101 protein-coding genes, 3 pseudogenes and 1 riboswitch (1 of these 105 running past the window's edge) are annotated in these 115,343 nt (G+C 71.9%); of the genes and pseudogenes, 68 read left to right on the forward strand and 36 right to left on the reverse strand.

From position 1 onward, the window contains the following. Positions 1 to 229 (reverse strand): annotated as a pseudogene (locus tag B0I31_RS29805) (hypothetical protein); the annotation flags it as partial. 426 nt (positions 230 to 655) lie between these two features. Between B0I31_RS29805 and B0I31_RS29810 the strand changes: the two are divergent. The 12 genes and pseudogenes from B0I31_RS29810 to cutA form a co-directional block, all read left to right on the forward strand. Further along, a pseudogene (locus tag B0I31_RS29810) lies at positions 656 to 2,491 on the forward strand (glycoside hydrolase family 3 protein); the annotation flags it as partial. A 111-nt stretch (positions 2,492 to 2,602) separates the two neighbouring features. Further along, positions 2,603 to 2,890, forward strand: a complete 288-nt coding sequence (locus tag B0I31_RS42090; protein ID WP_281262329.1) for a cellulose binding domain-containing protein — start codon at positions 2,603 to 2,605, stop codon at positions 2,888 to 2,890. Positions 2,891 to 3,105: 215 nt separating this feature from the next. Further along, on the forward strand, positions 3,106 to 6,048 hold the full coding sequence (locus B0I31_RS29815) for a glycoside hydrolase family 9 protein (RefSeq protein ID WP_106618728.1): 2,943 nt from the start codon (positions 3,106 to 3,108) through the stop codon (positions 6,046 to 6,048). 197 nt (positions 6,049 to 6,245) lie between these two features. Continuing rightward, positions 6,246 to 9,104, forward strand: a complete 2,859-nt coding sequence (locus B0I31_RS29820; protein ID WP_245950548.1) for a glycoside hydrolase family 48 protein — start codon at positions 6,246 to 6,248, stop codon at positions 9,102 to 9,104. Between the two features lie 225 nt (positions 9,105 to 9,329). Then, complete coding sequence (locus B0I31_RS29825) at positions 9,330 to 11,939, forward strand: beta-glucosidase family protein (protein WP_219910860.1); 2,610 nt, start codon at positions 9,330 to 9,332, stop codon at positions 11,937 to 11,939. A 1-nt stretch (position 11,940) separates the two neighbouring features. Next, a complete protein-coding gene (locus tag B0I31_RS29830; protein ID WP_073886659.1) occupies positions 11,941 to 12,939 on the forward strand; it encodes a LacI family DNA-binding transcriptional regulator in 999 nt (332 codons plus the stop codon). A 72-nt stretch (positions 12,940 to 13,011) separates the two neighbouring features. Beyond that, entirely contained in the window at positions 13,012 to 14,973 is a 1,962-nt protein-coding gene (locus B0I31_RS29835; RefSeq protein WP_106618730.1) for a glycoside hydrolase family 31 protein, read from the forward strand. 25 nt (positions 14,974 to 14,998) lie between these two features. After that, positions 14,999 to 16,618: an extracellular solute-binding protein gene (locus tag B0I31_RS29840; RefSeq protein WP_106618731.1), complete on the forward strand. Its 1,620-nt coding sequence runs from the start codon at positions 14,999 to 15,001 to the stop codon at positions 16,616 to 16,618. Next, on the forward strand, positions 16,605 to 17,579 hold the full coding sequence (locus B0I31_RS29845; RefSeq protein WP_106618732.1) for an ABC transporter permease: 975 nt from the start codon (positions 16,605 to 16,607) through the stop codon (positions 17,577 to 17,579). The genes B0I31_RS29840 and B0I31_RS29845 overlap by 14 nt, the downstream gene beginning before the upstream one ends. Next, positions 17,576 to 18,520, forward strand: a complete 945-nt coding sequence (locus B0I31_RS29850; protein ID WP_106618733.1) for a carbohydrate ABC transporter permease — start codon at positions 17,576 to 17,578, stop codon at positions 18,518 to 18,520. The genes B0I31_RS29845 and B0I31_RS29850 overlap by 4 nt, the downstream gene beginning before the upstream one ends. Further along, positions 18,517 to 20,475, forward strand: a complete 1,959-nt coding sequence (locus B0I31_RS29855) for a beta-galactosidase (protein WP_106618734.1) — start codon at positions 18,517 to 18,519, stop codon at positions 20,473 to 20,475. The genes B0I31_RS29850 and B0I31_RS29855 overlap by 4 nt, the downstream gene beginning before the upstream one ends. After that, complete coding sequence (gene cutA, locus B0I31_RS29860; protein WP_106618735.1) at positions 20,472 to 20,798, forward strand: divalent-cation tolerance protein CutA; 327 nt, start codon at positions 20,472 to 20,474, stop codon at positions 20,796 to 20,798. Before B0I31_RS29855 ends, cutA begins: the two co-directional genes overlap by 4 nt. A gap of 120 nt (positions 20,799 to 20,918) precedes the next feature. On the opposite strand, the gene B0I31_RS29865 is transcribed toward cutA, so the two are convergent. Continuing rightward, positions 20,919 to 23,561 (reverse strand): FAD-binding and (Fe-S)-binding domain-containing protein, encoded by a 2,643-nt coding sequence (locus B0I31_RS29865; RefSeq protein ID WP_106618736.1) that lies wholly within the window; start codon positions 23,559 to 23,561, stop codon positions 20,919 to 20,921. Between the two features lie 89 nt (positions 23,562 to 23,650). On the opposite strand from B0I31_RS29865, the gene fabG reads away from it, so the two are divergent. The 9 genes from fabG (at position 23,651) to B0I31_RS29910 (ending at position 34,579) form a co-directional block, all read left to right on the forward strand. Then, positions 23,651 to 24,355 (forward strand): beta-ketoacyl-ACP reductase, encoded by a 705-nt coding sequence (gene fabG / locus B0I31_RS29870; RefSeq protein WP_073886649.1) that lies wholly within the window; start codon positions 23,651 to 23,653, stop codon positions 24,353 to 24,355. A gap of 58 nt (positions 24,356 to 24,413) precedes the next feature. Next, on the forward strand, positions 24,414 to 25,181 hold the full coding sequence (gene fabI / locus B0I31_RS29875; RefSeq protein WP_106618737.1) for an enoyl-ACP reductase FabI: 768 nt from the start codon (positions 24,414 to 24,416) through the stop codon (positions 25,179 to 25,181). Between the two features lie 319 nt (positions 25,182 to 25,500). After that, the gene (locus tag B0I31_RS29880; RefSeq protein WP_106618738.1) at positions 25,501 to 26,523 is read left to right on the forward strand and encodes a ferrochelatase; all 1,023 of its coding nucleotides are present in this window, start codon (positions 25,501 to 25,503) and stop codon (positions 26,521 to 26,523) included. Continuing rightward, positions 26,520 to 26,993: a YcxB family protein gene (locus B0I31_RS29885; protein ID WP_106618739.1), complete on the forward strand. Its 474-nt coding sequence runs from the start codon at positions 26,520 to 26,522 to the stop codon at positions 26,991 to 26,993. The genes B0I31_RS29880 and B0I31_RS29885 overlap by 4 nt, the downstream gene beginning before the upstream one ends. 33 nt (positions 26,994 to 27,026) lie before the next feature. Further along, the gene (locus B0I31_RS29890) at positions 27,027 to 27,824 is read left to right on the forward strand and encodes a hypothetical protein (RefSeq protein WP_073896861.1); all 798 of its coding nucleotides are present in this window, start codon (positions 27,027 to 27,029) and stop codon (positions 27,822 to 27,824) included. 428 nt (positions 27,825 to 28,252) lie between these two features. Next, positions 28,253 to 30,076, forward strand: coding sequence for a glycoside hydrolase family 6 protein (locus B0I31_RS29895; protein WP_106618740.1), 1,824 nt, complete (start codon positions 28,253 to 28,255; stop codon positions 30,074 to 30,076). A gap of 123 nt (positions 30,077 to 30,199) precedes the next feature. Beyond that, on the forward strand, positions 30,200 to 31,060 hold the full coding sequence (locus tag B0I31_RS29900) for an aminoglycoside phosphotransferase family protein (protein WP_245950550.1): 861 nt from the start codon (positions 30,200 to 30,202) through the stop codon (positions 31,058 to 31,060). Positions 31,061 to 31,262: 202 nt separating this feature from the next. Continuing rightward, on the forward strand, positions 31,263 to 32,648 hold the full coding sequence (locus B0I31_RS29905; RefSeq protein ID WP_106618741.1) for a sigma 54-interacting transcriptional regulator: 1,386 nt from the start codon (positions 31,263 to 31,265) through the stop codon (positions 32,646 to 32,648). Further along, positions 32,645 to 34,579: a vWA domain-containing protein gene (locus B0I31_RS29910; protein WP_106618742.1), complete on the forward strand. Its 1,935-nt coding sequence runs from the start codon at positions 32,645 to 32,647 to the stop codon at positions 34,577 to 34,579. The genes B0I31_RS29905 and B0I31_RS29910 overlap by 4 nt, the downstream gene beginning before the upstream one ends. A 31-nt stretch (positions 34,580 to 34,610) precedes the next feature. Here the strand turns inward: B0I31_RS29910 and ctaD are convergent, their stop codons facing one another. Further along, positions 34,611 to 36,398: an aa3-type cytochrome oxidase subunit I gene (gene ctaD / locus B0I31_RS29915; protein ID WP_106618743.1), complete on the reverse strand. Its 1,788-nt coding sequence runs from the start codon at positions 36,396 to 36,398 to the stop codon at positions 34,611 to 34,613. Between the two features lie 152 nt (positions 36,399 to 36,550). After that, positions 36,551 to 36,686 (reverse strand): annotated as a pseudogene (locus B0I31_RS42095) (slipin family protein); the annotation flags it as partial. Positions 36,687 to 36,733: 47 nt separating this feature from the next. On the opposite strand from B0I31_RS42095, the gene mshC reads away from it, so the two are divergent. After that, complete coding sequence (mshC, locus tag B0I31_RS29925; protein ID WP_106618744.1) at positions 36,734 to 37,972, forward strand: cysteine--1-D-myo-inosityl 2-amino-2-deoxy-alpha-D-glucopyranoside ligase; 1,239 nt, start codon at positions 36,734 to 36,736, stop codon at positions 37,970 to 37,972. Between the two features lie 54 nt (positions 37,973 to 38,026). On the opposite strand, the gene B0I31_RS29930 is transcribed toward mshC, so the two are convergent. Continuing rightward, positions 38,027 to 39,832, reverse strand: coding sequence for a S8 family peptidase (locus tag B0I31_RS29930; protein ID WP_106618745.1), 1,806 nt, complete (start codon positions 39,830 to 39,832; stop codon positions 38,027 to 38,029). A gap of 198 nt (positions 39,833 to 40,030) precedes the next feature. Beyond that, complete coding sequence (locus tag B0I31_RS29935; RefSeq protein WP_245950551.1) at positions 40,031 to 40,540, reverse strand: GbsR/MarR family transcriptional regulator; 510 nt, start codon at positions 40,538 to 40,540, stop codon at positions 40,031 to 40,033. Between the two features lie 94 nt (positions 40,541 to 40,634). Here B0I31_RS29935 and B0I31_RS29940 point away from each other — a divergent pair, with 94 nt between their 5' ends. The 4 genes from B0I31_RS29940 to B0I31_RS29955 are packed head-to-tail and all read left to right on the forward strand — an operon-like array spanning position 40,635 to position 44,989. After that, entirely contained in the window at positions 40,635 to 41,555 is a 921-nt protein-coding gene (locus tag B0I31_RS29940; protein ID WP_106618747.1) for an ABC transporter ATP-binding protein, read from the forward strand. Further along, a complete protein-coding gene (locus B0I31_RS29945; protein WP_106618748.1) occupies positions 41,552 to 43,144 on the forward strand; it encodes an ABC transporter permease in 1,593 nt (530 codons plus the stop codon). Before B0I31_RS29940 ends, B0I31_RS29945 begins: the two co-directional genes overlap by 4 nt. Positions 43,145 to 43,196: 52 nt before the next feature. Then, the gene (locus B0I31_RS29950; protein WP_106618749.1) at positions 43,197 to 43,754 is read left to right on the forward strand and encodes an ArsR/SmtB family transcription factor; all 558 of its coding nucleotides are present in this window, start codon (positions 43,197 to 43,199) and stop codon (positions 43,752 to 43,754) included. Continuing rightward, positions 43,751 to 44,989 carry an MFS transporter gene (locus tag B0I31_RS29955; protein WP_106618750.1) on the forward strand — a complete coding sequence of 413 codons (1,239 nt, stop codon included), beginning with the start codon at positions 43,751 to 43,753 and terminating at the stop codon, positions 44,987 to 44,989. The genes B0I31_RS29950 and B0I31_RS29955 overlap by 4 nt, the downstream gene beginning before the upstream one ends. 126 nt (positions 44,990 to 45,115) lie before the next feature. Here B0I31_RS29955 and B0I31_RS29960 read toward each other — a convergent pair whose 3' ends face one another. Then, entirely contained in the window at positions 45,116 to 46,012 is an 897-nt protein-coding gene (locus tag B0I31_RS29960; RefSeq protein WP_073896843.1) for a PAC2 family protein, read from the reverse strand. A gap of 50 nt (positions 46,013 to 46,062) precedes the next feature. On the opposite strand from B0I31_RS29960, the gene B0I31_RS29965 reads away from it, so the two are divergent. Further along, on the forward strand, positions 46,063 to 46,488 hold the full coding sequence (locus B0I31_RS29965; protein WP_342751514.1) for a homocysteine S-methyltransferase family protein: 426 nt from the start codon (positions 46,063 to 46,065) through the stop codon (positions 46,486 to 46,488). 19 nt (positions 46,489 to 46,507) lie between these two features. Continuing rightward, entirely contained in the window at positions 46,508 to 47,170 is a 663-nt protein-coding gene (locus tag B0I31_RS29970) for an HAD family hydrolase (RefSeq protein ID WP_106618751.1), read from the forward strand. Here the strand turns inward: B0I31_RS29970 and B0I31_RS29975 are convergent, their stop codons facing one another. The 3 genes from B0I31_RS29975 to B0I31_RS29985 form a co-directional block, all read right to left on the reverse strand. After that, positions 47,171 to 47,905, reverse strand: coding sequence for a CbtA family protein (locus tag B0I31_RS29975; RefSeq protein WP_106618752.1), 735 nt, complete (start codon positions 47,903 to 47,905; stop codon positions 47,171 to 47,173). 11 nt (positions 47,906 to 47,916) lie between these two features. Beyond that, positions 47,917 to 48,102, reverse strand: a complete 186-nt coding sequence (locus B0I31_RS29980; RefSeq protein ID WP_106618753.1) for a CbtB-domain containing protein — start codon at positions 48,100 to 48,102, stop codon at positions 47,917 to 47,919. Between the two features lie 30 nt (positions 48,103 to 48,132). Then, positions 48,133 to 48,308: riboswitch (cobalamin riboswitch) on the reverse strand. 64 nt (positions 48,309 to 48,372) lie between these two features. Beyond that, entirely contained in the window at positions 48,373 to 49,023 is a 651-nt protein-coding gene (locus tag B0I31_RS29985; RefSeq protein WP_106618754.1) for a (2Fe-2S)-binding protein, read from the reverse strand. 18 nt (positions 49,024 to 49,041) lie between these two features. Between B0I31_RS29985 and B0I31_RS29990 the strand changes: the two genes are divergently transcribed. Then, entirely contained in the window at positions 49,042 to 50,103 is a 1,062-nt protein-coding gene (locus B0I31_RS29990; protein ID WP_106618755.1) for a LysE family translocator, read from the forward strand. A 19-nt stretch (positions 50,104 to 50,122) separates the two neighbouring features. On the opposite strand, the gene B0I31_RS29995 is transcribed toward B0I31_RS29990, so the two are convergent. Beyond that, on the reverse strand, positions 50,123 to 51,298 hold the full coding sequence (locus B0I31_RS29995; RefSeq protein ID WP_106618756.1) for a GNAT family N-acetyltransferase: 1,176 nt from the start codon (positions 51,296 to 51,298) through the stop codon (positions 50,123 to 50,125). Between the two features lie 82 nt (positions 51,299 to 51,380). Here B0I31_RS29995 and B0I31_RS30000 point away from each other — a divergent pair, with 82 nt between their 5' ends. The 3 genes from B0I31_RS30000 to B0I31_RS30010 are packed head-to-tail and all read left to right on the forward strand — an operon-like array spanning position 51,381 to position 52,439. Next, on the forward strand, positions 51,381 to 51,836 hold the full coding sequence (locus tag B0I31_RS30000; RefSeq protein WP_106618757.1) for a GNAT family N-acetyltransferase: 456 nt from the start codon (positions 51,381 to 51,383) through the stop codon (positions 51,834 to 51,836). Positions 51,837 to 51,891: 55 nt separating this feature from the next. Further along, complete coding sequence (locus tag B0I31_RS30005; protein ID WP_033434999.1) at positions 51,892 to 52,155, forward strand: phosphoribosyl-ATP diphosphatase; 264 nt, start codon at positions 51,892 to 51,894, stop codon at positions 52,153 to 52,155. Next, a complete protein-coding gene (locus B0I31_RS30010; RefSeq protein WP_106618758.1) occupies positions 52,152 to 52,439 on the forward strand; it encodes an antibiotic biosynthesis monooxygenase family protein in 288 nt (95 codons plus the stop codon). Before B0I31_RS30005 ends, B0I31_RS30010 begins: the two co-directional genes overlap by 4 nt. On the opposite strand, the gene B0I31_RS30015 is transcribed toward B0I31_RS30010, so the two are convergent. From B0I31_RS30015 to B0I31_RS30030, 4 genes are read right to left on the reverse strand one after another with little or no spacing between them, the layout of a single operon-like run. After that, entirely contained in the window at positions 52,424 to 53,056 is a 633-nt protein-coding gene (locus B0I31_RS30015; protein ID WP_245950552.1) for a phosphoribosyltransferase, read from the reverse strand. The genes B0I31_RS30010 and B0I31_RS30015 overlap by 16 nt on opposite strands. Before the next feature lie 38 nt (positions 53,057 to 53,094). Continuing rightward, a complete protein-coding gene (locus B0I31_RS30020; RefSeq protein ID WP_106618759.1) occupies positions 53,095 to 53,868 on the reverse strand; it encodes a thioesterase family protein in 774 nt (257 codons plus the stop codon). A gap of 9 nt (positions 53,869 to 53,877) precedes the next feature. Then, positions 53,878 to 54,744, reverse strand: a complete 867-nt coding sequence (locus tag B0I31_RS30025; protein ID WP_106618760.1) for a RecB family exonuclease — start codon at positions 54,742 to 54,744, stop codon at positions 53,878 to 53,880. A 54-nt stretch (positions 54,745 to 54,798) separates the two neighbouring features. Next, entirely contained in the window at positions 54,799 to 55,953 is a 1,155-nt protein-coding gene (locus B0I31_RS30030) for an FAD-dependent monooxygenase (protein ID WP_106618761.1), read from the reverse strand. An 87-nt stretch (positions 55,954 to 56,040) separates the two neighbouring features. Between B0I31_RS30030 and B0I31_RS30035 the strand changes: the two genes are divergently transcribed. Both B0I31_RS30035 and B0I31_RS30040 read left to right on the forward strand, forming a co-directional pair. After that, entirely contained in the window at positions 56,041 to 56,754 is a 714-nt protein-coding gene (locus B0I31_RS30035; RefSeq protein ID WP_106618878.1) for a TetR/AcrR family transcriptional regulator, read from the forward strand. 42 nt (positions 56,755 to 56,796) lie between these two features. Next, on the forward strand, positions 56,797 to 57,927 hold the full coding sequence (locus tag B0I31_RS30040) for a site-2 protease family protein (RefSeq protein WP_106618762.1): 1,131 nt from the start codon (positions 56,797 to 56,799) through the stop codon (positions 57,925 to 57,927). Here B0I31_RS30040 and B0I31_RS30045 read toward each other — a convergent pair. Next, on the reverse strand, positions 57,902 to 58,576 hold the full coding sequence (locus B0I31_RS30045; RefSeq protein ID WP_106618763.1) for a response regulator: 675 nt from the start codon (positions 58,574 to 58,576) through the stop codon (positions 57,902 to 57,904). The genes B0I31_RS30040 and B0I31_RS30045 overlap by 26 nt on opposite strands. Continuing rightward, positions 58,573 to 59,700: a sensor histidine kinase gene (locus tag B0I31_RS42730; RefSeq protein WP_146173993.1), complete on the reverse strand. Its 1,128-nt coding sequence runs from the start codon at positions 59,698 to 59,700 to the stop codon at positions 58,573 to 58,575. The genes B0I31_RS30045 and B0I31_RS42730 overlap by 4 nt, the downstream gene beginning before the upstream one ends. A gap of 99 nt (positions 59,701 to 59,799) precedes the next feature. Here B0I31_RS42730 and B0I31_RS30055 point away from each other — a divergent pair, with 99 nt between their 5' ends. Both B0I31_RS30055 and B0I31_RS30060 read left to right on the forward strand, forming a co-directional pair. After that, the gene (locus B0I31_RS30055; protein WP_106618765.1) at positions 59,800 to 60,399 is read left to right on the forward strand and encodes a hypothetical protein; all 600 of its coding nucleotides are present in this window, start codon (positions 59,800 to 59,802) and stop codon (positions 60,397 to 60,399) included. Positions 60,400 to 60,497: 98 nt separating this feature from the next. Further along, positions 60,498 to 61,325, forward strand: a complete 828-nt coding sequence (locus B0I31_RS30060) for a tRNA (adenine-N1)-methyltransferase (RefSeq protein WP_106618766.1) — start codon at positions 60,498 to 60,500, stop codon at positions 61,323 to 61,325. A 69-nt stretch (positions 61,326 to 61,394) separates the two neighbouring features. Here B0I31_RS30060 and B0I31_RS30065 read toward each other — a convergent pair whose 3' ends face one another. Beyond that, entirely contained in the window at positions 61,395 to 62,195 is an 801-nt protein-coding gene (locus B0I31_RS30065) for an Rv0361 family membrane protein (RefSeq protein ID WP_106618767.1), read from the reverse strand. Positions 62,196 to 62,435: 240 nt separating this feature from the next. Between B0I31_RS30065 and arc the strand changes: the two genes are divergently transcribed. Further along, entirely contained in the window at positions 62,436 to 64,235 is a 1,800-nt protein-coding gene (gene arc, locus B0I31_RS30070) for a proteasome ATPase (RefSeq protein WP_073896805.1), read from the forward strand. Positions 64,236 to 64,313: 78 nt separating this feature from the next. On the opposite strand, the gene B0I31_RS30075 is transcribed toward arc, so the two are convergent. Next, positions 64,314 to 64,958 (reverse strand): response regulator, encoded by a 645-nt coding sequence (locus tag B0I31_RS30075; RefSeq protein WP_106618768.1) that lies wholly within the window; start codon positions 64,956 to 64,958, stop codon positions 64,314 to 64,316. Next, positions 64,955 to 66,061, reverse strand: a complete 1,107-nt coding sequence (locus B0I31_RS30080; protein ID WP_106618879.1) for a sensor histidine kinase — start codon at positions 66,059 to 66,061, stop codon at positions 64,955 to 64,957. Before B0I31_RS30080 ends, B0I31_RS30075 begins: the two co-directional genes overlap by 4 nt. Before the next feature lie 111 nt (positions 66,062 to 66,172). Between B0I31_RS30080 and B0I31_RS30085 the strand changes: the two genes are divergently transcribed. The 4 genes from B0I31_RS30085 (at position 66,173) to B0I31_RS40140 (ending at position 69,652) form a co-directional block, all read left to right on the forward strand. Continuing rightward, on the forward strand, positions 66,173 to 67,081 hold the full coding sequence (locus tag B0I31_RS30085) for an ABC transporter ATP-binding protein (RefSeq protein ID WP_106618769.1): 909 nt from the start codon (positions 66,173 to 66,175) through the stop codon (positions 67,079 to 67,081). 385 nt (positions 67,082 to 67,466) lie between these two features. Further along, complete coding sequence (locus B0I31_RS30090) at positions 67,467 to 68,234, forward strand: ABC transporter permease (protein WP_106618770.1); 768 nt, start codon at positions 67,467 to 67,469, stop codon at positions 68,232 to 68,234. A gap of 89 nt (positions 68,235 to 68,323) precedes the next feature. Beyond that, positions 68,324 to 69,244 carry an aldo/keto reductase gene (locus B0I31_RS30095; RefSeq protein ID WP_106618880.1) on the forward strand — a complete coding sequence of 307 codons (921 nt, stop codon included), beginning with the start codon at positions 68,324 to 68,326 and terminating at the stop codon, positions 69,242 to 69,244. 57 nt (positions 69,245 to 69,301) lie between these two features. Beyond that, the gene (locus tag B0I31_RS40140) at positions 69,302 to 69,652 is read left to right on the forward strand and encodes a hypothetical protein (protein ID WP_146173994.1); all 351 of its coding nucleotides are present in this window, start codon (positions 69,302 to 69,304) and stop codon (positions 69,650 to 69,652) included. Positions 69,653 to 69,675: 23 nt separating this feature from the next. On the opposite strand, the gene B0I31_RS30100 is transcribed toward B0I31_RS40140, so the two are convergent. After that, positions 69,676 to 69,975 (reverse strand): DUF6191 domain-containing protein, encoded by a 300-nt coding sequence (locus B0I31_RS30100; protein ID WP_106618771.1) that lies wholly within the window; start codon positions 69,973 to 69,975, stop codon positions 69,676 to 69,678. Beyond that, positions 69,966 to 70,460, reverse strand: coding sequence for an NUDIX hydrolase (locus tag B0I31_RS30105; protein ID WP_106618772.1), 495 nt, complete (start codon positions 70,458 to 70,460; stop codon positions 69,966 to 69,968). Before B0I31_RS30105 ends, B0I31_RS30100 begins: the two co-directional genes overlap by 10 nt. Positions 70,461 to 70,564: 104 nt before the next feature. Here B0I31_RS30105 and B0I31_RS30110 point away from each other — a divergent pair, with 104 nt between their 5' ends. The 5 genes from B0I31_RS30110 (at position 70,565) to prcA (ending at position 76,615) form a co-directional block, all read left to right on the forward strand. After that, positions 70,565 to 73,045 carry an FtsX-like permease family protein gene (locus tag B0I31_RS30110; RefSeq protein ID WP_106618773.1) on the forward strand — a complete coding sequence of 827 codons (2,481 nt, stop codon included), beginning with the start codon at positions 70,565 to 70,567 and terminating at the stop codon, positions 73,043 to 73,045. 52 nt (positions 73,046 to 73,097) lie between these two features. Continuing rightward, positions 73,098 to 74,591 carry a depupylase/deamidase Dop gene (gene dop / locus B0I31_RS30115; protein ID WP_106618774.1) on the forward strand — a complete coding sequence of 498 codons (1,494 nt, stop codon included), beginning with the start codon at positions 73,098 to 73,100 and terminating at the stop codon, positions 74,589 to 74,591. 84 nt (positions 74,592 to 74,675) lie between these two features. After that, positions 74,676 to 74,870 (forward strand): ubiquitin-like protein Pup, encoded by a 195-nt coding sequence (locus B0I31_RS30120; RefSeq protein ID WP_033441451.1) that lies wholly within the window; start codon positions 74,676 to 74,678, stop codon positions 74,868 to 74,870. A 34-nt stretch (positions 74,871 to 74,904) separates the two neighbouring features. Then, positions 74,905 to 75,753, forward strand: coding sequence for a proteasome subunit beta (gene prcB, locus B0I31_RS30125; RefSeq protein WP_106618775.1), 849 nt, complete (start codon positions 74,905 to 74,907; stop codon positions 75,751 to 75,753). Positions 75,754 to 75,802: 49 nt separating this feature from the next. Continuing rightward, positions 75,803 to 76,615 (forward strand): proteasome subunit alpha, encoded by an 813-nt coding sequence (gene prcA, locus B0I31_RS30130; RefSeq protein ID WP_106618776.1) that lies wholly within the window; start codon positions 75,803 to 75,805, stop codon positions 76,613 to 76,615. A gap of 65 nt (positions 76,616 to 76,680) precedes the next feature. Here prcA and B0I31_RS30135 read toward each other — a convergent pair whose 3' ends face one another. The 5 genes from B0I31_RS30135 to B0I31_RS30155 form a co-directional block, all read right to left on the reverse strand. Beyond that, positions 76,681 to 78,237 carry a glycerol-3-phosphate dehydrogenase/oxidase gene (locus B0I31_RS30135; RefSeq protein WP_106618777.1) on the reverse strand — a complete coding sequence of 519 codons (1,557 nt, stop codon included), beginning with the start codon at positions 78,235 to 78,237 and terminating at the stop codon, positions 76,681 to 76,683. After that, positions 78,230 to 79,720, reverse strand: coding sequence for a glycerol kinase GlpK (gene glpK, locus B0I31_RS30140; protein ID WP_219910863.1), 1,491 nt, complete (start codon positions 79,718 to 79,720; stop codon positions 78,230 to 78,232). The genes B0I31_RS30135 and glpK overlap by 8 nt, the downstream gene beginning before the upstream one ends. 28 nt (positions 79,721 to 79,748) lie before the next feature. Next, entirely contained in the window at positions 79,749 to 80,459 is a 711-nt protein-coding gene (locus B0I31_RS30145) for an MIP/aquaporin family protein (RefSeq protein ID WP_106618778.1), read from the reverse strand. Between the two features lie 103 nt (positions 80,460 to 80,562). Next, on the reverse strand, positions 80,563 to 81,324 hold the full coding sequence (locus B0I31_RS30150) for an IclR family transcriptional regulator (RefSeq protein ID WP_106618779.1): 762 nt from the start codon (positions 81,322 to 81,324) through the stop codon (positions 80,563 to 80,565). 46 nt (positions 81,325 to 81,370) lie between these two features. Next, the gene (locus B0I31_RS30155; RefSeq protein WP_106618780.1) at positions 81,371 to 81,709 is read right to left on the reverse strand and encodes a helix-turn-helix domain-containing protein; all 339 of its coding nucleotides are present in this window, start codon (positions 81,707 to 81,709) and stop codon (positions 81,371 to 81,373) included. Between the two features lie 156 nt (positions 81,710 to 81,865). Between B0I31_RS30155 and B0I31_RS30160 the strand changes: the two genes are divergently transcribed. Beyond that, the gene (locus tag B0I31_RS30160) at positions 81,866 to 82,384 is read left to right on the forward strand and encodes an RICIN domain-containing protein (protein ID WP_106618781.1); all 519 of its coding nucleotides are present in this window, start codon (positions 81,866 to 81,868) and stop codon (positions 82,382 to 82,384) included. A 59-nt stretch (positions 82,385 to 82,443) separates the two neighbouring features. On the opposite strand, the gene B0I31_RS30165 is transcribed toward B0I31_RS30160, so the two are convergent. Together B0I31_RS30165 and B0I31_RS30170 are read right to left on the reverse strand one after the other, a co-directional pair. Next, the gene (locus B0I31_RS30165) at positions 82,444 to 83,340 is read right to left on the reverse strand and encodes a bifunctional helix-turn-helix transcriptional regulator/GNAT family N-acetyltransferase (protein WP_106618782.1); all 897 of its coding nucleotides are present in this window, start codon (positions 83,338 to 83,340) and stop codon (positions 82,444 to 82,446) included. Positions 83,341 to 83,378: 38 nt separating this feature from the next. After that, positions 83,379 to 84,812 carry a bifunctional phosphatase PAP2/diacylglycerol kinase family protein gene (locus tag B0I31_RS30170; protein WP_245950553.1) on the reverse strand — a complete coding sequence of 478 codons (1,434 nt, stop codon included), beginning with the start codon at positions 84,810 to 84,812 and terminating at the stop codon, positions 83,379 to 83,381. An 80-nt stretch (positions 84,813 to 84,892) separates the two neighbouring features. On the opposite strand from B0I31_RS30170, the gene pafA reads away from it, so the two are divergent. The 3 genes from pafA (at position 84,893) to B0I31_RS30185 (ending at position 87,771) form a co-directional block, all read left to right on the forward strand. Beyond that, a complete protein-coding gene (gene pafA, locus B0I31_RS30175; protein WP_106618783.1) occupies positions 84,893 to 86,251 on the forward strand; it encodes a Pup--protein ligase in 1,359 nt (452 codons plus the stop codon). A 100-nt stretch (positions 86,252 to 86,351) separates the two neighbouring features. Continuing rightward, positions 86,352 to 86,909: an ArsR/SmtB family transcription factor gene (locus tag B0I31_RS30180; protein WP_106618784.1), complete on the forward strand. Its 558-nt coding sequence runs from the start codon at positions 86,352 to 86,354 to the stop codon at positions 86,907 to 86,909. Then, entirely contained in the window at positions 86,902 to 87,771 is an 870-nt protein-coding gene (locus B0I31_RS30185) for an SRPBCC family protein (RefSeq protein ID WP_106618785.1), read from the forward strand. The genes B0I31_RS30180 and B0I31_RS30185 overlap by 8 nt, the downstream gene beginning before the upstream one ends. Here the strand turns inward: B0I31_RS30185 and B0I31_RS30190 are convergent. Further along, the gene (locus B0I31_RS30190; protein WP_106618786.1) at positions 87,758 to 88,387 is read right to left on the reverse strand and encodes a response regulator; all 630 of its coding nucleotides are present in this window, start codon (positions 88,385 to 88,387) and stop codon (positions 87,758 to 87,760) included. The two genes, B0I31_RS30185 and B0I31_RS30190, sit on opposite strands and share 14 nt — an antisense overlap. Further along, complete coding sequence (locus B0I31_RS30195; protein ID WP_245950554.1) at positions 88,384 to 89,349, reverse strand: sensor histidine kinase; 966 nt, start codon at positions 89,347 to 89,349, stop codon at positions 88,384 to 88,386. Before B0I31_RS30195 ends, B0I31_RS30190 begins: the two co-directional genes overlap by 4 nt. A gap of 144 nt (positions 89,350 to 89,493) precedes the next feature. Here B0I31_RS30195 and B0I31_RS30200 point away from each other — a divergent pair, with 144 nt between their 5' ends. The 7 genes from B0I31_RS30200 (at position 89,494) to B0I31_RS30230 (ending at position 94,922) form a co-directional block, all read left to right on the forward strand. Further along, the gene (locus B0I31_RS30200; RefSeq protein WP_106618884.1) at positions 89,494 to 90,000 is read left to right on the forward strand and encodes a GlcG/HbpS family heme-binding protein; all 507 of its coding nucleotides are present in this window, start codon (positions 89,494 to 89,496) and stop codon (positions 89,998 to 90,000) included. A 318-nt stretch (positions 90,001 to 90,318) separates the two neighbouring features. Continuing rightward, complete coding sequence (locus tag B0I31_RS30205; RefSeq protein ID WP_106618787.1) at positions 90,319 to 91,305, forward strand: helix-turn-helix transcriptional regulator; 987 nt, start codon at positions 90,319 to 90,321, stop codon at positions 91,303 to 91,305. Next, positions 91,302 to 92,273, forward strand: coding sequence for a helix-turn-helix transcriptional regulator (locus B0I31_RS30210; protein ID WP_106618788.1), 972 nt, complete (start codon positions 91,302 to 91,304; stop codon positions 92,271 to 92,273). The genes B0I31_RS30205 and B0I31_RS30210 overlap by 4 nt, the downstream gene beginning before the upstream one ends. 18 nt (positions 92,274 to 92,291) lie before the next feature. Beyond that, positions 92,292 to 92,558 carry a bacteriophage holin gene (locus tag B0I31_RS30215; protein WP_106618789.1) on the forward strand — a complete coding sequence of 89 codons (267 nt, stop codon included), beginning with the start codon at positions 92,292 to 92,294 and terminating at the stop codon, positions 92,556 to 92,558. After that, entirely contained in the window at positions 92,551 to 92,937 is a 387-nt protein-coding gene (gene tatA / locus B0I31_RS30220; protein ID WP_106618790.1) for a Sec-independent protein translocase subunit TatA, read from the forward strand. The genes B0I31_RS30215 and tatA overlap by 8 nt, the downstream gene beginning before the upstream one ends. A gap of 120 nt (positions 92,938 to 93,057) precedes the next feature. After that, the gene (tatC, locus tag B0I31_RS30225) at positions 93,058 to 93,969 is read left to right on the forward strand and encodes a twin-arginine translocase subunit TatC (protein ID WP_106618791.1); all 912 of its coding nucleotides are present in this window, start codon (positions 93,058 to 93,060) and stop codon (positions 93,967 to 93,969) included. Positions 93,970 to 94,013: 44 nt separating this feature from the next. Continuing rightward, entirely contained in the window at positions 94,014 to 94,922 is a 909-nt protein-coding gene (locus B0I31_RS30230; RefSeq protein WP_106618792.1) for a diacylglycerol/lipid kinase family protein, read from the forward strand. Here the strand turns inward: B0I31_RS30230 and B0I31_RS30235 are convergent. Next, entirely contained in the window at positions 94,906 to 95,391 is a 486-nt protein-coding gene (locus B0I31_RS30235) for a hypothetical protein (protein ID WP_106618793.1), read from the reverse strand. The genes B0I31_RS30230 and B0I31_RS30235 overlap by 17 nt on opposite strands. Before the next feature lie 128 nt (positions 95,392 to 95,519). On the opposite strand from B0I31_RS30235, the gene B0I31_RS30240 reads away from it, so the two are divergent. From B0I31_RS30240 to B0I31_RS30250, 3 genes are all read left to right on the forward strand, one after another. Further along, positions 95,520 to 98,285 (forward strand): DEAD/DEAH box helicase, encoded by a 2,766-nt coding sequence (locus B0I31_RS30240; RefSeq protein ID WP_106618794.1) that lies wholly within the window; start codon positions 95,520 to 95,522, stop codon positions 98,283 to 98,285. A 132-nt stretch (positions 98,286 to 98,417) separates the two neighbouring features. After that, the gene (locus B0I31_RS30245; RefSeq protein WP_106618795.1) at positions 98,418 to 99,113 is read left to right on the forward strand and encodes a DUF4333 domain-containing protein; all 696 of its coding nucleotides are present in this window, start codon (positions 98,418 to 98,420) and stop codon (positions 99,111 to 99,113) included. Positions 99,114 to 99,238: 125 nt separating this feature from the next. After that, positions 99,239 to 100,456, forward strand: coding sequence for a GNAT family N-acetyltransferase (locus tag B0I31_RS30250; protein WP_181320530.1), 1,218 nt, complete (start codon positions 99,239 to 99,241; stop codon positions 100,454 to 100,456). A gap of 444 nt (positions 100,457 to 100,900) precedes the next feature. On the opposite strand, the gene B0I31_RS30255 is transcribed toward B0I31_RS30250, so the two are convergent. Continuing rightward, entirely contained in the window at positions 100,901 to 101,842 is a 942-nt protein-coding gene (locus tag B0I31_RS30255; RefSeq protein ID WP_106618885.1) for a 5'-3' exonuclease, read from the reverse strand. Positions 101,843 to 102,238: 396 nt separating this feature from the next. Here B0I31_RS30255 and B0I31_RS41295 point away from each other — a divergent pair, with 396 nt between their 5' ends. Further along, entirely contained in the window at positions 102,239 to 103,366 is a 1,128-nt protein-coding gene (locus tag B0I31_RS41295) for a M24 family metallopeptidase (RefSeq protein WP_219910864.1), read from the forward strand. Next, a complete protein-coding gene (locus tag B0I31_RS30270; protein WP_181320534.1) occupies positions 103,363 to 103,812 on the forward strand; it encodes an Lrp/AsnC family transcriptional regulator in 450 nt (149 codons plus the stop codon). The genes B0I31_RS41295 and B0I31_RS30270 overlap by 4 nt, the downstream gene beginning before the upstream one ends. Positions 103,813 to 103,815: 3 nt before the next feature. On the opposite strand, the gene B0I31_RS30275 is transcribed toward B0I31_RS30270, so the two are convergent. Then, positions 103,816 to 104,700, reverse strand: a complete 885-nt coding sequence (locus B0I31_RS30275; protein ID WP_106618799.1) for a hypothetical protein — start codon at positions 104,698 to 104,700, stop codon at positions 103,816 to 103,818. 44 nt (positions 104,701 to 104,744) lie between these two features. Continuing rightward, a complete protein-coding gene (locus B0I31_RS30280; RefSeq protein ID WP_106618800.1) occupies positions 104,745 to 105,494 on the reverse strand; it encodes an aminotransferase class IV in 750 nt (249 codons plus the stop codon). A 78-nt stretch (positions 105,495 to 105,572) separates the two neighbouring features. Between B0I31_RS30280 and B0I31_RS30285 the strand changes: the two genes are divergently transcribed. Then, positions 105,573 to 106,688: a GlxA family transcriptional regulator gene (locus B0I31_RS30285; RefSeq protein WP_245950555.1), complete on the forward strand. Its 1,116-nt coding sequence runs from the start codon at positions 105,573 to 105,575 to the stop codon at positions 106,686 to 106,688. 13 nt (positions 106,689 to 106,701) lie between these two features. Next, entirely contained in the window at positions 106,702 to 107,325 is a 624-nt protein-coding gene (locus tag B0I31_RS30290; protein WP_106618801.1) for a DJ-1/PfpI family protein, read from the forward strand. Between the two features lie 209 nt (positions 107,326 to 107,534). Here B0I31_RS30290 and B0I31_RS30295 read toward each other — a convergent pair whose 3' ends face one another. Further along, entirely contained in the window at positions 107,535 to 108,479 is a 945-nt protein-coding gene (locus B0I31_RS30295) for an RNA polymerase subunit sigma-70 (protein WP_281262328.1), read from the reverse strand. Positions 108,480 to 108,592: 113 nt separating this feature from the next. Between B0I31_RS30295 and B0I31_RS30300 the strand changes: the two genes are divergently transcribed. The 4 genes from B0I31_RS30300 to B0I31_RS30315 form a co-directional block, all read left to right on the forward strand. Further along, complete coding sequence (locus B0I31_RS30300) at positions 108,593 to 109,789, forward strand: MFS transporter (RefSeq protein ID WP_106618803.1); 1,197 nt, start codon at positions 108,593 to 108,595, stop codon at positions 109,787 to 109,789. A 103-nt stretch (positions 109,790 to 109,892) separates the two neighbouring features. Then, entirely contained in the window at positions 109,893 to 111,047 is a 1,155-nt protein-coding gene (locus B0I31_RS30305) for an MFS transporter (protein ID WP_106618804.1), read from the forward strand. Between the two features lie 382 nt (positions 111,048 to 111,429). Further along, on the forward strand, positions 111,430 to 112,755 hold the full coding sequence (locus tag B0I31_RS30310) for a GGDEF domain-containing protein (protein ID WP_106618805.1): 1,326 nt from the start codon (positions 111,430 to 111,432) through the stop codon (positions 112,753 to 112,755). 110 nt (positions 112,756 to 112,865) lie between these two features. Continuing rightward, positions 112,866 to 115,343, forward strand: the 5' portion of a protein-coding gene (locus tag B0I31_RS30315; RefSeq protein WP_106618806.1) for a tetratricopeptide repeat protein. 834 nt of this gene lie beyond the right edge of the window; only the first 2,478 of its 3,312 coding nucleotides appear in the window; the start codon lies at positions 112,866 to 112,868; its stop codon lies beyond the right edge, outside the window.

Here is a 115,343-nt window from a genome sequence, read left to right on the forward strand (position 1 = left end):
CCGCCCGCGAATCACCGGCATTGGCCGCCACCCACCGCGCACTCGACGTGTTCGGATCGGTGTAGAACGCCGAGTCGGCCGCCTGCGCGGTCGTGGCGCCACCGCCGAGGACCAGCGCCACCGCACTGGCGACCAGCGCGCTGGACAGCCCTCCGGCCGCGGCCAGCCTGGCCTTGTGTCGCGGTCGTCGCACGTCGGGGCCGGATTCGTGGGCGTTGTGTGCTCGCATCGGTAGTCCTCGCAGCGTCGGTGCTGAACGGGGGCTGGCTCGGCTGGGAGCGCTCCCAGGTGGCAGGACTGTAGCCAGTGGGAAACGGTGAAGAAAAGAGGCCGTGATCGACCGGTGACCCGCGCCGGTTTATACGGTCCGTGAAGAAAACGCCGGATGAACCACGCCTGAGATGGCTTGGCCGCCGACGAACGGGGCGTTCGCCACTGAGTGTGTTCATTTTGCTGGCCCACTGGTCCGACCGGGTGACTGAGACGCAGGTCACGGTGGAATCGAAGTTGATGTCGAAATTCCGTCGAATTACGCCGTGCGGCGGCGCGATTGCTAGGCCGAAAAGTCCATCTCTGGTGCATTGAACCGGACATTCCTAGTCTGGGAACGCTCCCAGTCCCTCTCGGACCCTGTTCTCGACCCGGAGGCAACGCAATGACGCGCACTCCCTCCCGACCCGTCGCGGTGGCCGCGACGACGGCGCTCCTGGCGGCCGTCGCCCTCGCCGCCACCGTGCTGGTGCCACACCTGCGACCGGTGGCCACCGCGCAGGTGGCGGCCCAAGCCGACCCGCGCGTCGAGCAGCTGCTCGCCCGCATGTCGCTGGACGACAAGGTCGGCCAGATGACCCAGGTCGACCGCGGCGCCCTCGACTCGCCGCAGGACCTGGCCACCTACCGGATCGGCTCGCTGCTGTCCGGCGGCGGCTCCGCGCCGACCCCGAACACGCCCCAGTCCTGGGCCGACATGTACGACAACTTCCAGCGCACGGCCATGTCCACGCCGCTGGGCATCCCGCTGATCTACGGCGTGGACGCGGTGCACGGGCACAACAACGTGCGCGGCGCGACGATCTTCCCGCACAACATCGGCCTGGGCGCCACGCGCGACCCCGAGCTGGTCGAGCGCATCGGCGAGGCCACCGCGAAGGAGGTCGCGGGCACCGGCATCGACTGGAACTTCGCACCCTGCCTGTGCGTGGCGCGCGACGACCGGTGGGGCCGCACCTACGAGTCGTTCGGCGAGGTGCCGGAGATCCCCACCGCGATGACCACCTACGTCGACGGCCTCCAGGGCACCACGCTCGGCGGCACGCCCAGCTCCGTGCTCGCCACCGCGAAGCACTTCATCGGCGACGGCGGCACCGCCGGTGGCGACGACCAGGGCGACGCGCGGATCAGCGAGCAGGAGCTGCGCGCGGTGCACCTGCCGCCGTTCGAGGCCGCCGTGGACCGGGGCGTCGGCTCGGTGATGATCTCCTACAGCAGTTGGAACGGCGTCAAGGCGCACGGCCACCGCTACCTGATCACCGACCTGCTCAAGACCGAGCTGGGCTTCACCGGGTTCGTGGTCTCGGACTGGGCGGGCATCGACCAGATCGACGGCGCCACCGGGTTCACCGGCGCCGAGGTCGCCGCCGCGGTCAACGCGGGCATCGACATGGTCATGGTGCCGACCGACTACCAGCGGTTCACCAGCCTGCTCAAGGCCGAGGTGCAGGCCGGTCGGGTGACGACGGCCCGGATCGACGACGCCAACCGCCGCATCCTGACCAAGAAGTTCGAGCTCGGCCTGTTCGAGCGCCCGCTCACCGACCGGTCGCTGACCTCGACGATCGGCTCGGCCGCGCACCGCGACCTGGCCCGCCAGGCGGTGCGGCAGTCGCAGGTGCTGCTGCGCAACGACGGCGTGCTGCCGCTGGCCAAGTCCGGCAAGTACTTCGTGGCGGGCAAGTCGGCCGACAACATCGGCTACCAGAGCGGCGGCTGGACGATCTCGTGGCAGGGCGGCAGCGGCAACATCACGCCCGGCACCACGATCCTGCAGGGCGTCCGCGACGCGGTCGGCTCCGGCGCGACGATCACCCACGACCGGTACGGCACCGGGGTGGACGGCTCGTACACCGCGGCCATCGCGGTGGTGGGGGAGACCCCGTACGCCGAGGGCCAGGGCGACCGGCCGCAGGGCCTGGGCATGGACCGCGAGGACCTGGAAACGATCAACCGGCTGCGCTCGGCGGGCATCCCGGTGGTCGTCGTGCTGGTGTCGGGGCGCCCGCTCGACTTCCTGGGCCAGGAGAGCCAGTGGGACGCGGTGCTCGCCTCGTGGCTGCCCGGCACCGAGGGCCGCGGCGTCGCCGACGTGCTGTTCGGCGACTACAACCCGACCGGCAAGCTGCCCGTGACCTGGATGGCCGGCGGCTCGCAGCAGCCGATCAACGCCGGTGACGGCAAGGCCGCCCTCTACCCGCTCGGCCACGGTCTGAGCTACGGCCCGACCACGACCACCACCACGCCGACCAGCACGACCACCTCCACCACCACGACGACCACAACCACAACCACCACCACGACGACCACCACGCCGCCGACCAGCAGTTGCGTGGCCACCGCCCGGATCGTGAGCGCCTGGCAGGGCGGCTTCCAGGCCGACGTCACCGTCACCAACACCGGCACGACCCCGATCACCGGCTGGCTCATCACCTGGACCAAGCCGGTCGACCAAACGATCCACAACCTGTGGAACGGCCGGATGACCGTGTCCGGCACGTCGGTGTCCGTGGAGAACGCCGGCTGGAACCCCACGATCCCACCGGGAGCTTCGGTGTCCTTCGGGTACACCGCGAGCGGGCCGGCGGTCGTCCCCCAGCTGACCTGCCGACCGAGGTAGCGGAGACCGTGGTGACGCTCTGGGAGCGCTCCCCAACGCTGGGTCATTCGGCTCAGCGTGCGCCAACGTTCGGCCCATGGGGTGAGGGCCGCCGAGCCGAACTTGTCAAGGCTTTGTGGCTGAACCCTCTTTTCACGGTGTTTCGATGCCGTTACAGTCCCCGACTGGGAGCGCTCCCAGAAACCTCCACCGCCCTGCCCCCTCGGAGGCACCGCATGCGACGACGCATGTCCGGAGCACTGGCCGGCACGCTAGCTGTGCTGGTCAGCGCCTTGACGCTGACCCCGTTCCAGCCGTCCGCGACGGCCGCGCCCGCGTTCAACTACGGCGAGGCCCTGCAGAAGTCGATCTGGTTCTACGACGCCCAGAGGTCCGGCGACCTGCCCGCGGACAACCGGGTGAACTGGCGCGGTGACTCCGCGCTGCGCGACGGCAGCGACGTCGGCCTGGACCTCTCGGGCGGTTTCTACGACGCGGGTGACCACGTCAAGTTCGGCCTGCCGTTCGCGGCCACGATGTCGATGCTCGCCTGGGGCGCGGTGGAGAACCGCGCCGCCTACGAGAGCTCGGGCCAGCTGCGGCACCTGATGGCGAACCTCAAGTGGGGCACGGACTGGATCATCAAGGCCCACCCGTCCCCGAACGTGGTGTACGGCCAGGTCGGCAAGGGCGACGACGACCACAAGTGGTGGGGTGCGGCCGAGGTCATGCAGATGGCCCGCCCGGCGTACAAAGTGGACGCCTCCTGCCCCGGCTCCGACCTCGCGGGCGAGTACGCGGCAGCCATGGCGTCGGCCTCGATGGTGTTCAAGCAGACCGACCCGACCTACGCGGCGACCCTGCTGACCCACGCCAAGCAGCTCTACACCTTCGCCGACACCTACCGCGGCAAGTACAGCGCCTGCATCACCGACTCGGCGAACTTCTACAACTCGTGGAGCGGCTACCAGGACGAGCTGGTGTGGGGCGCGATCTGGCTGTACCGCGCCACCGGTGACGCGAGCTACCTGGCCAAGGCCAAGGCGGAGTACCCCAAGCTGTCCACCGAGCAGCAGACCACCACGCGGTCGTACCGCTGGACGATCGCGTGGGACGACAAGTCCTACGGCGCCTACGCCCTGATGGCCAAGCTGACCGGTGAGGCCGAGTACGTCGCCGACGCCAACCGGTGGCTGGACTACTGGACCACCGGCTACAACGGCAACCGCGTGCGGTACTCGCCGGGCGGCCAGGCGCACCTCGACACCTGGGGCTCGCTGCGGTACGCGGCGAACACCGCGTTCGTCGCGCTGGTCTACAGCGACTGGCTGCGCGAGCGCGACGCCGCCCGGGCGACCACCTACCACGACTTCGGCGTGCGGCAGATCAACTACGCGCTGGGCGACAACCCGCGCAGCGCCAGCTACGTCGTCGGCTTCGGCGCCAACCCGCCGCGCAACCCGCACCACCGCACCGCGCACGGCGCGTGGGCCGACACCATGCAGGACCCGGTGACCAGCAGGCACGTCCTGTACGGCGCGCTGGTCGGCGGTCCCGGCACGAACAACGACTCCTACAAGGACGACCGCACCGACTTCGTCGCCAACGAGGTCGCGCTGGACTACAACGCCGGGTTCACCGGCGCGCTCGCCCGGCTCTACCAGGAGTACGGCGGCACGCCGCTGGCGAACTTCCCGGTCGCCGAGGCAACCGACGGTCCCGAGCTGACCGTGCAGGCCTCGGTCAACCAGAGCGCGGCCGGCTTCACCGAGATCAAGTCGTTCGTCTTCAACAAGACCGCGTGGCCCGCCCGGATGTTCAACGGCTCGCTGCGCTACTACTTCACCCTGGACGGCGCCACCACGCCGGACCAGATCACCGTCACCACGAACTACAACCAGTGCGGCACGCCCAGCGGACCCAAGCAGCACAGCGGCTCGGTGTACTACGTCGACGTGCCGTGCCCCGGCGTGTACCCGGGTGGCCAGTCCGCGCACAAGCACGAGGTGCAGTTCCGCATCACCAGCGCGGGCACCTGGGACCCGACCAACGACTGGTCGTACACCGGCCTCGGCACCGGCAACACGGTCGCGCTGACCGATCGCCTGGTGCTCGTGCAGGACGGCGTGGTGCAGTGGGGCAAGGAACCCGGTCCGGCCGTGGAGGACCGCGAGGCCCCCACCGTCCCGATCGGACTGCGCGCGTCCAACGTCGGCGCCACCAGCGCGACGCTGAGCTGGACCGCGTCCACCGACAACGTCGGGGTGACCGGCTACGAAGTGCTGCGGGCGGACGGCACGGTCGTAGGTGCCCCGGTCACCCCGACGTTCCAGCTCACCGGCCTGACGCCGGGCGAGCACAGCTTCTCCGTGCGCGCCAAGGACGCCGCGGGCAACCGGTCGGCGGCGAGCACGCCGATCTCGGTCACCATCGTGGCCGGTGACGACGACGAGCCGCCCACCGCGCCCAGCCGCCCGGTCGTCGGCTCCATCACCAGCACCGGCGCGACGTTGACCTGGACCGCGTCGTCGGACAACGTGGCCGTCGCGGGCTACGAGATCCTCCGTCCGGACGCGACGGTCGCGGCGACCACGACCGCGACGACCCACACGTTCACCGGCCTGACCGCGGACACCGCGTACACCTTCACCGTCCGCGCCAAGGACACGTCCGGCAACCTGTCCCCGCCGAGCACCGGGGTGACGTTCCGGACCACGCCGGGCGGTGCCACCGGTCCGGTCGCCGTGCAGCAGCGCGGCAACGGCTCGGCGAGCGCCAACCAGATCGGTGCGACGCTCGCCCTGGTCAACCGCGGCACGACGGCGGTCGACCGGTCCACCGTCACCCTCCGGTACTGGTTCACCGGCGACACCGCCAACGCCAACTACCAGGTGTACTGCGACTGGTCGGTGGTCGGCTGCGCCAACGTGCGCGCCACCGTCGTGAAGCTGCCCAACGCGCGACCGGGCGCGGACTCCTACCTGCAGGTGTCGTTCACCGCGGGCACGCTCGCCGCGGGCGCGAGCACCGGCGACATCCAGTTGCGGGTGGCCAAGTCCGACTGGTCGGCCTTCAACCAGGCCGACGACCACAGCTACCGGGTCAGCTCGACGCTGACCGACTTCGACCGGGTGACCGCCTACACCGGCGGCTCGCTCGCCTGGGGCACCGAGCCCTAGCACCCGGACTCGGCACGGGGCGTTCTGCGCGCCCAGGCGTCCCGTGCCGACACCACTCCCCGCCACGCCCTTTGAAGCTCGCGGGTCAATGGCTGATCCGTGCAGGAGGAGGACGCATGAGGTACCGCACCAGAGCGGGACGGTTGCGCACCGGTCCGCTCGCGCTGATAGCCGCGGCGGCAACTGCCGCGGGTGTTATGCCGTTCGTCGCGCCGGTGGCGAACGCGGCCGTGGCGTGCACGGTCAACTACCAGGTCACGAGCCAGTGGCAGGGTGGTTTCGGCGCCAACGTGTCCATTCGCAACGAGGGCGACCCGGTCAACAACTGGCGCCTTACGTGGACCTTCCCGGACGGCCAGCGAGTTCAGCAGGGCTGGAACGGCACGTTCTCGCAGAGCGGCACCGGGGTCACCGTGGCGGCGCCGGGTTGGGCTCCCAACCTCGGCACCGGCGCCACCGTGACGCCGGGCTTCAACGGCTCGTGGACCGGCCAGAACCGGCCGCCCACGGACTTCGCCCTCAACGGCACGCGCTGCACGGGCCCCAACGTCAACGTCAACCCGACCGCGTCGCTGACGTCGCCGACGACCGCGCAGTCGTTCCAGGTCGGCCAGGCGATCCCGCTGGCGGCCACCGCGGCCGACACCGACGGCACCATCGCCAAGGTCGAGTTCCTGGCCGACGGCGTGGTCGTCGCGACCGACACGAGCGCCCCGTACACGGGCTCGTGGACCGGTGCGACCGTGGGCGAGCACGCGATCGTCGCCCGTGCCACCGATGACAAGGGCGGGATCGGCAACTCCAGCATCGCCAGCATCCGCGTCATCGCGGGCCAGGCGGTGCAGGTCAGCCCGCCGACGCTGAGCGTGCGGCAGGGCACGACCGGCACCTTCGGTGTCTCGCTGGCCACCGCGCCGACCTCCAACGTCACGGTCACCGTGGCGCGTTCGGCGGGCAGCACCGACCTCACGGCCGGTCCGGTGTCGTTGACGTTCACCCCGGCCAACTGGTCGACCAAGCAGAACGTCACGGTCACCTCGGCGGCCAACGGCGGCGAGCTGGCCACGGCCACGTTCACCGCGAGCGCCACCGGTGCGACCGCGGCCACGGTCGAGGTGCGCGAGACCAGCGCCCAGACCTCGCCGTTCGAGCAGGAGTTCCTGAACCTCTACGCCAAGATCCACGACCCGGCGAGCGGGTACTTCCGCACCTTCTCCGATGGCCTGAAGGTGCCGTACCACTCGATCGAGACGCTGATGGTCGAGGCGCCGGACCACGGTCACCAGACCACGTCCGAGGCGTTCAGCTACTACCTGTGGCTGGAGGCGAGCTACGCCCGGATCACCGAGGACTGGTCTTCGTTCAAGAAGGCCTGGGCCTCGATGGAGAAGTACATCATCCCGGCCACGGCGGACCAGCCGACCAACAACAAGTACGACGCGTCCAAGCCCGCGACCTACGCTCCCGAGCACCCGCGGATGGACCTGTACCCGTCGCAGCTGGAGGCCGGCGTGCCGGTGGGTCGCGACCCGATCGCGGCCGAGCTGAAGGCGGCGTACGGCACCGACGACATCTACGGCATGCACTGGCTGATGGACGTCGACAACACCTACGGCTTCGGCCGGTGCGGTGACGAGTCCGACGCGGCGCCCGCGTACATCAACACCTACCAGCGCGGTTCGTCGGAGTCGGTGTGGGAGACCATCCCGCAGCCCTCGTGCGACACGTTCGCGCACGGTGGCCGCAACGGCTTCCTCGACCTGTTCACCAAGGACGCCAGCTACGCCAAGCAGTACAAGTACACCAACGCCCCGGACGCCGACGCGCGTGCGGTGCAGGTGGCGCTGCTGGCCCAGCGGTGGGCGACCGAGCAGGGCAAGGTCGCCGAGATCGCCCCCGAGGTCGCGAAGGCGGCCAAGATGGGTGACTACCTGCGCTACTCGCTGTTCGACAAGTACTTCAAGAAGGTCGGCAACTGCACCAACGCGACGACCTGCCCCGGTGGTACCGGCAAGGACAGCGCGCACTACCTGGTGTCCTGGTACTACGCGTGGGGTGGCGCGACCGACACGTCCGCCGGTTGGGCGTGGCGCATCGGCTCCGGTGCCTCGCACCAGGGCTACCAGAACCCGCTCGCGGCGTACGCGCTGGCGAACGAGCCGGCCCTGAAGCCGAAGTCGGCCACGGGTCAGCAGGACTGGGCCACGTCGATGACCCGTCAGCTCGAGCTGCTGCAGTGGCTGCAGTCGGCGGACGGCGCCATCGCCGGTGGTGTCACGAACACGTGGGAAGGCTCGTACAGCCAGCCGCCGGCCGGCACGCCGACCTTCTACGGCATGTTCTACGACGCCCACCCGGTGTGGCGCGACCCGCCGTCGAACCGCTGGTTCGGCTTCCAGGCGTGGCAGATGGAGCGCACCGCGGCGCTCTACGAGATGACCGGCAACGCGACGGCCAAGAAGATCCTCGACAAGTGGGTCCCCTGGGCCATCGCGAACACCACCGTGGGCACCAACGGTCAGTTCCAGATCCCCTCGGACCTGGAGTGGACCGGCGCGCCGGACAACTGGAACGCCACCAGCCCCGGTGCCAACGCGAACCTGCGCGTGCGCGTGCTCAACCACAGCCAGGACGTCGGCATCGCCGCGTCCTACGCCAAGACGCTCCTCAACTACGCGGCCGAGTCGGGCAACGCCCAGGCGAAGACCGTTGGTGAGGGCCTCTTGACGGCGCTGCTGGCGCACAAGACCGACAAGGGCATCACGGTGCCCGAGGAGCGCAAGGACTACAACCGCTTCGACGACGTCTACAACGCGACGACGCGCGAGGGTCCGTACGTTCCGTCTGGTTGGACGGGCACCATGCCCAACGGCGACCAGATCAAGCCCGGTGTGTCCTTCGTGGACATCCGCTCGATGTTCAAGCAGGACAAGGACTGGCCGAAGGTCCAGGCTTACCTGGACGGCGGCCCCGCGCCGACCTTCACCTACCACCGGTTCTGGGCGCAAGCTGAGATCGCCACGGCGTTCCAGCTGCACGTGGAGCTGTTCGGGTAGACCGAGGAAGGTCGCCGGCACCCCCCTCACGACGTGGTGAGGGGGGTGTTCGGCGTGTCTCGAACCGTCTCGATAGTCGAATGCGTTCGACGCGGACATCGCGGATGAAACAACCTTGAAACTTCGGTGTTGACTCCGGTGAGAGAGCTGTGCCACATTTCTGGCACCCCGCCCCGCTGACTCCGGTCGGCGTTGTTGTCGCAGCGATCGAAACGATTCGATTCAGTGAGCTGCACCTTCGAACAATTCGACGACCGCGAGAGGTGTGCCGTGGACCCGCTGCCGTTCCGCGATCCGGGTCTGCCGGTCGAGGACAGGGTGACCGACCTGCTCGGCCGGCTGACCGACGAGGAGAAGGTGGCGCTGCTGCACCAGCACCAGCCGGCCGTGCCGAGACTGGGGTTGGCGGCGTTCCACACCGGGATGGAGGCGCTGCACGGCGTCGCGTGGCTGGGACCGGCCACCGTGTTCCCGCAAGCCGTGGGGCTGGCGTCCTCGTGGGACCTCGACCTCGTGCGGCGGGTCGGCGAGGCGGTCGGCGTGGAGGCGCGGGGTTTCCACCACCGGGACCCGGTCGCGCACGGCCTGAACGTGTGGGCGCCGGTGGTGAACCCGTTGCGCGACCCGCGTTGGGGCCGCAACGAGGAGGGCTACTCCGAGGACCCGACGTTGACCGCGGCGATGGGCACGGCGTACGCGACGGGTCTGCGCGGTGATCACCCGCGTTACCTGCGGACGGCGCCGACGCTGAAGCACTTCCTGGGCTACAACAACGAGGACGACCGCTGCGTCACGTCGTCCGACCTGCGGCCGCGGGTGCTGCACGAGTACGAGCTGCCGTGCTTCCGCGGCCCGATCGAGGCGGGCGCGGCGGTGGCCGTGATGCCGTCGTACAACCTGGTCAACGGTCGTCCCGCGCACCTGAGCCCGTTGATCGGGCAGGAGTTGCGGACGTGGGCGCCGGACGGGCTCGCGATCGTCAGCGACGCCTACGCGCCGTCGAACGTGGCGGGGTTGCAGGCGTACCTGGCGACCCAGGCCGAGGGGCACGCGGCGTTGCTCGACGCGGGCCTGGACAGCTTCACCGACCAGGACGCCGACCCGACGTTGATGATCGAGAGCGTCACCACGGCGATCAAGGACGGCCTGCTGGACAGGTCGGCGGTGGACCGGGCGGTCGGCAACGTGCTCGCGCTGCGGTTCCGGCTCGGCGAGTTCGACCCGCCCGACGACAACCCCTACGCCTCGATCACGTCCGACGTGATCGGCACCCACGGCGGGCTGGCGCTGGAGGCGGCACGGCAGGCGGTCGTGCTGCTGCGCAACGCCTCCGCGCTGCCACTGGCCCGCGGCACGAAGCTCGCCGTCATCGGCACGCACGCGGACACGCTGTTCGAGGACTGGTACAGCGGCACCCTGCCGTACCAGGTGACCGTCCGAAGTGCACTGGAGGAGTTCGCCTCCGTCACCTACGCGGAGGGCGTCGACCGGATCGCGCTGCGCACGGCGGACGGCCGTTACCTGGGTGTGCGCGGCGGTGTCGTCGGCTTGGGGGAGCGGTCGCTGTTCGACCGCTTCGACTGGGGCGACGGGGTGTGGACGCTGCGCGACGTGGGCTCGCGCCGCTACCTCGGGGTGGGCGAGGACGGTGCGCTGGTCGCCACCGCCACCACACCGAGTGGCTGGGACGTGCGCGAGCTGTTCGAGCCGCGGCTCACGGACGGCGGTGTGGTGCTGCGCAACACCGTCTGCGGAGCCGACGATCCGGCAACAGTGCAGGGCGACCTCAGCCTGGACAGCACCCCGTTCGAGATCGAACGGGTGGTGGACGGCATCGCGGCGGCGGCCGAAGCGGCTTCCCGAGCCGACACCGCCGTGCTGGTGCTGGGCAACGACCCGCACATCAACGGCCGCGAGACGCAGGACCGCACCACGCTGCGCCTGCCGTCGCTGGACCTGGTCCGCGCGGTCCGCGAGGCCAACCCGAACACGGTGCTGGTGCTCGTGAGCAGCTACCCGTACGCGCTGGACGGCGAGGAAGAGCACCTGCCGGGCATCGTGTGGACCGCGCACGGCGGGCAGGAGCAGGGCCGGGCGGTGGCGGAGGCGTTGTACGGCGTGTTCTCCCCATCGGGCAAGCTGACCCAGACCTGGTACCGCTCCGACGACGACCTGCCGGACATCTTCGACTACGACATCATCCGGGCGGGCGGCACGTACCTGTACTTCACCGGCGAGCCGCTGTTCCCGTTCGGCCACGGGCTGTCCTACACCACGTTCGAGTACTCCGACCTCACGTGGGTCGACGGCGTCGCCACCGTGTCGGTGACCAACACAGGTGACGTCGCGGGCGCGGAGGTCGTGCAGCTGTACTCCTCGGCGCTGGACTCGCGGGTGCGGCAGCCGGTGCGCAAGCTCCAGTCGTTCCACCGGGTCCACCTCGCGCCGGGCGAGGCCGCGGTGGTCGGGCTGCGCGCCGACCAGCTCTGGCACTGGGACGTCGTCACGGGCCGCCGGGTGGTCGAGGCCGGGCGGTACGAGCTGCTGGTCGGCGCGTCGTCCAGGGACATCCGGTCGCGGCTGGTGGTGGACGTGGCGGGGGAGACCATCGCGCCACGCGTGGGCGTCCTGCCCGCCCCGGACTTCGACGACTGCGACGGCGTGCGGCTGGTGGACGACGAGGTCGTGTTCACCCGCGAGGGCGCGTGGATCTCGTTCGAGGACGTGACGCCGGGACCGCGGTCCGCCCCACCGGGGACCCGGATCTCGGTCGACGGAACGTCGCTGGTGCTCACCGCGGAAGCGGCGGGCGTGCGGGTGCGGGAGGTGCGCTGACGTGGTCACCATCGCCGACGTCGCGCGGCACGCGGGTGTCGCGCCGAGCACGGTGTCGTACGTGCTCACCGGCCGCCGCTCGATCTCCTCGGCCACCAAGGCGAGGGTCGAGGCGAGCGTGCGGGCCCTGGGCTACCACCCGCACGCGGGTGCCAGGTCGCTGGCCAGCAACCGCGCCAACGTGCTCGCGCTGGTGCTGCCGATGCGCGAGGGCATGCACATGCCGGTGCTGATGCAGTTCGTCGTCGCGGTCGCCAACGCGGCCCGCCGGCACGACCACGACGTGCTGCTGGTGACCGCCGACCAGGGCGCGGCGGGGCTGCGCCGGGTGGCGGGCAGCGCCCAGGTCGACGGGCTGCTGGTGATGGACGTGGAGATGCACGACGAGCGCGTGCCCGTGCTGCGGGACCTGGACCGGCCCTCGGTGCTCATCGGCTTCCCCGCGGACGCGGCCGGGCTGACGTGCGTCGACCTGGACTTCGCCGAGGCGGGCTCGCGGTGCGTCGACCACCTGGCCGACCTCGGGCACACCTACGTGGCACTGGTCGGCGCGCCGCGCGCGGTCTACCAGCGCGACACCGGTTTCGCGCACCGCACCATGGCCGGGTTCAGCGCGGCGGCGATGCGGCGCGGCGTCTCGTCGACCACGCTGCCGACCGAGACCGACCACGAGTCGGTCCGGGTCGCCATCACCGGCCTGCTCGAACGCCACCCGGCGGTGACGGGACTGGTGGTGCACAACGAGGCCGCGCTGCCGTCCGTGGTCGAGGTGCTGCGGTCGCTGGGCCGCAAGGTGCCCGACGACGTCGCGGTGATCGCGATCTGCCCGGACGACCAGGCCGAGCGGCTGATGCCGCCGCTGACCTCGGTGGCGGTGCCCGCCGAGCAGTTGGGCCACCACGCGGTGGCGCTGCTGATGGCCAAGCTCGACCGGACGCCGACGCCCCCGCTCACGCTGTTGCCGCCACGGCTCACCGAAAGGGCGAGCACGACCCGCTGACCACCGTTCTGCCGTCCGGCGCGAGCCCGTGCCCGGTTTCGAAGCGCTTCGACTCACCACGGAGGGACACCGATGGGTACGCGTGGGATCACCGGCGGCTTCGACTGGCGCGACGGCCACCAGGTGGTGCGCGTCGAGGCGTGGGGCCCGGACGCGGTCCGGGTGCGGGTCGGTCTGCACGGTGTCCGCGACGACGTGCCCGGCGCGCTGGAGCACCGGCCCGCGGCCGAGGTCGACGTCGAGGTCGGCGAGGACCACGCCGTGCTGGTCAACGGCACGCTGCGGGTCGAGCTGGGCGACGGGCTGCTCCGGTTCGTCCGCGCGGACACGGGGTCCGAGCTGCTGGCCGAGGAGCGGATCCACTTCTGGTGGCCGGGCGCGCGGCAGTTCACCGCCACCGGCAACGGCTACCACCGGATCGCGCAGAACTTCCGCGCCTACGACGGTGAACGCCTCTTCGGCCTCGGGCAGCACCAGCACGGCCTGCTCGACCAGAAGGGTGCGGTGGTCGAGCTGGTGCAGCGCAACTCCGAGGTCACCATCCCGTTCCTGGTCTCCAGCCGCGGCTACGGGCTGCTGTGGAACACACCCGCGGTCGGGCGGGTGGAGCTGGGCGTCACGGGGACGCGTTGGGTGTCCGACAGCGCGCGTCAGGTCGACTACTGGTTCACCGCGGGCGAGCCCGCCGACGTGCTGCGCCGGTACGCGGACGTGACCGGCCACGCGCCGCCGTTCCCGGAGTGGGCGGCCGGTTTCTGGCAGAGCAAGCTGCGCTACCGCTCGCAGGAGGAACTGCTGGCGGTGGCCCGCGAGCACCGCGACCGTGGCCTGCCGCTGTCGGTGATCGTGGTGGACTTCTTCCACTGGACCCACCTCGGCGAGTGGCGGTTCGACCCGGCCGAGTGGCCGGACCCGGCGGCGGCCGTGCGCGAGCTGGCGGAGATGGGCGTCAAGCTCATGGTCTCGGTGTGGCCCTCGGTCAGCCCGCTGTCGCCGCTGTACCGGGAGATGACCGACCGGGGCCTGCTGCTGGCGTCCGAGGCCGGTCCGCCGGTGCACGCGGACTGGCCGGACAAGGGCGTGGCCGGCGAGGTCGGCGTGTCGTTCTACGATCCGTTCGACCCGGAGGCCCGCGCGTTCGTCTGGGACCAGGTCAAGCGCAACTACTACGACCACGGCGTGCGGGTGTGGTGGCTGGACGCGTGCGAGCCGGAGCTCAAGCCCGGCACGCCGGCGAACCTGCGCACCCACGCCGGACCGGGTCAGGAAGTCCTCAACGCCTACCCCCTGCACAACGCCAAGGCGTTCCACGACGGCATGCGGGCGGAGGGCGAGACCGAGATCATCACGCTGAACCGCTCGGCGTGGGCGGGCAGCCAGCGCTACGGCGCGGCGCTGTGGTCCGGTGACATCCCGGCCACCTTCGAGTCCCTGGCCGCGCAGGTCCGGGCCGGGTTGAACGTGGCGCTGTCCGGCATCCCGTGGTGGACCACCGACATCGGCGGCTTCCACGGCGGCGACCCGGACTCGCCCGAGTACCGCGAGCTGGTCGTGCGCTGGTTCCAGTACGGCGCGCTGTGCCCGTTGTTCCGCCTGCACGGCTACCGCGAACCGGCGACGCCGTTCAGCCCGGCCATGACCGGTGGCCCCAACGAGGTGTGGTCGTACGGCGAGGAAGCGTACGGGCACATCACCGCCGCCCTGCGGCTGCGCGAATCGCTGCGGCCGTACGTGGTGGCGCAGATGCGGGTGGCCTCCGAGACCGGCCTGCCGCCCATGCGCCCGTTGTTCGTGGACTTCCCGGACGACGAGGCCGCGTGGGCGGTTGACGACCAGTTCCTGCTCGGCCCCGACCTCCTCGTCGCCCCGGTCTACCGGCTCGGTCGGCGATCACGCGAGGTGCTCCTCCCGGCGGGCGCGCGGTGGACCGACCGCGCGACCGGCGTGCTCCACGAGGGCGGCCAGACGCTCTGGGTCGACGCACCGCTCGACCGCATCCCCCTCTTCGTGCGCGAAGGCGCACAACTTCCCTGATCCGACACAAAGGGGCGTTCTTCCGATGATTCTCAACCGCAGAGGCTTCCTGACCTTCACGGCGGCGGCCGGCGGCACCCTGCTGGTGGGTTGCGGCGGTCCGGCCGCGCAGCACACCGGTTCCGCGCTGGGCGAGGACGCGCTGGCCAAGGTGCTGCCGTCCTACGTCCCGGTGGAGTACGCCAAGCCGGACCTGCCGGGCGTGAACGGCTCGCTGGCCGGTTACCTGAAGTTCCCCACCGACCTGGTCGACGCCGTGAAGGACAAGGTTCTCAACGGCGGTGAGGTCACCGCGATGACCCCCGCGTTCTGGCCGCTGCCGCCCGGCCTGGGGGAGAACTCCTACTGGGAGGCGGTCAACCGGCGCATCGGCGGCACGGTCAAGTTCGAGCAGGTGCAGGGCCAGGACTACCAGGCCAAGCTCGGCGCGATGGTGGCGGCCAAGCAGGTGCCCGAGATCACCGTGATGCCGACCTTCACCATCCCGCCGCGGTTCAGCGAGGGCGTGGGCCAGGTGTTCGCGGACCTGACCGACCTCCTCAGCGGCGACAAGGTCAAGGAGTACCCGCTGCTGGCCAACATCCCGTCCGAGTCGTGGCACGCCTGCGTCTACGGCGGCCGGCTGTACGGCGTGCCGTTCCAGGGCGAGATGTTCCCCGAGACGATCATGTACCGGCGCGACCTCGTGGAACGGCTCGGCGGGCAGGCGCCGAAGAACACCGACGAGTTCTTCCAGCTGTGCAAGAAGATCAACGACCCGGGCGCCAACCGGTGGGCGCTCGGTGACGTGTTCCGGTCGATGGTCCGGGTCTTCGGCGACCCCGGCGACTGGAGCCGCGACTCGTCCGGCAAGGTCGTGAACAAGCTCGAGACCGAGGCCTACCGGGAAGCCGTCAAGTTCACCCGCTCGCTGTTCGAGGCGGGATTCGTGCACCCGAACATCGTGGCGGGCAGCAACACCGGCATCAACGAGCTGTTCGAGGGCGGCCAGATGCTGATCCACCTGGCCGGCATGGGCTTCTGGGGCGAGGCGATGCGGCGGCAGCGGCCGAGCAACCCGTCGTTCGGGCTGGAGGCCATGCCGCTGTTCGCGCACGACGGCGGCAAGCCCCGGTACATCGTCTCCGCGCCGACCGCGATGGTCACCCTGTTCCGCAAGGACCTCTCGGCCGACCGGATCAAGGAGCTGCTGCGGCTGGCGAACTTCGTCGCCGCCCCGGTCGGCACCACCGAGCACTTCCTGGTCAACTACGGCGTCGAGGGCAAGCACAGCGCCCGCGACGCCGACGGCGCACCCGGCCTGAACGAGCTGGGCCGCAAGGAGGTCACCCTCACCTACGGGTTCATGTCCCGGGCGCCGGAGGCCATCATCGACGCCCAGTACCCGGACTTCGTCAAGGCCAAGCACGCCTGGTTCGCCGACGCCTACCAGCACCAGGTGCGCCCGCCCACGTTCGGCCTGCGCATCGAGGAGCCCGCGGAGTACACCAAGCTGCCCAAGGAGTTCGAGGACCGCACGGCCGACATCCTGCGCGGGCGCCGCCCGGTGTCCGAGGTGGACCAGCTCGCCGAGGAGTGGCGCAAGGCGGGCGGCGACAAGCTGCGCGAGTTCTACGACAAGGCCCTCTCCGATGCCGGGCGCTGACCTGTTGGAACGACCGCCCGTCCAGCCCCGCACGCCGGCAGCCGCCGGCCGGCGTGCGGGGTGGCGCCGCAGGCTGAAGCGGGACTGGGTGCTGCTGGTCATGGTGGCGCCCGCCATCGGGCTGCTCACCGTGTTCCACTACGTGCCGCTGCTGGGCAACGTGGTGGCGTTCCAGGACTACTCGCCGTTCGTGGGCATGGTCTACAGCCCGTGGGTGGGCCTGTCGAACTTCGCCCGGATCATGGAGGACCCGGAGTTCTGGTCCGCCACCGCCAACACGCTGGTCATCACCGCGTTCCAGCTGGTGTTCTACTTCCCGATCCCGATCGGGCTGGCGCTGCTGGTGCACAGCCTGATGAGCCCGCGGCTGCGGATGTTCGTGCAGAGCGTGGTCTACCTGCCGCACTTCTTCTCGTGGGTGCTGGTGATCACGCTGTTCCAGCAGATGCTGGGCGGCGCGGGCGTGCTCAACCAGGTGCTGCGCGCCAACGGCGTGGCGACGTTCGACGTGATGACCAACCCGGACCTGTTCATCGCCCTGGTGACGTCGCAGTCGGTGTGGAAGGACGCGGGCTGGGGCGCGATCGTGTTCCTGGCGGCCCTGGCCACCATCGACACCTCGCTGTACGAGGCCGCGGCGGTGGACGGCGCGAATCGGTGGCGGCGGATGTGGCACGTGACGCTGCCCGCGCTGGTCCCGGTGATCGTGCTGCTGCTCATCCTGCGCCTCGGTGAGGCGCTGACGGTCGGTTTCGAGCAGTTCCTGCTGCAACGCGACGCGGTCGGCCAGGAAGCGGCGGAGGTGCTGGACACCTACGTGTACTTCACCGGCGTGGTGAACGCCGACTTCTCCTACGCCGCCGCGGCGGGCCTGATCAAGGGCCTGATCGGGTTGCTGCTGGTGCTGGCGGCGAACCGGGTGGCGCACATGGTGGGCGAGCAGGGGGTGTACTCGCGATGACGACGGCAGTCGGTTCCACCCGCCGCGACCCGCGGCGCCGGGGCGGGCGACCGGTGTGGGACGAGCAGCCCACCCGGATCGGCCAGACCGCCAAGGGCGTGCTGGTCGGGCTGGTGCTGCTCGCCGTGCTGTTCCCGCTGTGGGTGGTGGTGGTCACCAGCTTCTCGACGGCCGATGCCATCACCCGGGCGGGTGGCCTGGTGATCGTGCCGGACGGGTTCAGCCTCGGCGCGTACGCCGAACTGCTCTCCGGCAGCGTGGTGACCCGGTCGGTGCTGGTGAGCACCGGCGTCACGGTCGTCGGCACGCTGTTCAGCACGGTGGTGACGCTGCTGGCCGCCTACGGGCTGTCGCGTCCCGGGTCGTTCCTGCACCGGCCGCTGCTGTTCATGGTGCTGCTGACGTTCCTGTTCGGCCCCGGACTGATCCCGACCTACCTGCTGGTCAACTCGCTGGGGCTGCTGGACACCTACGCGGCGCTGGTCCTGCCGGGCGCGGTGGCGGCGTTCAACCTGGTGGTGCTGCGGTCGTTCTTCATGAACCTGCCGCAGGAGGTCATCGACAGCGCGCGCATCGACGGCGCGAGCGAGTTCGGCGTGCTGACCCGGATCGTGCTGCCGCTGTCCAAGGGCGTCACGGCGGTCATTGCGCTGTTCTACGGGGTGGGCTACTGGAACGCGTTCTTCAACGCCTTCCTCTACCTCAACTCCAACGACAAGTGGCCGTTGCAGCTGGTGCTGCGCACCTACGTGCTGCAGGGCCAGTCGATCCCGGGCGCGAGTGCGGTCGACTCCACGCTGACCGGTACGGGCGGTGTGGTGGCCACGCTCGCGATCAAGATGGCGGTGATCGTGCTCGCGGTGATCCCGGTGCTCGTGGTGTACCCGTTCGTGCAGAAGCACTTCACCAAGGGAGTGATCGTGGGGGCGATCAAGGGATGACCGGCCTGCGCTACGGCGGCGACTACAACCCGGAGCAGTGGCCCGAGGAGGTGTGGGCGCAGGACGTCGAGCTGATGCGCCGGGCGGGCGTGAACACCGTGACGGTCGGCGTGTTCTCGTGGGCCCGCATCGAGCCGCGGCCGGGCGAGCGGGACTTCGGCTGGCTGGACCGGGTGCTCGACCTGCTGCACGCGGGCGGCATCGACGTCTTCCTGGCCACGCCGACCGCCTCGCCGCCGCCGTGGCTCGGGCACCGGCACCCGGAGACGCTGCCGGTGGACTTCGACGGCCACCGCCTCGGTTACGGCTCGCGCAACCAGTTCTGCCCGTCCTCCCCGGTGTACCGGGAGCACGCGTTGGCGCTGGTGGAGGCGTTGGCGCGGCGGTACGCCGACCACCCGGCGCTGAAGTTGTGGCACGTGGGCAACGAGCTGGGCCAGGTGTGCCACTGCGACGTGACGGCGGGGCACTTCCGGTCGTGGCTGCGGGACCGGTACGGCTCGCTGGACGAGCTGAACACCGCCTGGCACACCACGTTCTGGAGTCAGCGCTACGGCGAGTGGGACGAGGTGATCCCGCCGCGCCGGGCGCCGTACCTGATCAACCCGGGCCAGCGGCTGGACTTCGCCCGGTTCTGCTCGGACGCGTTGCTGGCGTGCTTCATGGCCGAGCGGGACGTGCTGCGGCGGTTCACGCCGGACGTGCCGGTGACCACGAACTTCATCGGCCTGCAAGCGCCCGTGGACTACTGGGAGCTCGCCCGGCACGAGGACGTCGTGTCGCACGACTGGTACGCCGACCCGTTCGACCCGACCGGGCACGTGATGAGCGCGTTGAGCTTCGACCTGATGCGGTCGCTGGCGGGCGGGCCGTGGGTGCTCATGGAGCAGGCGGCGAGCGCGGTGAACTGGCGCCGACGCAACCCGCCGAAGCCCGCGGGCCAGCTGCGCGCGCAGTCCGTGCAGGCGGTGGCCCGTGGCGCGGACGCGGTGTGCTTCTTCCAGTGGCGTGCCTCGCGCGGCGGCGCGGAGAAGTTCCACTCGGGGATGCTGCCGCACGCCGGTCCGGACAGCCGGGTGTTCCGCGAGGTCGTCGCCCTCGGCGCGGACCTGCGGGCGCTGGCGCCGGTGGCGGGCGCGCCGGTCACCGCGTCGGTGGCCGTGGTGCTGGACTGGGAGAGCTGGTGGGCCGCGCAGCTGGACGGGCACCCGTCCGGTGACTTCGACCTGCTCACGCGGCTGCGCGACTTCTACGAGCCGCTGTTCGACCTCGGCGTGACGGTGGACTTCGCGCACCCCTCGGCCGACCTGTCGGCGTACCGGCTCGTGGTGGTGCCGAACCTGTACCTGGTGCGTGACGCGCAGCCGTTGGTGTCCTTCGTGGCCGGTGGCGGCACGCTGGTCATGGGCTTCTTCTCCGGTGTCGTGGACGAGCACGACCGGGTGCACCTCGGCGGCTACCCGGCGCCGTTCCGGGAAGTGCTGGGGCTGCGCATCGAGGAGATGGTGCCGCTCGGGCCGGACGAGGTGCTGACGTGCACGTCCGAGTCGTTGGGCGGGTTCACCGCCGACTTCTGGTACGACGACCTGCGTGCCGAGGGAGCGGAGGTGGTCGCGTCGCTGGTCGACGGCGTGCCCGTGGTGCTGCGCAACGAGTACGGCGACGGTACGGCCTGGTACGTGGGCACCCGGCCGTCCGCCGGGGTGATGAGGCGGCTGCTCGCCCGGGTGGTGGCGGAGGCCGGGGTCGAACCCGTGCTCGACCCACCGCGCGGGGTGGAGGCGGTGCGCCGGGGCGACGTGCTGTTCCTGGTCAACCACGGCGTCGCCGACGTGCGGCTGGACGTGCCGGGCACGCACGTCGACCTGCTCACCGGCGCCACCGTCACCGACTCCGTGACGCTGGGGAAGTACGGCGTCGCGGCCCTGGCGCCGCCGCTACCCTCCGGTGGATGAGCGACAACCACGTCGTGGTCATCACCACCACCGACAGCGAGGACGCGGCCGGCACCCTGGCGAAGGCGATCGTCGAGGCACGGCTGGCCGCGTGCGTGCAGGTCAGCAGCCCGATCCGGAGCGTCTACCGGTGGGGTGGCGAGGTGCACGACGACCGCGAGTGGCAGCTGTGGATCAAGACCGCCTACGACCGGGTGGACGAGCTGACCGAGTTCGTCAAGGCGCGGCACACCTACGACGTGCCCGAGGTGCTGGCCCTGCCGGTGCTCGGCGGCAACCTTGACTACCTGGCCTGGCTGACCGACGAGACCCGGCCCGCGTGAGCGGTGCCCGGCGGGTGGCGGTCCGCGCCCCGCGGACCGCCTCCAACTCCCGCTTGACCACCGGCGCGAGCAGGTACAGGCCGATGGTGACGAACGGCCGACAGCCTCCGACCGGCGGGCTCACAAGCCCAGGCGCCGTCGGACCAGGGTGGCGGTGTGCACGGGTTCGGCGGCCGAGCCGTGGCGGACCTGCGTGCGGCAGCTGAAGCCGTCCGCGACGACCGCCGTGTCGCCGTCCGCCGACCGCACGGCCGGGAACAGCGCCTGCTCGCCGACCGCCATCGACACCTCGTAGTGCCCGCGCTCGAACCCGAAGTTGCCCGCCAGCCCGCAGCACCCCTCCAGCACCGACGCGCCAACCCCGGTCTTGGCCAGCAGCTCCCGGTCGGCGTCCAGCCCGATCTCCGCGTACTGGTGGCAGTGCGGCTGCACGACCGCCCGCCCACCGCCCGCCACCGGCTCGACCAGCGGCGACACGTGCTCGGCGAACGTGCGCACCGAGTCGGCCAGCCGCACCACGTCCGGGTCGTCACCCGCGACCTCCAGCGCGTCCGACCGGAGGAACGCCGTGCAGCTGGGCTCCAGCCCCACCACCGGCACGCCGTCCCGCGTCCACGGCCGCAGCACCCGGGCCGTGCGCCGGACCACCCGCCGCGCCACGCCGAGCTGACCGGTGGAGAACCACGTCAACCCGCAGCACACCGCCGACTTCGGCACCTCCACCCCCTGGCCGACGTGCCCGAGCACCGCCGCCGCGTCGAACCCGATACCCGGCTCGAAGTGGTTGGTGAACGTGTCCGGGAACAGCAGCACCCGCTCACCGCCGCCGGCCGGGGTGAACCGCGACTGGAAGGACCGCACCGGCGTCGGCAGCGGCCGTTGCGGCGCCACGCCGGCGAACCGCCCCAACCGCGCGGTGAGCCCGTTCACCAGCTTCAGCCGCAGCCACAGCGGCAGCCACCCCATCGAGTAGTGCGCCGCCGGCCGCACCCGTCCCCGGTAGTGGTGGTGCAGGAACTCCGCCTTGTAGGTGGCCATGTCCACGTCCACCGGGCAGTCCCGCTTGCAGCCCTTGCAGCCCAGGCACAGGTCCAGCGCCTCCCGGACCTCCTCCGACCGCCACCCGCCGCGCACCACCTGCCCGCCCAGCATCTCGAACAGCAGCCGCGCCCGGCCGCGCGTGGAGTGCTTCTCCTCCTTCGTCACCCGGTAGCTCGGGCACATCACCCCGCCGGACGTGTTCAGGCACTTGCCCACGCCCACGCACCGCCGCGTCGCCGCCGCCAGGTCACCGCCGTCCGCGTGCAGCGCGAGCGTGGCCCGCGTCGGGATCACCGGTGGCGCGACCAGCACGCGCAGGTCGGCGTCCAGCTTGAGGGGCGCGACGATCCGGCCGGGGTTCATCCGGTTGTCCGGGTCGAACGCCGCCTTGAACCGCCCGAACGCCTCGATCGCGGCCGGCGGGTACATCCGCGGCAGCAGCTCCGACCGCGCCTGCCCGTCGCCGTGCTCGCCCGACAGCGACCCGCCGTGCGCGACCACCAGGTCCGCCGCGTCGTGGAGGAACGACCGGTGCCCGCGCCGGAAGTCGAAGTCGATCCGGACGTGCAGGCAACCCTCGCCGTAGTGCCCGTAGGTGATGCCACGCCTGCCGTGCCCGGCCAGCAGCGCGTCGAACTCCCGCAGGTAGGCGCCCAGCCGCTCGGGCGGCACGGCCGCGTCCTCCCACCCCGACCACGCCTCGCCGCCGTCCGGCATCCGGGTAGCCAGCCCCGCGCCGTCCTCACGCACCCGCCACAGCGCGCGCTGTCGTGCCGGATCGGTCACCACCACCGAGTGCGGTGCGAGCGCGGCGGCCTGGTGCGCGACGGAGTCCTCCGCCGTCTCCACGAACAGCCAGCTCCGGCCGCGGGGCAGCAACCGCCACGAGTCGCCCGCCGCCCGGACCAGCTCGGCGTTCAGGCCCTCGATCGTGAGCACGTCCAGCTCGCGCAGGTGCGGCGCCAGGTCGGCGGCGTCGTACGGGCCCTCGAAGCCGAGCACCGCCAGCACCCGGCGCGGCGGCGCCTCCACCAGCCGCACGGTCGCACCGAGCACGGTCGCGCACGTGCCCTCCGAGCCCACCAACGCCCTGGTCAGGTCCGGCAGCGCGTCCAACCGGTAGCCCGACACCCGCCGGTCCAGCGCCGGGAACCACGCCGGGTCCACCTCGGGCAGGTCCAGCGGCGGGGGAGTGCGGGTGTCGAACCGGCGGCCGTCGGCCAGCAGCACGTCGAGCGCGTGCACGTTGTCGCTGGTCTTGCCCCAGGCAACGGAGTGCGCGCCGCACGCGTCGTTGCCGATCATGCCGCCGAGCGTGCACCGGGAGTGGGTGGACGGGTCGGGCCCGAACACCAGCCCGTGCGGCCGTGCGGCGTCGTTGAGCCGGTCCAGCACCACCCCGGGCTGCACCACCGCGACCCGCTCGACCGGGTCCACCGAGATCACCCGGTCGAGGTACCGGGAGAAGTCGATCACCAGCCCCGAACCCGCCGAGTTGCCCGCGATCGACGTGCCCGCGCCCCGGTTGGTGACCGGCACGCCGTGCTCGACCGCCACCGCGACCGCCGCGACCACCCCGTCCACCGACCGGGGCCGCACCACGACCTCGGGCACGTGGCGGTAGTTCGACGCGTCGACGGAGTACAGCGCGCGGTCGCCGGGCCCGGCGAGCACGTCGCCGTCCACCGCGGCCCTGAGTCGTTCGACGAATCCGGTCACCACCCGATTGTGATCCACCCCCGGCCAGTGGTGGCGTACTCGGAGGTAGGAGATAGCCTCGCCCGCATCAACCAGCAGCGATGGGAGCAAGCGTGTCGAGGTCCGTTCTGGTCACCGGCGGCAACCGGGGCATCGGCCTGGCGATCGCGCGGGCGTTCGCCGCGCAGGGCGACAAGGTCGCGGTGACGCACCGCGGGTCCGGCGCGCCCGAGGGCCTGCTCGGCGTCAAGTGCGACGTGACCAGTTCCGCCGAGGTCGACGCGGCGTTCGCCGAGGTCGAGGCCGCGCACGGGCCGGTCGAGGTGGTCGTGGCCAACGCGGGCATCACCGACGACACCCTGCTGCTGAGGATGACCGACGACCAGTTCTCCCGCGTCCTCGACGCCAACCTGACCGGCGCGTTCCGGGTCGCCCAGCGCGCGTCCAAGGGCATGCTGCGCAAGCGCTACGGCCGCATCGTGTTCATCTCGTCCGTCGTCGGCCACCTGGGCGGCGCGGGCCAGGTCAACTACGCCGCCAGCAAGGCGGGCCTGGTCGGCGTGGCCCGGTCGATCGCCCGCGAACTCGGCACCCGCAACATCACCGCGAACGTCGTCGCGCCCGGGTTCATCACCACGGACATGACCGACGCGCTGCCCGAGGACCGCAAGAAGCAGATCCTCGCCCAGGTGCCGTCCGGTCGCTACGGCACGACCGACGAGATCGCCGCCGCCGTCACGTTCCTGGCCTCCGACGCCGCCGCGTACATCACCGGCGCGGTGCTGCCGGTGGACGGCGGCCTCGGCATGGGCCACTGAACCGCGCACCACTGGGCCAAGCCACTACCAAGCACAACATCTCGGAGGACGGGTTTCAGTGACGGGACTGCTCGAAGGCAAGCGGCTGCTGGTCACCGGCGTGATCACCGACGCGTCGATCGCCTTCCACGTGGCCAAGGTCGCGCAGGAGCAGGGCGCCCAGGTCGTGCTCACCGGCTTCGGCCGGATGAGCCTCGTGGAGCGGATCGCCAAGCGCCTGCCGCAGCCTGCGCCGCTGGTCGAGCTCGACGTGCAGAACCAGGAGCACCTGGACACGCTGGCCGACCGGGTGCGCGAGCACGTGGACGGCCTGGACGGCGTGGTGCACGCGATCGGCTACGCACCGCCGTCGTGCCTGGGCGCGCCGTTCATGGACGCGCCGTGGGAAGACGTGTCCACCGCCATGCACGTCTCGGCCTACTCCTACAAGGCACTGGTCAAGGCCACCCTGCCGCTGATGGGCCCCGGCTCGTCGGTGGTCGGCCTCGACTTCGACGCCCGCCAAGCCTGGCCCGCCTACAACTGGATGGGCCCGGCCAAGGCCGCGTTCGAGGCGATCAACCGCTACCTGGCCCGCGACCTGGGTCCGCAGGGCATCCGGGTCAACCTGGTCTCGGCCGGCCCGGTGCGCACGATGGCCGCCAAGTCCATCCCGGGCTTCGCCCAGCTGGAGGCCATGTGGGGCGAGAAGGCCCCGCTGGGCTGGAACGTGGACGACCCCGAGCCGGTCGCCAAGTCGGTGTGCGGACTGCTGTCCGACTGGTTCCCGGCCACGACCGGCTCCATGGTGTTCGTCGACGGCGGCGTGCACTTCCTGGGCCTGTAACCGCCCGACTCGCGCCCTTCGCCTCCGGCAGCCGACTCGCACCCTTGCCCTGGGTAGCCGACTCGCGCCGATTTTACCTGGGGTTCGGGTGCTTTAGGCTGGTCGAAGCCGGGCAGGCTTGGCGGGCGCTTCATCCGCCGGGCCTGCCCGGCTTTGGCCTGCCTGGAGTACTCGTAAGGGGCCCCATGTCAAATCGACGCGAGTCGGCGGTCGCTCATCAACCGTCGCTCATCAACCGTCGCGCACTCGGTTTCGACGTGGTTCCGATCACGGCCGACCCGGTTGTGCGGCCGTCGACCGGCGGCGCGAGGATGTCCGGGTGAGTTACGACGCGCTGCTCTGGCTGTCCTTCGGCGGACCGGAAGGACCCGAGGACGTCCGCCCCTTCCTCGAGAACGTGACCCGCGGCCGGGGCGTCCCGCCCGAGCGGTTGGACGAGGTCGAGCAGCACTACCAGCACTTCGGTGGCGTGTCCCCGATCAACGCCCTCAACCGCGCCGCCATCGACGCCGTGCGCGGCCTGGTCGACCTGCCGATCTACTTCGGCAACCGCAACTGGCACCCGATGGTCGAGGACACGCTGGCCGAGATGAAGGCCGCCGGCGTCAAGCGCGCCTTGGTCTTCCCGACCAGCGCCTACGGCGGCTACTCGGCGTGCCGGCAGTACGACGAGGACATCCTACGTGCCCGCGCGGCCGTGGAGGACGCGCCCGAGTTGGTCAAGCTGCGCCAGTTCTTCGACCACCCGCTGTTCGTGGAGTCGTTCGCGGACGCCGTGCGCGCCGCCGCGGCCTCGTTGCCCGGCGACGACTACCGGGTGGTGTTCACCGCGCACTCGGTGCCGGTGTCGGCGGACAAGGCCGCCGGGCCGCCCGAGGACGGCGGTCACCTCTACTCCCGGCAGGTCGCGGAGGCGTCCCGGCTGGTGGCGGAGGCGGTCGGGGTGGCCGACCACGACGTGGTGTGGCAGTCGCGGTCCGGGCCGCCGCAGGTGCCGTGGCTGGAGCCGGACATCGTGGACCACCTCGACACCCTCTACGACAAGGGTGTGCGCAACGTGGTGGTGTGCCCGATCGGGTTCGTCAGCGATCACCTGGAAGTGGTGTGGGATCTCGACACCGAGGCCCGTGAGCGCGCTCAGGAGTTGGGCATGGGCTTCGCCCGCGCGGCCACGCCCAACGACGACCCCAGGTTCGCCCGACTGGTGGCGGAACTCGTCGCCGAGCACGTGGCGGACGCGCCGGTGCGCAAGCTGTCGGACTTCCCGGCGGCGGGCTGCACGGTCGACGGCGCGTTCTGCGCCACCCGGTGCTGCGAGCCCGTGAAACGGCCCGGCCGATGAGCGTCGACTTCAGCTGGTCGCCCCGCCCGGCCGACTGGCGTGACGCGCTGCGCATCGCCGTGCCGCTGTACCGGTGGGCGCCGTGGTTCGCCGCGGCGCTCGGCGTGCTCGGCGTCGTCGTGCTGGTGATGGACATGACGTGGGCGGGCGTGTTCGGGCTCGTGCTCGCTGTGATCATCATCGCACTCGTCCCGGTGGGCACCGCGGTGAACTTCCACAACCACCCCCTCGCGGCCAAGGCGGTGACCGGCACGGCGGACGCGCACTCGCTGCGGATGTCGGTCGGCGAGGCCGCCCGCAGCGAGCTGAACTGGGCGGAGCTGCCCGGCTGGGTGGAGACGGCGCGCGGTTTCGTGCTGCGGACCGGCACGACCGCCGTCTACGCCGTGCCGCACCGCGCGTTCGCCGACGCCGAAGCGGTCGAGGAGTTCCGGTCCCTGCTGGTGGAACACGTCGGCCCGGCGTCCTGAGCTGTCGCCGGTGCCCGCGTACCCTCGGTAGGCGTGTCTTGTGCGAGTGCGACGCTGGTCGTCTGGACGTCAGCCTGGCTGCATGGTGCGGCCGCGGCCGACGACGTCCTCGACGCCTTGGGGTTCTGGGCCGGGCTGCACGAAGTGGTGGCCGATGACGACGGCACCGCGACGGCGCTCGACCTGCCCGGCCCCGACGAGGCCCCGGTAGGCCCCGCGCTGCTGCTGGCGTCGCTGCGCCGCGCTTCCGCGACCACGGCCCGCCTGGTCATCCCGGTGCCCGGTGACGTGCGCGGGCTGGGCGCGAACGGGCCGCTGGGCAAGTCGGCGTTGCGCGCGGGCGAGGCCGCCGTGCTGCCCGAGGTGGGCGTGGGGCTGGTGCCGAAGCTGGTGGCGGACGGCGTCCTGCGGTGGACCGTGTTCGACCTGCCGACCGCGCCCGCCGGCGAGCACGTGCCGATCGGCGAGGCCGAGCACGGCCTGTCGTCGGCGATGCGGGAGGCGGCCACCGCGCTGGTGACGCTGGACGTGGCGCGGCACCGGCCCAACGTGCGGGCCGAGATCGCCGCGCTGTCCGCGGAGCACTCGGCGGTGGAGTGGCCCGCCGGGATGCCGTCCCGCTCGCTGCGGGTGCTCCAGCGCGCCGCCGAGGTCGCCGCGATCCTCACCGTGGCGGCGTCCGACGCACCGGGCGGGGCCGTGTCGGCGACCGCGACGAGGGCCAGGGACGAGGCGCTGCGGCCGTTGTCCGAGGCCGTCCGGCGGGCCCGGCTCGCGGCCGTGGACGAAGCCGTCCGGGTCCTTTCGGATCAGGGCGCCGGCCGCCATTAGGCGGCAGTCGCCGTCGAATATTCGACAGCTATTCGGTGATCTTCGAAATCGCCTGTTCTTCGACGATCGCAGACCCAGTCGAATATTCGACGCCGAACTTACTCCCGAACCGTGCGGGCAATCGGCTGAACAGGTGATCCGGACGGCGGCCGTTCGCGCTCCGAATCGATTCGGTCGGAACTCGAAGTGGCAATCCCATCGGCGGCTGAAGTAAGGTAAGCGCAGGTCAGCGGCCCTGGCGCAGGGTACGTGCCCGGGTATAGCCGCGGATTATGTCCAGGTCAACCCCTCGTCAACACGAGGTGTCGTGCGTTACGGTACGTCTGGGAGCGCTCCCAGGAAGCTGTTTCGGTCTCGCGTCGAATCCCGATTCGGCGAAATCGCTGGGAGCGCTCCCAGATGGCGGGTTGCTCGCAAGGAGGCGATGCATGAGTCTGCGCACGTTCGTACGTTCCCGGAAACTGACCGGGGCATTGGCGGTGACCTCGGTGGCGGCCCTGTCCGTGGCCGGGGTGGTGGCTTCGACGGCCACCGCCAACGCTGCCGCCGGTTGTCGGGTTTCGTACCAGATCAGTAGCCAGTGGCAAGGCGGATTCGGCGCCAATGTCACGGTCACCAACCTCGGTGACGCCATTTCCGGCGGTTGGACGCTGGAGTGGGACTTCGCCGCCGGCCAGCGGGTCCAGCAGGGTTGGAACGGCACGTTCTCCCAGTCCGGGAGCCGCGTGACGGTCCGCAACCCCTCTTGGGCCGGCAACCTCGGCACCGGCGCGTCGGTGACGCCCGGCTTCAACGGTTCGTGGACCGGGTCCAACCCGGCCCCGACGCAGTTCCGGTTGAACGGCACGGTGTGCACGGGGTCGGTCGACACGACGACCACGACCACCACGACCACGACCACGACCACCACCACGTCGACGACGACCACCACGACCACGACGGGCAACAACCCGGGTGGTCCGAAGGTCGACAACCCGTACGTGGGCGCGGGCGTGTACGTGAACCCGCAGTGGTCGGCTCGCGCCGCCGCCGAGCCGGGTGGCTCGCGGATCGCGAACCAGCCGACCGGTGTGTGGCTGGACCGGATCAGCGCGATCGCCGGCAACGGCTCGCCGACGACCGGTTTCATGGGTCTGGCGGACCACCTGAACGAGGCCGAGAAGCAGCGCGCGGCGCGTGCGGACGGTCAGCTGGTCTTCCAGTTCGTCGTCTACAACCTGCCCGGCCGCGACTGCGCCGCGCTGGCCTCGAACGGTGAGCTGAAGGCCGACGAGATCGGCCGTTACAAGACCGAGTACATCGACCCGATCGTGAGCATCGTCTCGCGGCCGGAGTACTCGAAGCTGCGCATCGTCCCGGTCATCGAGATCGACTCGCTGCCGAACCTGGTGACCAACGTGTCGCCGCGTCCGACCGCTGTGGCGAACTGCGACACGATGAAGGCGAACGGGAACTACGTCGAGGGTGTCTCGTACGCCGTCGGCAAGCTCGGTGCCATCCCGAACGTCTACAACTACATCGACTCCGGCCACCACGGCTGGATCGGTTGGGGTGACACGGTTCCCGAGTACGACAACTTCTACGCCGCCGCCAAGCAGTTCGCGGCCATCCTGGGCAAGAACGGCGCCACCAAGGACAAGGTCCACGGCTTCATCACCAACACCGCGAACTACTCCGCGCTGGAGGAGCCGTTCTGGACGGTCGACGACGTCGTCGGTGGCCGCCCGGTCAAGGAGCAGGCGAAGTGGGTCGACTGGAACGACTTCAACGGTGAGCTGGGCTTCGCCACCGGCATGCGTGCCGAGCTGGTCAAGCAGGGCTTCGACAGCGGCATCGGCATGCTGATCGACACCTCGCGCAACGGCTGGGGTGGCCCGAACCGGCCCACCGCCAAGTCGACCGCGACCACCGCGGACGCCTACGTGAACGAGTCGCGCATCGACCGCCGCGCCCAGAAGGGCAACTGGTGCAACCAGGCCGGTGCCGGTCTCGGCGAGCGTCCGAAGGCCGCGCCGAAGCCGAACATCGACGCCTACGTCTGGATCAAGCCGCCGGGTGAGTCCGACGGTGCGAGCAAGGAGATCCCGAACACCGAGGGCAAGGGCTTCGACCGCATGTGCGACCCGACCTACATGGGCAACGTGCGCAACGGCAACAACCCGTCGGGTGCTCTCGCCGACGCGCCGCTGTCGGGCCACTGGTTCTCGGCCCAGTTCCAGGAGCTCATGCGCAACGCCTACCCGGCGCTGTGACATCGGGTGACTGGCACGACCGGCAAAACAACTGAATAACTCTGCACACCCGTGGGCGGCGTCCTTCCCGGACGTCGCCCACGGGCATTTATTCGTTTGTGGTCGCCCTTTAACGTGGCACTGGTGGACATCGACGAGATCACCGCGCGGTTGGCGCTCCGGTTCGGCCCTTCGGTGGCCGGGTGGTGCGAGCGGGTACCGGACCAGGCGGCGCGGGCCGCCGAGCGCTGGGGGTTGGCGTTGGACGGGATGACGCCGCAGGGCGCCTCCTCGGTGGTGATCGCCTGCACGCTCCCGGACGGCGGGCAGGCGGTGCTCAAGCTCAGCCCCGACACCGTCTTCCTGGCCGGGCAAGCGGCGGCGCTGCGCTCGCTCGCCCCTTCCGGACGGGTGCCGGAGGTGCTCGCGCAGGACGAGGGCGTGGTGTTGATGGCGGCGGTGCTGCCCGGCACGATGGCCGACGAGCTGCCCGTCCCGCCTTCGGCGCGGGAGTGGGCCGAGCTGGTGGCGGCGCTGCACGTGGTGTCCGACCCGGACGGCGGCCTGGACCTGCGCGAACGGTGCGAGGAGTCCTACGCCCGCATCGGCCGCCGGCTGGCCGACCCCGCCGTCGCCGCGCACGTCACGCAGGCCGTGTGGGACCGCGCCCTCGACCGCTGCCGCGCCCTGCTCGACACCCAACCGCGCGTGCTGCTGCACGGCGACCTGCACCTGGGCAACGTTCTGGACGGCGGTCCGCGGCGCGGCCTGGTGGCGATCGACCCGAGGCCGTGCGTAGGCGACCCGTGCTACGACGTGGTCGACTACGTGCTGGAAGCCGCGGGCCGCGAGGGCGTGGCCGAACGCGGCGCACTGGTCGCCGAGGTGACCGGCCTCGACCCCGACCGCCTGCACGAGTGGTGCCGGGCGCTGGCCCCGATGATCGCCGTCTCGCGCCTGGACGACGACGCGGCCCGAACCGAACTGCTCGCCCTGGCCCGCTGACCCGCCGCCGCGACCGCTGGCCCGCCGCCGCGACCGCTGGCCCGCCATCGCTTCGCAGGGGTCCCCGCCCAGGGGATCCCTTGTCTTCATTCTCCCAGAGGGGTACGACAATTCCGGGCGGTCGAGTCCGTTCCGGCGGCGAAGCGCGAGGTGGAGCGGCTCCACGTCGACCGAAGGCCCGTCAGTGCGTAACTTCGGTGGGGTGACCTCTGACCTTCCCACCACCGCAGGCGCCCTCCGCGCGGCCGGTTACCTGCCGCGCGGGGTCAAGGCCGAGATCCGGGAGAACCTCCTCTCCGCCCTCCGCGACGGCCGCGACCCGTGGCCCGGCATCGTCGGCTTCGACCGCACCGTCCTGCCCCAGCTGGAGCGCGCCCTCCTCGCGGGCCACGACGTGGTGCTCCTCGGCGAACGCGGCCAGGGCAAGACGCGGCTGCTGCGCACCATCGTCGGCCTGCTGGACGAGTGGACCCCGGTCATCGACGGCGCCGAGCTGAACGAGCACCCGCTCGACCCCATCACGCCCGAGTCGAAGCGCCGCGCGAAGGAGCTGGGTGACGACCTGCCGGTGACGTGGAAGCACCGCGACGAGCGGTTCGCCGAGAAGCTCGCCACGCCGGACACGAGCGTCGGCGACCTGGTCGGCGACGTCGACCCGGTCAAGGTCGCCCAGGGCCGCAGCCTCGGCGACCCGGAGACCATCCACTACGGCCTGCTGCCCCGCTCCCACCGCGGCGTCATCGCCGTCAACGAACTGCCCGACCTGGCCGAACGCATCCAGGTCGCCCTGCTGAACGTGATGGAGGAACGCGACATCCAGATCCGCGGCTACACGCTGCGGCTCCCGCTGGACGTCCTCCTCGTCGCCACCGCGAACCCCGAGGACTACACCAACCGCGGCCGGATCATCACGCCGCTCAAGGACCGCTTCGGCGCCGAGATCCGCACCCACTACCCGCTGGAGATCTCCGCCGAGGTCGACCTGGTCCGCCAGGAGGCCCACCTGGTCGCCGAGGTCGGCGACCACCTGCTGGAGATCATCGCCCGGTTCGTGCGGCACCTGCGCGAGTCGTCCTCGATCGACCAGCGCTCCGGCGTCTCGGCGCGGTTCGCGGTCGCGGCGGCGGAGACGGTGGCCGCGAGCGCCCTGCGCCGCAGCGCGCTGATCGGCGAGAACCCGCCCATCGCCCGCCCGGTCGACCTGGAGTCGGTGCCCGAGGTGCTGCGCGGCAAGCTGGAGTTCGAGGCCGGTGAGGAGGGCCGCGAGCAGGAGGTGCTGGTCCACCTGCTGCGCCGGGCCATCGCGGACACGGCGCGGTCCACGTTCGCGGGGGTCGACCTGCGCCCGTTGGCCGAGCTGGTGTCCGACGGCCACCCGGTCGCCACCGGTGAGCGCGTCCACCCCGGTGACCTGCTGGCCGCCCTGCCGGAGCTGCCCGTGCTGCACGACGTGGCGCAAAGGGTCGGCGCCGGCCCCAAGGACCCGGCGGGACGCATCGCGTCGGCCGTCGAGCTGGCGCTCGAATCGCTCTACCTCACCCGTCAGCTCTCCAAGAGCGGCGACGACGACCGAACGGTGTACGGATGAGCAGCTACCGCTACGGCCGGTACGTCGACGGGCCCGACCCGCTGGCCCCGCCGACCGACCTGCGCGCGGCCATGGACGAGCTCGGCCGTGAAGTCATGGAGGGCGCCTCACCCGCCTCGGCGCTGCGCGAGCTGCTGCGCCGCGGCCTGCCCGGCACCCGCGGCCTGGACGACCTGACCGCACGGCTGTGGCAGAAGCGCGCCGCCCTCACCCGGCGCCACCGGCTGGACGGCACGCTGCAGGAGATCCAGCGGCTGCTGGCGGAGGCCCTGGCCGCCGAACGGGCCGCGCTGTTCCCCGACCCGGACGACGAGGCCCGGTTCCGCGAGGCCCGGCTGGACGCGTTGCCGCAGTCGACCGCGGCGGCGGTGAGCGAGCTGGCCGAGTACGACTGGCGCTCGCCGCAGGCCCGCGAGTCCTACGAGCAGATCCGCAACCTGCTCGGCCGTGAGTTGATGGACCAGCGGTTCCAGGGCATGAAGCAGGCCATGGAGAACGTCCGGCCCGAGGACGTCCAGCGCATCCAGAACATGCTCGGCGACCTCAACGACCTGCTCGCCGCGCACGCCGCCGGCGAGGACACGGGCGAGCGGTTCGAGCGGTTCATGCGCGAGCACGGCGAGTTCTTCCCGGAGAACCCGAAGTCGGTGGACGAGCTGGTCGACGCGCTGGCCGCCCGGTCCGCCGCCGCCCAGCGCATGATGAACTCGATGTCCGACGAACAGCGCGAACAGCTGTCGGCGTTGTCGCAGCAGGCTTTCGGCAACTCGGGCGTCGGCGCGCAGCTCTCGCAGCTGGACGCCCTGCTGCAAGGGCTGCGGCCGGGTGAGGACTGGAACGGCTCGGCGCGGTTCCGCGGCAACAACCCGCTGGGGCTGGGCGAGGGCGCGCAGGCGATGGCGGACCTGGCCGAGATGGACGCGTTGGCCGAGCAGCTGTCGCAGGCCTACCCCGGCGCGCGGCTGGAGGACATCGACCTGGAAGCGCTGGTCCGGCAGCTCGGCCCGGAGGCGGGCTTGGACGCGCGGCGCCTGGCCGAGCTCGAGCGCGAGCTGCGGGCCCAGAACCTGCTGGAACGCGCGCCGGACGGCTCGCTGCGGCTGACGCCGAAGGCGTTGCGGCGGTTGGGCGAGGCGGCGTTGCGCGGTGTGCTCGACAGCGCGCGCGAGCAGGGCCAACGGGACAACTCGTCCGCCGGCGCGGCCGGTGAGCTGATCGGGTCCACGCGGCCGTGGCAGTTCGGCGACACCGAGCCGTGGCACGTGCCGCGCACGGTCACCAACGCGGTGCTGCGGTCGGCGGGTGGTCCCGTCCGGCTCGACGTGGTCGACGTCGAGGTCAGCGAGACCGAGCAGCGGTCACGGGCGGCGGTCGCGCTGTGCGTGGACACGTCCTGGTCGATGGTGCAGGACGGCCGCTGGGTGCCGATGAAGCGGACCGCGCTGGCGTTGCACCACCTGGTGCGCACCCGGTTCCGCACCGACGCGCTGGAGCTGATCACGTTCGGCCGGCACGCCGAGACCGTCGACATCGGTCAGCTCACCGCGCTGGAAGGGGTGTGGGAGCAGGGCACGAACCTGCACCACGCGCTGCTGCTGGCCGGTCGGCACGTGCGCAAGCACCCCGACGCGCAGCCGGTCGTGCTGGTGGTGACCGACGGTGAGCCGACCGCGCACCTGGAAGCGAGCGGCGACGCCGAGTTCCACTACCCGCCGTTGGAGCGGACCATCGGCAAGACCCTGGTCGAGGTCGACGCCCTGGCCAGACTCGGCGCGTCGATCACGGTGTTCCGGCTGGGCGACGACCCGAGGCTGGCCAGGTTCGTGGACGCGGTGGCCCGGCGGTCCGGCGGCCGGGTCGTCGCACCGGACGAGGACGGCCTGGGCGCGGCCGTGGTCAGCGACTACCTGAGGTCGCGCAAGCGCCGCTGAGCCGCACGGTGTGGTCCGGGGATGACCGGCCTCAGTCGCGCCGGTCGTCCTTGATCTCGTCCTTGGTCTCGCGTTCCCGTTCGGTCGAGGCCAGGGCCTTCTCCGTGAGCGTGTCCGGTTCGGCCCGGTGCTTGCCCGGCCTCAGGGAGAAGTGGGACTCGTCGCGCATCCGCTCCACCATGTGCGGGTAGTGCAGTTCGAACGCGGGCCGCTCGGACCGGATCCGGGGCAGTTCGGTGAAGTTGTGCCGCGGCGGCGGTGAGCTTGTCGCCCATTCGAGCGAGTTGCCGAAGCCCCACGGGTCGTCGCGCCCGGCCGGGTCGCCGAACCGGTAGCTGCGCAGCACGTTCCACACGAACGGCAGCACGGACGCGCCCAGCAGGAACGCCCCGATCGTGGAGATGGTGTTCATCAGGGTGAACCCGTCCGACTCCAGGTAGTCGGCGTACCGGCGCGGCATGCCGATGTTGCCCAGCCAGTGCTGGATCAGGAACGTCAGGTGGAACCCGAGGAACGTGGTCCAGAAGTGCAGCTTGCCCAGCGGCTCGTTGAGCATCCGCCCGGTCATCTTGGGGAACCAGAAGTACAGCCCCGCGTACGTGGCGAACACGATCGTGCCGAACAGCACGTAGTGGAAGTGCGCCACCACGAAGTACGTGTCGGTGACGTGGAAGTCCAGCGGCGGCGAGGCCAGGATGATGCCGGTCAGCCCGCCGAGCAGGAACGTGACGAGGAACCCGATGCTGAACAGCATCGGCGTCTCCACGGTGATCTGGCCCTTCCACATGGTGCCGATCCAGTTGAAGAACTTGATGCCGGTCGGCACCGCGATGAGGAACGTCATCAGCGAGAAGAACGGCAGCAGCACCGCGCCGGTGGCGAACATGTGGTGCGCCCACACCGCCACCGACAGCGCGGCGATGGCGAACGTGGCGAAGACCAGCCCCTTGTAGCCGAACAGCGGTTTGCGGCTGAACACCGGGAAGATCTCGCTCACGATGCCGAAGAACGGCAACGCCACGATGTAGACCTCCGGGTGGCCGAAGAACCAGAACAGGTGCTGCCACAGGATCACGCCGCCGTTGGCCGGGTCGAACACGTGCGCGCCGAGGTGCCGGTCGGCGGCCAGCCCCATCAGCGCGGCGGTGAGGATCGGGAACGCGATCAGGATCAGCAGGCTGGTGACGAAGATGTTCCAGGTGAAGATCGGCATCCGGAACATGGTCATGCCGGGCGCGCGCAGGCAGCACACCGTGGTCACCATGTTGACCCCGCCGAGGATCGTGCCCAGGCCGGACACCGCCAGGCCCATGATCCACAGGTCCGGGCCGACGCCCGGCGCGTGCACCGCGCTGCTCAACGGCGTGTACGCGGTCCAGCCGAAGTCCGCCGCGCCGCCCGGGGTGAGGAACCCGGCCATCACCGTGAGCCCGCCGAACAGGAACAACCAGTACGAGAGCGCGTTGAGCCGGGGGAACGCCACGTCCGGCGCCCCGATCTGCAGCGGCAGGATGTAGTTGGCGAACCCGAACAGGATCGGCGTCGCGTACAGCAGCAGCATGATCGTGCCGTGCATGGTGAACAGCTGGTTGTACTGCTCGTTGGACAGGAACTGCATCCCGGGCCGGGCCAGCTCGCCGCGGATGAGCAGCGCCATCACGCCGCCGACCATGAAGAACACGAACGACGTGCCGAGGTAGAGCAGCCCGATCTGCTTCGGGTCGGTCGTGCGGAGCAGCCCCAGCAGCACGGCGCCCTTGGCCCGTCGTCGGGCCGCACCCGGGTGGGTGATCACGGGTTCCGGCTTGAGCGCGGTCATGCCGCCTCCCTCGTCCCGACGACGTGAGCCAGACCACATCGTCCCCCCGTCCGGGGCACCCGGCAAACGCTCAGCCCTGCTCGGGGACGCTGACCTGCTGTTCCACCGAGCCGGTAGCCCGTTCGAGGAAGCGCAGCAGCTCGACCGGGAACGGCCTGCCGCGACTTGGACCGCTTCATGCTCTCCGGCAGCGCCACGTCCTCGATCTCGACCCGGTCGATCTCGACGGTCCGGGACACCGCCGGGTTGTCTCATCAGCTCCAAGCCCTGGTCGAGGCGTTCCCGCAGGGCGGACGTTTCGTCCCTGGTCCGGCACGCGAGTTAGGGTCGTTGACATGCAGACCTGGTCATCCACTCCTGTCCCGCGGGTAGCGGGGGAGCCGCGTCCGTTGCGGCTGTTCGACACCGCCGCCGGCGAGGTGCGCCCGACCGCTCCCGGCGCCACCGCCAGGCTGTACGTCTGCGGCATCACCCCCTACGACGCGACGCACCTGGGTCACGCGGCCACCTACCTGGCGTTCGACCTGGTCCACCGGGTGTGGCTGGACAACGGCCACGACGTGCACTACGTGCAGAACGTGACCGACATCGACGACCCGCTGCTGGAGCGGGCCGAGCGCGACCAGGACGACTGGGTGGTCCTCGGCATGCGGGAGACCGCACTGTTCCGCGAGGACATGGTGGCGCTGCGCGTGCTGCCGCCGCGCGACTACGTGGGCGCGGTCGACGCGATCCCCGAGGTGGTCGAGGTCATCGCGAAGCTGCTGTCCGGTGGCTACGCGTACCGGGTCGACGACCCGGAGTACCCGGACGTGTACTTCGACCACACGGCGACCGGGCGGTTCGGCTACGAGTCGAACTACGACCTGGAGACGATGGGCAGGTACTTCGCCGAACGGGGCGGCGACCCGGACCGGCCGGGCAAGCGCCACCCGCTGGACGCGCTGCTGTGGCGTGCCGCCCGACCGGGTGAGCCGTCGTGGCCCTCGGAGCTGGGTGACGGCAGGCCCGGCTGGCACATCGAGTGCAGCGCCATCGCGCTGAACCGGCTCGGCACGTCGTTCGACGTGCAGGGCGGCGGCTCGGACCTGATCTTCCCGCACCACGAGTTCTCCGCCGCGCACGCCGAGGCGGTGACCGGCGAGCACCCGTTCGCCCGGCACTACGTGCACGCGGGCATGATCGGGCTGGACGGCGAGAAGATGTCCAAGTCGCGCGGCAACCTGGTGTTCGTGTCCAAGCTGCGGGCGGAGAAGGTCGACCCGAACGCGGTGCGGCTGGCGTTGTTCGCGGGCCACTACCGCACCGACCGGCCGTGGAGCGCGCAGCTGCTGGCCGAGGCCGAGGCCAGGCTGGCGAAGTGGCGGCTGGCGGCGGCCCTGCCGACCGGGCCGAGCGCGGTCGCCACCGTGGCCCGGTTGCGCGACCACCTCAGCGACGACCTCGACACGCCCCGCGCGCTGGCCGCGCTGGACGCGTGGGCGGCCGAGGCCCTGTCGACCGGCGGCTCGGACCAGACCGGCCCGACCCTGTTCCGGGCGGCTGTCGACTCGCTGCTGGGCGTGGACGTCTGACCTGAGGAGCGGGGCCGCCCCCCGATCGGGAGGCGGCCCCACCGCTGGTCAGGCTCAGACGTCGAGCGTCCAGCTGTTGAGGTACCCGGTGTCGAAGGTCGCCACGTCGCGGACGCGCAGCTTCCAGGTGCCCGCGGCGGCCTCGGAGGAGGCGTTCACGGTGTACGAGCGGTTGATGTTGTCGGCGCTGCCGCCGCTGCGGTTGTGCAGGTTGTAGACCGAGCCGTCCGGCGCGACCAGGTCCACGATCAGGTCACCGATGTAGGTGTGCACGATGGTGACCTGCACGGTGGTGGTGGCCGAGGCGTTGGCGGCGCAGGTCAGCGCGATCGTGCTGGAGACGTCGGAGTTGTCGCCGATCGTCACGTCGGTGCCGTTGGTGACCGGGTCGCAGCCGCCGCCGGTGGACGTGATCGCCCACGAGAACGTGGTGCTGCCGGTGCGCGACGCCGAGTCGGTCGCGGTCGCCGTCACCGAGTACGTGCCCACGGTCGTCGGCGTGCCGCTGATCAGGCCCGAGGAGCTGATCGACAGGCCGGCCGGGAGACCGGTGGCCGAGAACGTGTACGGCGCGGTGCCGCCGGTGGCGGACAGCTGCAGGCTGACCGCGGTGCCGACGACGGTCGACCGGTTGCCCGGGTTGGTCACGGTCGGGCCGCCGGGGGTCGCCGTGCCGGTGAACAGCAGCTTGTTCGGCGAGCCGGTGCCCGGGCTGGTGACCTTGTCGGCGGTGGCGGCGGCGACGATCGCCGCGTTCACCGTCGGCGGGGTCGCGGTCGGGTTGTCCGCCAGGTAGAGCGCGGCGGCGCCCGCGACGTGCGGCGACGCCATCGACGTGCCGCTGATCGTGTTGGTGGAGGTGTCGTTGGTCATCCACGCCGAGGTGATGTTCTGGCCGGGCGCGAACAGGTCGGTGCAGGTGCCCCAGTTGGAGAACGAGGCGCGCGCGTCGGTGTTCGCGGACGCGTTCACGCTCAGCGCCTCGGCGACCCGGGCCGGGGAGTAGTTGCACGCGTTGGCGTTGGAGTTGCCCGACGCCACCGCGTAGGTGATGCCCGCGGCGATGGAGTTGCGCACCGCGGTGTCCAGGGCGGTGTCGACGCCGCCACCCAGCGACATGTTCGCGACCGCGGGCTTGACGGCGTTCTGGGTGACCCAGTTGACGCCGTTCACCACGCCCGCCGTGGTGCCGGAACCGGCGCAGTTGAGCACCTTGACCGCGATCAGCTGCACGCCCTTGGCCACGCCGTGGGCCGTGCCGCCGACCGTGCCGGCGACGTGCGTGCCGTGGCCGTTGCAGTCGGTGTTGTTGGTGTCGACGGTGTTGGTGCCCCAGGTGGCCCGGCCGCCGAAGTCCGAGTGCGAGGTCCGGATGCCGGTGTCGATGATGTACGCCCGCACGTTGCCCGCGGTCGTCGAGTAGTTGTAGGCGCTGTCCAGCGGCAGGTCGCGCTGGTCGATGCGGTCCAGGCCCCACGACGGCGGGTTGGGCTGCACGGCGTTGATCGAGATCGGCAGGTCGGCCTGCACGAACGCGACCCGCGGGTCGGCGGCCAGGCGCCTCGCCTGCGCCGCGGACATGGTGGCGTGGAAGCCGTTGAGCGCGTGCTGCCAGGCCACGCGGACCTGGCCGCCGTACTTGTCGACCAGCGAGGACGCGGTCGACGCGGACGCGGACCTCGCCGACATCGCGTCGTTGAGTGCCACGACGTAGGAGCCGGGGACGGCGTCGGCGCGCTCCGCGCCGAGCACGTCGCCCTCGGCGGCCGCCACTCCGGCGTTCGAGAAGGCCAGCGCGGCGGCCGACACGGCGGCCAGGCCGAGCACGGCCAGTCTTCTGGTGGTTCGGGCGTCTCCCATGGCAGGGTTCTCCCTTTTCGGGCAGGGCTGCGCGGCCGTGCCGGGCGGGTGCGCCGGTCGGCCGTGCGATGCAGGGGATGGGACGTCCGCGCGAACGGGTGGAGCGACCTGGTCACTTGCATGGTCGGGAGAAAACCGGCCGCCCGTTAGCGCCGATAGTCGTAACTACGTCGAATCGAGAGCTGTCGGTACGGCCCGTCAGGACCGGTCGGCCGAGTCCCGTGCGCCCAGTCGCTCATCCCGGTACGCCCGCCAGTGCTTGAGCAGGTTCGGCAGCTCGGCGTGGACGAACTCGAAGAACATGAGCGTCTCCGCGATCCGCTTGCCCGCGGGCGTGTCCGGGCCGAGCACGCCGATGCCCTCGTTGAGCGGACCGGACCACCGGCGGAGCATCTCGTCGCGGCGGAACAGCGCCTCGTACCAGACGTCGTCGAACACCCGGTAGAGGTCGCGGCGGGAGCCGGTCTCGCGCTCCCGGCTGACCAGGTTCATCTGGGCCAGGTAGCGGACCGCACCGGAGATCGCGGCGGGCGACACGCGCAGCAGGTCGGCCAGCTCGGCGGCGGTCAGCTCGCCGGAGTCGGTGGCCAGCAGGGCGACGAACACGCGCGCCGGCATCCTCGGCATGCCGGACTCCGCGAACACCGCGCCGAAGCGCTCGATGAAGCGCAGCACCGCCTGATCGTCCCGCTCGCCCACCTGAGTCACCGCCGGATCATCCCCTCGTGGTACCTGGAACCGGAGGCAGTTTATACGCTTCCTTAACTTCACGACTTTGTGAAATGACTGTAGCTTACCTGCCATGACTGCTGCGATATCCGTGTCGGGCCTGGTCAAGACCTTCGGCCCGACGCGTGCCCTGGACGGTCTGGACCTGACCGTCCAGGAGGGTGAGGTGCACGGCTTCCTGGGCCCCAACGGGTCGGGCAAGTCGACCACCATCCGGGTCCTGTTGGGCCTGCTGCGCGCCGACTCCGGTGCCGCGTCGCTGCTGGGCGGCGACCCGTGGCGCGACACCGCCGAGCTGCACCGCAGGCTCGCCTACGTGCCCGGCGACGTGAGCCTGTGGCCGAACCTGACCGGCGGCGAGGTGATCGACCTGCTGGGCAGGCTGCGCGGCGGGCTGAACGAGAAGCGCCGCGCCGAGCTGCTGGAGCGCTTCGAGCTGGACCCGCGCAAGAAGGGCCGCACCTACTCCAAGGGCAACCGGCAGAAGGTGGCCCTGGTCGCGGCGCTGGCCTCGGACGTGGAGCTGCTGATCCTGGACGAGCCGACCTCCGGGCTGGACCCGCTGATGGAGGCCGTGTTCCAGGAGTGCGTCAACGAGCTGCGCGGCGAGCGGACCGTGCTGCTGTCCAGCCACATCCTGGCCGAGGTCGAGGCGCTGTGCGACCGGGTCAGCATCATCCGCAACGGCCGCACGGTGGAGACCGGCACGCTGGCCGACCTGCGCCACCTCACCCGCACCAGCGTCTCGGCCGAGCTGGTCGGCGCGCCGGACGGGCTGGCCGGCCTGCCCGGCGTGCACGACCTGGCGGTCGACGGCACGCGGGTGCGGTTCGAGGTCGACACCGACCACCTGGACACGGCGCTGCGCGCGTTGGTCGGCAGCGGCGTCCGTGCGCTGACCAGCCAGCCGCCGACGCTGGAGGAGCTGTTCCTGCGCCACTACGAGGACGAGCTGCCGTCCGGTGGCACGGTCGAAGGGGTGATGTCGTCGTGACCGGCCTCGGCTCGCTGGTGCGCCTGGCGCTGCGCCGCGACCGGCTGCTGCTGGCCGTCTGGGTCATCGGCCTGGTCGGCATCACGCTGGCCACCGCGTCGACGGTCGGCGAGCTGTACGGCTCGCCCGAGTCCCGGCAGCAGCTGGGCGGGACGGCGGGCAGCAACCCGGCGTTCCTGGCCATGCTCGGCCCGCTCTACGACGCGTCCACGACCGGTGGCGTGCTGGCCTGGCGGTGGGGCGTGTTCGGCGCGCTGCTGGTCGGCCTGATGGCCATGTTCCTGGTCACCCGGCACACCAGGGCGGAGGAGGAGTCGGGTCGGCTGGAGCTGATCGGCTCGGCCGTCGTCGCCCGGCACGCGCCGCTGGCCGCCGCCGTGGTGGTGGCGCTGGCGGCGAGCACGGTGATCGGCCTGCTCGTGGCGCTCGGCCTGACCGGTCTCGGCGAGTCGGCGTCGGGTTCGTTCGCGCTCGGCCTCGCGTTCGCGTCAGTCGGCTGGGTGTTCACCGGTGTCGGCGCGGTCAGCGCGCAGCTGTCGGAGAGCGCGCGTACGGCCAACTCGATCGCCGGCGCCGTGCTCGGCGTCGCCTACCTGCTGCGCGCGGTCGGCGACGCGGCGGGCGACGAGGGGCCGACGTGGCTGACCTGGCTGTCGCCGCTGGGGTGGCTGGAGCAGACCAGGGCGTTCGCGGGCGACCGGTTCTGGGTGCTGCTGCTGCCGCTGGCGTTGTCCGCGGTGCTGGTCGTGGCGGCGTCGGTCCTGGTGACCGAGCGGGACCTCGGCGGCGGCCTGGTGCCGACCCGGCTCGGCCCGGCCCGCGCGCCCCGTTCGCTGGGCAGCGCGTTCGGCCTGGCCTGGCGGTTGCAGCGGGGCATGCTGATCGGCTGGACGCTGAGCCTGTTCGTGCTCGGCGCCGTCTACGGGTCGGTCGCGCGCGGTGTCGAGCAGATGCTGGAAGCCAACCCGGCGTTGCAGAAGATCATCGCGCAGATGGGCGGCGCGGGCGCGATCGTGGACGTCTACCTGGCCTCGATCCTCGGCATCATCGCCCTGTTCAGCGCGATCTACGTGGTGCAGTCGACGTTGCGGCTGCGCACCGAGGAGACGGAGTTCCGTGCGGAGCCGGTGCTGGCCACGCCGGTCAGCCGGTTCGCGTGGGTGGGCAGCCACGTGCTGTTCGCCACGGTCGGCACGGCCGTCGTGCTGGCCGCCGCGGGTCTGGGCGCCGGTCTGGTGCACGGCGTGCGGGTCGGTGACGTCGGCGGGCAGGTCGCGCGGCTGGTCGGCGCCGCGGTGACGCACGTCCCGGCGGTGTGGGTGGTCGCGGGCCTCGCGCTGGCGCTGTTCGCGCTGGTGCCGAAGCTGGCGTCGGCGGGCTGGGCGGTGATCGTGGTGTTCCTGGTGCTCGGCCAGCTCGGTCCGCTGCTCCAGCTCGACCAGTGGGCGATGGACCTCTCGCCGTTCACGCACATCCCGAAGGTGCCCGGCGCCGACGTGTCCGCGACCCCGTTGGTGTGGCTGACGTTGGTCGCGGCGGCTCTGATGGCGCTCGGGTTCGCCGCGTTCCGCCGGAGGGATGTCGGTTGAACATCTGAAAGGCTATTTTCGAAAGTTCTCTTTCAGGTCTACTGTCGGGGCCATGGATCTCCCACGGCCCCGACGGGTCACCGATGTCGACGCGCTGAAGGCGCTGGCGCACCCGTTGCGCGTGTCGTTGCTGAACCACCTGCTGGCGGTCGGTCCCCGCACGGCGAGCGAGTGCGCCGAGGCGGTCGGCTCGACGGCCTCCAACTGCAGCTGGCACCTGCGGCAGCTGGCGAAGTCCGGGTTCGTGGAGCGGGTCGAGGCCGGTGACGGTCGGGAACGGCCGTGGCGGGCCACCTCGGTCGGCTACGACGTCGGCGCGTTCGACGACGACCCGGAGGTCCGCAGCCGGCAGGACGCGGTGCTCGCGCTGGCGCTCAACGAGTACAACCGGCTGGTCCAGCGGTTCCTGGACCGGCAGCACGAGCTGCCGCGCGAGTGGCTCGAAGCCTCCGCGATGCACGGCTACACGGTCAACGTGACCGCCGAGGAGCTGGTCGGCCTGCTCGGCATGATCGACGACATCCTGCGCCCGTACCTGGTGCCGGTGCGCCAGGACGTGCCGGAGGGCGCGCTGCCCGCCCACGTCGGCGTCCGGGCGTTCCCGCGATGACCGGCCCGCTGGGAGTGCCCGCGTTCCGCCGGTTGTGGATCGCCGGGTTCGTGTCCGAGATCGGCGACTGGGTGCTGCTGGTCGCGCTGCCGGTGTACGTGTACCAGCGCACCGGCTCCGCGGCGGCGACTGCGACGACGTTCGTGGTGGCGCTGCTGCCGAGCCTGGCGCTGTCGCCGCTGGCCGGGGTGCTGGCCGACCGGTTCGACCGGCGCAAGCTGATGCTGCTGGTCAGCCTCGCGCAGGCGGTCACCCTGCTGCCGCTGCTGACCGGCGACCTGGTGCTGGTGAACGTGGTGACGGCGGTGCAGGCCGGGTTGGCGGCGCTGTTCGAACCGGCCAAGAACGCGTTGCTGCCGACGCTGGTGCCGCGGGAGCAGGTGCCGGCGGCCAACGGGCTGGTCGGGGTGAACTCCAACCTGGCGCGGCTGGTGGGTGCGTCGCTGGGCGGTCTGCTGCTCGGCTACACCGGGTTGCCGGGCGTGGTGCTGGCGGACGTGGCGTCGTTCCTGCTCGCGGCGGCGCTGTTGGCGGCGCTGCGGACCGCGGATCCGGTGCGTGAGGCGGGGAAACCCGCGTGGCGGGCCTGGCTGGACGGCCTGCGCGAGATCCGAGGCCCGCTGCGACCGATGGTGGCCGTGGTCGGGTTGATGGCCACCGGCCAAGGCCTGTTCGTGGTGCTGTTCGTGGTGTTCGTGACCGAACGGCTCGGCGGGGGAGCGGCTGAGGTGGGGCTGCTGCGCGGTGTCCAGGCGATCGGTGGGCTGCTCGGTGGCCTGCTGGTGGGGGTGCTGGCGCGTCGGCTCGCACCCGGCAGGCTGCTGGGCGTGTCGCTGGTCGGCTTCGCCGTGGTCGCCGCGCTGGGCTGGAACGGGCCGCACGTGACCACGGCGCTGGTGTTCTACCTGGCCGCGTTCGTGGTGGTGGGCGTGCCGGGCGTGATCGCGGGCGCCGGGATGATGTCGGTGCTGCAGCTGCACGCGTCCGACGAGGTGCGCGGCCGGGTGATGGCGACGTTCGTCAGCCTCTACGACGGCGGCCAGGCGCTCGGCATGGTGCTGGCGGGCGCCCTCACGCCCGTGCTCGGCCTGTCCGTGCTGCTCAACGCCCAGGCCGCGCTCTACCTGGCGGCCGGCGTGCTGGCGCTGGCGACGCTGGATCCCGCAACCGGTCGTGGTGCGGCAGCACGGGCGGAACCGCCGGCACCAGCCCGGCGGGCACGAGGAACGCGCTGACCGGGTCCGCACCCCACCGCCACCACTGACGGCAGCACCCCGACCCCGACCAGCAGGACACCGCCGAAGCGGCGCCGACGTCCGCCCGGCGGCCTGCACGGAGCCGGTGGCCCGGCCGACCGGGGCTCACATGCCAGTCGGACCCCGGCCCGGACCCCGGCCGCGCCGGCGCAGGTAGCGCTCGAACTCGGCGGCGATCGCGTCACCGCTGGCCTCGGTGATCTGGATCTCCGCGTCGCCGCGCTCCTCCAGCGCCCGCACGTAATTGCGCACGTCCTCGTCCTCGTCGGCCATCTCGCTGACCGTGCGCTCCCACTCCTCGGCCTGCTCCGGCAGGGCACCGAGCGGCACCTCGACGTCCAGCACCTCCTCCACCCGGTGCAGCAGGGCGAGCGTCGCCTTCGGCGAGGGCGGCTGGGAGACGTAGTGCGGCACGGCCGCCCAGAACGAGATCGCGGGCACGCCCGCCTGCACGCACAGGTCCTGGAACACGCCGACGATCCCGGTCGGCCCCTCGTACCGCGACCGCTCCAGCCCGTACTTCGCCGCCGCCGCCTCGTCGTACGCCGTCCCCGTCACGGGCACCGGCCGGGTGTGCGGCGTGTCCATCAGCAGCGCACCCAGCGTGACCACCGTCGTCACGCCCAGGTCCTCGATGTGCCCCAGCAGCTCGGAGGCGAACTTCCGCCACCGCATGTTCGGCTCGATCCCGTGCACGAGCACCACGTCGGTGGACGACCCGGGCGGGCGGCACACCGACAAGCGGGTCGTCGGGAATTCAACCCGTCGGGTGACGCCGTCCACCAGTCGGACTGTGGGCCGAGTCACCTGGAAGTCGTAGTAGTCGTCCGGATCGATCTCCGCCAACGGCGTCGCGTCCCACGTGAGTTGCAGGTGTTCGATCGCCGTGCTGGCGGCGTCGCCAGCATCGTTCCACCCCTCGAACGCCGCCACCATGATCGGGTTGGTGAGCGGTTTGCTGGGGTCGAAGGGGGTCTGGGCGGCCTGGTCCGGATCGGTCACGCGGCCAGACTACGACCACTGCCGCACACCCGACGCCGTAGGCTTGGCGCATGTCGGATCGTGTCACGCCGCCTCTCCCCGGCGCGCCCGCCGACCGCGTCCTCGTCGCGGACGGTGCGATGGGCACCACGCTCCGGCCCGCCGACCTGACCCTGGACGATTTCGCAGGTCACGACGGTCGCCCCGAGATTCCGAACGTGACCAGGCCGGACGTCGTGCACCAGGTGCGCCGAGGTTCCCTCGAAGCCGGCGCGGACGCCGTGGAGACCGACACCTTCGGGGCCGACCTGGCGAACCCGGCCGGCACGGAATCCCCGAGAAGATCGTCGAGTTGTCACGTCGGGGTGCCGAACTCGCACGTGATAGAGGCCGACGAGGACGCCGGCTGCCGCGGCGCGACCGCCGAGCACGTCGGACCAAGGTCGTGGAGATGCTCGAACCAACCCCGAGCAGTGGCGAAGTACTCCAACTCATGATCAACGAGGGATGTCGTAGATGACGGTCGAGGCTGTGCTGTGGGACATGGACGGCACGCTGCTGGACTCCGAGAAGCTGTGGGACATCCCGCTCAACGAGTTCGTGGAGAAACTGGGCGGCACGCTGTCGCTCGCGACGAGGCAGGCGCTGGTGGGCTCCAGCACGGCCCGGACCATGGGGCTGCTGTTCGCCGAAGCGGGGGTCGAGCCGACCGACGCCGACCTCGCCGACGGCGCGGCGTGGATCACCCGGCGCACCGAGGAGCTGTTCCGGGCCGGCCTGCCGTGGCGGCCGGGCGCGGCCGAGGCGCTGCGCGCGGTGCGGGACTCCGGTGTGCCGATGGCGCTGGTCACCTCGACCGAACGGCGGCTGACCGAGGTCGCGCTGGACACCATCGGCCGGGACCTGTTCGACGTCACGGTGTGCGGTGACGAGGTCGACCGCCGCAACAAGCCGCTGCCCGACCCGTACCTGAAGGCCGCCCGGCTGCTCGGCGTCGACCCGACCCGGTGCGTCGCGGTCGAGGACTCGCCGACCGGCGTGGCCTCCGCCGTGGCCGCCGGCTGCACGGTGCTGGTCGTGCCGTGCGACGTGCCGGTGGAGCAGGGCGAGCGCCGCGTGTTCCGCGACTCCCTGGTCGGGGTGGGACTCGGGACGCTCACCCTGCTGCTGGACCGCTGACTAGACCGCGGACACCCGCTTCGCGCGACGTGTCGCCGGGTCGACCAGCAGGCCGAACACGACGCCGAGACCGAGCCACAGCGTGGCCGTCTCGGCGAGCGAGGCCAGCCGGAACTCCCACAGCACGCCACCCGGCACGTCGGACGGCACGACGTCCGGCGTCTCCGGGAACGCGACGAGCAGCACGACCACCGCCGCCAGCACGGCCGCAGCCACGGCGGTGGCGCGGACCGGCGGCGTCAGCCCGCCCAACCGGGAAGCCAGGTGGCTCGCGCCGACCGCGACCAGCAACCCGGCCGCGATCAGCCCCAGGTAGAGCACCGTGCGGTACTCCACCGTGTCCGCGGCACCCACCCCGGGCGGGTTGGCCGGGTACTTCACCGCGGGCAGCAACGCCGCCGCGCTGAACGCCGCCGCCGACAGCGACACCGCCCGCACGAACGGCGCCTTGGACACGAACCAGCGCCGCGACCCCGCGTACGCGGTGGCGAACAACGCGCCGACGGCCACACCCACCACCACCGCGGCGAGCACACCGCCGACCACCTGCGTGCCGCGGCTGAACAGCTCGCCGTGCCCGTGACCCGCGCCGGGCTCCGCGGGCCGTGCCTGTTCGACGGCCAGCGCCGCCCGGATCGGCGCCTCGACGACCAGCACGCCGACCAGGCCCGCGAGCAGCCCGGACACCGCGCCGGCGCCGACACCGCGCGCCAGCAGACCCTTGTACGTCGGCATGTCGGCCCGGCCTAGTGGCACGGGACGCCGAGCGCGTGGCGCCCGTCGTGGAAGAACTCGTGCACGGTCTCGGCGGCGTGGCCGAGCGCGATGCCGTTCTCCTGCAGGACCAGCCAGGTCACGCTCAACGCGACCAGTGCGACGGCGTAGGCCCACTTGGGGATGGGGACGGAAAGGTGGTGCGCGGGGCTCGTCATGACGCCTCCTCCATACCTCGTGGAAGGTCAACAACAACACGTGCCGCAGCCGGTCTCCTGACTCCCGGATCGACGCCGTCCCCGCGTCTTCCCAGCCGCTCCACGCGACCAGTGACGTTCTCGGCGGGTTGGCTCCCCGGTCACAGTGGCGAGGACCGCGCCGGATTCACACCGGCTTCCCGTCCACTGCGGCGTTGCGAACCGTAGAGTCGATCGTGGTCGGGGCACAACCGACCAGACGAGTTGTCGTGCACCTCACGCCGGAGGGGCTCAGCGGGGCGTCAACGGGCAGTCGCCGCACGTGCCGCCGCCGTCGAGCCGGTAGTACAGGCAGCAGCTGCGCCGCCGGAACACCACCTCGCCGGGGAACGGGATGAACTCGCCCGTGCCCTTCAGCGGCGGGTCGGCGAACAGTTCGTCGGCCAACGCCCCGCAGTCGACGCCGCTGCGGCTGATCGTGCGCAGCGCGCCCGCGACGGACGATCCCGCGTTGCCCCACAGCAGGCCGCGTGCCACCGGCGTGACCGCGTGCACCGCCTCCACCACCGGCTCCAGCGACTCGGCGATGCCGACGCCCGCCAGCGGATCCTTCAGGCGGACCTGGAGGCCTTCCGGGCTGTACCGCCACCACACGTTGGCCGGGCGGACATCCGGCGCGACCCCGCCGACCGCGCGTGCGGCGACCACCGGGCTCAGCAGCCGAGCCGTGTAGCCGAGGAAGAACAGCGACGCGGCGACCCGCCGTTCGGCGGTGCGGTAGCGGGCGCCGATCCGGTCGAGGGCGTCGGGCAGGGCGGGGCCGTGCGACAGGGCCTCACCGTCGTGCCAGTCGTCGTCGGGCCGGCCGACGTCGAGGGCGAAGAACGGGCTGAGGCCGCGGATCTGCCGCAGGGTGGCCAGGACTCGGGCGAACTCGGACACGTGACCTAGTCTGCCGCCGTGGACGCACTGGGGTTGGGCCTGGCCCTCGGCCTGGCCGCGAGCATCAGCCCCGGCCCGCTGTTGGTGCTGGTGGTGACGTCGGCGCTGCGCTCGGGCTGGAAGTCCGGCGCGCTGACCGCCTGCGCACCGCTGCTGTCGGACGCCGCGGTGGTCGCGGTGACCCTGCTCCTGCTCGACCGCCTGCCCGCGCGGGCGCTGGGCGTGCTCGGCGTCGTGGGCGCGGTGTTCGTGGTGTGGAGCGGCGTGCAGACCGTCCGGGAGGCCCGGTCGGCATCCCTGACCGACCACTCCTCAACACCCGACCCACCCTCGCCCAAGCCCACCGCCTCGCCCGAACCCACCTCGCCCGAACCCGCCAGTGCGCCGGAATCCGCCTCGCCCAAACTCGCCGCCTCGCCGGAATCCGACCCCTCACCCGAGCCCGCCGCCTCACCCGACACCGACGCTGCGCCTGGCGCCGGCACTCAGCCCAGCGCCGCCGCTTTGCCTGGTACCGACACCCGACCCAGCGCCGACGCTCGGGCTGGCGCCGGCAGTCCGCCCGGCGCCGACACCCGACCTCGCACTGACACGCCGCCTGGCGCCGACCCACGACCTCGCACCGACACCCGGCCCGGAGCCGACGCCTCACCGGGGCCGGACCCGTTGCCCGCGATCCATGCTTCGCAGGGGTCGCCGCCCAGGGGAACCCTGAACTCGATTCTACCGGCGGGGTACGACAATTCCGGCTCCTCGAAGGCCGCCGGAGCGCTCGCCCTGCGTCGAGCGGTGCTGGTGAACCTGCTCAGCCCGCACCCGTGGATCGCGTGGGCGACCGCGCTCGGACCCCTCACCATCACCACGTGGCGCGCGTCGGCGGGCGCGGGCGCGGCGTTGCTGATCGGCTTCTACCTGACCCTGGTCGGCGGCAAGGTCGTGATCGCCGTGCTCGTCGCCCGCGGACGCCGGCATCTCGGCGACACCGGCTACCGCCGCGCACTCACCGTTGCCGGAGCGCTGCTGGTGCTCGCCGGCGTGGCGATGGGCGTCGAGTTCGCGGGTTACCCGCACGGCGGCTAGCCCCGGTCCCAGAACTGCGTCAGGCCAGGTAGAACGTCATCATGTCGCTGCGCACCGGCGGGAACAGCGCGTACATCAAGTCGGCGTTGGGCCCCGGGTACACGTCCGGGAACCGCGCGGTCAGGCCCTTGATCCCGTGCGGGCCGAACAGCAGCGACGCCAGCACGTCCGGCGCCACGCCGGCACCGCCCGCCGCGCCCGGCGCCTGCATCGTCCCGCCGACCACGACCGGCCCGACCTCGCCCGCCTTGAACGGCAGCCGCACGTGCGACCGGTAGAACGACACGACCGCCTCGCCCTCCCGGTCGCCGAAACCGCCGTCCACCAACCGCCGGCCGAACACCGGCCGCAGGTGCTCCAGCAACGCCACCGGGTCGCCGATCCGCACGTAGTGCGAGTTCGCCTCCTCCGGCGCGGGCCCGAGGAACGGCTCCAACGCCCCACCCGCCACCGACCCCGGCCGCTCAGTCACCTCGGTGGCCCCGGTCAACGCGAGCAGCGCGTGCGCCGCCGCCTCGTCCACGGCCGCCGCCTCCGCCAGCCGCACGCCCTCCTCCGGCGGCGTGGTGCGACCCGTGGCGACCGGCACGCCGTCCCGCTCCACCAGCCACTCCGTGCTGCCGTCCCGCGCCACGAGCCACCGCCACAGGCCGGGGGAGTGCGGCATCCGCAGGTCGGCCCGCGCCTGCTCGGCGTCCTGGAGCCGGGCCATCACCGGGATGTCCTCGACGCCCGCCTCGCGCACCGCGTGCCCGGCGCCCTCGGGACGGCCCGTGACCGGTCGGGTGGCCGAGATCGGGATCGCGTACGTGTAGCCGAACTGGCGGTAGAAGTACGGGATGCCGAGCATCACGTTCACCAGGTGGCCGCGTGCGGCGGACCGTTCGTGCGCCCACCCCATCAGCGCCCGCACCAGCCCGCGACCCTCGTAGGCGCGGTCGGTGGCGACCAGTTCCACCTGGCCCGCCGGGATCTCCACCCCGTCGAGCACCAGCGTCTCGTCCAGCAGGGTCGCGGTGGACACGACCTTGTCGCCGTCCACGACGACCGCGCACGACTCCCAGCCCGCGTCCGGGTCCTCGACCACCAGGCGGTGGTCGACGGCGTCGGCCGGCTCACCCCGCTCGACCAGCAGCGCCCCGATCTGGTCGAGGTCGTCCGGGCGCGCGGTCCGCAGCACCAGCCCATCGGTCATCGGTGCAGTGTCACGGTGTGGCCGAAGTCGCGCCATCGGTTTTTCGCTGGCGGTCGGGGTACCGCCCGCGCAGAATCCGCGCATGCCCTGGCTGCCCGCTGACTACGCCCACCCGACCCGCGTCGCGCTCGACGCCGAACACCACCTGCGGCCCATCCGCGAGTCCGATGTGGACATCGACTACCCCGCCGTGATGGGTTCACAGGAGCGGCTGTGGTCGCTGTACGGCGAGAAGTGGGGCTGGCCGCCCGCCGACATGACCCACGAGCACGACCGCGTCGACCTGGCCCGGCACGAACGCGAGCAGGACGCGCACGAGTCGTTCAACTACGCCCTGTTCAACGCCGACGAGACCGAGCTGCTCGGCTGCGTCTACATCGACCCGGTCGAGGACCCCGAGCGCACCGACGACGCGCAGATCTCGTGGTGGGTCGTGGACGCGCACGTGGGCACCGACCTGGAGCGCGCGCTGGACGCGTTCGTGCCGAGGTGGATCGGCGAGGCGTGGCCCTTCACCAGCCCGCACTACGGGATCTGATCCCCGCGGGGCCTGGGTGCCTGCGGCCGTTCGGGGGATGGGAGGATCAGAACCCGTGAAGACCTTCGACGAGCTGTTCGCCGAGCTGAGCGAACGCGCACGCACCCGCCCTGAGGGCTCCGCCACCGCCGCGGCTCTGGAGGCCGGGGTGCACGCGCAGGGCAAGAAGGTGCTGGAGGAGGCGGGCGAGGTCTGGATCGCCGCGGAGCACGAGTCCGACGAGCGCCTGGCCGAAGAGGTCTCCCAGCTGCTGTACCGGGTGCAGGTGCTGATGCTCGGCCGCGGCCTCACCCTCGAAGACGTCTACAAGCACCTGTGATCCTGGAAGTCGCCGCGCTCGACGTCCGCCCCGGCCTGGAAGCGGACTTCGAGCGGGCGTTCGAGCAGGCCCGGGAGGTCATCGCCGGGTCGCCCGGGTTCGTCTCGCTCGACCTGCGGCGGTCGGTCGAGCACCCGTCCCGCTACCTGCTGCTGGTGGAGTGGGAACGGCTGGAGGACCACACGGTCGGCTTCCGGCAGGGGCCGCTGTACCCGCGGTGGAAGGCGCTGCTGCACCACTTCTACGACCCGTTCCCGACCGTCGAGCACTACCGCGCGGTCTGACCGCGCAGCAGTTCGACCACCTGGTCGTCGGTCGTCTGGTCGAAGTGCCCGTAGAACCGGCCGACCGCCCGGAAGTCCGTCCGCGGGTGGGGGCACACGACCAGGTCGGCGTCCGCTCGGAGGGCGCGCACGGAGTCCGCCGCGCCCACCGGCACCGCGAGCACCAGCCGCCGGGGGTGCTGCGCCCGGGCTTCCCGCAGCGCGGCGCGGGCCGTGACGCCGGTGGCCAGGCCGTCGTCCACGACCAGCACGTCACGGCCGTCGAGCCGCACCGGGCCGTCCCGGTACAGCTCCAGCCGCCGCCGAGCCTCCCGCCGTTCGGCCTCGCACGCCTCGGCCAGGTCCTCGCGGGTCAGGCCGAGCACGCGCAGGGCGTCGTCGTCGAAGATCGGCTCGCCCTCCGCGGTGACCGCGCCGATGCCGTACTCGGGGTGACCGGGCGCGCCGATCTTCCGCGAGACCGCCACCGCCAGCTCACCGCCGAGCGCCGAGGCGACCTCGAACGCCACCGGCACGCCGCCGCGCGCCAGGCCGAGCACCAGGGGATCGGTCCACGACTCGTCGGCCAGCGCCCGGGCGAGCACCCGGCCGGCGTCGAAGCGGTCCGCGAACCTCACCCCTCCATGGTGCGCGCCTCCCGCGCCGGCTGCGACCGTCAGCGTTCCCGCACGTACAACGACTGTGCGCTGCGCCCCACGGGCCCCTGCTCGTCGTGCAGCACGCTGCTCGCCACGCCGACGCCGGACGGCCCGATCACCGTCCGCGCGTCCAGGGCGAACCACTCGCCGACCGGCTCCCGGTGCAGGTGCACGGTCAGGTCGGTGTTGATCGCGTACCACGTGCGGATGTCCAGCCGGCTGGACACGCCGCTCGCCGAGTCCGCCACGGTGAACAGGCGCTGCGCCGCGCTCGGCTCCTCACCGGCCACCACGCGCACCTGCGCCCGTGCCCACACCACCGCGTCACCGGGCGCGAAGATGCCGCCGGCCACCGAACGCCACTCCATGGCGGCCAGGTAGCCGCCTTGCCAGTGCTCGGGGACCGCCATCGGCTCGCACTCCGACGGCGGGACGAGCCCTTCGCCCTCGCCCGACGCCACCGCGGCCGTGTCGCCCGCCACGATCCGCCACGCGTTCGCCCGCAGCACCGGACGGCCCTCGTGCGCCAGCTCGGCCGTCAGCAGCTCCACCGAGCGCCCCGGCCGGAGCACCGACGCGGTCACGGTCAGCTCCGCCACCGGCACCGGGCCCAGCACCTCGAACACCACCCGGGACAGCACTGCCTCGGGCCGCGGCGCGCAGCGCTCCAACGCCCGCACCAGCAGCGCGGACGGCGGGCCCAGGTGCTGGCTGCCGTTGCCCCACGGCCCGGTGGTGTGCCCGGTGGCGACGACCCTGTCTTCGTCCAGCAACTCGTAGAACGCGTCCATGAACCCTCGTCAGTCCGCCCGGTCCAGCACGGTCTCCACCCCGGCGTCCGGCTCCGGCCAGCCCGGGTACGGCGGCGGCGTGCCGTCGAACGCCGGGCACAACGCCTTGTGGTCGCAGTAGTCGCACAGCCTGCTCGGGTTCGGCCGGAAGTCACCCGACTTCGCCGCGCGCAGGATCGCGTCCCAGATCGCCTCCAGCGTGCGCTCGAACCGGGCCAGCTCCGCCTCGTCCGGCTGGTAGGCCAACGCCTGCCGGTCGGCCAGGTACATCAGCCGCAGCTGGCGCGGCACCACACCGCGCAGCCGCCACAGCACCAGCGCGTAGAACTTCATCTGGAACAACGCCTTGGCCTCGCCGACCTCGCGGGGCGCGGCGCCGGTCTTGTAGTCGACCACCCGGATCTCGCCGGTCGGCGCCACGTCCACGCGGTCGATGTACCCGCGCAGCAGCACCCCGGAGGGCAGCTCCCACTCCACCAGCAGCTCACGGGCGTCGGCGTCGAACCGGCGCGGGTCCTCCAGCCCGAAGTAGCCGTCCAGCAGCTCCTCCGCCGACGCCAGCCACTGCTCCTGCTCGGGATCGCCCTCGGCGAACAGCTCGGCGAACTCCGGCCGCTCGGCCCGCACCCGTTCCCACGCCGGGCCGACCAGCGCCCGCGCCGCCTCCGGCAGCCGTTCGGCGGCGGGCAGCCCGAACAGGTCCTCCAGCACCGCGTGCACCACCGTGCCGCGCACCTGCGCCCTGGTCGGCTTCTCGGGCAGCCGGTCGACGGCGCGGAAGCGGTAGAGCAGCGGGCACTGCTTGAAGTCGCCCGCGCGCGAGGGCGACAGCGCTGGCCTGCGAACAGGGCGCTCGGTGATCGTCGGCACTGCCATGGGACGACACCCTAGGCCAACCCCCCGACAAGATCGGGTTCGAACCGCGGGGTCTCAGGCGGCGGCGCGCGCGTAGTCCGGCAGGTCGATCTTGTTCGTGATGTCCTTGCCCGCCTTGAGCATCATGGCGAGCAGGAACCGGTTGCCCAGCAGGCCGTTGCGCGCACGCAGACCGAGCGCGCTCGCGGGGGCCAGGAACCTGCCCGTGCGGTCGCCGCCCTTCTGGCACCGCCGCGCGTAGTCGCGCATCCGGTCCTCGTAACGCCGGAACGCCGCCTCGTGGTCGCCGTCCGCGGCCAGTTCGCCCGCCAGCACGTACGCGCCGACGACGGCGGTGCCCGTGCCCATCCCGCCGATGGTCGCTCCGCAGGCCGCGTCCCCGACCAGCGCGACGCGACCCCGTGACCAGGGCCGGACGTCCACCCGGCTGATCGAGTCGAAGTACAGCTCGGACGTGTGCGCCAAGGTCGCCAGCAGCCGGGGCGTCTCCCACCCCATCCCGTCGAACGCCTCGACCAGCAGCCGCCGCTGCGCGGCCACATCACGCCGGTCGTAGTCCAGGATGGGCGACTTGAAGACCACGAACGCGCCCCGGTCGCCGAAGGACACGAGCTTCCCCGGCGCGTTGTGGCTCACCGGCGCGCCGTCGAACTCCGCGGGCAGCTCCCAGCTCGCGACGTAGTACCCGAGGTGGCTGACGAACCGCTCCTCCGGCCCGAAGACCAGGGCGCGCACCTTCGAGTGGATGCCGTCCGCGCCGATGACCAGGTCGAACGTCCGCCGCGCCCCCGAGGAGAACGTGATGTCGACGCAGTCGGGCGTCTCGGTCAGCCCGGCGACGGAGTCACCGAAGACGTACTCCACATCGTCTCCGCCGTGCTCGTAGAGCACTCGTGCGAGGTCTCCGCGCAGCACTTCGACGTCACCGCCCGCGAAGTCCGCCGGCAGGTGCAGCAGGGTCCGGCCGCGTTCGTCGACGAACGTCATCGGGCTGCCACCGGTCTGGAGCTCGCGCAGCCGGTCCAGCACGCCCATCCGCTCCAGCACGGTCAGGTGGGTCTCGCCGCGGAAGTCCACCGCCGCGCCGCCACCGCGCAGCGCCGGCGCGATCTCGACCACGGTCGGCTCGAAGCCGTGGCGCGCCAGCCAGTAGGCCAGCGCGGGGCCCGCCACGCTCGCGCCGGAGATCAGTACCCGCTTGCCCGCCATGTCCGCTCCAAACTGTGTCCATTGGAAGCAGTTCTATTTGTGTATGGTAGACACAGTTTTTCCGCGACGGCAACACCGGGGGTGGCGATGGACCTGACGGGCAGCCTCGACCTGCTGTGGGGCGACCGTCCCGGCCCGCGCCGCGGCCCCAAGCCCGCGCTCACCCACGACCTCATCGCCCGCGCCGGCATCGCCATCGCGGACGCCGAAGGCCTCGCCGCCGTGTCGATGCAACGGGTCGCCGCCGACCTCGGCTTCACGAAGATGTCGCTGTACCGCTACGTGCCGGGCAAGGCCGAGCTGGTCGCGCTCATGGCCGACCTGGCGATGGGCACGCCGCCCGCCGAGTTGACCGGCGCCGACCGGTGCGAGCGGCTGCGCGCGTGGGCGTTGGCCCTGCTACCCGGCTTCGTGCGGCACCCGTGGGTGCTGGAAGCCACCACGGGCCCGCGCGTGGTCGGACCCAACGAGCTGGCCTGGATGGAAGCCGCGCTGGCCCTGCTCGACGGCACCGGCCTGGGCGGCGCCGAGCGGATGGACGTGCTGGCCGTGCTCGCCGGGCACGTGCGCAACATCGCCCTGCAGTCGGCGACCACACCGGGCGGCGACGCCGGGACGCAGTTCGGCGCGATCCTGGCCGAGGTCGTGCGCGGGCGGGGCGACCGCTACCCGGCGACGAAGGCCGCGCTGGCGGAGGCCGCCGGTGGCGGCGAGGACGAGGCCCTCGGCTTCGGCCTCGACCTCATCCTCGACGGCCTGCGCGCCAGGATCGGCGACCGGTCCCGTCCGACACGGCCCTGATCCAACACAGCCCTGATACACCCGGCCGCCTAGGCTCGGCACGTGGCGACGACGGGGAGTTGGCGACGGCAAGTCGGCCGGGACGGCGGGCTGCCGCTGTTCCGCGCGGCCGGGATACCGGTGCTGCTCGCGCCCTCGTGGTGGCTGGGCTCGGCGGCCATCGTGGTGCTCTACGCGCCGCTGGTCGGCAGCATCGCGCCCGGCACCGGCGGCCTCACCGGCGTGCTGCTCGCCGCCACGTTCGCGATCTTCCTCGGCCTCTCGGTGCTGGCCCACGAACTCGGCCACAGCCTGGTCGCCCTGCGCCTCGGCCTGCCCGTGCGGCGGCTGCGCCTGTTCCTGCTCGGCGGCGTGTCCGAGGTGATGCGCACGCCGACCCGACCCGGCCACGAGGGCGCCATCGCCGTCGCCGGGCCGATCGTCTCCATCGTGCTCGCGGGCGTGTTCGCGCTGGCCGCGTCCGCCATCCCGCAGCCCGACGCGGTCTGGCTGCTGATCGCCCAGACCGCGTTCGCCAACGCCGCCGTCGCGGTGTTCAACCTGCTCCCGGGCCTGCCGCTGGACGGCGGCCGGATCCTGCGCGCGGGCGTCTGGGCCGTCACGGGCCGCCGTGCGGCGGGCACGAAGGCCGCCGTGATCGGTGGCGGCGTGGTGGCCGCGCTGCTCGTCGTCTGGGCCGTCTGGGGCGTGCTCGACGGCGCCGAGGACCGCTGGCTCCGCTTCGGCGTGTGCCTGCTGACCGCGTGGTTCGTGCTGGCGGGCGCGCGCGGCGAGTTCACCGCCGAACGCCGCAGCACCTGGCCGGACGGCCTCACGCTGGGCGAACTCGTCCGGCCCGTGCTCCAACTGCCCGCCGAGAGCCCGGTGTCGGGCGCGCTCACCGCGTCCGCCGGCCGGGGTGTGGTCCTGGTCCGCGCGGACGGCGTCGCGGCGGGCCTGCTCGACCGCGAGATGGCACGCCGGCTGGCCAGCACCTCGCCGCACGCGCCCGCCGAGCAGGCCGCGGTGCCGATCCGGCCGGAGACCGTGCTGCTGGAGAACGAGACCGGCGCCGAGGTGGTCGAACGCGTGCACGGCACCGCCGCCTGGGAGTACCTGGTCGTCGACCTCGAAGGACGGCCCGCGGGCGTGCTGCGCCGCGAAGACCTCAAGGCCGCGCTGGACCGCCGCTGACCTGGTCGTCGCCGAGCCCGTCCAGCAGGCCCGCCTCCTGCGCCAGGATCGCCGCCTGCACCCGCGACCGCAGGTCCAGCTTCGTCAGCACCCGCGACACGTGCGTCTTCACCGTCGTCTCACCGATGTGCAGCTTTCGCCCGATCTGGTGATTCGACAGCCCTTCGCCGAGGCAGTGCAGCACCTCCACCTCACGCTCGGTCAACGTGTCCAACCCGGCCGGGCGTGATCGCGGCACCGATGAGGCGAACTCCCGCATCACCCGCCGCGTCACGCTCGGCGCCAGCACACCGTCACCGGCCGCGACCTGCCGCACCGCGTCCACCAGCGCGGACGACTCCACGGACTTCAGCAGGAACCCCGCCGCACCGGCCCGCAACGCGCCGCGCACGTACTCGTCCAGGTCGAACGTGGTCAGCACGAGCACCTCGCACACGCCGCTGAGCTGCCTGGTCGCCTCGATGCCGTCCACGCCGGGCATCCGGATGTCCATCAGCACCACGTCCGGCTCCAGCCGCTTCGCCAGCCGCACCGCCTCCGCGCCGTCCGCCGCCTCGCCCACCACCTCGACGCCGTCCGCGTCACCGAGGATCATCACCAGCCCGGCCCGGATCGCCGCGTGGTCGTCGGCCACCACCACCCGGATCACAGCGGGAACTCCGCCCGCACGACCCAGTTGCCGTCGCCGTCGCGGCCCGCGGAGAACACCCCGCCGACCAGGTGCGCGCGTTCGGCCATGCTCACCAACCCCGTTCCCGTCCCGGCGCCGCGCGAACCGTCCACCACGTCGTTGCGCACGACCACCACCAACCGCCTGACCTGCCGTTCGAGCGCCACCGACGCGTGCGCACCCGGTGCGTGCTTCACCGCGTTGGTCAGCGCCTCCTGCACGATCCGGTACGCCGCGACGTCCACGCCCACCGGCAGTTCGCCCAGGTCCGCGCCCTGGAACTCCACGTCGAGCCCGGCCGCGGCGGCCGAGTCGACCAGCCTGCCCACGTCCGCCAGCCGCACCGCCACCGGCTCGTCCACCGGCTCGTCGGCCCGCAGCACGTCGATCATCGTCCGCATCTCGGCCAACGCGCGCACGCTGTTCTCGCGCACCGACTTGAGCACCGTCCGCGCGGTCTCCGGGTCGCCCGAGCGCAGCGACAGCACGGCCTCGGACTGGATCGCGATCGCGGACATGTGCCCGGCCACCACGTCGTGCAGGTCGCGGGCCATCCGGTTGCGCTCGGCGTTCACCGCGGCCCGCCGGTCCAGCTCGGCGATGTGCGCGACCTGCTCGGCGCTCTCCCGGTGCCTGCGCACGTTTGTCGCCCACCACACGGGCACCACGAGCAGCGAGAACACCAGCAACCCGGTGTAGAACGACTGCCGCCAGTCGCCCGTCGCCGCCACCGCCGCCGTGCTGCCGACCGTCGTGACGGCCACCACGCCCATGAGCACCCGGTGCAGCCGGCGCGAACCGTCCAGCGTCGCCACGAACAGCACGTCGATGCAGACCATCATCATCGGCGCGCTCAAGCCGAAGTACAGGTCCACCGCCGTGGCCGCGCCGGCCACGCTCACCGCGACCACCGGCGCCCGGTGGCGGAACGCCTGGCCGGCGCACGCCACGGCGAGCAACGCCAACCGCGTGCCGAGGCCCGCCTGCCCGTACCCGTCCCGGCCGCCCATCATCTCGTCCAGGCCGAGGCGGTGGACCAGCAGCCCCGCGGTGAAGAAGGCCACCGCGACCAGCACGTCTCGGCGTTTGGGGCGCAGCTCCACCCCGTCATCACAGCACAGCGCCGGGCGTGGGGCGTCCTACGAACTGATGACGCGAGGTCGGTCTCCCCGCCGACGCGCGGCGGGCACGGGGACGGCAGCATGGTGATCGTGGTTGAACCGTTGGTCGTCCTCATCGTCGCGTGCGAGATCGGGTTCTGGGTGGTGCTGGGCGCGGGGCTGCTGGCCCGGTACGTGCTGCGGATGCCCAGGCTGGGCGCCGTGCTGCTGGTCTGCACCCCCGTGGTGGACGTGGTGCTGCTCGTGGCCACCGTCTTCGACCTGAGGTCGGGCGGTGAGGCCACCAGCGTGCACGGGCTCGCCGCGATCTACCTGGGCGTGAGCGTGGCGTTCGGGCACAGCATGCTGCGGTGGGCCGACCAGCGGGTCGCGCACCGGTTCGCCGGTGGCCCGCCGCCGGTGAAGCCGCCGAAGCACGGCCCGGCGAAGGTCCGCCACGAGTGGCGCGAGTGGGGCAAGTTCGCGGTGGCGTGGGCGATCGCGTGCTCGGTGATGCTGTTCCTCATGTACGTGGTGGGCACCCCGGAGCGCACACAGGCGCTGTGGGGGCAGATGACGGGCATGACGCTCGTCGGCGGGATCTGGCTGGTGGGCTGGCCGGTGTACCACACGGTCACCGAGCTGGCGAAGGGCGGCCTGAGCGGTCGGACCAGGGAGAAGGTCGGCGACAAGGGCGAGTGAACGCGTGCGGTCGGCTGGTGGGCCGCTACGGGCCGTGTGCGGCCTCCGTGCGACCATCGTGCGCTGTTGACACGCGTTTTAGCAGGAGGTTCGCCGCGGTGAGCACCGCCAGTGGTCCGTTCCAGCCGGGAGACCGGGTGCAGTTGACCGACCCGAAGGGACGGCACTACACGATCGTGCTCGAACCGGGCAAGGAGTACCACACGCACCGCGGCGCGTTGCCGCACGACAAGCTGATCGGGCAGCCCGAGGGGTCCGTGGTCGTCTCGGTCGGCGGCACGTCGTTCCTGGCGCTGCGGCCCCTGCTGTCGGACTACGTGCTGTCCATGCCGCGCGGCGCCCAGGTGATCTACCCCAAGGACGCCGCCCAGATTGTCATGTACGGCGACGTGTTCCCCGGCGCGCGGGTGCTGGAGGCGGGCGCCGGTTCGGGTGCGCTGACCTGCTCGTTGCTGCGCGCGGTCGGCGAGAAGGGCAGCGTGACGTCGTACGAGGTGCGCCAAGACCACGCCGACCACGCCATCCGCAACGTCGAGCAGTTCTTCGGCGAGCGGCCGGGCAACTGGTCGTTGACGGTGGGTGACGTGGCCGGGCACGAGGGCGAGGTCGACCGGGTCGTGCTGGACATGCTCGCGCCTTGGGACGTCCTGCCCGCGGTGTCGCGCAGCCTCATCCCGGGCGGCGTGCTGGTCGTGTACGTGGCGACCACGACGCAGCTGTCGAAGGTGACCGAGGCGATCCGGGAGCAGCAGCACTGGACCGAGCCGCACGCGTGGGAGACCCTCGTGCGGCCGTGGCACGTGGTGGGCCTGGCCGTGCGGCCGGAGCACCGGATGATCGGGCACACCGCGTTCCTGCTGACCACCCGCAGGCTGGCGGACGGTGTCACCCCGCCCCGGCCGCAGCGCCGTCCGTCCAAGGGCTGACCAAGGCTTGACCAGCTAAAACGGCCCCGCACGAGGTGTGCGGGGCCGTTTCGCGTCGAACGGGGTCGGTCACGCGGTCGGGCAGGCGACCCAGCCGTCGTCGGTCTTCTTGAACGGCAGCGTGTCGGTGTCGTCCTTGACGAACTCCTTCATGCTGTCGGGCACGCCCGAGAACTTCACCGAGATGGTGGCGGTGGCCTCCGTGTCGCTCTTCTCCTCGACCTTGTCGAGGGTCAGGTTGACCTTGATGTCCTTCGCCGCCTTCTGGGCCTCCTCGACCTGCTTCTTGAACTCCGGAGGCAGGTCCTCGAGCTCCTTCTCGAGCTCGGCGGCGAAGGCGCCCGGATCGGTCGCCTTCTTGATGTCGTCGATCGTGCCGTGCTTCTCGGTGCAGGTCAGCGTCTTGAGCTTGTCGAAGTCGCGGGAGTTGACGGCGGCGACGTAGCTGTCGGCGGCGTCCTTGGGCGAGCTGTTGCCGCCACCACCCATGGTGATGACCAGCACGACCACGACCGCGATCACGACCACGGCACCGACGCCGCCCAGGATCCACGGCAGGGGGCTCTTCTTCGGCGGCGCGCCGTAGGGGTCGCCACCGAAACCACCCGGTTGGCCGTAACCGGGCTGGTTGAACTGGCCGGGTTGGCCGTACGGCTGCTGGCCGGGGCCGGGCTGGCCCTGCTGCGGGTAGCCGCCCGGAGGCGTCCCGTAGCCGGGCTGCTGCCCACCCTGTGGGAAGCCCTGGCCGGGCGGCGGGTACCCGCCGGGCTGCTGGCCGTACCCCGGTTGCTGGCCGAATTGGCCTGGTTGCTGGCCAAATTGACCCGGCTGCTGACCGTAGGGACCCGGCTGCTGCGGCGGGACGGACATCACGTTCTCCTAGAACTTTCCGCTGGTGGCAGTGGACACTGCCCGGACTACGCGCGTGGGACTCGTTATGGGACGCACGGTAGCGGGTAGGAGGTTCCGGCAGACACCGGTATGGAGCAGTTGATCCGGCCGAGCGGGCGGTTTGTGTGATCACACGACGCCCGGGAACCCGCTGGGTGGCGGCTTTTGTCGGTGATCGCCGGTACCGTTGTCGTACGAACACGGGAGGAGGGTGCCGACATGCAGCACGGTCATCCCGGCAGCCAGCCCGATGAGGGTGGCGAGCTGAACAAGGGCAACAACTCTGGTGAGCTGACAGCGCAGATCAGGTTCCTGGAGGACGAGATCGCGTTGCTGCGCCGCAAGTTGACGGAATCCCCACGACACGTCCGCCTGCTGGAGCAGCGGTTGGCGGAGGCGACGGAGCGCGTCAGCCAACTGACCGAGCGCAACACGAAGCTCATCGACACCCTTCGAGAAGCGCGGAGCCAGCTGCTCGCGCTGCGCGAGGAAGTGGACCGCCTCGCGCAGCCGCCCAGCGGCTACGGCGTGTTCCTGGCCAGGTTCGACGACGGCACGGTGGACGTGTTCACCTCCGGCCGTCGCATGCGGGTCTCGGTCTCACCGGCGGTGGAGACGTCGTCGCTGGTCCTGGGCCAGTCGGTGCGCCTGAACGAGGCGTTGACCGTGGTCGAGGGCGGCGACTTCGAGCGCACCGGCGAGGTCTGCACGCTGCGCGAGGTGTTGCAGTCCGAGACCGCCGACAGCTCGATCGGCCGTGCCCTGGTCGTGGGTCACGCCGACGAGGAGCGGGTCGTCTGGCTCGCGCAGCCGCTGATGGACTCGCCGCTGAAGGCGGGCGACTCCCTGCTGGTCGACTCGAAGGCCGGCTTCGCCTACGAGCGCGTGCCGAAGGCCGAGGTCGAGGACCTGGTGCTGGAGGAGGTGCCCGACGTCCGGTACGAGGACATCGGTGGCCTCTACCGGCAGATCGAGCAGATCCGTGACGCCGTCGAACTGCCGTTCCTGCACGCCGACCTGTTCCGCGAGTACAAGCTGCGCCCGCCCAAGGGCGTGCTGCTGTACGGCCCTCCCGGCTGCGGGAAGACGCTCATCGCGAAAGCGGTGGCGAACTCCCTGGCCAAGCAGGTCCACGCCGCCCGTGGCGAGGACCACCGCGAAGCCAAGAGCTACTTCCTCAACATCAAGGGCCCCGAGCTGCTCAACAAGTTCGTGGGCGAGACCGAGCGGCACATCCGGCTGATCTTCCAGCGGGCCCGTGAGAAGGCCTCCGAGGGCACCCCGGTGATCGTGTTCTTCGACGAGATGGACTCGATCTTCCGCACCCGCGGCAGCGGCGTGTCGTCCGACGTCGAGACCACGATCGTGCCCCAGCTCCTCAGCGAGATCGACGGCGTCGAGGGCCTGGAGAACGTGATCGTGATCGGCGCCTCCAACCGGGAGGACATGATCGACCCGGCGATCCTGCGGCCGGGCCGGCTCGACGTGAAGATCAAGATCGAGCGTCCGGACGCCGAGGGCGCGAAGGACATCTTCAACAAGTACCTCACGCCCGACCTGCCGATCCACGCCGACGACCTGGCCGAGTTCGGCGGCGACCCGGTGGCCTGCATCGACGGCATGGTGCAGCACACGGTCGAGCGGATGTACGAGGAGTCCGAGGAGAACCGCTTCCTGGAGGTCACCTACGCCAACGGTGACAAGGAGGTCCTGTACTTCCGGGACTTCAACTCCGGCGCGATGATCCAGAACATCGTCGACCGCGCGAAGAAGGCGGCCATCAAGAGCCTGCTGGACACCAAGCAGCCGGGCTTGTCGGTGCGCCACCTGCTGGACGCGATCGTGGACGAGTTCGCCGAGAACGAGGACCTGCCCAACACGACCAACCCGGACGACTGGGCCAGGATCTCGGGCAAGAAGGGCGAGCGGATCGTCTACATCCGCACGCTCGTGACCGGCAAGAACCAGGAGTCGGGTCGGGCCATCGACACGGCCACGAACACCGGTCAGTACCTGTAAGACCGCACTGCCAGTCGGTAACCCGCCTGGAGAGCCCGCCCGGTCGACGCGCCGGGCGGGCTTTCCGCGTGTCGGGGGTCAGGAGCGGGCGGTGACCAGGCCGGACTCGTAGGCGGCGATCACGAGCTGTGCCCGGTCGCGCGCCCGGAGCTTGTGCAGCAGGCGGCCGATGTGGGTCTTCACCGTGCCGGCCGAGAGGTGCAGGTCGCGCATGATCTCGGTGTTGGACAACCCGCGGGCGATCAGCAGCAGCACGTCCTGCTCACGCTCGGTGATTCCGTCGAGGCGGATCGAGCGGGGTGTGGGCAGGCGGGTGAACTCGGCGACCAGCCGCCGCGTCACGGACGGTGACAGCAGGGCGTCGCCGGCGGCCACCACGCGGATCGCGGCCAGCAGGTCGGCCGGGGGAGTGTCCTTGAGCAGGAACCCGCTCGCGCCCGCCCGCAACGCCGAGTAGACGTACTCGTCCAGGTCGAACGTGGTCAGGATCAACACCCGGGCCGCGGCGAACGAGCTGATCTCGCGGGTGGCCGCGATCCCGTCCACGTTCGGCATCCGGACGTCCATCAGCACCACGTCCGGCGACGTCGCCCGCACCACGGCCACCGCCTCGGCGCCGTCACCGGCCTCGCCGACCACCCTGAGGTCCGGCGCCGAGTCCACGAGCACCCGGAAGCTGCCGCGCAGCAGCGCCTGGTCGTCCACGACCACCACGTCGATCACGACAGCGGCACCTCGGCACGCACCGCGAACCCGCCACCGGCCAGCGGGCCCGCCGAGAACGTCCCGCCGTAGACCGCCACCCGTTCCCGCATCCCGATCAACCCGTGCCCTCCGCGACGGCCGGCCAACACCCGTTCCCCCGGCCCGTCGTCGACCACGCGGACCTCGACCGAAGCATCCCCGACGACGATCGACACCTCGCAGGCGGCCGGTGCGGCGTGCTTGACCACGTTGGTGACCGACTCCTGCACGATCCGGTACACCGTCAGCCCCAGCCCGTCCGGCAGCTCACCGGACACCGACAGCGACACGTCCACCCCGGCCAGCGACGCCCGCTTCACCAGTTCGGGCAAGTCGCCCATACCGGGCATGGGTGCCAGCTCGGCTTCCTCGTCCTCCGACCGCAGCACGCCCAGCAGCCGCCGCATCTCGACCAGGGTGCCGCGGGACGCCCTCTCGATCACCTCCAGCGCCTCCTGGGCCTGCTCGGGCTGCGTCGGAGCCACGTGGGCGGCGACACCGGCCTTGACCGTGATCAGGCTCAGGCTGTGCGCGACGACGTCGTGCAGCTCGCGGGCGATCCGCATGCGCTCCTCGGCGACGGCCTTCGCCGACGCCTCGGCGGCCTCGCGGGCTTCGTGGGACCGGCGGAACCGGGTGGTGCGCCCCAGCGCCCAGGCGGCGCACACCACCAGCGCCAGGAACACGCACAGCCCGCCCGATTCGGGCCACTCCTCGCTGAAGAGCACCACGACCCAGGCCGAGCCGAGGGCGGCGGCCAGCGCGCCCACCGCCACCCGCTGTGAGCAGGCCGAAGCCACCATGTACATCGCGAACGCCGTGGCGCTGTAGGGCTCCAGCGTGATGTGGGTGATCGTGGCGACGTTCTGCGCCGTGAGCACGATCCCGAGCGTGAGCAGGGGGCGCTTGCGGCGCAGCGCCAGCGGTGCGCCGACCAGCACCGCCACCGGGTACCCGAGCCACGGCGGCACGTGGTTCAGCCGGGCGAAGTCCAGGTACACCAGGACCAGCAGCACGGCGGTGGCCACGTCCAGCGCGTACAGGTAGGCCGTCGGCAGCATCCGCAGGACTCGTGACGTCACGGTCGGCACGGTAATCGGCGGGACGGGCGGTGGCGTCGGACCACGGTCCGACCTGAAATCGCAGACTCCGGTCCGATCCGCCCCGCGCCCCACCCCGGCAAGCTCCTCCCCATGATCGAAGTGCGGGAACTGACCAAGCGCTACCGCGCCACGAGGGCTGTGGACGGCCTCTCGTTCGAGGTGAAACCCGGCTATGTCGCGGGCTTCCTCGGCCCCAACGGCGCGGGCAAGTCCACCACCATGCGGGCGATCCTCGGCCTGGACCGGCCGACCAGCGGCGAGGCCCTCGTCGACGGTCGCCGTTACGCGGGGATCCGGCGGCCCATGCACCACGTCGGCGCCCTGCTCGACGCCGGCGCGGTGCACGGCGGCCGTTCGGCCTACGACCACCTCCGCGTGCTCGCCAGGAGCAACGGCATCAAGGACAGCCGGGTGGTCGCGACCCTGGAGCAGGTCGGCCTGGCCGGCGTGGCGAAGAGACGGGTGGGGTCGCTGTCGCTGGGCATGAAGCAGCGCCTGGGAGTCGCGGCGGCCCTGCTCGGCGACCCCGGCGTGCTGCTGTTCGACGAGCCGGTGAACGGCCTGGACCCGGAGGGCATCCGCTGGATCAGGCACCTGATGCGCGGCCTGGCCGCCGAGGGCCGCACCGTGCTGGTGTCCAGCCACCTGATGAGCGAGATGGCCCTGACCGCCGACCGGGTGATCGTCATCGGCCGGGGCAAGCTGATCCTGGAGGCGTCCATGCGGGACCTCCAGGAGAAGTTCAAGAAGGACGTCCTGGTCCGGACACCCTCGCCGGACGCCCTCATCACCCTGCTGACCACCGCGGGCGCGACCACCCGCGCCGAGTCGGGCGCCCTGCTGGTGCACGGCATGGACGCACCGGACATCGCCGACCTGGCAGCCCACCACCGCGTCCCGATCCACGAACTGACCCCGCGCAGCGCCTCCCTGGAGGACGCCTACCTCGAACTGACCGAGGAGAGCGTCGAGTACCGCACCAAGGAACCGACCCGATGACCGCCGCCTGCCCGATGACCGCCGCCTGGCGAGCACCGACACCCTCACCTCGACCCGCCCCCGGCCCGACCGCCCGCGCCACCACCGCCCTGACCACGCGCCACCGGTCCCGCTCGGCGCCTCGCGTCACCGGCGGGCACCTACCGGCAACTGACCGAGGCGGCCGTGTACCGCCGGCCCAAGTGCTCGCCGTGCCGGGGCGTTCGCCTGGGCCCGCCGCCCCGGAGATCGCCGTCCCGGCGGCGGGCCACCGGATCCGGATCCACTCCGCGCCGTGGGTCTCCGGAGGGCGTCTGCCGGCGACCCCGCGTGGCGCCTTCCCGGACTCACCACCTCGACGCCCCACCGAAGACAGCGCGGACCACCACACCAAGGAGGCTTTCCGATGACCGACGTCCTGAATTCCGAGTGGCTGAAGCTGCGTTCCGTCCGCTCGACCACCTACATCCTGGTCGCCATCGCGGTGTCCCTGCTGGGCGGCGCACTGGTGTCGTACCTGATGACCGCCGACTGGGACACCTCGCCGCCGGACCTCCAGCAGAAGTTCGGGGCCGCCGACCCGGGCGTGATGGTGATCCCGTTCACCCAGTTCTGCCTGGGCGTGCTGGGCGCCCTGGCGATCACCTCGGAGTACGGCAGCGGCATGATCAGAACCGCCCTGGTCTCCGTGCCGCAACGCAGGGCCTACCTGCTGGCCAAGACCGTCGTGGTGGCGAGCGCGTCCCTGGTCGTGGGCCTGGCCGCCACCTTTCTCGCCTACCAGTCAGGTGAGCTGATCACCGGCGACCGCCCCGCCCCGATCTCGGCCTACACGTCGTTCACCGAAGCCCTGCCGATCCTCCTGGCGAACACCGCGTCGCTGGTCCTGCTCGGGCTCCTCGGCCTGGGCCTGGGCTTCCTGCTCCGCTCGACCGCGGGCGCCCTGGTGTCGCTGTGCGCCCTGCTGTTCGTCCTGCCCTCGCTCACCCTGATCCTGCCGGACCCCTGGAACGAGCGCGTGTACTCCGTGATGGTGCCCTCGCTCGCACCACAGCTGTCCGGCGAGGTGTCGGGCACGCCGCTGTCCCCGGTCCAAGCCGGTCTGGTGATGGTCGCCTACGTGGTGCTGGCCCTCGGTGCGGGCGCTGTCGCCCTGCTGCGCCGTGACGCATGACGTTCCGTGTCCGGCGTCGTGCCTGCCCGGGTCGATGGCGGTGGTGGTGATCGGGCGGTCTTCCGGGGCCGGCGGTTACCGTGTCGGACGTGCCCGATTTCGCCCTCGGCCTGGCCGCGCTCGGCCGCCCCGCCTACATCAACCTCGGCCGCGAGCACGCGTTGCCCGACCACCGGGACGTGGACGCGATGCGTGCGCAGTGCCACGCCGTGCTGGACGCGGCCTACGCGGCGGGGGTGCGTCGGGTGGACGCGGCCCGCTCCTACGGTCGGGCGGAGGAGTTCCTGGCCCAGTGGCTGGCCACCCGTGGCCACCAGGACGTCCAGGTGTCCAGCAAATGGGGCTATGCCTACGTCGCCGACTGGCGTCGGGACGTGGCCACGCACGAGGTGAAGGAGCACTCGGTCGAGCAGTTCACCCGGCAGTGGCGGGAGACCGAGGAACTGCTCGGGGCGCACGTCGGGCTCTACAACGTGCACTCGCTGACGTCCGACAGCCCGCTGTTCGGGGACCTTGACCTGCTCCTGGCCCTGGGCGGGTTGCGGGACTCGGGGGTCCGCCTCGGGTTCTCCACCTCCGGCCCGCACCAGGGCGAGACGGTGCGGCGGGCGTTGGAGCTGACCGTCGAGGGCCGGCGGCTGTTCGACAGCGTCCAGTCCACCTGGAACGTCCTGGAGACCTCGGTGGGGCCGGCGCTGGCATTCGCCAAGGAGTCCGGCGCGGAGGTCTTCGTCAAGGAAGGCGTGGCCAACGGCAGGCTGGCCGTCGACCCGCCGCCGGCCGTGCGCGAGTTGGCCGACCAGCACGGCGTCGGCCCGGACGCCGTCGCGCTGGCCGCCGTGCGCGCCCAACCGTGGGCCGACGTCGTCCTCTCCGGCGCCGCCAGCCCCGAACAACTGCACGCCAACTTGAAGGCACGGGAGGTGGACCTGGAGCCGGACGAACTCGCGGCCTGCGCCGAGCCGCCCGAGCAGTACTGGGCCACTCGGGCGTCACTGCCCTGGGAATGACCACGCCCCTCGACCTCGACGCCTCGCACCCGACGCGCCGGGCGGGCCGGACGCGCCTTGCCGCATGCGCCGGAGGCGCCGGACTGTCTCGCCGCACGGGCGGACGTGCCGCACGGCCGCACGGGCCGCACGGGCCGGAGGTGCCGCGCCGGACGGCCGGACGTGCCGCACGGCTGGACGTGCCGCACGGCTGGACGTGCCGCACGGCTGGACGTGCCGCACGGCTGGACGTGCCGCACGGCTGGACGTGCCGCACGGCTGGACGTGCCGCACGGCTGGACGTGCCGCACGGCTGGACGTGCCGCACGGCTGGACGTGCCGCACGGGCCGCCGGGCCGGAGGTGCCGCGCCGCACGCGTCGGGCGGGCCGGGCCGTCTCGCGGCACGGGCCGCACGTGCGTGCTGTGACGCGTCGGTGTCGCGGGGGAGGGCTAAGCCGGTGAGTCAGGGGTGGGGCGGGCGAGGCGGACGTTCCCCGATTCGAGGTCGACCGGTCCGCGCGGCGGGGCGCCGGATTCCTCGTCCTCGCCCAGCATCAAGGTCACCTGGCGCTGCTGCAGCTCGATGTGCTTGCCGCCCTGGAACACGGTGGTGAACTCGTCGAACGCGGTCGCGGTCACGACCGGGTGGCCCTTGCGCCGGCGCACTGCCTGCCACACCCGCTCGCCCGTGGCGAGGCCGAGCAGCAGCAGGGCGAGGCCGGGGATCGACATCGCGAAGATCATGCCCATGGGAACCACTTCCGGATCAGGGCCCGGCCGTCCGGCACAACCGGCCACCCGGGGTCTTCCGCCAAAGCCCGCACCTCGTCCAAGTCCATCCAGCCGCCCCACGCCACCTCTTCGGGTTGGTGGGTGAACGGTCCGTCGCTGCGCACGTCGTAAACGTGCGCGACGTAGCGAATGGTTCCGTCCACGAACGGCGTCCTGAACCGGAACTCCGGCACCCCCGAGATCCCCAGCTCCTCGGCCAGCTCCCGCACCGCGCACTCGTCCGGCGTCTCACCGGCCGCCACGACCCCGCCGCACGTCGGGTCGTACAGGCCGGGGTAGACGTCCTTGCTGTCCGTGCGACGGTGCACGTACACCCGCGTCCCGTCGAGAGACCGCACGACGATCGACGCACACGCGTGCCACAGGCCCTCCGCGCGCATCCGAGCGCGCGTCGCCGTGCCGATGGGCGTGCCGCCGGGATCCACCACCACTACGTGCTCCACGTGGAGATCCTCCCAAGGTCGTACCGACCCGTGCTACCTCGGGCCGACGCTCGCCGACGCCCCCGCTTCCTACCGTCGTGGCGTTCGCGTCACGAGGAGGAGTTGTGCCCACATCCCTGCGGCTCGCGGTCGCCGAGTTCCGCAACCGGCCCGGTCGCGCCGTGCTGCCCGGTGTCGCCCTGGTGGTCGGCGTCGCCTGCCTGCTGGCCGCCCTGATGCTCAGTGACGCGATGGTCCGCGCCACGGACGAGGGCGCGCCCGCCGTGCCCGCCGGCGTCGACCTCGTCGTCCGCCCGCCGCTCTACGGCGGCGACGGGGTTCTCGACCAGGCGACCGCCGATCGGGTGGCCCAGGTCGCCGGGGTGACCGTGGCGCAACCGATCCGCGAGGTCCGCGCCGACCTGCTGCTCGACGAAGGCGGCCGGGCGACCGACCGCCGGGCCACCGCCGACATCGAGCCGGACCGCGAGGACCTGCACCGCGTGCCGATCCTGGAGGGCCGCTCACCCGGCCCGGACGGCGAGATCGCGATCGACCGGGTCACCGCCCACGAGCACGGCCTCAAGCCGGGCGCCTCCGTGCGCGTCGCCGACGCCCGGGGCAAGCCGTTGGACGTCGTCGTCCGCGGCATCACCAAGCGCGGCTCGCTCGCCGAGGAGCCGATGATCGTGGTCGGCGAGGGCCTGGCCGCCAAGCTCGGCGGCGAGCCCCGGGTCGAGGCGATCTACGTGGTCGGCGGCGACCGGGACGCCGTCGCGCGGGCCGCGGGCGCGGGCTTCCAGGTGGACACCAGGGCGGCGATCGCGGCGGAGCCCTCGAACAACGACCTGGCGGCCGTGCTGCTGCCGTTCAGCATCCTGGCGCTGGCCACGTCCGTCTTCGTCGCCTCGGCCACCTACCGCGCCGTCTACGCGCAACGCCAGCGGCACACCGCGCTGCTGCGCTGCCTGGGCGCCCACCGCGGACCGCTGGTCTGGGCGAACCTGCTGGAAGCGCTGCTCACCGGCGTGGCCGCGGGCCTCGTGGGCGCGGTGCTCGGCGGGTCGGTGGCGTGGCTGCTGGCCAGGCTGTTCGACGGCACCGGCCTGTCCTCGCTGCTCGGCGCGGTGGAGCTGAGCCCGTCGCTGCTGCCCACGGTCGGCCAGCTGGTGATCGGGGTGGTCACGGCGGCCACGCTCAGCGCGTTCGCCGCGGTCCGGCCCGCGCTGGCCGCCGCACGCATCTCGCCGCTCGCGGCACTGCGGACGTCCGAAGGCCAGACGCCCGACCGGGCCGTGGTGCGTCGTCGGCGGATCTTCGGCATCGCACTGGTCGTCACCGCCGCCGTCCTGGCCGCGCTCGCGGTGCTCGCCCGGGGTTCGCTGGCGGCGATCTTCCTGGTCCTGTTCTCCGGCATCATCGCCGTGTTCGGCCTGTTCGGCGTGCTCGGACCGGTGGTCGTGCCCGCGCTGGGCCGGATCTTCGGCTCGGTCGCGAGCCGCTTCGGCGGCGCGCAGTGGAAGCTGGCCGCGGCCGAGGTGCGGCGGGTGCCGCAGCGGTCCGCGTCGGTGGCGATGCCGCTGCTCCTGGCCGCCGCGATGGTCACGTTCTTCGCGGTCACGGTCGGTTCGGCCCAGCGCATGGAGGACGAGTTCGCCAACGAGCCGCGGCCGGACGCCGTGGTGGCGGACTCCGGCGGGCGCGCGCTCGCGGGCGCTGTCGGCGCGGCGGCCAACCGGCCCGAAGCGGCGGCCACGGTCGTGGTGCACGGCGTCGAGGCCGAGCAGTCGGACGGCGAGGGCCACACGTTCCCGACCCAGGTCGTCGGCGCCGACCCCGAACGCCTGCGCGAGTGGCTGACCAGGCAGAACGTCGACGCCAAGGACTTCGCGCCGGGCACCGTCCTGCTCGACGAGTGGTACGCCGAGCGGTTCGGCGCCCAGCTCGGCCGGCCGTTCACGGTCGAGGGACTGCCCGGCGGGCCGCGCACGGCCACGTTCGTCGGCACGGTCACCGGCTCGCTGCTGGACGACGCCGACGTGGTGCTGGCCGACCCGGACCTGGCGCCCGCGTCGAAGGTCCTGGTGGCGTTCGAACCGGGCGCGGACCCGGCCGCCTACGAGGCGGGCGTGCGGTCGGCGCTGGCCGACTCGCCCACCGTTCTGGTGAAGACCAGGGCCGAGACGAACGCCCAGAACCAGCGCTACCTCGACCTGGGGATCGTGATGCTGATGGTGCTGCTGGGGCTGTCCGTCGCGGTGGCCGTGACCGGTATCGGCACGGCGTTGACGATCTCCGTGCAGGAACGGCGCAAGGAGATGGCGCTGCGGCGCGCGTTGGGCGTGACCAAGGGTGGCCTGCAAGGTGGCGTGGTGGCCGAAGCGGTGCTGTTGGCGCTGGTAGGGGTGCTGGGCGGGGGTGTGTTCGGCCTCGTCTACGCCGAGCTGACGTTGGCCGCGGTCGGGGTGTTCGCCTGGCCGACGGCGGCCGTGGTTCCGCTGCTGGTCGGCGGCACGGGCGTGGTGGTCCTGGCGGTGCTCGCGGCGTTCGGACCGGCCCGCGGCGCGTCCCGGATCAGGCCCGCCGCCGGACTCGCGGCCGGCTGAAACGTGACCTGCGTCCGGGCGGTGTGCCGGTGGAACGTCGTAGTCTGCGTACATGCGGCGGATCATGGGAACCGAAGTCGAGTACGGCATCTCGGTGCCGGGTGACGCGACGGCGAACCCGGTGCTCACCTCGACACAGGTCGTGCTGGCCTACGCGGCGGCCGCCGACATACCGCGGGCGCGCCGGGCGCGCTGGGACTACGAGGTCGAATCGCCGCTGCGCGACGCGCGCGGCTTCGACCTCGGCACGCCCGGCGGCCACCCGGGCGACAGCGATGTCGAGGACCTGGGCGCGGCCAACGTCATCCTCACCAACGGCGCGCGCCTCTACGTCGACCACGCCCACCCCGAGTACTCCGCGCCCGAGGTCACCAACGCGCGCGACGCGGTGATCTGGGACAAGGCGGGGGAGCGGGTGATGGAGGAGGCCGCGATGCGCGCCGCCACCGTCCCCGGCCAGCCCCGGCTGCAGCTGTACAAGAACAACGTGGACGGCAAGGGCGCCAGCTACGGCACCCACGAGAACTACCTGATGCAGCGCAGCACGCCGTTCACCGCGGTGATCGCCGGGCTCACCCCGTTCTTCGTGTCACGCCAGGTCGTGGTCGGCTCCGGCCGCGTCGGCATCGGCGCGGCGGGCGAGGAGGCCGGCTACCAGCTGTCCCAGCGCTCGGACTACATCGAGGTCGAGGTCGGCCTGGAGACCACGCTCAAGCGCGGCATCATCAACACCCGCGACGAGCCGCACGCCGACGCGGACAAGTACCGCAGGCTGCACGTCATCATCGGCGACGCGAACCTCGCCGAGTACTCGACCTACATCAAGTGCGGCTCCACGTCGCTGGTGCTCGACATGATCGAGGCCGGCCGCCGGTTCGACGACCTGCGGCTGCAGGAACCGGTCCGGGCCGTGCACCAGATCAGCCACGACCCGACGCTCAAGACGAAGGTCGAGCTGGTCAACGGGCGCAAGTTCACCGGGTTGGACCTGCAGTTCGCCTACTACGAGCGCGCCGCCGCGTTCGTCGAGCAGGAGGGCTACGGCGACCGGGACGTGCTGCGCGTGTGGGGCGAGGTGCTCGACGCGCTGGCCCGCGACCCGCAGGAGTGCGCCGACCGCCTCGACTGGGTGGCGAAGCTGCGGTTGCTCGAAGGCTATCGCGCGCGGGACGGCCTGGCGTGGGGCTCGCCCCGGCTGTCGCTGGTCGACCTGCAGTACTCCGACGTGCGGCTGGACAAGGGCCTGTACAACCGGCTGGTGGCCCGCGGCTCGATGAAACGCCTGGTCAGCGAAGAGGAAGTGCGGGCGGCCATCCTCGCGCCGCCGGAGGACACCCGGGCGTACTTCCGCGGTCGGTGCCTGGAGCGCTACCCCACTTCGGTGGCCGCCGCGTCGTGGGATTCGGTGATCTTCGACCTCGGTCGTGAATCACTCGTTCGGATTCCCACCCTGGAACCCCTGCGCGGTACGAAAGCGCACGTCGGAGCACTGCTGGAGGCCTCCGACACGGCCGAGCAGCTGGTGGAGGCGCTGACCAGGGGCTGATCAACAGACCCGAGTGGCAGGCACCGGATGTCGTACCTGGTGGGTAGTGTTTAACTCGCAGGACCCGAAGACCGGGAGGTCGACATGGCCCAGGAACAGGTTCAGCGCCAAGGCGGCGGTGACGGCGACGAGAACGGCGACGGCGCGGCCGCGGCCGGCCAGGAACGCCGGGAGAAGCTCGGCGAGGACGTCGACGCCATCCTCGACGAGATCGACGACGTGCTCGAGGAGAACGCCGAGGACTTCGTCCGCGCGTACGTGCAAAAGGGCGGCGAGTAAGAAGCCGCCGGCGGGACAGGAGAGAAACGCACACATGGACCACAGCTCGACCGGGCACTACCCGGCCGCGTCGTTGCCCCCGGCCTACCTCAGGCCGGGGTCGTCGTCGTTCACCGATTTCCTCCGCGCACAGGCTCCCGAACTGCTGCCGTCGAGCCGCAAGCTGCCCGAGGGCGGCGCGGTGCAGGCTCCGCACGGCACCACCATCGTGGCCCTCACCTTCAAGGGCGGCGTGGTGATCGCGGGCGACCGGCGCGCCACGATGGGCAACGTGATCGCCCAGCGCGACATGAAGAAGGTGTTCATCACCGACGACTACTCGGCGGTGGGCATCGCGGGCACGGCGGGCATCGCGGTCGAGATCGTCCGGCTCTACGCGGTCGAGCTCCGGCACTACGAGAAGATCGAGGGCGTCTCGCTGTCGTTGGACGGCAAGGCGAACCGGCTCTCCGCGATGATCAAGGGCAACCTGGACGCCGCGCTCGCGGGCCTCGCCGTCGTGCCGCTGTTCGCGGGGTTCGACACCGCGGCACCCGACCCGGACCGCGCGGGCCGCATCGTGTCCTACGACGTGACCGGCGGGCGGTACGAGGAGTCGCAGGGCTACCAGGCAGTCGGCTCCGGCTCGCTGTTCGCGAAGTCGGCGATGAAGAAGCTCTACGACCCCGACGCCGACGCCGAGGGCGCCACCAGGACCGCGATCGAGGCGCTGTACGACGCGGCGGACGACGATTCGGGCACCGGCGGCCCGGACGTGATCCGCAAGATCTACCCGGTCGTCGTGACGATCACGGCCGAGGGCGCGGCGCACCTGTCCGACGAGCAGACCGCCGTGCTGGCCGAGTCCGTCGTCGAGGGCCGCAAGACCAAGCCGGCGGGCTGAGCGCCGTGCCGATCCCCATCCCCATCCGCCGAGCCCGGGAGCCGCAGCAGTGACGATGCCGTTGTACGCCTCACCCGAGCAGATCCTCCGCGATCGCGCGGAGTACGCCCGGAAGGGCATCGCCCGAGGCCGGAGCGTCGTCGTGCTCCGGTACGCCGACGGCGTGCTGTTCGTGGCGGAGAACCCGTCCGCGACCCTGCACAAGGTGTCCGAGATCTACGACCGCATCGCGTTCGCCGCGGTCGGCCGCTACAGCGAGTTCGAGAACCTGCGCCAGGCGGGCATCCGGTTCGCCGACATCCGCGGCTACCAGAACGACCCGCGCGACGTCACGGGCCGCTCACTGGCGAACGTGTACGCCCAGACCCTGGGCTCGATCTTCGCCGAGCAGATCAAGCCCCTCGAGGTGGAGATCTGCGTCGCCGAGGTCGGCACCGACCCCGAGCAGGACACCCTCTACCGCCTGACCTACGACGGCTCGATCGTGGAAGAGCCGCAGTACGTCGTGATGGGTGGCCAGGCCGAGGCGACGGGCACCGCGCTCAAGGACGCCTACACCGAAGGCCAGCCGCTGGCCGAGGCCGTCCGCACCGCGGTGAAGGCCCTCAGCTCCGGCAGCACCACCACCGGCAACGGCAAGCCGGACCTCCTCGACCGCGGCAAGCTGGAAGTGGCGGTCCTCGAACGCTCCCGTCCACGACGGGCGTTCCGCCGCATCACCGGCGCCGCCCTCGCCGCCCTCCTCCCGGGCGACGACCCGGCACCCGCCGAAGAGGCCAAGGCCGACGAACCACCCGCCAAGGGCGCCAAGCGGAAGCCCGTGACGGACGTCAACCTGCCGCCGAACGACGACAAGGCATAACCAGGCACCAGCGAAGGCCCCCGGTGTCCACCACCACCGGGGGCCTCTCCGTGCACCGGGTCCACCTATGCGATCGCCTGGGCCAGCAACCGCCCCGTGCGCTCCCGTACAGACGGTGTATCGAGCCCGCGCACCACCACCGTGGTCCGCCGCCGCAGCACGTCGTCCACCTCCGTCGCCCACTCGTACCGCTGCGCGTGCGCCACCTGGGCCCAGATGTCGGGCCCGTCCGGGTGCACCCGCTCCAGCAACGACGGGTCGTCCGACGCCAGCGCCAGCACCTCGTGGCTCACCGTCCCGTAGTGCGTGGCCAGGTGCCGCAGCACGTCGTCCGGCACCAACGGCAGCTCCCGCCCCAACTGCGCCGACACCCGCTCCGGCATCGCCGCCCCCGGCAGCGCCGAAGGCACACCGTCGAACGCCCGCGACAGGTCCCGCCCCAGGGCCTCGCCGACGCGCGCCAGCACCGAAGCCCCGATCCGCCGGAACGTCGTCCACTTGCCGCCCGCCACGCTGATCATCCCGCCACGCCCGCGCGTGATCACGGTCTCGCGCTTGGCGTGACTGGTGTCGCCGGACCCGCTGTCACCCGGACCTCTGGGCAGCACCCGCAACCCGGCGAACGTGTACGCCAACCGCGACCGGTCCAGCGCCTCGGCCGAGATGCCCACCGAGGCCTCACCCAGGATCTGGTCGACGTCCGCCTGCGAGCACCGGACGTCCGCCGGATCCCCCTCGTACACCTCGTCCGTCGTGCCCAGCAGCAGCTGCCCCTCCCACGGGATCGCGAACGACACCCGCACGTCGTCCACCGGGATGGTCATCGCCGCACGCCAAGGCACATCCGTCCGGAGCACCAGGTGGGCACCCTTCGACAACCGGATGCTCGGCGCGGCCGCCGCGTCCTCCATCCGCCGCACCGAGTCCAGCCACGGCCCGGTCGCGTTGACCACCACCGACGCGTCGACCCCGAACTCGCCGCCGTCGACCTTGTCCCGCAGCTCGACCCCGGTCACCAGCGGGCCGCGCTTGCGCAGCCCCACCACCTCGACGTGGTTGAGCAGCACCGCACCGGCCTCCGCCGCCGCCCGTGCCGCCGTGATCGCCACCCGCGCGTCGTTCATCTGGTGGTCGTAGTACAGCGCCGCCCCGCGCAGGCCGTCCGTCCTCAGGTGCGGCACGTACTCCACGGCCCGCCGCGCCGACAGCACCTTGCCCACGCCGTCACCGAACCCGGACAGCGCCGAGTACAGCACCACGCCCGCCCCGAGGACCGACCGCGAGTGCGGCCCGCCCCGGTACACCGGCACCAGGAACGGCAGCGGCCGGACCAGGTGCGGTGCCAGGCGGTCGCCCAACGCGCGCCGCTCGGCGTGGTTCTCCCGCACCATCGGCACCGCGCCCGGCCCCATCGCCAGGTACCGCAGGCCGCCGTGCACGAGCTTGGACGACGCGCTGGACGTGGCGCCCGCGAAGTCACCCGCCTCGACCAGCGCCACCCGCAGCCCCGACCGGGCCGCCGCCCACGTGGTGGCGATGCCCAGCGCGCCGCCGCCGATCACCACCAGGTCGAAGGCGCCGTGTCCCAGCGCCTCGCGCGCCCTGGCCCGTTGCTCACTCATCGTTGTCGTCCTCGTCGATCCAGCCGACGGTCCGCTCGACCGCCTTCTTCCACTTCCGATAACCCTTGTCCCTGGTCCGCGCGTCCATCGTGGGCAGCCACTCGGCGGCCTTGTGCCAGTTCTCGCGCAGGGTCTCGGTGTCCGACCAGTAGCCGACCGCGAGACCGGCCGCGTAGGCGGCGCCCAGGCACGTGGTCTCGGCGACGATCGGCCGCACCACCGGCACGTCGAGCACGTCGGACAGGAAGCCCATGAGCAGGTTGTTCGCCGTCATGCCGCCGTCGACCTTCAGCGTGGTCAGCTCCACGCCCGAGTCGGCGTTCATCGCGTCCACGACCTCGCGGGTCTGCCACGCGGTCGCCTCCAGCACCGCACGCGCGATGTGGCCCTTGTCGATGTAGCCGGTGAGGCCCGCGATGATGCCGCGCGCGTCGGACCGCCAGTGCGGCGCGAACAGGCCGGAGAACGCGGGCACGAAGTACGCGCCGCCGTTGTCCTCGACCGACCGGGCCAGCGTCTCGATCTCGGGCGCGCTGCCGATGAGCCCCATCTTGTCCCGGAACCACTGCACCAGGGCGCCGGTCACCGCGATCGCGCCTTCCAGCGCGTACGCGGCCGGCTGGTCGCCGATCTTGTAGCCGACCGTGGTGAGCAGGCCGTTCTCCGAGACCACCGGCTTGTCACCGGTGTTGACCAGCAGGAAGCTGCCGGTGCCGTAGGTGCACTTGCCCTCGCCGGGCGAGTAGCAGGTCTGGCCGAACAGGGCCGCCTGCTGGTCGCCGAGCGCGGACGCCACCGGGACGCCGTCCAGCGTGCCGGTCGCGGTGCCGTAGACCTCGGCGGACGAGCGGATCTCCGGCAGCATCGCCCGGGGGACGCCGATCGCGTCGACCAGCTCGTCGTCCCAGTCCAGCGTCTCCAGGTTCATCAGCATGGTGCGGCTGGCATTGGTGACGTCGGTGACGTGGCGGCCGGTGAGCTTCCAGATCAGCCAGGTGTCCATGGTGCCGAACAGCACCTCGCCGCGCTCGCCGCGCTCCCGCAGGCCGTCGACGTGGTCGAGCAGCCAGCGAACCTTCGGCCCGGAGAAGTAGGTGGCCAGCGGCAGGCCGCACTTGTCCCGGAACCGGTTCTGCTCGCCCAGCTCCTTGACCAGCTGGTCGGTGCGCGTGTCCTGCCAGACGATCGCGTTGTGCACGGGCTTGCCGGTGGCCTTGTCCCACACCAGCGTGGTCTCGCGCTGGTTGGTGATGCCGACCGCGGCCAGGTCGTGCACGGTCAGCGACGCCTTCTGCAGGGCGCCGTGCACGACGTCGAGCACGTTGGCCCAGATCTCCTCGGCGTCGTGCTCGACCCAGCCCGGCCTGGGGAAGATCTGCCGGTGCTCCTTCTGCGCCACGGACACGATCGCGCCACCGTGGTCGAAGACGATGCACCTCGACGACGTGGTGCCCTGGTCGATTGCGGCGATGTAGGTGCTCACGATGGACGCTCCTCGCTGGACGGCGGTGTCAGTAGACGGCGATGTCGACGAGCCCGGCCAATGCTCCGCCCAGCAGCGGGCCGACCACGGGGATCCAGGCGTAGCCCCAGTCCGATCCACCCTTTCCGGGGATCGGCAGGACGGCGTGCGCGAGCCGCGGGCCGAGGTCGCGCGCGGGGTTGATGGCGTAGCCGGTCGGCCCGCCCAGGGACATGCCGATGCCGACCACCAGCAGGGCCACGATCAGCACGCCGGTGCCCGAGGTCTCCAGGCCCTTGGTCTGGCCGGTCGCCAGGATCACGAACACCAGCACGAACGTGGCGATGACCTCGGTGGTCAGGTTCTGCGCGCGGTGGCGGACCTCGGGGCCGGTGGCGAAGATGCCCAGCACCTCGCCGGTGTTGGCGCGGAACTGGCCGAGGTAGGCGAGGTAGCACAGGACGGCGCCGGTGAACGCGCCGAGGAGCTGGGCGCCCACGTACAGCGGGACGGTGCTCCAGTCGCCGTTGTGGATCGCCAGGCCGACCGTGACGGCCGGGTTGAGGTGCGCGCCGGACAGCGGTGCGACCGCGTAGGCGCCCGCGAGCACCGCGAAGCCCCAGCCGAACGTGATCACCACCCAGCCCGCGCCGTTCGACTTCGACTTCGCCAACACCACGCCCGCGACGACGCCGTTGCCGAGCAGCAACAGCAGTGCGGTGCCGAGGAACTCACCGATGAAGATCGACTGGTTGGTCATCCACGCGCCCTCTCTAACCTGAATGCCGTTCGACAATGTCGTACGGTGCGCGTGAATCCTGTGCCGACGCTCACAAGATGTCAACCCTTCCGAAACGCCTGCGTCACCAGGGGATGGCGCCGAGCTCGCGCGAGATGGACCGCGCGGCCTCCCGGACGTAGGACACGAGATCGGTGCGCGGCTGCTTGTGCTCGTCGCACAGCCGCTCGACGGGCCCGGAGATCCCGACCGCGCCCACGGTCACCGCCCGCCGGTCCCGGATGGGTGCGGCCAGCGACACCTCGCCGTCGACCAGCTCCTCGATGTCCGACGCCCAGCCACGCTGTCTGACCTGCTCCAACGCGTCACCGAGCAGGTCCGGGTCGGTGATCGTGGCGGCCGTGTACGCCTTGAGCGGTTCGTCGTCGGTGAGGCCCACGGGGTCGTCGGCGAGCAGGACCTTGCCCAACGCGCTGGCGTGCGAGGGGAGCAGCGCGCCGACTTCGAGCACCTGGCGTGAGTTGTCCGGGCGGAAGACGTGGTGCACGACCAGGACCTGGTTCTCGTGCAGGGTGCCGATGCGGACGCTCTCCATGCTGCGCGAGGCCAGCGAGTCCGACCAGTTCAACGCGCGGGTGCGCAGCTCGTTGCCGTCGAGGTAGCTGCTGCCGATGTGGAACAGCGCCGCGCCGAGCTGGTACTTGCCCGTGTCCGGCGACTGCTCGACGAACCCGACCAGCTGCAACGTGCGCAGGATGCCGTGCACGGTCGGTTTGGGCAGCTCAAGGGCTCGGGCGAGTTCCGCGACCCCCATCCGCCGCGCACCACTGGCCAGCAGCCGCAACACCGCGGCTGCCCGTTCGATGGACTGGATGGGACCGGGCACGAGATCACTCTAGCGCCTGCCCGTTCGACCATGTCGAACTGCCGGATCACGGGTGGGCGGCAGCGACCCGATCCTGGCACGTTCCGCGGCACCGGCGTTCCGGCGCCAGCCCGAGCAGTCCGCGGCACTCGGGTGGCATGTCCACGCCATCAGCGATCCGCTCGATGGTGTCCAGCGTCGGTAGCCTTCGCCGGCGCATGTACTCGCTGATCCGCCCCTGCGCGATGCCCGTGACGCCCGCGAGGTCGTTCTGGCTGTACCCGGCGTAGCGCCTGAGCAGGACCAGCAGGCTCGCGATGTCCCGCGCCCGCAGCGCGGCGACGACCTCCCGTCGTGACCACAGGCTGTCCGGTACGCGCGCGACCCACCCGGCTGTTCGTTCCATGACAAGTCCCCCCGACTGGGAATCGGCCGGAACCAAGGGGAGTGTTACGGACGGGCATCGCGCAATCACACGGTGATATCTCACGCTGTGCTGCCGAACCCGCCACGGGCCTTGGGACGGTTCGGGTCCGATGACCGAACCCGAGGGGGGATTCGCATGCGTCACCTGACCAAGCTGTTCGCGGTGCTGGGCCTGCTGCTCACCGCGCTGGTCGTGGCACCGACCGGGGCGTCGGCGGGTGTGTCGGCGGGGATGCCGGCACCGGCCGCCCGGACCGCGCACAGCCCGATCCAGAGCCTGCACGACGGGCGGTGCCTGGACTCGGACGTGTCGTCGCCGACCCACAACGGCACCAAGGTGCAGATCTGGGACTGCAACGGCTGGAACAACCAGAAGTGGACCTACTACGACGACTACACCATCCGCAGCACGCACGACGGCCGATGCCTGGACGCCGACGTGTCGTCGCCGACGCACGACGGCACCAAGGTGCAGGTGTGGGACTGCAACGGGTGGGACAACCAGAAGTGGACCATGTACACCAACGGCGAGATCGTGAGCTGGCACGACGGACGGTGCCTCGACCTGGACGTGTCGTCGCCGACCCACAACGGCAGCAAGGTGCAGCTGTGGACGTGCAACGGCTGGGCCAACCAGGCCTGGTACAAGTCCTGACCCGGCCGCGCCGGTGATCACACCGGGTCGTTCCCGACCGGGGCGGCCCGGTGGGCGCGTCACAGGTCCAGCGACCAGGTCTGCGCCTCGACCTCGCGGCCGAACAGCCGCTCCGGGTCGCTCTTCCCGATCGTGAAACCGACCTTCTCGTAGAGGTGCCGCGACGCCTCCAGCCCGGCCACGGTCCACAGCACCATCCGCTCGTACCCGGCCCGGCGGGCGAAGCGCACGCACTCGTCCACCAGTCGGGCGCCGATGCCCAGACCTCGGGCGGCCGGTTCCACGAGCAGCATCCGCAGCTTCGCCGTCCGGTCGTCCACCCGCACGCAGAAGATCGACCCGACCGGCTCACCGTCGACCTCGGCGATCCACGCCGACTCGCGGTCCGGCACGTGGTGCTCGACGTACTCGCCCGCGATCCGCGCCACCATCGCCTCGAAGGTCTGGTCGAAGCCGCACTCCTCCGCGTACCGCACCCCGTGCCGGTTCACCACCCAGCCGAGGTCGCCCGGTCGCAACGGCCGCAGCAGGTACGACCGGGACGTGCCGGTGAGCACCCGTTCGATCCTGCGCATCGACGCGACCAGCTCGGCGCGGTCCGCTGGCGGCACGCGCTCCAGCAGCGCGCCGATCTCCGCGTCCGAACGGGCGTTGAGCTCGGCGAACACCGACTCGCCGCGCGGGGTCAGGGCGACGACGTGACGCCGCGAGTCACGCGCGGACGCCGTGCGGGTGACCAGGCCGTCGCGGTCGAAGGCGGTCAGGATGCGGCTGAGGTAGCCGGCGTCCAACGACAGCGCGGTCCGCAGGTCCGGCACCTCGCACGGGCCCGCGGCCAGCTCGAACAGCACCCGCACCTCGGTCAGCGAGTACGGCGAGGACAGGTAGCTCCGGTCGAGCACGCCGATCACGCCGGTGTAGAAGCGGTTGAACGCGCGGACGTCGGCGACCGTCATCGTTGACTCCCTCAACAGAACCGTTGACGGAGTCAACCTTATCCCTGGGGTCGGTAGACGGCCAAGGCGGCGGGCCGGGAGCGGAACTCGAACGTGGACCCGGTGGGGCCGACCTCGCCGTCCGTCGCGATCGCCACCTCGCCGTCGAGCAGCCGCACGTCGAGCCACCGCGTCTCCAGGTGCCGGTAGGTGCGGCTGCGGTGCAGCGAGCCGAGCAGGGCGCCGAGGAAGAACCGCGCCCGCGAGAACCGGGTGTCGGCGCGGATGTACCGCACGTCCATCAGGCCCGCGTCGAGGGCGGGCCGCATGGTCGGCGCGAAGCCCTTGGGTCGGTACGGGCCGTTGCCGACGAACAGCATCCAGACCAGCTGCGGCTCGCCGTTCAGCTCGACCCGCATCGGCCGTGACGTGCGCAGCACCCGGGCCAGCGCGATCGCCGCGGCCGGCCACTTGCCCCACTTGTCCTGCAAGTTCTCCCTCAGCCGCACCATGTCGGGGTAGCCGCCGAGGCTCGCGGTGTTGACGAACCAGCGCGGCCCCTCGCCGTCCACGGTCACCGCCGCCAGGTCCACCAGCACGCCGTCACCGTCCGCGACCGCCCGTGCGGCGTCGTCCAGCCCCTGCACGCCCACGTCGCGCGCGAAGTGGTTCAGCGTCCCGGCCGGCACCAGGACCAGCGGCAACCGGTGCGCCGCCGCCAGCGCCGCGACCGCCGCCACCGACCCGTCACCGCCCGCCACCCCCAGTGCGTGCGGAGCGTGATCGGCGATCACCGTGTCGAGATCCTCGATTCCCACGATCGTGGCTTTCGGCCATTCCTCCACGATCCGGTCGGTCGGGTCGTCCCCGCCCAGGCCCGCGCTCGGGTTCACCACGACCACCAGGCCCTCGCCGTCCACCAGCGCCTCCAACGCCCGGTGCTCGCGCGCCGACGCGGGCTCGGTCCGCCCCAGCGGCCACCAACGCCTGGTCAGCAGGGCGACACCGGCCCCGATCGCGGCTCCGGCGGCCACGTCCGACGGCCAGTGCACGCCCGTGTGCACCCGCGAGTACGCCACCGCCGCGGCGACCGGCGCGATCGCCGCCGCCAACGCGGGCGACTCCATCGCCACCGCCGTGGTGAACGCCGCCGCCGACGCCGCGTGCCCGGACGGGAACGACGACGACGTGGGACGCTTGGTCAGCCGCCGGGGCACGAGCAGCAGGTCGGCCGCCGGCCTGCGGCGCGGGAACAGGCGCTTCGCGACCAGGCTGGCGCTGAAGCTCGCGCCGCCGATCGCCGCCACGCCGCGCAGCGCCGCCCGCCGCGTCACCCCTTTGCGCGTCGCCAGCACGCCCGCCACCACCAGCCACAACGCACTGTGGTTGGCGGCGCGCGAAAGTCTCTTCATCCCCTCGTCCACCGGGGAGGCGCGCAGCGCCCCGGAACGCCGCATCATGGCCAGGTCCAGGCGGTTCACTCGTCGGAGCACACGAGAACGTTATCCGCGAAATCGGCGTGACGCCCGATTGGATCACTGAGGAAAGCTCCGAATGCGCCTACTGTTGAGGGATGCAGCGGCGGATCTTCGGCATTGAGACTGAGTTCGGGGTGACCTGCACCTTCCACGGGCAGCGCAGGCTGTCCCCGGATGAGGTCGCGCGTTATCTGTTCCGCCGGGTCGTCTCGTGGGGACGCTCGTCGAACGTCTTCCTGCGCAACGGCTCTCGGCTCTACCTGGACGTGGGCTCGCACCCGGAGTACGCGACCGCGGAATGCGACGACCTCGCCCAGCTGGTCACGCATGACAAGGCTGGTGAGCGGATCCTCGAAGACCTGCTCGTCGACGCCGAGCGCAGGCTCGCCGACGAGGGCATCGGGGGCGATATCTTCCTGTTCAAGAACAACACCGACTCCGCGGGCAACTCCTACGGTTGCCACGAGAACTACCTGGTCGCGCGGGCGGGGGAGTTCTCCCGCATCGCCGACGTCCTGCTGCCGTTCCTGGTGACCAGGCAGCTCATCTGCGGCGCGGGCAAGGTGCTCCAGACGCCGCGCGGAGCGGTCTACTGCCTGTCGCAGCGGGCCGAGCACATCTGGGAGGGCGTGTCCAGCGCCACCACCCGGTCCCGCCCGATCATCAACACCCGCGACGAGCCGCACGCCGACGCCGAGCGCTACCGCAGGCTCCACGTCATCGTCGGCGACTCGAACATGTCCGAGGTGACCACGCTGCTCAAGGTGGGCAGCGCCAACCTCGTGCTGGAGATGATCGAGCAGGGCGTGCAGTTCCGCGACTTCAGCCTGGACAACCCGATCCGCGCGATCCGCGAGATCAGCCACGACCTGACCGGCAGGCGGACCGTGCGGCTGGCGGGCGGCAAGGAGGCCTCGGCGCTGGACATCCAGCGCGAGTACTACGAGCGCGCGGTGGAGCACGTGGCCAAGCGCGCGCCCGACCCCATGGCGGAACGGGTGCTCGAGCTGTGGGGCCGCACGTTGGACGCGGTCGCGTCGGAAGACCTGTCCAAGATCGACCGCGAGATCGACTGGGCCATCAAGTACCGGCTGATGGAGCGCTACCAGGCCAAGCACGACATGGACCTGTCCAACCCGCGCATCGCCCAGCTCGACCTCGCCTACCACGACATCCGGCGCGGCCGGGGCATCTTCGACCTGCTCCAGCGCAAGGACCAGGTGGAACGGGTCACCGACGACGGCGAGATCGAGGCCGCCAAGGACACCCCGCCGCAGACCACGCGGGCCAAGCTGCGCGGTGACTTCATCGCCGCCGCGCAGGCCGCGGGCCGTGACTTCACCGTCGACTGGGTGCACCTCAAGCTCAACGACCAGGCACAGCGCACCGTGCTGTGCAAGGACCCGTTCCGCGCGGTGGACGAGCGCGTGGAGCGGCTGATCGCGTCCCTGTAGGGGAGCAGCGCAGAGCAGGAGACAGGCCCGGACCCGGTGGTCCGGGCCTTCTTCGGCGCCATTGACAAAACAGATTTTTACGTACAAGCTTGTTTTTGCGATGAGAGACGTCCTGTACCTGGAGCAGATCGAGCAGGCCGAGGCACTGCTCAAGCCGCAGCGCATCGAGGTGCTGCGGCAACTGGCCGAGCCGCGGTCGTGCACCGAGGTGGCCGCCGCGCTCGACCAGACCCCGCAGCGGGTCTACTACCACGTGAAACGCCTGGTGGAAGCCGGTCTGGTCACCCAGGTGACCGAGCGGCGCGTGCGCGGCATCAACGAAGGCGTGTACCAGGCGAGCGCGCGCTCGTACTGGCTGTCGCCGGGGCTGGTCGGCCGGCTCGGGCTGCGCCGCGCGCAGGACGAGCTCAGCCTGGGCTACCTGCTCGACCTCGTGGAACGGGTCCAGGCGGACATCGCGGGCCTGGACCGGACCCGGCCCGAGCTGCCGTCGCTGGGCGTGTCGGGCGAGATCCGGGTGCGGCCCGACCAGCGGCAGCAGTTCTTCGACGACCTCAAGACGACCTTGCAGGACTTGTTCGCCCGTTACGGGGGCGCGGAGGGCGACGCCTTCCGGCTGGCCGTGGCGTGCTACCCGAAGGAGGAGACCGATGAGTGAGACCCTGGTCCTTCGCGCCCGCACCACCACGCCCGTCGACCGGGTGCGCCGCGCGCTGACCGACGCGGGCGAGCTGAGCGCGTGGCTCGCCGAGCACGCGGCCGTGGAGCTGCCCGACCGGTTCGAGTTCTGGGGCCGCTTCACGCCCGAGGGTGACGCCCCGCACCAGACCCTGCGGCACGTGGACGACAGCACGCTGAAGTTCGACTGGAGGGTCGGCGGCGAGGACACCACCGTCGAGATCACGTGGGCCGCCGAGGACGGCGACACGGTCATCACGCTCTCGCAGAGCCACTTCCCGGGCTGGGGGGACGTGGCCGCCGTGTCGACCAGCGTGCTCGGCTACCTGGCCACCTGGTGGGGACTGTCGCTGGCCAACCTGGTCGACCACGTCGAAGGCCGCCCGCTGACGCCGAGGGTGGACTTCAGCACCGCCGAGATGCGCGGCGAGGTGCACATCGACGCACCCGTGGACGCGGTGGCCCACTCGCTGGTCGACGCCGAGCAGTACACGCGGTGGTTCGGCGCGAAGATCGACATCGAGGCGTGGGAGGGCGGCCGGGTCGCCATGGGCGGCTTCGAGGCGAACCCGCGGCCCGCGAAGGTGGTCGACTTCGAGCCCGGCAAGCGGATGGGCATCGACTGGGGCGGCATGGTGTCGACCTGGGAACTGGCCGAGTCCGGCGGCGGTACCCGGCTGACGTTCGTGCAGAGCGGGTTCGACACCGGCCAGCCGCCGTACGGCGCGTGGGCGGGCTGGCTGTCGGGCGTGGCGGAGCTGCGCCGGTTCCACGAGCTGGCCGACTGGCGGCCGATCTGGCTGCAGCCCGACCTGCCCGAGGGCGCGCTCAGCGAGGGCTGAGGCGGATCAGCTTCAGCTCGACGGCGGTCCGCACGGCCGCCGTCCTGGTGTCCACGCCCAGCTTGTCGAAGATCCGCACCAGGTGCGTCTTCACCGTCGCCTCGCTGATGAACAGGGCTTTCGCGATCTCCCGGTTCGACAGGCCGCGGGCGAGGTGGTCGAGGATCTGCACCTCGCGCTTGGTCACCGAGGGGGCCGGCGTGCGGCGCAGCAGGCGCCGCGCGATGTCCGGTGACAGCACGGTGCGGCCGGTCGCGCCCTGGCGGACCGCGGCGGCCAGCTCCTCCGGCGGGCAGTCCTTGAGCAGGTAGCCGGTCGCGCCCGCCTCGACCGCCCGCACCACGTCCGCGTCGGAGTCGTACGTGGTCAGCACCACCACCTGCGGTGGGTCGGGCAGGGCGCGGAGGCGACGGGTGGCCTCCACGCCGTCGATGCCCGCGCCGAGCTGCAGGTCCATCAGCACCACGTCCACGGCCGTGGTCGCGGCGAGGCGGACCGCGTCCTCGCCGGTGGCGGCCTCGCCGACCACCTCGAAGTCGCGGGCCAGCAACCCGGCCAGCCCGAACCGGACCACCGGGTGGTCGTCCACCACCAGCACCCTCAACGGCCCGGTCACGGTGTCGGCACGCTCACGGCCAGCGCCGTGCCCTCGCCCGGAGCGCTCTCCACCGTCATCGTGCCGCGCAGCTCGGCGACCCGGTCGCGGATGGCGTCCAGCCCGTAGCCGCGACCGGGCTCCGGGCGGATCGCGGCCGGGTCGAACCCGCGGCCGTCGTCGCGCACGTCGAGCGTCACCGCGTCACCCAGGTACGTCAGCGTGATGACGGTGGAGGTCGCGGCGGCGTGCTCGCGCACGTTGGCCAGCGCGCCCTGCGCGACCCGCAGCAACGCCACCTCCACCGGCACCGGCAGCGGGTACGGCTCGCCCTCCACCTCGACCCGATCGCACAGGGCGTGCAGGGCGTCGGTCAGCGTGCGGCCCTCCAGCGGCGAGAGGTCGCGGACGAACCGGCGTGCCTCAGCCAGGTTCTCCTTGGCCACCTCGCGGGCCCGGCCGGTGTCGCCGAGCTCGAGCAGCAGCGTGATGCTCGACAGGCCCTGCGCCAGCGTGTCGTGGATCTCCCGGGCCAGCCGCTGCCGTTCCTCCAGCACACCGGCCTGGTGCAGCAGGCGGCGGCGGTCGAAGAACACCGCGGCGGTGATCACCGCGACCCCGACCGGGCCCAGCACCAGGCTCGGCTCGACCGCGTCGGCCAGCCGCACCTGCGCCAGCACCACCGCGCCGGTGAGCACGGCGGCCAGCGGCACGGCCAGGCGCGGGCGCAGCTGCCGCAGGCACTGGAAGAACAACGGGATCGCGCACCAGCCGAAGCTCGGCGCCGGCCACACCAGCCCCAACCACAACGCCAGCACGGCGGGCAGGGCGGCGGTCCACCGCACCCCGAACGGGTAGGCCGCGCCCAGCACGGCGGCGGTGACCAGCACGGCGGGCGCGACGCCGTGGTACGCGACGTACCGCGCCGCCGACGCCGTCAACAGCACGTAGAAGCCCGCGTGCATCGCCCGGTGCAGCCACACGGAGCCGACCCTAGGCCAGGTCCGGGCGCCCGGGGTCAACCGATGGGTTGAACCCGGTTCAACCGGAACCACCAGGTTCCCGGTGGCGGGTGCGGCGAGCCTTGAGCTCGACACGAACCGGGTTTGTCCGAGGAGGGTGTGGCGATGCGCAAGACCACGATCGCGGTGCTGGTGGCGTTGTCCGTGGCGGGTGCCGGCGGTTACGCGGTGGCCGACCAGCAGCACGGGCGCAGCGGTGTCGCGGTGCGGAGCACGACGACGATCACGGTGGACGCGGCCGTTCGGGCGGCCCAGGCCGCGCTGGACGCGGCCGAGAAGGAGGGGCAGCGGGTCACCGTCGCCGTGGTGGACCGGAGCGGGGACCTGGTCGTGCTGCTGCACGGTGACGGCGCCGGGCCGCAGAGCGAGGAGTCGGCCCGCCGCAAGGCGTTCACCTCGGTGTCGTTCAACGCGCCGACCTCGGTGCTGGCCGGTCGGGTGACCGGCACCGGGGCGACGTTGCGGGACATCCCGGGCACGTTGTTCCTGGCCGGCGGCCTGCCGGTGGTGTCGGACGGCGCGCCGGTCGCGGGCATCGGCGTCGGCGGCGCGCCCAGCGGTGACCTGGACGAGCGCTTCGCTCGCGCGGGCCTGACCGCGATCGGCGGCTGACCGTCACGCGGGCGGTCGGCCGGCCCCCCGACCACCGCCCGCCCCACCCGCGTTTCCTACCTCCGAACACGCGTGTCCCACGTTCAGGACCTCGAGTTCAACGCTCAGAACACGAGAGTCGTACGTTCGGAGCGCGAGAGTCCAACGCTCACGGCGCGTGAGTCCAACGTTCAGCGCACCTGAGTTCAACGCTCAGAGCGCCGCGCCGGCCGTCCGACCAGGGCGCACGGGGTGCGGCAATCGGCTGAATGGACCATTCACCCGCGTCGAAGGCGGGGATGGCGTCATCCGGCGTTCGTCCGGGGTTAGGGTTCCGGTGTGGCCATCGCACGTGCCGAACGGCTCGTCAACCTGGTGCTGTGCCTGCTCTCGACCCGGCAGTACCTGACCGCCGAGCGCATCCGCGCCATCGTCCCCGGCTATAACGACGCCGCGACGGACGAGGCGTTCTTCCGCATGTTCGAACGCGACAAGACCGAGCTGCGCGACCTCGGCGTGCCGCTGGAGACCGGTCGCGGCCAGGGCTTCGACTCGGTCGACGGCTACCGCATCGCCCGCCGGGACTACGAGCTGGGCGACATCGACCTGGAACCGGACGAGGCCGCCGCCGTGGCGCTGGCCGCCCGGCTGTGGGACTCGCCGCAGTTCACCGGTGCCGCGCACGGCGCCCTGATCAAGCTCCGCGCCGCGGGCGTCGACGTGGACCAGGACGTGCACGTGCCGGTCGAGCCGAAGGTCCGCACCAGCGAACCGGCGTTCCCGCCGCTGCTCGCGGCCGTGCAGGAGGGCCGTGTGGTCGAGTTCGACTACCGCCGCCCCGTGCCGGTCGAGGTGCGCACCCGCACGGTCGAGCCGTGGGGCGTGGTCGCCTGGCGCGGCCGGTGGTACCTCGTCGGGCACGACCGCGACCGCGACGCGCCCCGCTGCTTCCGGCTGTCCCGGATCGTCGGCGACGTCCGCTCGGCCGGCAAGGCGGGCGAGGTGCGCCGGCCCGACCAGTTCGACCTGCTGTCGTTCGTGGTCCGCAACCAGCCCGCCGCCGACCAGCCGCCCGCCACCGCCAAGCTGTGGGTGGCCCAAGGGCGTGCGCAGGGCGTGCGCAGGCGGGCGAAGGTCGTCGGCTCCCGCGACTTCGACGGTGAACCGGGCGACGTGCTGGAGATCGAGCTGAGGTTCCCCGACTCGGCCGCCGGGTGGATCGCGGGCTTCGGCCCGGACGTGGTGGTGCTGGAACCGGAAGTGCTGGCCAAGACGGTGCGGGAGAAGCTGCTCGGCGCGCTGCGCGGTGCCGGGGTGCGCGCGTGAACGCCGCCGCCGACCGGCTGCCCCGGCTGCTCGCCCTCGTGCCCTACCTGCTGGCCCGGCCCGGCATCCCGATCGACGAGGTCGCCGCCGACTTCGAGGTCACGCCCAAGCAGATCCGCAAGGACCTCGAACTGCTGTGGATGTGCGGCCTGCCCGGCTACGGCCCGGGCGACCTGATCGACCTGTCCTTCGAGGGCGACACGGTTACCGTCACGTTCGACGCGGGCATGAGCCGTCCGCTGCGGCTGACCGCGGCGGAGGCGACGTCGCTGCTGGTGGCGCTGCGCGCGCTGGTCGAGACGCCCGGCGTGGCCGACCAGGACGCGGTGCAACGCGCGGTGGCCAAGATCGAGGCCGCGGTCGGCCAGGCGCAGCCCGCCGGGGTCGCCGTCGGCCTGGCCCTGCGGGAAGCACCCGAGACGTCCCGCGTGCGTGACACCGTGTCCGATGGCGTCCTGCGCAACCGCGCCCTGTACCTGCGCTACTACACGCCGTCACGGGACGAGATCACCGAACGGGTCGTGGACCCGATGCGGATGCTGCTGGTGGAAGGCCGCAGCTACCTGGAGGCCTGGTGCCGCGCGGCGGACGGCGTGCGGCTGTTCCGGCTCGACCGGATCGACGCCGTCGACGTGCTGGACGAGCCCGCCGCACCGCCGCCGCACGCCACGCCCACCGACACGTCGGAGGGGTTGTTCCAGCCGGACCCGTCGCAGCGGACCGCCGTGCTGGTGCTCGAACCGGACGCCCGCTGGGTCGCCGAGTACTACCCCACGGACGGCCTGGTCGAGCTGCCGGAGGGCCGGGCCAGGGTGCTCATGCGGTACGCCGACACGGCCTGGATGGTGCGACTGCTGCTCGGGTTGGGCGGCGAAGCGCACGTCGAGCAGCCGCCCGACCTGGTGGCCGAGGTCGCCCGACAGGCCGAGGCGGCGTTGCGCCGGGCGGATCACCTCCCGGCAACCTAGGGCAAGTACGGTGGTGCCGTGCCGTACTTGCCGAGCCTGGCGCTGATCGTCCTCGGGGTGGTCGTGCTCGCCCTGATCGCGGTCCGAGTCCTCCGATCCTTGCGTCGCTTCCGTGCCGCAAGCACTCTGGTGGGTGACAGGGTCGGCGATGGCGTCGGTCTGCTGCGGGCGCGGTACGCCGCGCTCGGGGTGGCCGTCGCCGAACGGCGTCCGGATCACGCCCGCGAGGGCAAGCCCCGCGTACCATCGGTGGACCGGGGGAGACAGGAGGACAACCGTGCCTAACCTCGGACCAACCGAGCTGATCATCATCGCCGTGGTGATCATCCTGCTGTTCGGCGCGAAGAAGCTGCCCGACATGGCGCGCTCCATCGGCCGTTCGGCGAAGATCCTCAAGGCCGAGACCAAGGGCCTGCGCAGCGAGGACGACCCGCAGCAGACCCAGGCAGGCACCACGGCCCAGCAGGTGCCCGCGCCGCAGCAGCTGCCGCCCGCCCAGCCGCAGGTGGCCCAGCCGCAGGTGGCCCAGCCGCAGGTGGCCCAGCCGCCGGTCGCGCCGCCGCAGCAGGTCGCCCAGCCCGTCGCGCAGCCGGTGCAGCCGCAGGTGGCGCCGCCCATCGAGCAGTCCGCGCAGAACCTGCAGAACAAGCAGAACACCAACTAAAGCCGCGTCAACGAGAGCCTAAGGACGGTCCGCACGGTGGGGGCAAGTCCGGTCCGGTGGTGGGCCCAGCGCCGGGAGCGCCGCAAGATCACCAGTCGTCGGGGCAACCCGGACGGCACCATGTCGTTGAAGGACCACCTCTACGACCTCCGGCACCGGCTGGGGTTGGCGCTGCTGTTCATCGTGGGCGGCGCGATCTTCGGTTTCATCTGGTGGGGCTGGCACCCGTTCGGCCTGGCCAGCCTCGGTGACATCGTCGTCGACCCGTACTGCGAGATCCCGGAGACCGTGCGGCTCACCCAGGAGGGCAAGGGCTGCCAGCTGCTGCAGACCAAGCCGTTCGAGGTCTTCATGATCCGGCTGAAGGTCGGCGCCGGCGCGGGCATGGCGTTGACCGCGCCGCTGTGGCTCTACCAGGTGTGGCGGTTCATCTCGCCAGGCTTGTACGCCAAGGAGCGGCGCTTCGCCGTCGTGTTCGTGGCGTGCGCCTCGGTGCTGTTCGTCGCGGGCGCCACGCTGGCGTTCTACGTCGTGCCGCAGGGCCTGGCGGTGCTGGTCGGCTTCGGTGACGAGCAGTTCATCACCGCGTTGACCGCGGGGGAGTACGTCAGCTTCGTGCTGGCGTTGCTGCTGATCTTCGGCGTGAGCTTCGAGCTGCCGCTGATCGTGGTGATGCTCAACCAGGTCGGCGTGGTCAGCTACGAGAAGCTGAACAAGTGGCGCCGCGGCATCGTGTTCGGCCTGTTCATCTTCGCCGCGATCGCCACCCCGGGCACCGATCCGATCTCCATGGTCGCGCTGGCCGTGGCGCTGGTGCTGCTGTTCGAGCTGGCGATCCAGATCGCCCGCGTGCACGACAAGCGGGCCGAGCGCAGGCGCAAGGCCGAGGGCCTGGACGACGTCCCGGACGACGTGGCCGCGCCGTTCCAGTACACGCCGTCCGCGGTCGAGGAACCGTCGCCCGAACCGGTGCCCACCCCCGATCCGGCGCCCGAGGCGCCCGGCCGCGTCCGCTACGACGACGTGACCTGAGCGAGATCACTCGATGGGGTGAAGCCTTTGTAGGCTTCCCGACCATGTCGACGTCAACGCGGGCGGCCCTGCTGGTGTGCCCCGCCTCCGGCAAGGGCAGGGCCGCGCGCATGGCGGGCACCGTCGCCGAACGGCTGCGCGCCGTGGTCGACCGGCTCGACCTGCACGTCGCACGCACCGCCGAGGGCACGGCCGCCGCCGCACGCCGGGCGGTCGACGACGGCGTGGACGTGCTGGTGGTCCTCGGCGGCGACGGCGGCGCGCACCTGGCGGTGCAGGCGTGCGCGGAGTCCCCGACCGCACTGGCCGTGGTGCCCGCAGGCACCGGGAACGACCTGGCCACCGCTCTGGGCACCACCTCGGTGGACGACGTCGTCACCGCGTTGCGCGAGGGCACCCGCGCCGACTACGACCTCGGGCGCGTGGAGAACGGCCCCTGGTTCGCCACCGTGCTGTGCGCGGGGTTCGACTCCGCGGTCAACGAGCGGGCGAACGCCATGCGCTGGCCCGCCGGACCCCGCCGCTACGACCTGGCGATCCTGGCCGAGCTGGCGGCGCTACGACCGCGGCGGCTGGTCGTGGAGACCGAGGACGACGTGCTGGAACTGGACGCGCTGCTGGTCGCGGTCGGCAACACGACCAGCTACGGCGGCGGCATCCCGGTCTGCCCGGACGCCTCGGTGACAGACGGCCTGTTCGACCTGACCGTGGTGCGTGCCGCGCCACGGCGCACCCTGCTGCGGATGCTGCCCACGCTGCGCACCGGGCGTCACGTGGACCACCCCGCCGTGCAGACCCTCCGAGCGCGCTCCGCGCGGCTGTCCGGGCCGTCCTGGGTGGCTTACGCCGATGGCGAACGGCTGAGCGGGATGCCGTTGACGACCACGTGCGTGCCTGGTGCGTTGACGGCCGTGATCGGTGCCGGAGGGGCGGCTGTCACCGGTGCCGGCTGAGCACGTCGCGCCGGCGCCACGAGCCGCGCGGTTCGGTCGTGCCCCGGTCGAACAGCCACCCGGCGACGGCGAGCACCCCGTTGGCCGCGTCCAGCGGTGTGCCGTGCGCCGACTCGACGGTCTCGATCTCGTGCCTGCCGCAGTCCCGGATCGCGTCGCAGCGGACCGAGATCTCGCCCTCCACCTGCCACGGCGGCGGTGACCTGAGCACGTTGCGGTGCGGGTCGCGGGGCAGCGAAACGTGCACGTCGAAGGCCAGTTCGTCGATCTCGGCGCGGGCCGACAACCCCGCGTAGGGCGCGCCGGGCAGGTGGTCGAACACCAGGGCCGTGCCCGGTCCGCCCAGGTGACCGGCGAGCCGTTCGACCCGGCTGGCGGCCAGCCGCAGCACGACCAGCACCGGGTCGACCTCGACCAGGTCGGGGAACACCCACCGCAGGTCCCCCTCCGCCAACGGAATCGCCGCCACGGGGCACGAGTCTGCCCCATGGCCGATCCCCGTGGTCTTTATAGCTTCAGTGTTGATTAAAAAAGGTCTTCGGGTTTCCGGTGCGGATCTGAAGCGATTTTGTCGGTCCCGTATGACAGCCTGGACAGGTGTCAAGCACTTCGCGGTCTCCGGCCGACTCGTACGCGGACTTCCGCCGCCGCTCCACCCGGCCCCGGCTGGCCGACTTCCTGGGGGTCATCTCGTTCGAACTCGACCCGTTCCAGCAACGCGCCTGCGAGGCGCTGGAGGACGGGCACGGCGTGCTGGTCTGCGCGCCCACCGGCGCCGGCAAGACCGTGGTCGGCGAGTTCGCCGTGCACCTGGCCCTGTCCGAGGGCCGCAAGTGCTTCTACACCACACCGATCAAGGCCCTGTCGAACCAGAAGTACGCCGACCTCGTCGCCCGCTACGGCGCGAACAAAGTCGGCCTGCTCACCGGCGACACCTCGGTCAACGGCGACGCGCCGATCGTCGTGATGACCACCGAGGTGCTGCGCAACATGCTGTACGCGGGCTCCTCGACGCTGAACACCCTCGCCTACGTGGTGATGGACGAGATCCACTACCTCGCCGACCGGTTCCGCGGCCCGGTGTGGGAGGAAGTGATCCTGCACCTGCCCGAGTCGGTGCGGCTGGTCGGCCTGTCCGCCACCGTCAGCAACGCCGAGGAGTTCGGCGAGTGGCTGGTCGAGGTGCGCGGCGACACGACCGTCGTGGTGGACGAGCACCGGCCCGTGCCGCTGTGGCAGCACATGATGGCCGGCGGCCGGATGATGGACCTGTTCGCGGACGACGGCCCGGACGGGCACGCGCGCATCAACCCGCAGTTGCTGCGCCACACCGACGACCTGTCCCGCTTCCACGTGCCGTGGAGCCGCAACCGCAACAACAAGGACCAGCGGGGCCGCCCGCCGCGCGGCTCCGGCTTCAAGCCGCCGTCCCGGGTCGACATCGTGCAGCGGCTCGACGGCGCGGGGCTGCTGCCCGCCATCGACTTCGTGTTCAGCCGCGCGGGCTGCGACGCGGCCGTGCTGCAGTGCGTGCGGGCGGGGCTGCGGCTCAACTCCAACGACGAGGTCGAGCAGATCCGCGAGGTCATCGAGGAGAAGACCAAGGACCTGCCGCAGGGCGACCTGATGGTGCTGGGCTACTGGGAGTGGCGCGAGGCGCTGGAACGCGGCATCGCCAGCCACCACGCCGGTCTGCTGCCAGCGTTCAAGGAGACCGTCGAGGAGCTGTTCGTCCGCGGCCTGGTGAAGGTCGTGTTCGCCACCGAGACCCTGGCGCTGGGCATCAACATGCCCGCGCGCACCGTCGTGCTGGAGAAGCTGGTCAAGTACAACGGCGAGGCGCACGTCGACCTCACGCCCGGCGAGTACACGCAGCTCACCGGCCGTGCCGGGCGGCGCGGCATCGACGTCGAGGGCCACGCGGTCGTGGTGTGGCAGCCGGGCGTGGACCCGAAGGCGGTCGGCGGCCTGGCGTCCACCCGCACGTACCCGTTGCGGTCGTCGTTCCGGCCCGGCTACAACATGGCCGTCAACCTGGTGAACCAGCTCGGCGCGGCGGCGGCCCGGGAGATCCTGGAGCAGTCGTTCGCCCAGTTCCAGGCGGACCGGTCGGTGGTCGGCCTGGCCCGCCGGATCGAGCGCAACCGGGAGGCGCTGGGCGGCTACGCCGAGGCGATGACGTGCCACCTCGGTGATTTCACCGAGTACGCGTCGCTGCGCCGCCGGGTCGCCGAGCGGGAGAAGGCGTTGGCGCGGCAGAACACCTCGGCGAAGCGGGCCGAGGCGGCGCAGTCGTTGGAGCGGCTGCGCAAGGGCGATGTGATCGCGGTGCCGTCCGGGCGCCGGTCCGGGTTGGCCGTGGTGATCGACCCAGGCCTGGAGCCGCTGGGCGAGGCGCGTCCGTTCGTGGTGACGGAGGACCGGTGGGCGGGTCGGCTGTCGTCGGCGGACTTCCCCATGCCGGTCGAGGTGCTGGGCAAGATGCGGCTGCCCAAGCAGGTCGACACGCGGTCGCCGAAGTCCCGGCGCGACCTGGCGGCGTCGTTGCGCGCCACCGGGATCGTCGCGCCGGCGATGCGCAAGCGCCGGTCGAACGCCGACGACGACGCGGAACTGGCCACGTTGCGGCGGGCGTTGCGGGCGCACCCGTGCCACGGCTGCGAGAAGCGCGAGGAACACGCCCGCTGGGGCGAGCGCTACCACCGGCTGCTGGCCGAGACCGAGCAGCTGGAGCGCAAGGTCGCGGCGACCACGCACTCGTTGGCGCGTGAGTTCGACCGGATCCGCGGGCTGCTGCGCGAACGCGGCTACCTGCACGCCGAGGAGAACGGGCCCGGCGAGGAGGTCACCGAGCACGGCAAGCGGTTGACCAGGCTCTACAGCGAATCCGACCTGCTGGCCGCGGAGTGCCTGCGGCACGGCGTGTGGCGCGACCTCGACCCGGCGGAGCTGGCCGCGGTCGTGTCGGCGCTGGTGTACGAGGCGCGCCGGGACGGTCCGCTGGAGGCGCGGCTGCCACCGGGCAAGGTGTCGGACGCGTTGACCGCGACGGCCCGGCTGTGGGCCGAGCTGGAGGACGACGAGCGCAGGCACCGGCTCGACCGCACCCGCCAGCCCGACCCGGGGTTCGCGTGGGCGGTGTACCGGTGGGCGCGCGGCGAGTCGTTGGAGAAGGTGCTGTCCGCGGCCGAGGAGAACGGTTCCGAGCTGGGCGCGGGCGACTTCGTCCGCTGGTGCCGGCAGGTGATCGACTTCCTGGACCAGATCCGGGACGTCGTCGGCGGCGGTGACCCGGTCGGTGCGGCCGCCCGGAAGGCGGTGGACGCGTTGCGCCGCGGGGTGGTGGCGATGGCCACCGTTTGACAAAGCTTTGCGGGGTGGGTGGGTACCGTGCGGGTGGCTGTGGTTTGATCGCGCCCGCAAGCCTTGAACAGCTTGTCCAGATCGTCGAAGACCGTTCCAGACCTTGTCCAGACCGACCGTCGGAGGCCGAGCATGACCAGTCCGTACGGACCGTCCGGAGGGAACGACCCGCAGCCGCAGTGGGGCCAGCAGCAACAGCCCTACGGTGGTGGGTACCCCGGCACGCCGTCGGGTGGTTTCCCCGCTCAGCAGCCCAACCCCTACGGGCAGCCGGATCCGTCGCAGCAGCAGTGGGGCCAGCAGCCCCAGCAGCAGCCGTACACGCAGCAGTACCCCGCCGGATACGACCCGAACAACCCGCAGTCGAACCCGTACGGGCAGCCGCAGCAGGGTCAGTACGGGCAGCCGGGGCAGCAGTTCGGCCAGCCGGGTCAGCCCGGCCAGTTCGGGCAGCAGCCGGGCCAGTTCGGGCAGCCGGGGCAGTACGGCCAGCAGCCGCCGCCGAAGAAGTCCAGCGCCGTGCTGTGGGTCGTGGTGGCGCTCGTCGTGCTGGTGGTCGCGGCGGTCGGTATCACCGGTTTCGTCGCGCCGGGGTTCTTCAACACCAAGGTCTTCGACCAGGCCGCCGTGCAGAACGGTGTCGTCGGCGTGCTGAAGGACGACTACAAGATCTCCGACGTGGAGGGCGCGACCTGCCCGGCCGACCAGGAGGTCAAGCCGAACACGAGCTTCGACTGCAAGGTCAAGGTCGGTGGCAAGGAGAAGACGGTCAAGATCACGGTGAAGACCGAGGACGGCGAGTACGAGGTCGGCCAGCCCGCGGGCTGATCCGTTCGGTCGTACCCGAGGCCACTCCCGCTCTGGTTGCGGGGGTGGCCTCGCGTTTTGGGGTGTGTCTCGGGTGTGATGAAACTCGTTAGCCGTGCGAGCGACCCGTGCGGCACCATGCGGGAGTGACCGACCACGACGTCCGCGTGCTGGACGACTCCGAGTACCGCACCGCCCACAGCCTGTTCCGCGGCACGCTCCACCACCCGCCCGCGCCGGACGACCAGTGGGAGTTCGTGCGGGAGTCGTACGAGCCGGGCCGTGCGTTCGGTGCGTTCGCCGATGGGGAGATGATCGGCACCGTCCAGTCGTTCCCGTCCCGGTTGGCCGTGCCGGGTGGTGCCGTCGTGCGGCACTCGGCCGTGAGCCGGGTCGGTGTGCGGGCGGACTGGACGCGTCGGGGTGTGCTGAGCGCGTTGCAGCGGGCGCAGCTCCGGGCGATGCGGTCGGCGGGTGACGTGGCGGCGACCTTGCGTGCGTCGGAGACCGCCATCTACGGCCGTTACGGTTACGGCGTCGCCACCCGGTACCGGTTCCTGACCATCGACCGCCGTAAGGCCGGGCCGCTCGCGCGTCCGGTCGGTCGGGTGCGGCTGGTCGAGGCGGAGGCGGGGGAGCGGATCGCGTGGGGGCTGTTCGAGGAGCTTTCGCCGGGACGTGCGGGCACGATCGCCCGGTGGCCCGCGTGGTGGGGCCTCAACTTCACGCGTGTGGTGGCTGAGCAGAACATCAAGTTCGCGGTCCGTTCGGGTGGGACCGGTGGGTCGGGTGATGACGGGTACGTGGTGTTCAAGGTCGTGCCCGGTGAACACGACTCGAGCGAGGACAAGCCGACCAGGTTGGCGGTGCTGGACCTGTGGGCGCGCAACGCCGAGGCGTGGGCCGACCTGTGGCTGTTCTTGCTGGGGGTCGACCTGGTGGCCGAGGTGACGACGTTCGGCCGGCCGCTGGACGAGCCGGTGGAGTGGCTGCTGGGTGACCGGCGGGCGTGCCGGGTCGCCGAGGAGGCCGACGAGACGTGGCTGCGCCTGCTCGACGTGCCAGCCGCACTGTCCGCGCGCACGTATCGCGCGTCCGAGCCGGTGGTGCTCGGTGTGCGTGACGCGTACCTGCCGGAGAACGCGGGGTCGTACCGCCTCACGGCGGAGGGTGTGACGAAGGTCGACGACGAGCCCGAGCTGATCCTGGACGTCGACGTGCTCGGCTCGACCTACCTGGGTGACGTCTCGTTCTCCACCCTCGCCGCCGTTCGTCGGCTGGACGTCGTCAACCCCGACGCCCTCGCGCGCGCCGACGCCCTGTTCGCGGTGTCCGAGGTCCCTTGGAGCGGCACCTTCTTCTGACCTGTTCTGCTCCTGCGGTGCGCCGTCCTCACCCGGCCGGCCGAAGCCGACGAACCTTCGACGGGTCACCCCGCAGGCCGGTCACCCGATCGGGGAAACTCCCGCAACTTGTGACGCATCGTGCTGCCGTGATCGACCGGGTGACCCCACCCCTCACCGATCCCGTCCGCGCCGCCGCCCGCCAACGCCGCCCGCGCCACGGCCCGCCCGCCGCTGGCGTCAACGCCACCTGCGCCACCTCATGCCGCCCGCCTGCGCGACGGCCCGCGCGTTGCCCTGCGCGACGGCCCGCGCGTTGCCCGCGCCGCCTGCCACGTCCGTGCCACGGTCGGTCGCGCGCTGCCGCAGGTCGTTGGCAGGCGTCCGCCACCCGCCTTCGGTTGGTGTCGGCCGGCTTCCCGTCGACCGTTGTTCCGCCGAGGGTTTGGTGACGGTTTGGTCGAGTTAGCGGCGTTCCAGCGCGGTCAGCAGCCTGGGGAGCGAGCTGCCCAGGCCCCAGCGGCGGGTCAGTTCGGCGACCCGGTCCGGGTCGGCGGGTACCGGGGGTACGAGGTCGGGGCGGTCCATGACGATCTTCGCGTCGGTGGCCACGTTGACCACGGTCGGTGCGACGGCGAGGTAGTCCTGGGCGTTGAGCAGGGCGGTGCGGGCGCGGGTGGTGAGTTTGCGGTCGCGGGGGTCGTGCACGGCGTCGAGCACGGCCTGCAGGGAGCCGAACTCGCTGATCAGCTTGGCGGCCGTCTTCTCGCCGATGCCGGCCACGCCGGGCAGGCCGTCCGACGGGTCGCCGCGCAGCACGGCCATCCCGGCGTACGCGCGACCGGCGTCCTGCACCGGCAGGGCGTACTTGGCGGCCAGCTCCTGCGGCCCGAGCAGCTCGGCCTTCGCCCAGCCGCGGCCGAGGTACAGGACTCGTACCGGGGTCGGCTCGTCGCGCACGACCTGGAACAGGTCGCGGTCGCCGGTGATCACCTCGACCGGGTCGGTGGTCTCGCGGGCGGCGAGGGTGCCGATGACGTCGTCGGCCTCGTAGCCGGCGGCCTCGGCGGTCGCGATGCCGACTGCGTCCAGCACGTCCAGGATGATCGGGACCTGGGGAGTGAGGGTGTCGGGCACCTCTTCCTCGCCGTCGACGCCGCTCTCGGCGACGCGGTGCGCCTTGTACGACGGGAGTGCGGCGACGCGGAACTCGGGGCGCCAGTCGGCGTCCAGGCAGGCCACCAGGCGGCTCGCCTTCCGGTCGGTGATGACCTTCGCGATCGTGTCGACGAACCCGCGCACCGCGTTGACCGGTGTGCCGTCCGGCGCGGTCATCGACTCGGGCAGCGCGTAGAACGCCCGGAAGTACAGGCTGGCGGCGTCCATCAGGACCAGCGGGTTGCTCACCTGGGACAGCTTGCCAGAGAGGTCCGACATCGCCGATCGCTCCATCCGGACCTGTGGATAACTCGCCATGCCAAGGTCGGCTGAGGCTGAGGCTGAGGCGGGGGCGGGGGCGGGGGCGAGGGCCAGGGCTGGGCTGGGCTGGGGCAGGGTGTGGGTGCGGGTGGGCTGTGGCTGCGGCAGGAGAGGTGGTTGAGGGCGGCCTCGTTGTTTCAACCGACGCGCGAGGGCTTCGGAAACGGTGTTATTTGAGGTGCGGTTTTTGAGGTTCACCCGTTGGTGGAAATGGCGGTCGGATAGAGGCTGGTCGGGGTGGGGTGATCACCCGGTCGGGGAAGTGGGCTGGTGGTGCGGTGGCTTGTGGCGTGGGAAGGGCTGCGCACCACTAGGCTTCCTCCCATGTCGACCCAAGTTGGGCCCGTCGACGTGGACGCCCTGCGCGCGCGCCTCGACCGGGCTACCGCTGCCGCCTCCACAGCGGGCGTTGACGCGTTGCTCATCGCGCCCGGTTCGGATCTGCGCTACCTCCTCGGCGCGGGCGGCACGTCGTTCGAGCGGTTGACCTGCCTGGTGGTGCCGGTCGGCGGGGTGCCCGTGTTGGTGGTGCCCAAGCTGGAGCACCCCGGGTACGCGGAGGTCCCCACCGACGAGCTCGGTGTCGAGGTGGCCACCTGGGTGGACGGAGAAGATCCGTACGCGCTGGTCAAGCGGGCGTTGAAGGGGAATCGGACGGCGGTGTCCGACATGATGCCCGCGTTGCACACGTTGCGGTTGCGGGACACCGTCGGCGGTGACCAGGTGCTCGCCGGGCCGGTGTTGCGCGAGCTGCGGATGCGCAAGGACGACACCGAAGTGGCCGCGTTGCGCAAGGCGGGCGCGGCGATCGACCGGGTGCACGCGCGCATGGCCGACTGGCTGCGCCCCGGCCGCACGGAGGCCGAGGTGGGCGCGGACATCGCGGCGGCGATCGTCGCCGAAGGGCACGCGCTGGCCGAGTTCGTCATCGTCGCCTCCGGCCCGAACGGCGCGTCGCCGCACCACGACCTGTCCGACCGGGTGATCGAGGCCGGTGACGTGGTGGTGGTCGACATCGGCGGACCGGTGGCCGAGGGCTACAACTCCGACTCCACCCGCAACTACGTGCTCGGCGAACCGCGTGACGCCGACGTGTGGCAGACCTACGCGGTCCTCCAGGCCGCGCAGCGGGCCGCCGTCGAAGCGGTCCGGCCCGGCGTCACGTGCGAAGCGGTCGACGCCGCCGCGCGCGACATCATCGCCGACGCGGGCTTCGGCGAGTTCTTCGTCCACCGCACGGGCCACGGCATCGGGCTGGACGTGCACGAGGACCCCTACATCGTGGCCGGCAACGACCTGCCGCTGGAGCCGGGCATGGCGTTCAGCGTCGAACCCGGCATCTACCTGCCCGGGCGGTGGGGCGCGCGGATCGAGGACATCGTGGTCGTCACCGCCGATGGTGTGGAGAGCGTCAACAACCGACCGCACGAGCTGGTGGTGTTGCCCGCGTGACGAACCTGGAGCCGATAGACCGGGCGATCCTGCGCGAACTGGCCGCCGATGGCCGGTGCAGCTTCACCGACCTGGCCGAACGGGTCGGGCTGAGCGTGTCGGCCGTGCACCAGCGGGTGCGGCGGCTGGAGCAGCGCGGCGTGGTCCGCGGTTACGCGGCACGGCTGGACGGCGACGAGATCGGCCTGCCGCTGACCGCGTTCATCTCGCTGACCCCGATCGACCCGGCGGCTCCCGACGACTACCCGAAACGGCTGGAGCACCTGCCGCAGATCGAGGCGTGCTACTCGGTGGCGGGTGACGCGTCGTACGTGCTGCGGGTGCGGGTGGCGTCACCGCACGCGTTGGAGGAGCTGCTGAGGCAGATCCGCGAGGTGGCGAACGTGTCCACCCGCACCACGGTGGTGCTGTCCACGCCGTACGAGGACCGGCCGCCCGCGGTGTGACGGTCAGAGCAGGCCGCGCCACGCCTGCGTGAAATCGGCGAGCACGTCCCGGTCACGCCGGTCGGGTGCCCGCGGCAGGAGGCGCTCGACCTCGTCGTCGGTCGCGGGCCGCACGGACAGCACGAAGTCACGCGCCGCCGACACGTCCGCCACGTCCGCGACCACGGCCACCGCCTCCACCTCACCGATCCGCCGCACGAACACGTGGTTCGTCGAGTCCGGCCGGTACACCGGCTCGGTCGTCTCGACGGTCGCCGGCCGCACCACCAGGCGCGGGAACGCGTGCAGCTCGCCGACCGGGCCGTCCGGGGTGTAGTCGAGGGTGGCCTGGCCGTCGCGGACGTTCAACCGGGGGAAGCGGTAGCCCTCCGGCGTGGCGATCAGCAGCACGCCGCCGGGCACCCGCGCGTGCGCGATCCGGGACGCGGCGTCGTCACCCGGCATGGTGGTCGGCAGCCAGATCCCGAACGCCACCGCCGCGACCGTCACCGCGCCGGCGACCAGCCGCACCACCGAGCCGTGCGCCAGCATCGCCGCGACGAGCGCGAACGGCACGCCGAACGCGGGCAGCACGAGCCACGACGGCGGCTCGGCCGGTTCGCTCACGTCCAGCACCGAGCTGTAGAACACCGCGCCGACCAGGCCGAGCACCGTCACCAGGGCGGCCCAGCCGACGCGGCGCAACGGGGTGACCGTCAGCGGGCTGGCCTCGGCGGTGAACGTGCCGACCAGGAACAGCACCGCGAACGGCCCGAGCAGCCCGATCACCACCAGCAGGAGGCTGCCGACGAAGAACCCGAACAGCACCAGCCAGCCGACGAACGCCGCCGACAGGCCCATGACGAGCCACACCACGGCGATCTGCACCGGGACCCGCAAGTCGATCACGCGTACACGTTCTCGTGGTCCGGCGGTGGCGGGCATCGGTGGATCTACTCAACCGGGTCGTCGGGGACCGCGTCGTAGGCGGCTTGGACGGCGGCGAGCGCCGAGTCGTCCACGGTGAACTCGACGTCGTCGATCCGCGACACCCCGACCACGCCGATCGAGTTGGTCAGGAACGCGCCGCGGTAGCGGCCGACGTCGGCCAGCCGCACCACCTCCCGGCGCGACGGCAGCTGCCGTTCCAGCAACTGCATGGTGGTGCCGTGCAGCCAGTCCGCCCGCGGCCACACCACGCCGCCGGTGGCGTCGAAGAACCCGATGTTGGCGATCGCGCCCTCCACCACCAGGCCGTCGGCGGTGAGCAGCGCGTCGTCGTAACCGGCCTGCTCGGCGCGTTTGCGGTGGTGGAACTGGCCGAAGCCGCCGAGGTGCTTCACGTGCGGCAGGGGGCGGGTGTAGTTCACCGACATGAGGCGTTGCGGCGTGGTCGGGGGAGTGGTCGGCGGGAGCACCGCGACCATCACGGACGGCGCGTGGAGGCCGAACACGGTGACCCGCACGGCCGCGTCGCGGATGTCGCCGAGCGCGTGGGCGATGAGGGTGCGGACGTGGTCGCCGTGCAGCGGGGTGCCGTACAGCTCGCGGTTGGCCTGGTCGAGCCGGTGCAGGTGCAGGTCGAGGCCCTTGACGCGGCGGTCGCGGAGCTGAAGGGCGGTGAAGTGCCCGTAGTTGGCCAGCAGGCCGGTCGCCAGCCGGTCGGTGGTGGGCGGCTCGCCGTCGATCTCGATCCTCAGCACGGACGCGACCGTAGCGTGGCGGGAATCGAGGGTCGGCGGTCGTTGCCGCCGTCGTGGGTGGCGGAGAGGGTGGACGGTGTGGAACGCGAGGTTCTGGTGGTCGGGTACGACGGTGCGGCGCTGACCGACATCGCGGGCCCGGCGGACGTGTTCGACGGCGCGAACCGGGCCTGTGCTGCCGATCGGGCAGGCGTCGGGCCGGACTGGGTCGGCCCGGTGGGCGACGGCGGCAAGCCGGACGGGGTCGGCCGGGTGGACGACGGCGGAGTACGCGGAGGGTCCGGCGGCGCGGATCGGGTGGCCGCCGGCGGGGGTGGGCGGTCGAGTGCCCGTGGCGGTTACCGGGTGCGGTTGGCGGCGGTCGGTGGCGGGTTCTCGGTGACCGGTGGGTTGCGGGTGGAGGCCGAGGACCTGAGGGAGGTGACCGGGGCGGTGGACACCGTGCTGGTGGTCGGTGGGTTCACGTTCGCCGACGCGGCACGCGACGCCGAGCTGCTGCACCACCTGCGGCGGGTCGCGGCCGGCGCGCGCAGGGTCGGCAGCGTCTGCACGGGCGCGTTCGTGCTGGCGGCGGCCGGGTTGCTGGACGGTGCGCGGGCCACCACGCACTGGGCGTTCTGCGACCGGCTGGCCGCCGACCACCCCTCGGTGGACGTGGTACCGGACGCGATCCACGTGCAGGACGGGCGGCTGGTCACGTCCGCCGGCGTCACCGCGGGCATCGACCTGGCACTCGCACTGGTGGAGCGCGACCACGACGCCGCGCTGGCCCGGCTCGTCGCCCGCTGGATGGTGGTGTTCCTGCAGCGTCCCGGCGGGCAGTCGCAGTTCAGCGTGCGGTCACGGGTGCCGCCGGTGCGGGAACCGGGGCTGCGGGCCGTGCTCGACGCGATCGCCGACGACCCGGCGGCCGGCTGGACGGTCGACGAGATGGCCCGCCGTGCCGCGATGAGCGCGCGGCACTTCGCCCGCGTGTTCCCGCGCCGGGTCGGCGTCTCGCCCGCCCGGTACGTGGAACGGGTCCGGGTCGAGGCGGCGGCGAACGTGCTGGAGTCGGGTGACGAGGGGTTGGACGTCGTGGCCCGGCGCACGGGTTTCGGTTCGGCGGAGACGTTGCGCCGGGCTTTCCTGCGGGTGCTCGGCGTGACGCCGGGCGGTTACCGCGACAGGTTCCGCACCACCGGTGCGGCATAGGAGGGGGATCGACGTGGACGTGGCGTTCGTGCTCTACCCGAAGATGACGGCGCTGGACCTGGTCGGGCCGTACGAGGTGCTGGGCCACCAGCCGGAGGTGACCTCGCACTTCGTCGCCGAGTCACTCGAACCGGTGGTCACCGACGCCGGGCTGACGATGCTGCCGACCACGACGTTCGCCGAGCTGGACCGCGCCGACCTGATCGTGGTGCCCGGTTCGGGCCGGTGGGAGGACGCGTTGGCGGACGGCGTGGTCGCGGCGTGGCTGCGGGAGGTGCACCCGACCGCGACGTGGACCACGTCGGTGTGCACCGGGTCGACGCTGCTGGCGCAGGCGGGCATCCTGGCAGGCCGGCCCGCGACCACGCACTGGGCGGTGCGCGACGAGCTGGCCGCCCGCGGCGCGGTGGTGAGCACCGACCGGGTGGTGGTCGACGGGTCCGTGGTCACCGCCGCGGGGGTGTCCGCCGGGATCGACCTGGCGCTCACCCTCGTCGGCCGGATCTGGGGTGACGAGCGGGGCCGGTTCACCCAGCTGTTCATCGAGTACGACCCCCAGCCGCCCTACCGGGTCGAGGTCCCCGACGAGCCGCCCGCCGACCTCGTCACCTTCGCCCGCAGCGTGTTCGGGCAATGACCGGGTGACCGCGGCCAGCACGGCGGGCTGCCCGCCGTGCCGGCGCAGTACTCGCAGCGGCAACCCGGCCAGCGCCAGCACCGACCCCTCCGCGAACAGCTCGCCGTCCAGGTCGAGCGTGCCGCCGACGACGATCACCAGCGCGTCCCGCCACTCGGCGGGGTCGTAGGGGTGTTCATCCGCGACGGTCACCAGCCGGACGTCGAAGCTCACAGCGCCTCGGGCAGGCCGAAGAGCGGGAACCGGTCGGACGGGAACGTGATGATCTCCGCGATCTCGTCGCCCTCGATGCGCAGCACGTCCATCGCCACCGGCTTGAAGAGCTCCTCGCCCGGCTTGCGGGTGTAGCCGGCGAACGCGGGCTGCCGGTTCGCCCGGGTCTCGAGCACCTTCCACTCGCCGAACGCCTCCGGGCCCACCATCACCGGCGCCCAGAGGTCGATCACGGCGTCGCGGCCGACGTGCCACTCCGGCTGCGGCGGCATCGTCCACGTGACGTCCTCGCGCAACGCCGACGCCATCAGCTCCAGGTCGCAGCGCTCGGTGGCCTCCACGAACTTGCGGATCACCGCCTTCTCCCGCGGGTTCGGCCCGCCCGACCAGTCGGCACGCCGTTGCGGCAGGTGCTTGCGCATGGTGACGCGGGCGCGTTGCAGCGCGCTGTTCACCGCGGGCACGGTCTCCTCCAGCAAAGCCGCCGTCTCGCTCGCCGGCCAGCCCAGCACGTCCCGCAGCACCAGCACCGCGCGCTGCCTGGCGGGCAGGTGCTGCACCGCGGCCAGGAACGCCAGCTCGATCGTCTCCCGCGCCACCACCTCCGCGTCCGGCTCGGCGTCCAGCAGGGCGTCCGGGAACGGCTGCAGCCACGGCACGTCGGCCGCGGGCACGTCGTCGGTGACGCCCTGCGCGGGACGGCGGTCGATCACGTCGAGGCACGCGTTCGTCGCGATCCGGTACAGCCAGGCGCGGAACGACGAACGCCCCTCGAAGGTGTCCCGGGAGCGCCACGCCTTGAGGAACGTCTCCTGCACCAGGTCCTCCGCCTCGTCGAACGAGCCGAGCAGCCGGTAGCAGTGCACCCGCAGCTCGTGGCGGTACTGCTCGGTCTCCCGCGTGAAGTCCACCGTCATCTGCGCAACCTCGCTCATGGTCACCCTCCGGGCTTGTACGGTGACGTGCCGGTCGCACGTCGCACAACTTGTGACCGGCCGGGCCCGGGAAACTCATCGGTCGCGTCGGGATCGGCCGCGTCGGATCGGGGGAGCAGTTGGTCGGGGGCACGGGGTTCCGCGCGGTGTTCGCGGTGCCGGAGTTCCGGGTGCTGTGGTCGGCGGCCGTGCTGTCGACCGTCGGCGACCAGTTGGCCCGGGTGGCGTTGTCGGTGCTGGTGTTCCAGCGCACCGGCTCGGCGGCGTGGACGGCGTTGACGTACGCGCTGACGATGCTGCCCGCGCTGGTGTCCGGTGTGCTGCTGACAGGGCTGGCCGACCGGTACCCGCGGCGGACCGTGATGGTGGTCGCGGACGTGGTGCGGGCCGTGCTGCTGGCCGTGATGGCGGTGCCGGGCGTGCCGCTGCCGGTGGTGGCCGCGCTGCTGGTGGTGGCGCAGCTGGCGGAGCCGCCGTTCGCCGCCGCGCAGGGCGCGCTGCTGCCGTCCGTGCTGGGGGAGAAGTACGAGGCGGGCCAGTCGGTGCACCTGATCACGCACCAGGCCGGGCTGCTGCTGGGTTTCGTCGGCGGCGGGCTGGTGGTGGCGTGGCTGGGCACGTCCGGGGCGCTGCTCGCGGACGGGGTGACGTTCGCGTTGTCGGCTGTGCTGCTCAGGTTCGGCCTGCGGCAGCGGCCCGCCCCGGCGTTCGTGCCCGCCGCGCACGTCCGGATCCGGGCGGGTGCGGCGCTGGTGTGGCGGGACCGGCGGCTGCGGCTGCTGGTCGGGCTGGGGTGGCTGGCGCTGTTCACCGTGGTGCCGGAGGGGTTGGCCGCGCCGTTCTCGGCGGAGGTCGGCGCCGGTGTGGCGGGGGTCGGGCTGCTGCTGGCCGCCGACCCGGCCGGGATGGTGCTGGGCACGGTGCTGCTGCGGTTCCTGCCCGCGTCGGTGCGCGTGCGGGTGCTCGGGCTGCTCGCCGTGGCCACCGCGTTGCCGCTGGTCGGGTACTTGTTCGCGCCGAACCTGGTGGGTGCGGTGGCGTTGTTGGCGTTGAGCGGCGTGTTCAGCGCCTACCAGGTGACGGCGGGTGCGACGTTCGTCCGCCTGGTGCCGGACGAGCAGCGCGGCCAGGCGTTGGGCTTCGCGCGCAGCGGCCTGGTCGCGGCGCAGGGCATCGGTGTCGCGGCGGGCGGACTGCTGGCGTCCGCGACGGGCTCGGCGACGACCGCGATCGCCGTGGCCGGCATCGCGGGGACCGTCCTGGCGCTGACCGTCACGGCCGCGTGGTCCCGCGTCGCACCGGCGGCGGTGCCGTGAGCGTTGAATTCGGGGTGCGTGAACGTAGGACACGCGCGGGCTGGAGGTTGGACTCTCGCGGGCTGGAGGTTGGACTCTCGCGTTCTGGAGGTAGGACACGCGCGTGCTGTGGCGCAACCGGTCGTTCCTGCTGTTGTGGGCCGGGCAGTCCGTGTCGCTCGTCGGGTCGCAGGTGACGGTGGTCGCGGTGCCGTTGGTGGCGGCCTTGACGTTGGACGCGGGAGCCTGGGGGATCGCGGTGGTGACCGCGTGCGGGCGGCTGCCGTACCTGGTGTTCGGGTTGCCGGCCGGAGTGTGGGTGGACCGGTTGCCCAGGCGGGCGGTGGCCGGGGTGTGCGCGGTCGGGCAGGCGGTGGCCCTGGCGGTGGTGCCGGTCGCGGCGGGGCTCGGTGTGCTGTCGGTGGGGTTGTTGGCCGCGGTGGCGGCGGTGGCGGGGACGTTCGCGGTGTTCGCCGACATCGCCGGGTTGGCCTTGGTGCCGATGGTGGTGCCCGCCGGGCAGTTGACCCGGGCCCAGGGCGCTGTCGAGGTGGGGCAGGCGACGGCGCAGGTCGCCGGACCCGCGTTGGGCGGGTGGCTGGTCGGGGCGATCACGGCCGCGGGCGCGGTGGCGGCCGACGCGGTCAGCTTCCTCGTCGCGGCGGTCACCTTGCTGTGGGTGCGGGTGGTCGAACGGCCGCAGGTCGGTGCCGGGATGTGGGCCGGGGTGCGGGCCGTGTTCGGCCACCAGGGACTGCGGCGGGTCACGCTGTGCACGGCGACCCATGTCTTCTGGTTCAACGCCTTCACCGTCGTGGTGCTGCTGCACCTGGTGTCGGCGTTGGGGCTGTCGGCCGCGCAGGCGGGGTTGACGCTGTCCGCGGGTGCGGTCGGTGGGCTGGTGGGCGCACTCGTCGCGGCCCGGTTGGGCGAGCGGTGGGGCCGGCGGCGGACGATGGTCGTCGCGATCCTGGTCACCGGTGCGGGGCAGGCGCTGGTTGCGGTGGACCAGTTCGTGATCGGCGCGGTGGCGGTGATGTGGTGCGCGCTCCAGGTCTACAACGTGCACCAGGTGCCGGTGCGGTACGAGGCGACGCCCGCCGCGCTGCACGGGAGGGTCAACGCGACGATCCGCACGGCGGTCTGGGGTTCCGCGCCCGCGGGGGCGCTGGTGGGCGGGCTGCTCGGCGACGCAGTCGGCCCGCGCGCGACGCTCGTGCTCAGCGGTGTCGGCGCCGCGACGGCGTGCCTGTGGCTGATCCGGGCACGGGTCGGTTGAGACCGGCCGCGCCGGCCGCGGGAGTGGTGTGCTCGCCGCGGCCCGCACGTGGCCTCGGGGGTCGTCGTTCACCGTCGCTCGTGGAACCCGTCTTCACCAGATCTTGTCGCGCATGGCGGCGCACCTCCCCTCGACGTGGCTCGCAGCTGTCCGAGAACACCGGGCACCAGGGGGATCACCAGATCTTGTCGCGCACAACCACACCTCACTCCCGTCTCGACACGGCTTCCGACCAGCGGTTTCACCAGATCTTGTCGCGCATCGCGAGCACCTCCAGTGGTTTGCGTCACCCCGGTAGCGGCTGACAGCGACACAGGTCACCATTACTGTGACCCTCCGTCCGGACGCCATGACGGTCCGGGGCAGACAGTCGTGAGGAACCATGGGCAGAGCGCGTTCGACGTCGTCGGGCGATCGACGCTGGTCACTATGGTCCCTGCCCAAGCGGGCCCTGGTGTACGTGCTGTCGGTGGATCTGCTCGCCGTGCTCGCGATCGCCGCCACCACCGCCTGGCCCGTGCCCGCCGACTCGTGGACCACGTTCGCCGTCCTGCTCGGCTGCGCCGCGCTGCACCTGCACTGCTCCCGCTGGATCGAGCGCATCCGCCGCGACCACAGCCACCTGCCGCACGTCGACCTGTGCAGCATCTGGATCCTCGCCGGCGCGCTGGTCCTGCCGCCCGCGCTCGCCGTCGCGCTCGTCGTGCTGATGTACGCGCACCGCTGGTGGGTCGTCGGCCGCTGGGACGCCTCCCGCCCACCGCACCGCAACGTGTTCACCACGTCGATGATGGTGCTGGCCACGCTCTCCGCGAGCACCGTGGCGGGCCTCACCGGCCTGCGCGAGAACCTGCGGGCCGGGCAGCCCGGCGGCGCGCTCGACCTCGTCGGCGTGGTCGGCGCGGGCGCGGCGCAGTGGCTGGTCAACACCGCCCTGGTGGCCGCGGTGATCCTGCTGACCGTCCGGCCGCGCTCGGTGAAGGACGCCCTCGGCAGCGGCGCCGACAACCTGCTCGAAGCCGGTCAGCTCGCACTGGGCGGGTTCGTCGCGCTCGCCGTGGCGTGGTGGCCCGGGTTCGCGCTGCCGATGGTCGTCGCGGCCGTCGCCCTGCACCGCACCGTGCTGATCCACCAGCTGGAGCTGGCCGCCCGCACCGACACCAAGACCGGTCTGCTCAACGCCGAGGCCTGGCACCTGCAGGCGACGCTGGAGCTGCAGCGCACCCGCCAGCAGCCGCCCGGCGCGCGGGTCGGCCTGTTCATGATCGACGTCGACCACTTCAAGGACATCAACGACACGCACGGCCACCAGACCGGCGACCTCGTGCTGCGGCGCATCGCGGCGGCGCTGGAGTGCGCGGTCCGGCGCGGAGACGCGGTGGGCCGCTTCGGCGGCGAGGAGTTCGCCGTGCTGCTGCCCGGCGTGGACCACGAGGAGGCGACGGCGATCGCCGAGCGGGTGCGCTCGGAGGTCCACCGGGTCCTCGTGGACGACGGCAACGGCGGCGTGGTGGCCGGTCTCACGGTCAGCATCGGCATCGCGGTGTGGCCCGAGGTCGCCGAGGACACCGTGTCCGGGCTGCTCGCGGCGGCGGACGCGGCGCTGTACGAGGCGAAGCGGCTCGGCCGCGACCAGGTGCAGGCGGCGGGCAGGCACCGCCGCGCGCCGTGGACGCCCGCGGCCCGCTCCGAACGACCCGGTGTGTAACAACCGCGACTACCCGCCGGATTTGCTGCAGGTCGGGCCTTCGGTGGCGTAGTTTCTGCCCGCCACCTCCGACACGGTGGCCTCTCCTCGGTTGCAAGGGTCGTGAGCCAGTGGACCTCGGTGCCCCGCACGGAATCCGCTTCCGCTTCGAAGCGGGGCTGCTGCGTGCCGTCCTGCTCGACGTGCACCGCAAACCGCCCGTCGCCGCGGGCGAGGAGCTGACCGCCGAGGCGGGCGCCCGCGACCTGCTGGTCGACCAGACCTGCGACGGGCACGTGCGCGCGGTGCTGCGGCAGCGGTTCGACCTGCCCGCGCCCGCGCGCTGGCGGCTCGCCGTGGACGCGCCCGCCACCGCGACCGCCGGCGGTGTGTCGTTCGCCCTGCCCGACGCGGTGACGCTGCACGTGTCCGGTTCGGCGCCGTGCGAGATCGCCGAGGGCGGTGTGTGCGTGCAGCTGCCCGCGGGCGAGTCGGAGCTGGACGTCACGGTGGTCAGCGAGCCGGTGTTCGACGTCGGCGACACGGTCGTGGTGTGCCGCCCGGACCAGGTGCGCGAGGCCGCCGTCGTGGTGTCGTGCCTGCCCGCCGACCGCGTCACGCCCGTCATCACCCTCAAACCGGCGGATTCGTCCTCCCACCGGCACGACCGGTTGGTGGCCCACCTGCTCGACGCCGTGGGCGTGCGCCGGGTGGTGTTCCTCGCCGATCCCGACGACGACAGCACCGGTTCCGCTGCCACGCTCTTCGGTGACCTGCCCGAACACGTGCACCTGCCGTGCGAGGACCCGGTCGGGCTGACCGGCAAGGCGTGGGAGCTGCTGCGCGGCGGGGGCGAGCCCGAGCGCACGCTCGACGTCGCGCCGGACGCCGATTTCGTCGCCGCCCTGTTCACCGCCCTGCGCACCGGCGCGGCGCTGCGCGTGGACGAGGACGCGCCGCCCGTGCCGTTCGCCGAGCACAACCCCGACGACACCGACGAGGCCGTGCTGGTGGAACGCACCGGCGAGGCCGACGACCTGGTGGCCGCCGGGTACGCCCACCACCGCGGCGCCCGGCTGGTGATCACGCCCGCACCGGACCTGACCGCGGTGGGCTCGGTGGTGGCCGAGGAGCAGGAGCGGGTCACCGCGGCGGCGGGCGCGATCGGTGACGCGGTCAAGGGCATCGGGTTCGTCGAGGCGCTGTGGCGGTACCTGTCCACCGGCGGGCACGACCCCTTCGCGGCGGTCGAGGAGGTGGTCACCGCGCAGGTGCCCGCCGAGGCGATCGCGGAGGTCGGCGACCGCGGGCTGACCGCGTTCACCACCGGCCTGCCCTACTCGTTCGTGCACACCGCCGACGTGAACTGGGCGCGCAAGCCGATCGGGCACGTGGTGGCCGACCCGGCGCTGGTCGTGCTCACCGAGCTGCACCGGGTCGGGGTGGCGCGCGAGCCCGGCGCGTTCAGCCTGGTGGTCGACTCCGGCTCGTTCCGCACACCCGGCGGAGCCGAGAACCGGACGACAGCGCCCGAGACCACGGCGTCCTCGGGCCACCACACCCACCCGATCGTGCTGTCCGAAGAGGAAGCCTCACCGGACGTGCTGCGCGGCCTGGTCGTGGACCTGCCGGTCGAGCTGGTGTTCTTCAACTGCCACGACGCCGACGACGCGATCGTGCTCGGCGGGCACGCGCTGCCCGACGAGGACCTGCCGGTGACGCTGCCGCACCGGCCGATCGTGTTCAACAACTCGTGCCGGTCGTGGACCGGGCTGGGGCGTGAGTTCGTCCGCGCCGGCGCCCGCGGCTACATCGGCACGCTGTGGACCATCCCGCCGAACCTGGCCGCCGGGTTCGCCCGCACCGTCGTGCGCCGGCTCACCGCCGAGGAGACACCCGCCGCGCGGGCCATCGTCAACACCGGCACACCGGGCGGCATCGAGCGGTCCTACCTGTACGTCGGCACGGTCAACGGCAGGCTGGACGAGTGGCGCGACCGGTCCACCACCGACGCCGAGGCCGCGCTGACCGGCTGCGAGCTGCTGGCCGCCGCCGCACGGGACCGCGCCGGGCCGCTGTCGCCCGTGCTGCACCGGGAGATCACCGCGCTGCGCGAGGTCGCCGAGGCGGGCGGGGTGGCCGACACCCCGTCCTACGCCGACGTGCTGCTGGCCGAGCTGGAGCTGGAAACCGACGACGAGCGGGCCGCCGACCTGGTCGACCGGGTCGACGCGCTGCTGACCGGGCTCGACCTGCCCGACGACGAGCTCGAACCGCTCTGGGCGACCAGGTTCGAGCTCACCGGCGACCGGGCCGAGCGGCGTGGGGAATACGGGGCCGCGCTCGCGGACTTCGAACGGTGTGTGGGCTTGGGCGACGCGTGCCGCGACCGGGCGGCCGTCCTGCTGCGGATGGCGAGGCTGCTGATGCACGAGGGCAGGACCGACGAAGCCGGCCAGGCGGCGCGGCTGGCGTACGACGAACACCTGGCCGGACAGGACAGACCCGGGCAGCTGGAGTCGATCATCGTGCTGGACGAACTCGGCGACGCCGACCCCGAAACCGCCCTCCGGTACGCCGTCGAGGGCCACGACCTGGCCGAGGAGGTG

Origin of the sequence: Saccharothrix carnea, assembly GCF_003014735.1 — a bacterium.
Lineage (GTDB): Bacteria > Actinomycetota > Actinomycetes > Mycobacteriales > Pseudonocardiaceae > Actinosynnema > Actinosynnema carneum.

Coding starts and splice junctions, on each gene's coding strand:
- B0I31_RS30120 (WP_033441451.1), top strand. CDS start 74,676: ATGGCCCAGGAACAGGTTCAGCGCCAAGGCGGCGGTGACGGCGACGAG.
- B0I31_RS30155 (WP_106618780.1), bottom strand. CDS start 81,709: ATGGAACGAACAGCCGGGTGGGTCGCGCGCGTACCGGACAGCCTGTGG.
- B0I31_RS29910 (WP_106618742.1), top strand. CDS start 32,645: ATGAGCAGCTACCGCTACGGCCGGTACGTCGACGGGCCCGACCCGCTG.
- ctaD (WP_106618743.1), bottom strand. CDS start 36,398: ATGACCGCGCTCAAGCCGGAACCCGTGATCACCCACCCGGGTGCGGCC.
- B0I31_RS30185 (WP_106618785.1), top strand. CDS start 86,902: ATGAGTGAGACCCTGGTCCTTCGCGCCCGCACCACCACGCCCGTCGAC.
- pafA (WP_106618783.1), top strand. CDS start 84,893: ATGCAGCGGCGGATCTTCGGCATTGAGACTGAGTTCGGGGTGACCTGC.
- tatC (WP_106618791.1), top strand. CDS start 93,058: ATGTCGTTGAAGGACCACCTCTACGACCTCCGGCACCGGCTGGGGTTG.
- B0I31_RS29855 (WP_106618734.1), top strand. CDS start 18,517: ATGACCGGCCTGCGCTACGGCGGCGACTACAACCCGGAGCAGTGGCCC.
- B0I31_RS30165 (WP_106618782.1), bottom strand. CDS start 83,340: ATGACGGTCGCCGACGTCCGCGCGTTCAACCGCTTCTACACCGGCGTG.
- B0I31_RS29970 (WP_106618751.1), top strand. CDS start 46,508: ATGACGGTCGAGGCTGTGCTGTGGGACATGGACGGCACGCTGCTGGAC.
- B0I31_RS30000 (WP_106618757.1), top strand. CDS start 51,381: ATGCCCTGGCTGCCCGCTGACTACGCCCACCCGACCCGCGTCGCGCTC.
- B0I31_RS29975 (WP_106618752.1), bottom strand. CDS start 47,905: ATGCCGACGTACAAGGGTCTGCTGGCGCGCGGTGTCGGCGCCGGCGCG.
- B0I31_RS30085 (WP_106618769.1), top strand. CDS start 66,173: ATGATCGAAGTGCGGGAACTGACCAAGCGCTACCGCGCCACGAGGGCT.
- B0I31_RS30100 (WP_106618771.1), bottom strand. CDS start 69,975: ATGGGCATGATCTTCGCGATGTCGATCCCCGGCCTCGCCCTGCTGCTG.
- B0I31_RS29845 (WP_106618732.1), top strand. CDS start 16,605: ATGCCGGGCGCTGACCTGTTGGAACGACCGCCCGTCCAGCCCCGCACG.
- B0I31_RS29930 (WP_106618745.1), bottom strand. CDS start 39,832: ATGGGAGACGCCCGAACCACCAGAAGACTGGCCGTGCTCGGCCTGGCC.
- B0I31_RS30200 (WP_106618884.1), top strand. CDS start 89,494: ATGCGCAAGACCACGATCGCGGTGCTGGTGGCGTTGTCCGTGGCGGGT.
- dop (WP_106618774.1), top strand. CDS start 73,098: ATGCGGCGGATCATGGGAACCGAAGTCGAGTACGGCATCTCGGTGCCG.
- B0I31_RS30030 (WP_106618761.1), bottom strand. CDS start 55,953: ATGGCGGGCAAGCGGGTACTGATCTCCGGCGCGAGCGTGGCGGGCCCC.
- B0I31_RS29940 (WP_106618747.1), top strand. CDS start 40,635: ATGACTGCTGCGATATCCGTGTCGGGCCTGGTCAAGACCTTCGGCCCG.
- cutA (WP_106618735.1), top strand. CDS start 20,472: ATGAGCGACAACCACGTCGTGGTCATCACCACCACCGACAGCGAGGAC.
- B0I31_RS30090 (WP_106618770.1), top strand. CDS start 67,467: ATGACCGACGTCCTGAATTCCGAGTGGCTGAAGCTGCGTTCCGTCCGC.
- B0I31_RS30065 (WP_106618767.1), bottom strand. CDS start 62,195: ATGTCCGTCCCGCCGCAGCAGCCGGGTCCCTACGGTCAGCAGCCGGGT.
- B0I31_RS29995 (WP_106618756.1), bottom strand. CDS start 51,298: ATGACCGATGGGCTGGTGCTGCGGACCGCGCGCCCGGACGACCTCGAC.
- B0I31_RS29835 (WP_106618730.1), top strand. CDS start 13,012: ATGGGTACGCGTGGGATCACCGGCGGCTTCGACTGGCGCGACGGCCAC.
- B0I31_RS29950 (WP_106618749.1), top strand. CDS start 43,197: ATGGATCTCCCACGGCCCCGACGGGTCACCGATGTCGACGCGCTGAAG.
- B0I31_RS30020 (WP_106618759.1), bottom strand. CDS start 53,868: ATGGACGCGTTCTACGAGTTGCTGGACGAAGACAGGGTCGTCGCCACC.
- B0I31_RS30055 (WP_106618765.1), top strand. CDS start 59,800: ATGGTGATCGTGGTTGAACCGTTGGTCGTCCTCATCGTCGCGTGCGAG.
- B0I31_RS30135 (WP_106618777.1), bottom strand. CDS start 78,237: ATGAGTGAGCAACGGGCCAGGGCGCGCGAGGCGCTGGGACACGGCGCC.
- B0I31_RS30035 (WP_106618878.1), top strand. CDS start 56,041: ATGGACCTGACGGGCAGCCTCGACCTGCTGTGGGGCGACCGTCCCGGC.
- B0I31_RS29895 (WP_106618740.1), top strand. CDS start 28,253: ATGAGTCTGCGCACGTTCGTACGTTCCCGGAAACTGACCGGGGCATTG.
- B0I31_RS30160 (WP_106618781.1), top strand. CDS start 81,866: ATGCGTCACCTGACCAAGCTGTTCGCGGTGCTGGGCCTGCTGCTCACC.
- B0I31_RS30230 (WP_106618792.1), top strand. CDS start 94,014: ATGTCGACGTCAACGCGGGCGGCCCTGCTGGTGTGCCCCGCCTCCGGC.
- B0I31_RS30245 (WP_106618795.1), top strand. CDS start 98,418: ATGACCAGTCCGTACGGACCGTCCGGAGGGAACGACCCGCAGCCGCAG.
- B0I31_RS41295 (WP_219910864.1), top strand. CDS start 102,239: ATGTCGACCCAAGTTGGGCCCGTCGACGTGGACGCCCTGCGCGCGCGC.
- prcB (WP_106618775.1), top strand. CDS start 74,905: ATGGACCACAGCTCGACCGGGCACTACCCGGCCGCGTCGTTGCCCCCG.
- mshC (WP_106618744.1), top strand. CDS start 36,734: ATGCAGACCTGGTCATCCACTCCTGTCCCGCGGGTAGCGGGGGAGCCG.
- B0I31_RS29980 (WP_106618753.1), bottom strand. CDS start 48,102: ATGACGAGCCCCGCGCACCACCTTTCCGTCCCCATCCCCAAGTGGGCC.
- B0I31_RS30310 (WP_106618805.1), top strand. CDS start 111,430: ATGGGCAGAGCGCGTTCGACGTCGTCGGGCGATCGACGCTGGTCACTA.
- B0I31_RS29965 (WP_342751514.1), top strand. CDS start 46,063: ATGTCGGATCGTGTCACGCCGCCTCTCCCCGGCGCGCCCGCCGACCGC.
- B0I31_RS30145 (WP_106618778.1), bottom strand. CDS start 80,459: ATGACCAACCAGTCGATCTTCATCGGTGAGTTCCTCGGCACCGCACTG.
- B0I31_RS30180 (WP_106618784.1), top strand. CDS start 86,352: ATGAGAGACGTCCTGTACCTGGAGCAGATCGAGCAGGCCGAGGCACTG.
- arc (WP_073896805.1), top strand. CDS start 62,436: ATGCAGCACGGTCATCCCGGCAGCCAGCCCGATGAGGGTGGCGAGCTG.
- B0I31_RS29850 (WP_106618733.1), top strand. CDS start 17,576: ATGACGACGGCAGTCGGTTCCACCCGCCGCGACCCGCGGCGCCGGGGC.
- B0I31_RS29885 (WP_106618739.1), top strand. CDS start 26,520: ATGAGCGTCGACTTCAGCTGGTCGCCCCGCCCGGCCGACTGGCGTGAC.
- B0I31_RS29820 (WP_245950548.1), top strand. CDS start 6,246: ATGCCGTTCGTCGCGCCGGTGGCGAACGCGGCCGTGGCGTGCACGGTC.
- B0I31_RS29955 (WP_106618750.1), top strand. CDS start 43,751: ATGACCGGCCCGCTGGGAGTGCCCGCGTTCCGCCGGTTGTGGATCGCC.
- B0I31_RS30025 (WP_106618760.1), bottom strand. CDS start 54,744: ATGGCAGTGCCGACGATCACCGAGCGCCCTGTTCGCAGGCCAGCGCTG.
- B0I31_RS29815 (WP_106618728.1), top strand. CDS start 3,106: ATGCGACGACGCATGTCCGGAGCACTGGCCGGCACGCTAGCTGTGCTG.
- B0I31_RS29840 (WP_106618731.1), top strand. CDS start 14,999: ATGATTCTCAACCGCAGAGGCTTCCTGACCTTCACGGCGGCGGCCGGC.